This window comes from Shinella sp. BE166, assembly GCF_051201095.1.
Taxonomy (GTDB): Bacteria; Pseudomonadota; Alphaproteobacteria; order Rhizobiales; family Rhizobiaceae; genus Shinella; species Shinella lacus.
The window spans coordinates 1-111,486 of the sequence record NZ_JBPEHL010000013.1; the positions used below are offsets into that span (position 1 = coordinate 1).

Genomic DNA, 111,486 nt, shown 5'->3' on the forward strand with positions numbered 1-111,486 from the left:
AGCGCGATCTCGGGCAGCACGGTATAGTTCGCGAAGGTCGAGCAGCCCATGTAGTGAAAAATCTTGTCCTTGCCGATCGAGAAGCGCGAGGTGCCGTCGGGCATCAGGCCCTGGCCCTGGGTGGCGCGGATGGACGTGCAGAGATTGGTCTTGCGCGACAGGCAGGAATAACATTCGCGGCATTCCGGCGTGTAGAGCGGAATGACGTGATCGCCCTTCCTGAGCGAGGTGACGCCCGGGCCGACATCGACGACGATGCCGGCGCCCTCATGGCCGAGGATCGCCGGAAAGAGGCCTTCCGGGTCGGCGCCCGACAGGGTGAATTCGTCCGTGTGGCAGATGCCGGTGGCCTTGACCTCGACCAGCACTTCGCCGGCCTTCGGGCCGTCGAGCTGTACGGTCATGACTTCCAGCGGTTTTCCGGCCTGAACGGCAACGGCGGCGCGTACGTCCATCTTCGTCTCTCCTCATGCGGATTCTTTTCGGGCGGACCATTGCAGAGCCGGCCCGAGGCCTCAAGTGCGGCAAATGGAAAAAAGTCAGCCCTGATCTTTTTTGATCAAATTGGCAATCTCTGCCTCCAGCGCGGCGATGGCCTTGCCGGTCTGGTCGTGAAGCCGGTGGACCTCGTTGAGCTGGCGCAGCAGCGGATGCAGGTGCTCGTCGCCGGACGGGTCCGCCGGCGCTTCGCCGATGCCCGCGATCAGCCAGGAGGGCGAGACGGAGAGCACGCCGGCCAGCATGAACATCGCCTTGGTGTCGGGCTCGGCGTGGTCGCGTTCCCAGCCACTGACGGTGTCTTCCGGCAGGCCGAGGCGGGAGGCGAGGCCTTCGAGCGACAAGGCCAGCGCATCGCGCGCACGCCAGATCCGCCCGCCGAGCGTATCGCCGTCGGCGCGGCCCGAGGGGAAGGGGATGGTGTTGTTTTCGCCGGGAAAGGTCATCACGGCCTCCATTTCTTATCAGGCGAGTTTACAGGCAATGCGGGATTGCATTCTACCTCAAATGCGCCGCTTCGCGCCGCCCGCACGCCGGCCTTCAGGGGCTGGATTTCCGGCATTGCCTGCCGGCGGAAAAGAGCTATGCAGGGGAGAACGAGGGAGTCGCATCATGAACGCTGCAACCGGCACCAACCAGCAGGCGGGCGGAGGCACCATGCAAGGCGTGATGCTCATGGCGGTCGCCATGCTGCTGCTTCCCTGCATGGATGCGATCGCCAAATACATGGCGACCTTCGCCGACATGTCGCCGGGGCAGGTGACCTTCTATCGCTTCTTCTTCCAGGTCGTCTGCACGATCCCGCTGGTCTTCACGGCCGCCGGCAGCGCCACGCTGCGGCCGAAACGCCCGTGGCTGAACCTGCTGCGCGGCGCCATCCACGGCGCGGCAAGCCTGCTGTTCTTCGCGGCCGTCAAATACATGCCGCTTGCCGACGTGTTCGCCATCTATTTCGTCGAGCCCTTCATCCTCACCGCCATGTCCGCGGCCTTCCTGGGCGACAAGGTCGGCTGGCGGCGCTGGCTGGCCATCGTCGTCGGCTTCGGCGGCGCGCTCATCGTCATCCAGCCGAGCTTCGTGCTCTTCGGCTGGACCGCGCTGTTGCCGGTCGCCTGCGCCTTCCTCTATTCGATCTACCTCTTCATGAACCGCGCCATCGGCGACGCCGATTCCCCGCTGACCATGCAGACGATCGCCGGCTTCGGCGGCACGATCTTCATGGGCGTGGCCCTGTTCGCCGGTCACTCGGCCGGCATCGCCGATTTTGCGCCCTCGCTGCCGGCATCCGCCTTCGCACTGGTGCTGCTCGTCATCCTCGGCGCGCTGTCGGGTTATGCGCATATGCTGGTCGTGCGCGCGTTCCGCATGGCGCCGCTCTCGTTGCTGGCCCCCTTCCAGTATTTCGAGATTATCTCCGCGACCGTGCTCGGCTATGCGATTTTCGGCGATTTCCCGACGCCGTCGAAATGGCTCGGCATCGCGGTCATCGTCGCCTCCGGTCTTTTCATCATCTGGCGCGAGCACCGGACCCGCAAGGTGGCCGCGGACATCGCCTTTGACTGAGGTGCCTTGAGAGCTTTCCGTTGAGTGACTAAGACTCGCTGTAGAGACTGCCGGAGGAAAGCATGTTCAAGAAAATCCTGATTGCCAATCGCGGCGAGATCGCCTGCCGCGTGATCAAGACGGCACGCAGGATGGGCATCGCCACCGTCGCCGTCTATTCCGATGCCGACCGCGACGCGCTGCATGTCGAGATGGCCGACGAGGCTGTGCATATCGGCCCGGCGCCGGCCGCGGAAAGCTATCTCGTCGCGGACAAGATCATCGCCGCCTGCAAGGAAACGGGTGCGCAGGCCGTTCATCCGGGCTACGGCTTCCTTTCCGAGCGCGCTAGCTTCTGCGAGGCGCTGGAGGCGGAGGGCATCGTCTTCATCGGCCCCAAGCCGAAGGCGATCTGCGCCATGGGCGACAAGATCGAATCGAAGAAATTCGCCAATGCGGCAAAGGTCTCGACCGTTCCCGGTTTCCTCGGTGTAATCGAGGATGGCGCGCATGCCGAGCGCATCGCCGGCGAGATCGGCTATCCGGTGATGATCAAGGCGTCCGCCGGTGGCGGCGGCAAGGGCATGCGCATCGCCTGGGACGAAACCGAGGTGCGCGACGGTTTCGAGCGCGCCCGCTCGGAGGCGAAAAACTCCTTCGGCGACGACCGGGTCTTCATCGAGAAATACATCGTCGATCCGCGCCATATCGAAATCCAGGTGCTGGCCGATGCCCATGGCACGACGCTCTATCTCGGCGAGCGCGAATGCTCCATCCAGCGGCGAAACCAGAAGGTCGTGGAAGAGGCGCCGTCGCCCTTCCTTGACGAGGCGACGCGGCGCGCGATGGGCGAGCAGTCCGTGGCGCTCGCCAAGGCTGTCGACTACCAGAGCGCCGGCACGGTGGAGTTCATCGTCGACCGCGAGCGCAATTTCTATTTCCTCGAAATGAACACGCGCCTGCAGGTCGAGCATCCGGTGACCGAACTCGTCACCGGCATCGATCTCGTCGAACAGATGATCCGCATTGCCGCCGGTGAAAAGCTGGCGCTGGCGCAGGCCGACATCACGCTGAACGGCTGGGCGGTGGAAAGCCGGCTTTACGCCGAGGACCCGTACCGCAATTTCCTGCCCTCGATCGGCCGGCTCACCCGCTACCGCCCGCCCGTTGAAGGCAAGAGCGGTGAGGCGATCGTGCGCAACGACACGGGCGTCTACGAAGGCGCCGAGATTTCGATGTATTACGACCCGATGGTCGCCAAGCTCTGCACCTGGGCGCCGACGCGGCTCCAGGCGATCGACGCGATGAGCGATGCGCTGGATGGTTTTACGGTCGACGGTATCGAGCACAACGTGCCCTTCCTCGCCGCCCTGATGCGCCATCCGCGCTGGCGGGAGGGCCGCCTTTCCACCGGCTTCATCGCCGAGGAATATCTGGACGGTTTTGCGCCCGTGGCGCCGGACGCGGAGGAGGCAGCCATCCTTGCTCGCGTCGCGCTGTCTGCCCATCTCGTCGATACCGAGCGCCGCGCAAACCATGTCGACCGGCTGCGCCCGACAATGCCGGCGCGCAAGGACTGGGTGGTGAAGATCGGCGATGCCTATCAAGCGCTCACCGCCGACGATGCCGTCGCCACCGACTGGCGGCCGGGCCAACCGGTCTGGCGCGGCACGATCGACGGACGTCGCGTGACGGCGCAGCTCCGGCCTTTCGCGAACGGGTTGCGCATCGACTGGCAGGGGCTTTCCGTGCGCACCCGCGTCTTCACGCCGCGCCTTGCCGAACTCGACGCGCTGATGCCGAAAAAACTGCCGCCGGACACGTCGAAGATGCTGCTCTGCCCGATGCCGGGTCTCGTCGTGTCGATCGCCGTCAGCGAGGGGCAGGAGGTGAAGGCGGGCGAGACGCTGGCCGTCGTCGAGGCGATGAAGATGGAAAACGTGCTGCGGGCCGAGCGCGACCTGACGGTCGGGTCGATCCATGCCAAGCCCGGCGAGAGCCTGGCCGTCGACGCAGTCATCATGGATTTTGCGTGAGGCCGGTTCTTAACATTTGTTAGGACTTTGCCGTTAGCGTCGTTTCTGCCTGCCATGACGGTCGGGGAGGACGGCATGTCGACATCGTTTTCGGTGATCCTGCTTCTGACGATCAATCTCGGGCTGATCTGGCTGTTGATCGCAGCACCGGTCGGCAGGCGCACCCTCCATCTCACCCGCATCTTCCACGCGCCGCCGGGCCGCATCGCCGCCCTGGTCAGCCCGCTCGGTGCAGAGGCGGACTGGCATCCCTCGGTCATGTCCAGCGAACGGCTGGCCGGCGACCGCGTGAAGCAGACCTTTTCCTATCCCGACCGCAGCGGCGATCCGATCACGCGCACGCTCTCGGTCAGCGAGGCGACGGATGCCGACGGCATCGCCTGCGAAACGCGGGTGGTCGAGGACAGCGCGCTCGATGCCTCCTTCTGGCGGAATTATGTGGAGCGGCGTTTTCTGCGCGCGGTTCCGGGCGGCACGGCGCTCACCGTCGAGCAGACCGACCGCTATCGCGGCATCGCCTTCCTGCTGTTCCGCTACATCCAGCTGCGCCGTGAAATGAAGGCGCTCGACCGGTGGTTGGCGACAGGCAAGGGCGAGGTGCATGGCGTTCTCGAACACCCGCTGACGCAGGTGGGCCTTGCGGTGCTCTCGACGCTGCTGCTCTGGCCGTTCTTCGGGCTCGGCCCGCGCGGATTGCTGCTGTCCACCATGCTCACCGTGGTGATCGTGCTGCACGAACTCGGCCACATGGCGGCCTATCGGGCCTTCGGGCACCAGCGGGTGCGCATGATCTTCGTGCCGCTGCTCGGTGGCATCGCGGTCGGCGGGCGACCGTACAATTCCCATTTCGAGGTTGCGGTCTGCGCCCTTATGGGGGCCGGCATGTCGGCCTTCCTGATACCGCCGCTGGTGGCGCTGCATGATGCGGCAGGCCCGGCGACGAGCGGCGTGCTGCTCGTCTTCCTCCTGATCCTCGGCGCCTTCAACCTGCTGAACCTGCTGCCGATGCACAGGTTCGACGGCGGGCAGCTGCTCAGGCAGGTCTGTTCGACGCGCCTCAGCCTTCTTGTCGTGAGTTTTCTCGTGACATTGGCCATCCTCTGGGTTGGCTGGCGGATCGGACTGCCACTCCAGCTCCTGACTGCTGGCCTTGCGGTCTTCACCGTGCTGAGCCTGATCGGTGCCGGTGGCGTAAAGCCGCGCCGGGCGCTCGATCCAATGACGGCGCCGCAGCGCCTGCTGGCCGGCTTCGGCCTCTACGCCGCCATCGTGCTGCACGGCTATGCGATTATCTATGCCTGCGAAAGGCTCCTGGGCTGACAGTCCGCTTCCGAAACGGTGTCGCCGAACACCCGCTCGAACGAATCGCGGATGCGCATGTCGACGTCGCTCATCATGACCGGCAGGCCGAGATCGACGAGGCTCGTCACGCCATAGCCGCGGATGCCGCAGGGTACGATGCCGGAGAAATGTTCGAGTTCCGGATCGACGTTGAGCGAGAAGCCGTGAAAGCTCACCCAGCGGCGCAGCCGGATGCCGATCGCCGCGATCTTGTCCTCGGCCGGCGAACCATCCGGAAGGGCCGGGCGCTCCGGCCGGCGCACCCAGACGCCGACGCGATCCTCGCGCCTCTCGCCGCGCACGTTCATCGAATCGAGCGCGTCGATCACCACCGCCTCCAGCGCCGCCACGAGGGCGCGCACGTCCTGCCGGCGGCGTTTCAGATCCAGCATGACATAGACGACCCGCTGGCCGGGGCCGTGATAGGTGTATTCGCCGCCGCGGCCTGTGGAAAACACCGGGAACCGATCCGGCGCCATGAGGTCGGTGGCGTTGGCACTCGTACCGGCGGTGTAGAGGGGCGGATGTTCGACCAGCCAGACGAGTTCGTCGGCCTCGCCATTGGCGATCGCGGCGGCCTCTTTTTCCATGGTTTCGACCGCCTCGTCATAGGCAACGAGGTCCGGCGCGATGCGCCAGCGCACCGGCGGCGAGCCGGGAACCGCGAGAAGGGAAATGGAGATGTCCTGCCGCTGCATGAGGCCCGTCCTTTTCGTTCCGTTCTGCCAGATATAGGGGCGATCATGCAAGGATTTCAGGGGTTTCCGGGGCTTTGCACAGGACCTGTTGAAATTGTTTCGCTTTCCGTCATTTTTCTTTCGTATCAGCCTTGTGCACCCCAAATGCTTTTGCTACATGCACCTCCGTCGCCGCAAGACGACGCCTACCACGATGCGGTCGTGGCGGAATTGGTAGACGCGCAGCGTTGAGGTCGCTGTGGGGCAACCCGTGGAAGTTCGAGTCTTCTCGACCGCACCAAAAAAGAGACCCGCTTCGGCGGGTCTTTTTTGTTTTGGGCCTTTGATGCTGATTGACGCCCTCCCATCAGGGAACGAAGCGCGGCCCATCCGGCGGTCGTCCCGCGTCCGCGGCGAGCGCCTCGTCTATCTCCTTCGACGTGACTTGCAGGAACTGGCGCTTTCCCCTGGCGATGGCGATCGCGGGAATTTCCAGATGCGTGGCGACCCGCCTGTAGGCCGGGAAGCTGAGGCCTTCGATCAGTTCCTCGTCGACGACGAGGCGATAGGTTCCCGCCTGCAACGCTTCCACGAGGGAATCCAGCGTGAAGGCGTGGGCGAAGGTAATTTCCTTTTCAGTCGTTCGTTCCGTCATTTCCGTCATCGCTTTCCTGTTGCGCGGAAATCGGCTGGCGAAGCGCCGCGGGGTTCAGTCGTTCATATCTGCTTTGGTCCGGGCGATAGGACCAGATGAGGCCGATCGAGAACACGACGAGCAGGATCGACATCGTCAAACGGGAAGACATGTCTATGCTCCGCTGGTCGATCCGCCCTCGTTCTCCCAGCTTTTCAGTCCCTTGAGATTGGTGCGGCGGCGCTTTTCGATCGGACGCATCAGCGCCTTGGCGACCGCTGGCAAGCCCTGGATCGCGTAGCGCGGAAGGAGCGGCGCAAAGAGCACCTTGTATTTGGCGGAGCGGCCGAACCGGTCGTCGAGATAGGCTTCGAGCGCTACGGCGGATGTCTCTTCGGCGCGAACCTTCTGCATCAACAGAAGTGCGGCCGCGCTGTATTTATAGTCGTCACCGATTCCGGAGCCCATGTCGTAGCCGGCGCGGAAGAGGACCGACTGGATCGTCTGCATGTCTGTTTCGGAAATAGCGGCAAGTTTGGCATCGGAAGACATGACGTCCTCCTTCCTTTTGGGGCCAGGGTAACCAACCCTCAAACAACAGCGCCCGTGGCAATGGCTGCTGAAGCCATCACACTGGGCTTGTTGTCGCGCATTGACAAGGAATCAATTGGGGCCGTTTCAAGGCCCGCCCGAACCTTGCCGACGCCGGCTTCCCGTGTCAGCGTCAGCCCTTGTTTTTGTTGTATTTCTTGACGAGGCGTTCGCGTTTCAGGCGGGAGAGGCGGTCGATCCAGAAAATGCCGTCGAGCTGGTCGATCTCGTGCTGAAGGCAGACGGAGAGCAGGCCGTCGGCTTCCTCGCTGTGGGTGACGCCCGCGAGGTCCTGATAGGTGAGGCGGATGCGGGCAGGGCGCTCCACCTCGTCCGTCATGCCGGGCATGGAGACGCTACCCTCGGTGTGGCGTTGCAGCTCCGGCGAAAACCATTCGATTTCCGGGTTCACATAGGTGCGGAGCGAGCCCGGCCCTTCAAGCTCGATCACCGTCAGCCGTTCGAGCACGCCGACATGGGCAGCGGTGATGCCGATGCCGGGGGCGGCACGCATCGTGGCGGCGAGATCGTCGGCGAGCGTCGCCAGCCGCGCATCGAACAGCTCCACCTTGCGGCAGGGCGAACGCAGACGCGGATCGGGGTAGCGCAGGATGGGAAGGATCGCCATGGTTTCTCCGGCTGTGTCTGGGCTCCCATCCCTAGCCTGTTTGCGGCAGGCGGGAAATCCCGGGTGCTTCCGGGCGCCGCGAATCGTGTGATTTTCATGAAATTGCAACAGCTTGCGAAATTTTTGTCCCACGCCGGCTTTTGCCGCTTTCGGTGATGGACCGACCGCGCGCTTTGCTTTAGCACGATGGTGAGCGGCGCGCCCGGCGAGGGGCGCTTCGAGGAAACCCTGCACGTAATCCCTGTCGTTTCTGCTCGGCCGGCGCGCCAGGTGGGACGATCCCGACGCAAGGAGCGGCCCGATGGAAAACACCGGCGACGACCACCGCATCCATAAGGGACAGGCAGAACACAGTACCTTCGACGGCGAGGACATCTACGCCGAGGACGGCTCGATCCGCTCGGATTTCCTGATGTATGTCGGCGCGGCGATTGCCGATCGCGACCTGCTCTTTCTGCGCCGCCACGTCGCGCGCCTGCATGAATCGGAAATGGGCGACCTCTTGGAGGCGATCCAGCCCGAACAGCGCCGCCAGCTCGTCTCGCTGCTGGGCGACGATTTCGACCTTGCGGCCCTGACCGAGGTCGATGAGGCGATCCGACTCGACATCGTCGAGCATATGCCGAACGACCAGATCGCCGCGGCGCTTGGCGAGATGGATTCGGACGACGCCGTCTACATCCTGGAAGACCTCGACCAGGAGGACCAGGAGGAAATCCTCTCCAAGCTGCCGTTCACCGAACGGATCCGGCTCCGCCGCTCGCTCGACTATCCGGAAAGCACGGCCGGCCGGCGAATGCAGACCGAGTTCGTCGCCGTGCCGCCGTTCTGGACGATCGGCCAGACTATCGACTACCTGCGCGAGGATGCCGACCTTCCGGAGAGCTTTTCGCAGATCTTCGTCATCGACCCGACCTTCCGCCTGCTCGGCGCCATCGATCTCGACCGCGTGCTGCGCACCTCGCGCAATACAAAGATCGAAGCGATCATGCGCGAGACGAACCACCCGATCCCGGCCGAGATGGACCAGGAAGAGGCCGCCCAGCTCTTCGAGCAGTACGACCTTCTCTCCGCCGCCGTCGTCGACGAGAACGGCCGCCTCGTCGGCGTGCTGACCATCGATGACGTGGTCGACGTCATCCAGGAAGAGGCCGAGGAAGACCTGATGCGCCTCGGCGGCGTCGGCGATGAAGAACTGTCGGACAAGACCATCGAGACCGTACGCTCCCGCGCGCCGTGGCTGCTGGTCAACCTGCTGACGGCTTTCCTCGCGGCCTCCGTCATTTCGCTGTTCGAGGCGACGATCGAGGAGATCGTGGCGCTTGCCGTGCTGATGCCGATCGTCGCCGGCATGGGCGGCAATGCCGGCTCGCAGACCATGACCGTGACGGTGCGCGCGCTCGCGACCCGCGACCTCGACATCCACAACGCCTGGCGCGTCGTGCGACGCGAGGCCGGTGTCGGCCTGCTGCATGGCGTCGCCTTTGGTATCGTGATCGGCTGCGTCGCCGCACTGTGGTTCCACGATATCAATATCGGCGGCGTCATCGCGGTCGCCATGCTGATCAACATGTGCGCCGCAGCGCTCGCCGGCATCACGATCCCCATGCTGCTCGACCGCGCCGGCGCCGACCCAGCGGTTTCCTCCAGCGTCTTCGTGACCGCGGTCACTGACATTGTCGGGTTCTTTGCGTTTCTCGGGCTTGCGACGTGGTGGTTTGCGATAAGATAGGCAAAAAATTGACTTATACGTAAAAGTCAATAAAATGCCCGCTCAGACGAGATCGGAGCAGGCGTGGACAAGTTTTATACCATAACCGAGCTGACGCGCGAATTCGGGGTTTCGACCCGTACGCTGCGCTTCTACGAGGACGAGGGGCTGATCCATCCCGAGCGCCGCGGCCGCACGCGTCTGTTCCGCCCGGCCGACCGTCGTCTGATCCAGGAAATCCTGCGCGGGCGCCGCATCGGTTTCACAATTGCGGAAATCCGCGACATCATCCGCGTCTACAAGGACCCGCCGGGTGAAGTCGGGCAGCTCGAACTGCTGATGGCGAAGGTCAGTGAAAAGCGCGAGGAGTTGCGCCAGAAGCGGCGTGACATCGAGGAAACGCTGACCGAACTCGACAATGTCGAGGAAGCGTGCCTGACGCGCCTGGCCGAGATCGGCGTCGGCACTTAATCCCCATTCAGATCCAGCGCGACGTGCCGGTGCAATAGCGCTCGAAATCGATGCCGAAGCGCGAAAGCAGGTGCAGTTCCTCACGCTTGATCGCCACGATGCTGGTGACGACGGCGGCGACCGTCGCCGTGACGAGGCACCAGGGATTGAGCATGGCAAGGCCCATGCCGGCCGTCGCCAGCGTATAGCCGAGATAGATCGGGTTGCGGGTGAAGCGGTAAGGGCCGGAGGTCACGAGATGGGTCGAACAGCGGTTCGGCATGATCGTCGTGTGGCTGTCGAGCAGCGTGCGCATGGCCCAGACATCCAGCACGATCGCCGTGACGATGAGCGCGCCGCCGGCCGCGCGCGCAATCCAGATATTCGTGTCGGAAACCGCCAGCGGAAACCACGCCTGCAGCAGGAAGGCCGCCGCTATGGCCGCGCCGTAAATCAGCGGCGGCCAGGGAAAGGCGAGAGGCTTCATGCGATAGGCATTCATGATCCTATTCCTTCAGCTCGGTTTCCGTTTCGGCATTTGCCGTGCATTGCGACGAGATCGCGCCGATGCGCTCGTCCTTCGTCACGTCGATCGCGCCGCGGTTCAGGTCGGCAAAGAGATTCTGCTCCATCAGCCGGGTGAGCGTGCAGCCGCAAAAGCTCTGGCAGAAGCGGGCGCCGCGCTCGTTGACGCAGGCGCTGACGCAGCTCTTGGTGTAGCTCTCGACGGGGTCGGCCGCAGGCGCCGGCACCACGAGGGAAAAGCCGTAGACGAGCGCGATCAGCACGGGCTGGTGAATAAGATAGATGGCGAGACTGTGGCGGCCGGCTTTTTCCAGCAGGCTTTTCCACCAGACTTTCGTCGTAGCGCCGTAGCCCGCAAGCCGTTCCGGCAGCGGGCTGGCGACGAAAAGCCGGGCCATCGCAATTCCGAGCAGCACCGGCGCCAGCCACGGCAGCAGCGGCACGTAGTCGTTCGAGCGCGGCACGTTGACCGAGAGCCCGACCCACCAGAGCGCCGGGTGATCGAACAACGGTGCGCGCAGGTAGAAGGGAGCGGCGACGGCCGCAGCGGCGACCAGCAGCGTGACGACGACCGGCAGGCGCACAAAAAGAAGGCCGATGAGGCTTGCGGCCGCTATGGCGTGCAGGATGCCGAAGAAGATGAAGGTGTCCGGGAAGGCAAACCAGGTGGCGACGCTGATGATTGCCGCCGCCAGCCCGATCTTGCCGAACCGGATGAAGAACGCCCGCGGGCGAAAACCCTGTGCGTGGCCGAGCACGAGGCTGAAACCGGCGAGGAACAAGAAGCTGCCGGCGATCACCCGCGCAAAAATCTTCCAGCCGCCGGTCGTGGCGGTCTCCGGCGCGATATAGCCGAAAAAGCCGAGGTCCCAGGTGAAATGATAGATCGCCATGGCGATCAGCGCGATGGCGCGGAGCTGGTCGATCAACGGGATGCGTGGCACGCGGCGCGTTGCGGCGCTTCCTTCTGCCACGTTGCCGTCAATCACCGTCGTCGTCATGGTTCGGGGTCGCTGCATTGCTTTGGTCCATGGGAGAATGTCACGCCAAGCTTGCGCCGGGCGGATGGCCGAAAGGTGGCCGGTGGAAGCTCTCGTCAGTCCAGGCGTTCCAGCACGGCGAGGCGCGCTTCCGAATAGAACTGCCGGCGGACGAGCACGATGATGATGCCGAAGGTCGTCGCGATGAAGAGATAGGGGCTGATGAACCAGCCGAGATAGCCGATCGACAGGAAGATGGCCCTTAGGCCCATGTTGAAATGTTTCGCCGCAAGGATGTTCATGCGGATCACCTTGTCGGCGGCGAGGTCCGCGCCGGCCGGGTCCTTGTGCACGTCGCCGCTCATCGGGATGGCGCCGAGCAGGATCGTGCAATAGTTGAACAGCCGGTAGGACCAGCCGAACTTGAAGAAGGCGTAGCCGAAGATCACCGCAAGGCCGCCGACCTTCAGCTCGAAGCCGGCGCGGCTGCCCTGGAAGACCAGCGGCAGGTCGCTGAAGATCGCAAAGACCTGCTCGGTCGCGCCGAGCAGCGCGAAACAGCCGCCGAGCGCGAAGATCGAGGTGGAGGCGAAGAAGGCCGTGCCGTTCTGCAGGCCGGCCATGATCTGCGTGTCGATCATGCGCAGGTCGCGGTGCATGGCATTGCGAATCCACACCGCGCGCTGCGAACTCATCGCCCTTGTGAGGCTGACGCGGTCGAACAGCTTTGCCCGTTCCGTGATCCAGGAATATCCCGTCCACAGGAGGATGAAGATGGCGAGGGCGACGAGATCGGGTGTGCTCATGGCTGAGCGTTTTGCCACGGATGGCGCATTTTGCAAGCGCCGCCGCAGGCCTGTTTAGACCTTGGGCGGAATGACGGCGGCCTCAAAAGCCAGCACGAAAGGATAACTGTCTGATTTTGCGACAGGTCATGCATTTTGCGCGGGGCTCCTATGTGCCCGGAGCCTTGGTTTCGCCATTTTTCGCGATTGCGGTTTCATGAAATCTTCATTAAACAGGGCGCCATGCGGGGCCGAACACGCCATCGCGACATTCTTCCAATCGGGGAAATCATGGAAAGCACTGTTCAGAAATCCTGCTGGGGCGTCACCGCCCGTGCAGTCCTTGGTTTTGGCGCAGTCCTGGTTATCGCCTATCTCTTCGGCGGCATCTGAAAACACCGGGCCATCGTCCTTACATAAACAGCGCGCTCTCCCAGGCGCGCTGTTTTTGTTTTTATCGTCCGATCCTGCAGGCAATGTCGCGCACGTAAAACCCGATGTCGGGAGATCGCCTTATGCGCGGCGCATGATAACGTAGCTTCAAGGATCAAAGCGTGGCCTGCCGCGGCAAGGAGAAGTCCGGGAATGTTTCTTTCGGTATTTGATGTCTTCAAGATTGGGATCGGGCCATCGAGCTCCCACACGATGGGACCGATGTCGGCGGCGAACCGCTTTCTCGACCTCATCCTCTCGTCCGACTGGCCGCGCCCGGCCGGCGCGCAGGTCGCGACCATCCGCATGAGTCTGCACGGCTCGCTCGCCTATACCGGCGTCGGCCACGGCTCCGACCGCGCCGTCGTGCTCGGCCTGATGGGCGAACGGCCCGATTCGGTCGATCCGGACCGGATGGACGCCATCATCGGCGAGGTCGAGCGCACCGGCCGCATCACGCCACCCGGCCATCCCGGCTACGCCTTCCAGCCGAAGACCGACCTGATCTTCGACAAGAAGAACCCGCTGCCGGGCCATGCCAACGGCATGACCTTCTCTGCCTACGACCGCGACGACCGGCTGCTCCTGAAGCGCATCTACTATTCCGTCGGCGGCGGCTTCGTCGTCACCGACACCGAACTCGAACAGATGCGGGCCAGCAAGGCGCGGGCCGGCGACAAGAAAGTGCCGTTCCCCTTCGCCTCCGCCAAGCAGATGCTGGAAATGGCCGGGCGCTCCGGCATGACGATCGCCCAGATGAAGCGGGCGAACGAGGAAGCGACCATGTCGCGCATGGAGCTGGATTCCGGCCTCGACCGCATCTGGGGCGCGATGAAGAGCTGCATCGACCGTGGCCTGAAAAACGAGGGCATCATGCCGGGCGGCCTGAAGGTGCGCCGGCGCGCTCGCTCGATCCACGACAAGCTGCAGGAGGAGTGGCGCTCCAACAAGGCGAACCCGCTGCTCGCCAACGATTGGCTTTCCGTCTACGCGATGGCCGTCAACGAGGAGAATGCCGCGGGCGGCCGCGTCGTCACCTCGCCGACCAATGGTGCGGCCGGCGTCGTGCCCGCCACCATCCGCTACTACCTGCATTTCCACGAGGATGCCGACCAGGACGGCATTCGCGACTACCTGCTGACGGCAGCGGCCGTCGGCGGCATCATCAAGCACAATGCCTCGATCTCGGGCGCCGAAGTCGGCTGTCAGGGGGAGGTGGGCTCCGCCTCCGCCATGGCCGCCGCCGGCCTTGCCGCCGTCATGGGCGGGACGCCGGAACAGGTGGAAAATGCCGCGGAAATCGCGCTGGAACACCATCTCGGCATGACCTGCGATCCCATTGCCGGCCTCGTGCAGGTGCCCTGCATCGAGCGCAATGCGCTGGGCGCCGTCAAGGCCGTGACCGCGGCCTCGCTTGCGCTGAAGGGCGATGGCGTGCATTTCGTGCCGCTCGACGCCTGTATCGAGACGATGCGCCAGACCGGCGTCGACATGAACGAGAAGTACAAGGAAACCTCCACCGGCGGCCTCGCCGTCAACGTGGTGGAGTGCTGAGGCTTCCCGCTTCTTCCCTGTGGAGTGCGACGCGGCGGCCCCTTGACCCGGCCGCCGCAAGAGCGTTCAAAGAGCCATGGCCCTGCATCTCATCAAACTCTGTGTTGGCGCGGACTCGATCGAGGATCTGCGCGAATGGGTGTCCGAACGCTCGCTGATCGCGATCGCGGCTGGCATGGAGCCGCATTCCAGCCATATCACGCGCATGATCCCCAAGCGCGACCAGGAGCTGCTCGACGGCGGTTCGCTCTATTGGGTGATCAAGGGCCAGGTGCAGGCGCGCCAGCCATTGCTGGGCCTGAAGAGTTTTACCGATGTCGACGGCATTTCGCGCTGCGAACTGGTGCTGGGACCGGAGGTCATCGAGACCGAATACCAGCCGCGCCGCGCCTTTCAAGGCTGGCGCTATCTCACCGACGACGATGCGCCGCGTGACCTGAAGAACATGGGCGACGGCACCGCCGACCTGCCGCTGGAGCTTCGGCGCGAACTGGCCGAACTCGGACTTCTCTAAGCGATTTTTGGCGCTCAGCGGATGCGCAAGCGTACCGGATGGCGACGTCCGCTGACGCCGACATGGAGATGGATCCCGGCGGCGGGCTGCCCGGAGCGCCAGGCGCGGGCGCCGTGCGCGAGCAGCATGCCGACGAGATCCTTCGTCTTGTTGCGTGAACGGCCGAGCCCGATATCCGCGATCCGCATCGCCGCCTCGTGCAGCGGGTGAAGCGTTCCCTTCAGCGACTTGCGCTTTTCGTCGCGCGCTTCCGGGGGGACATCGAACTGGTTTTCGTTCATCGCCATGATCTGCCTCGTACGCAATACCAAATCGAGGATGGCAGAACCGTCTTCACGGTATCCGCCTGCCTTCGCCCCGCAGCCTCCGGTATGCAAAACCTGTCCGGTGGCCGTTGCGGGCGCAAGGCGGTAGTGTTTTGAAAGCGCGCCGAACACGCTGGCGCGCTTCGATCGTCTTTACTGCTGGCTGGCCCAGCAGGCGAAACCCTTGCGCTTCAGCACCTTGCAGGCTGCGGCAGCGCGATCCTGGCCGTCGAAACCGCCGAAGCGGGCGCGGTAGAGCTGCTGGCTGCCGCTGTTGACGGCGACCGTGAAGGGCTGTGCGCTGGAGAGCGCCTTGCCGCCCTGGTCCTTCGCCTTGGAAAGCAGGTCCTGCGCCTGGCCGCGGTCGGGCGTTGCGCCGATCTGGATCACCCAGCCCGAAGGCACGGATTCCGATGCGACGGCGGCAACGGTGGAAGAGGTGGTGAGCTTGTCGACGTCGCCGCCGGTGTCGCCCTGTTCCGTGAGGTCTTCCGGCGGAACGGCGCTGTCGCGCTGGATTTTCAGCGTGGCGGCGAGCGCCCGCTTGCCGACGACTTCCGAGCCTTCATCCGCCGTCGCGGCATAGGCCGTCTCGATGCGGGCTTCTTTGTAGCGATAGGTCGGGATCGGCCCGTTTTCCGGCAGGTCGAGGCCGCCGGCGAGCGACGCGGTCGCCGTTTTCTTCGTCACGGCTTCGGCGGTCAGCGTCGGCGCATCCTTGGTTTCGGCGATCAGGTCGCCACCGCCGCGGCGCGAGGCCTTCGGCATGTAGGTCGCGATGAGCTTGCGCATCTGCTGGTCGCGGGCCGCACCTGAACGGCCGCCGATGACGACGCCGACGACGCTGCGGCCATCGGCCACGGCCGAGGTCACGAGGTTATAGCCGGAAGCGCGGGTGTAGCCGGTCTTGATGCCGTCCACGCCGCGCACGCTGCCGAGCAGGCGGTTATGGCCGTTGATGGTCTGCTTGCCGAAGCGGAAGCTGCGCACCGAGAAATAGGAATAATATTGCGGGAAGTGCTGGCGCAGCGCGATGCCCAGGCGAGCCTGGTCGCGCGCGGTCGTCACCTGTGCCGTATTGGGAAGGCCGTTCGCGTTGCGGTAGACCGTGCGGGTCATGCCGAGCGCACGCGCCTTCTGCGTCATGATGCGGGCAAAACGCTCTTCCGAGCCGCCAAGGAATTCGGCAAGCGCCGTGGAGGCGTCATTCGCCGAACGGGTAATGAGACCGAGCATGGCCTGCTCGACGGTGATGGAGTTGCCGGTGCCCACGCCGAGCTTGGTCGGCGGTTCGCTGGAGGCATTCTTCGAGAAGGGAACGCGGGTGTTGAGGCGGATCTTACCGGCCTCCAGCGCCTCGAAGGTGAGGTACAGCGTCATCATCTTGGTGAGCGAAGCAGGATAACGCAGCGCATCGGCGTCTTCGCTGTAGAGTACCTTACCGGTTTTCGCGTCGATGACGATGCCGGAATATTTCGGATTGGCCTCGGCCGGGGTCGCGACGGCTACGGTGGCGACCATCCCCACGATCACCAGACCTTTCGCCGCAGTGGCAATTGCCTGACAAGAGCGGGGGAGAAAATCGAGGAATACGGAACGGGACACTAGGCTACTCTTCATGCTTGGATTGCACATGTGATCCGGAGGTGGACTTCCCGGAACGACCGTTCCCAGCACAGTAGTGGGATAGCGTTACCAATCGGTTTATGATGAATCATTGGTTTCTGAGATTGGCCGGGTTTTATCGACGGGGTTTATCGGTTCAGGCGGGCGGACGAGGGATGGCCGTCCTCGATGAAGGACTGGCCGAGATAGTCGCGAACGCGCGCCTCCATGGCCTGCCACTGCGGCAAAAGTCTGCTCGAAAAACGATAAAGCACAGAAAGATCGCGGCCGATGTGGATATCGCGCTGGCAGTCGGCGCTCGTCGATTGCGACGGGTCGGCGGGCATCATGCAGCGCACCGCATAATCGGCGCCGTCCGGCAGCACGCCGGTGAAGAAGACTTCGCCGCCATAACCGGACGTGTCCTTCAGGGGCTGGAGGGTCAGGCCGGCCGGGCCGGGCTCGGGCCGGTCGTCGAAGAGGTGGCTGTATATCGGTTCCAGCCGACCGGACATGTCCTTCGACATGGTGCTTTGCGAAAGATTGAGGAAAATCAGGTTTTCGGGGCGGCTGGCATCGTTGAATTTTACGCGCTCGGCATTGGAATAGCCCTTCATTTCGGGCCAGGTCAGGTAGAGATCGACCCGTTCGGCGCGGCCGGTCTGGCGCTGCTCCTCGAAGCGGATCGTGTTGGCGGGAAGCCGGATCTGGTCCTGGCCGATGACGATATCCACCGGCTGGGCGCTTTCCGTATGGCCGGCAAGCGCGATGCGTTCGCCAAGCATGCGGCCGGCAAGGCTGATGGCGACGGTCAGGCCGGCGAGAACCGCGACGGAAATCGTCAGGCGCGTCAGCAGGCGGTTGGAAAGCAGGGGGGCGTGTTCGTCACTGCCGGTCGCTGCCACTGTCATCTCGCATCCCTCGCTGTGCCTGGTCGGGGCCGGTTTCAAGGGACGGCGACCTTTGCCGGAGCGTCTGCGAACAGGGTTAATTTTCGGTTGAGATCGGGCAGGGGTGGGGTGCTGAAAAAGAAAGCGGCCGGTTCCGGGACAGCAGAACCGGCCGCAGGGCCATGGTCGGGACGGGGATTGGGGGACTGACCGGGCCCTTTATTGCCCGGCGGGGCCGCCGGGCAATCTCGTCATGTGGCGCCGCGCTGGCGCCGGGGACTACTTGACGCTACCGACGGCGTCGGCACGACCGTCTTGCAGCTTCACCCACTTGCCGGCATTCGCCGAGGACTGGCGCTTCAGGAAGCGGTATTCGGTCTGGGACCAGAGCAGGACCTTGTTGCGCATGTTGTCGAGCACGAAGTCGCCGCGGTCGGTGCGCACGGTCAGCACCGCATGGCCTTCGCCGTTCGGCTGGAGCACGACGGTGATCAGAAGGTTCGACGGCGAAATGCCGGCTTCGATCAGGCGCTTGCGCTTCAGGAGCACATAGTCCTCGCAGTCACCGACGGTGTCCGGATAGGTCCACTGTTCCTCGACGCCGTAGATTTCCATGTCGGTCAGCGGCTGCACGTCCGTGTTGACCGTGTAGTTGACGTTGAGGATCGTCTTCCAGCTTTCCTGCGTCAGCGCCAAAGGTCCCCTGTCCTTGCCGGTCGGGCCGCATTCGTCGCTGTACTGCTTGCAGAATTCGTAGTGGCCGATGGGCTGGTTGGTGCTGCCCGCCAGCGGAATGTTGGCCGGCAGCGCCATCGCGGCGCCTGCGGCAGCCAGAGAGAAGAGAAAGGCAAACGTCCCTGTCTTGATCGTTTTTTTCATTGTGTGTGTCCCCGTTCGATGAGGTCACAATGACAGGGATGTTTTGAGCTTGCGCGAAAACCGGAAGTATAACTTAGTTCAAATCAAGGTGGTATAAGTATAAAACAAGAATAAAATTCGAGATGAATTTGAGTTGTACTTGAAATGTATTTGATTAAAATTTGAATGAATTTCCGTTTGGACCGATCCCAGCGCGACTGGCGCAATCTCTTGATTCCAAAGAAATTTCCGGCCGGGGTCAACATGCCGTTCTGTGCGATAATGGGGAGCGATGCCGTTGGAGCACATCGGACGAGGGCCGGCATTTCTACGGGCAATGGGGCTACAAAGGCCCTTTCGTCGTGCGAAGGGGGTCGAAGGCGCTTTTGGCGGCCAAAAATATTTTGCGATTATTTTTGAGAAGGGCGCGCTGTCTCGTCCTGAAACAGCAAAGGGCCCCGCAGGGCCCTCATGGTACAATACGACCTGTGGTCGTCCCGAAATGCTACAGGAATGCGGTCAGTGCATCCTTCGACTGCACGGACGAAAATTCGATGGCGACGCCTTCCTGGAAATGGCGCACGACGCGGCCCTTCATGTGGCCGAGCTGTACGGGCGTACCGAGTGCCGGCCGCACGTCGATATCGACAGCCGCGCCGGACATCGAAAGGTCGATGATGCGGCAGGGGTAGCGCCGGCCGTCGTCGAGCGTCAGGTCGGTGCTGGTGTTGCGCGGCGTCAGGCGGTTGTGGCGGCGGTCTTCCGGCAGGCCCAGTTCGTGTTTGTTGGCGATCCAGGTGAGCTGTGCTGCAAGCTTTTCGCGCTTGCGGTCCGTTGCGTTGAGGAGAATTGCGAAGCCGGCGTCGCTGAGGGCGGCAACCGTGCCCTCGATGCGGCCGAGATGATCGACATAGGCGATGATGCGTTCGCCCATGCGCGGGCGGCCCAGGCAGATGAAGCTGGCATCGCCCGGCGACATGTCGAGCACGGTGCATTCATATTCTTCGTGATTGGCCAGCATCAGGCGGCCGGGCAGGTTCACCGAGACGCGCTGGAAGCTGCGCTGATCGGGCTGCGGTTTCCGGACGGCGGGCGATGCTTGCTGGAAGGAATACATGTGCGCGCGTGCCTGATGATCTTATCTCTTTCCAACTCTTAATCTTTCGGGGTTAACAGAAGGTTTTCCCCCACATTGAAAAGTCGTTACACGCGTGCATTTCGACAACTTAGAGGCGTTCCGGGTTGTAGTCCGGCGTTTCTGCCTCACCCATCGTCACCCTGGCGACCGCCCTCGAAGATCCTGAGATGCAGCACGCGGCTCATCGTCTGGCCGAGGCCGGCCGGACGGACCGCCATGATCGAGGTGGGCATCGGCACCGCCGGCCGGTTGCCGCCGAGATTCTTCGCCCGGCTCGGATCGATGACCGAAAGCGCGCCCAGCGTCGCATAGCGGAAGGCCGAAAGCGGCTGCCGCTGGCCGGGCAGGGGCGCGAAGGCACCGATGATACGGTCTGCCGCCTTGCCCTTGGTGGCGAGCGGCAACAGCACAACTTCCGCCTCCGTCGTGTCCAGGCTGCCGTCGACCAGCGCGATCTGCATGACGGCAGGTGCCGCATGCGCCATCACATTTTCCGTGATCCGGGCGACGCGATTGCGCAGGTCCGGCGCAAAGAGTTTGTCGAAACCAGACCCCTTGAGCTCGCGCCCGAACTGCGCACAGAGGCGCGTGCCGGCGAGGCGGAAGCGGGGATCGTCCAACCTGTTGTGTTCCAGAATGAAGACATCGGGCAGGATGGGCGCAATGTCGGCGGGCTCTATGGCGCTGCGCAGCGGCACGGCGCGCTCGCCCCGCTGCCGTGTCCAGTAATCATAAAGTGCCGTGACGGCCTTCGTCTGCATGCGCGCTTCCAATCGATTCTGTTCCGTTCCGGCACGAAAGGCCGTGCGTACGGTGGTTTTTCGAAGAGAGGAGCGAGTTTCGTGCCAGAGCGCCGTTAAGGTTAACCAATGCTTTCGATTGCATCGTCGGCCGGCTTGGAGGAACATCCGGTCATCCCTCCACGAGGGAATGGTTTACTGCACATCATTTCAGCCCCGGGGATTGGGGGCACCGGCCGTCAGCGAAAGCTGCACGGCCTTTCTTTTCTCTGTATAAGCGCGACTCGTATTTTATGAATTTGGTGGATCGGTCATGACGGATGACGGCGGTGGAGTGCAGGGCGGCGGGATGGACCTCCGCAAGCGGGAGCCGGCATTCAACCTGCCGGGCAGCCTCGTCGCGATCCTGGCCCTGCTCACCGTTATCCATGTCGTGCGCACCTATCTGATCTCGGCCCAGGCGGACGAACTGGTCCTCCTGCACTTCGCCTTCATCCCCGGTCGCTACTCCATTCCCTTTTCCGAGCAGGATCTCGGCTGGCTGTGGAGCCCGGTCACCTATTCGCTGCTGCATGGCAGCTGGGAGCATCTGATCTTCAATGCCTTCTGGATGGTCGCCTTCGGCGCGCCGGTTGTGCGGCGCATCGGCCTTTGGCGCTTCTTTCTCTTCTGGTGTCTTTCCGCCATTGCCGCCGTCGCCTTTCACGCGGCTCTGCATTGGGGGGCGATGATTCTCGTCGTCGGCGCGTCCGGCGTGGTGTCCGGCCTGATGGGGGCTGCGGCCCGCTTCGTTTTCTCGCCGAGCGGCCGCATCAGCCGGCAGTTCGCCCATCTCAACCGCCGCCTGACCATCCCCGAAGCGCTTTCCAACCGCTCCGTGCTGGTCTTTTCCGGCATCTGGTTCCTGACGAACTTTTTGATCGGCTTCGGCCAGATCTTCGGCTCGGTTGCCGGCGGCGCGATCGCCTGGGAAGCGCATATCGGCGGCTTCCTCTTCGGCTTCCTGTTCTTCCCGCTGTTCGACGTCGCGGTCGCCGAAAGCCGCCGGGATTAACGATAGTCCATTAGCGGTCTTGCAATCGCCTCTATCGTGGCGCACCATGGACGTGTTCCGGTTCGCACATGCACACCGGAACGGGAGCGGTATCACGCGGGAGGAAGCGGATGTCGCGCCGGTTACTGGCAGGGCATCCCTGCGCGGGTGTCCCGCCTCTCTGCGTTATGATGCACACGGGAGGTACGCATGTATGTAAAGACGATATTGGACGAAAAAGGCCGCAACGTCGTAACGGGCGGCCCGCAGCTCACAGTCAAGCAGGCTGCCGTCTATCTGCATGAAAACCATATCGGCGCCATCGTCATCGTCGATCGCAACGACCGCATCGCCGGCATTGTGACCGAGCGTGACATCGTCGCCGCCGTCGCCCGCAACGGGGCGGAATGCCTGGACAAACCCATTTCCTCCATCATGTGGGGCAACGTCCATCGCTGCGACGAGAACCAGACCGTCGAAGGTCTCATGGAAATGATGAGCAAGCTGCGTGCCCGCCATATCCCGGTGGAAAAGGAAGGGCGCCTTGTCGGCATCATCTCGATCGGCGACGTGGTGAAGTCCCATATAAGGGCGATCAAGCACGAAGCGGAAGCCATCAAGGCCTATATCTCGGGCTAGTCGCCAGACCCGGAACGATTTCGGGCGGACCGATGTTCAATCGCTCCGCCCGCACGTGTCTTTGGCTGCTGAAAGCGCTCAGCGCATCAGCACGGCTTCCTGCATGCGCTTGATCTCGAAGATCCGCGCCTTGGCTTCGAGGTAGCCGCGGTCGATCGCTTCGCCGGCGCGGTGGAATTCCGAAAGGCCTATATCCGACAGTTTGGGATGCAGCGAGAGATCCGGCGGGTCTCCGGCAAGGCGTGCGCGGGAGATGCGGTCCTGGATGATGTTGAAGGACTGCACCATGACGCTCGTCAGCCCGAGGCGCGCAGCACTGTCTTCCTGCTTGTGATCGTCGATCTTCTGCTGGCTTGCGCTGTGCTTGATGACCGCCGAGCGGCCGTAGAGGTCGTAGTTGAGGTTGACGGCGACGACCAGAGGCTCCTCATGCGCCCGACAGACCGAGACCGGCACCGGATTGACCAGCGCGCCATCGACCAGCGTGCGGTTGTTGCACTTGATCGGCTCGAAAATGCCGGGAAGGGCGTAGGAAGCGCGGATGGCGGTGATCAGCGAGCCGCTGTTGATCCAGACCTCATGGCCGCTGTTGACCTCGGTCGCGACCGCCACGAAGGGCCGGTCGAGATCCTCGATCGAAAGGTTCTCCAGATGCTCCTGCATGCGCTTCGTCAGCCGCATGCCGCCGAACAGGCCCGAGCCGCGAATGGTGAAATCGAGGAGGCTCGCGATGCGCCGCATGGTGAGCGAGCGGGCGAAGGCCTCCAGCTCGTCGAGCTTGCCGGCGAGGTAGCAGCCGCCGACGAGAGCACCGATCGAGGTTCCGGCGATCATGCCGACGGGGATACCTTCCTCGTCGAGCGCCCGCAGCACGCCGATATGGGCCCAGCCTCGGGCGGCACCGCCGCCCAGCGCCAGAGCGATCTTGGGTTTGCGCGGCTGGGCCGGCGCGGGAATGTGAGACATGTCGTTCATGGAAGGGCCGCCCGGATCTGATGCATCCGCCGTTACGAGACTACGATTGAAACTCCAGTTCAGCATGCCGGGCCTCCGTTACGAAGAGGAATTCGCGCCGAAGCAATCAGTTCCAGAGCCTCGGGCCTATCCGCTACACAATAAATGACAGGATAGATGCAGACTGTGACGCGGGGAACTTTGGCGAGAAAAACCCGTCTGCGGTGTTTCCCGTGTGCGTCCTGTCGAAACGGAAGGCGGGCGCTTGCCCGTCGGATCGTCGTCCCCTGCGGGGCGGCGTTGGAAACCGGTCGTGACGCACTACAGCGATTGGGTTCCATGGTCCTGATCCGTGGCGGGGATAGAGGCCGCCATGGCGTGCATTAGGCGTCCCGACCGGTTGCCAATTGGTGAATCCGTGCCGGAACTGAACGGAATCCGCGCAGATGCTTAATTTTTACCGTAGATCGCCGCCGGATCGAACTGCGGTTCGCCACCGGTAATGGTCAGCACCGCGCCCTCCGGGCCGTTCGAAACCGTGCGATAGAAGCACGAGCGGCGCCCGGTATGGCAGGTCGCGTCATGGCCGGCGACCGAGACTTTCAGCCACACGGCATCCTGGTCGCAATCGGTGCGCAGCTCCACGACCGTCTGGAGGTTGCCGGAGGTTTCCCCCTTCTTCCAGAGCGAGTTGCGCGAGCGGCTCCAGTAATGCGCGATGCCGGTCTCCACGGTGAGCGCCAGCGATTCGGCGTTCATGTGCGCGACCATCAGCAATTCGCCGTCCTTCGCATCCGTCACCACCGCCGTCACCAGGCCGTGTTCGTCGAAGCGCGGGGTGAAGTCCGGGCCGGTTTCGAGCTCGGCCTTGTCCTTGGAGGGGGATTTGAAGGTGATCGTCATGGCGGTCGGCTCCGTCGCGCGGAGCCGGCTTGTCGCCTAGCTCCGGATCATCGTCATGAACCGCACCTGTTCGGTCGGTTCGGTCTTGAAGGCACCGGTAAAGGTGGTGGTGAGCGTTGTCGAGCCCTGTTTCTGGATGCCGCGCATCGCCATGCACATATGCTCGGCCTCGATCATCACGGCCACACCGCGCGGGTTCAGCGTCTCGTCGATCGAGCGCGCGATCTGCGCCGTCATGGTTTCCTGCGTCTGCAACCGGCGGCCGAAGATTTCGACGACGCGGGCGATCTTCGAGAGACCCAGCACCCGGCCATTCGGCAGATAGGCGACATGCGCCTTGCCGATGATCGGCACCATATGGTGTTCGCAATGCGAGAAGAACGGAATGTCCTTCACCAGCACCATGTCGTCATAGCCGGCAACTTCCTCGAAGGTGCGGCCGAGCACGTCCTCGGCGGCGAGGTCATAGCCGGAAAAAAGCTCGCGATAGGATTTTGCGACGCGGGCAGGGGTGTCGAGCAGCCCCTCGCGCTCCGGATCGTCGCCCGCCCAGCGAAGCAGCACGCGAACGGCATCCTCCGCCTCTTTCTGCGAGGGGCGGCCGGACGGATCGTCGACACGCGGAAAATTGGTGACTATGGCGTCCATGGACCCAATGACCTTTCTGCAGGCTACCTGACCTGTATATCGGACTCGCCACTGGCCATTCGCCTAACCCTGCAGGCTTGGGTTCCGTCGGCGGGCTCCGGGGCTTTCGGGTCTCGGCTTCTCAGTGCACTAGACCGTCCGGCACGGTTTCCCAATCAACAGGTGAATGTTTTGCGCCTTGCAAAACGCTCACCCCAATACGAGTTATCATATAGTATCGAACGACGGCTGCGAAAGAGGCGTGATGCGACGCGGCATGCTTTTTTACCGACGACACCGGAATAATCTCCTCGGATCATTGAAGATTCCGCAAAAAATGCGAAAAACAGGGCCATGATGGACGATATCTATAACAGCCGCATCCTGGAATTCGCCGGCAATATCCCGCGCATCGGCACGCTCGCCGATGCGGATGCCGAGGCCGGCGCCCATTCCAAGCTCTGCGGCTCGCGCGTCAAGATCTACCTGAAGCTCGATGGCGACCGCGTCAGCGATTTCGCCCATGAGGTGAAGGCCTGCGCGCTCGGCCAGGCGTCCTCCTCGATCATGGCGCGCCATGTCATCGGGGCGACGAGCGCGGAAATCCGCGATGCGCGCGAAAAAATGCTCGCCATGCTGAAGGCGGACGGCGAGGGGCCGGACGGCCGCTTCGAGGATATGCGCTTCCTCAAACCCGTCAAGGATTACAAGGCCCGCCACGCCTCCACCATGCTGACCTTCGATGCCGTGGTGGATGCCATCGGCCAGATCGAGGCGAAGCGGCTGGAAAAGGCGGGGTGAGGCGCGGTGTGCGACGCCCCGGATTGCCGGCACGCCGGCGCGCGGCTCGCGTATAGGGGCCGCAACTGGCCGGGGCCGTTCCGCCGCACGCCGGGCCGCCTTGCCGGCATGGGCTTCATCCGGCTCTACCAGCTGACACTCTCTGGCTTCATCGGCCATGGCTGCCGGCATCTGCCGACCTGCTCGGAATATGGCTACGAGGCGATCGCCCGCCACGGCCTGTGGCAGGGCGGGTTTTTGGCGCTGTTCCGCGTCGCCCGCTGCGGCCCCGGCGGCACGCATGGCTTCGATCCCGTGCCGGAGGCGCTGGAGAGCCGCTTTCGCTGGTGGGCGCCGTGGCGGCTGTGGCGCGTGGCAAAAAGCCGGGAAGGGGCAAGGCCGTGACCGTGCCGATGGATTTTTGCGACGCCGCGCACGCTGCGCCACAGGATTTCTGGCGCGCATGACGAGCCATGTCGCCCTCCTGCACTCGATCGTGCTTGGCCCCGGCCGCCGCGTCGTGATGGCGGAGCTGAAGGCGATGGCGGAAACGCTCGGCTTTGCCAATCCCCGCACGCTGGTCGCGACCGGCAACCTCGTCTTCGATGCGGAGGCGGCGGCCCTCGCCACGCTGGAAAACCGGCTGGAAGCGGCGTTCCGCGACACATTTGGCAAACATGTCGATATCATCCTGCGCCGCGCCGACGCCTGGAAACGGCTTGCCGTCGGCAATCCCTTTCCGGGCGATGACGGCGCCAATGTCTGCGTGCGCGTGATGCGCGAACCGCTCGGCTCCGCAGCCCTCGAAAAACTCGAAAAGCTGGCCGCCCCGGAACTGCGCCTCGCCCTCGTCGACGGCGACCTCTGGATCGACTTTCGCGGCAAGCCGAGCGAGACGAAACTGCTCTCACACCTGACGACCAAGAAACTCGGCATCGGCACGCTGCGCAACGCCAACACCGTCAACGGCCTCGCGGCGATGCTCGGCTGACGGGGGCAGAGCGGATCGTCCGGCCAGTCGTCGCTACGTTGTTAAATCAAAAAGGTGCATCCAAAAGAGCGACTGGATCGTGATCCCTCAAATTTTTGCGACGCAGCCGGGCCTCTTCTGAAGCCTTCCGATGTATTTTTGCGCGTTTCTGCCGTAAAGAGTTCATCTGATCAGAGGCTTTTCTTCCAGATTCAGATTCTTTACCTACAATATAACGCACAGTTCCAAGATTGGTTAGTAGAGCTTGAATGCAATTTTGTGATTCTTCTGTAGTCTCGGCGTTATAGAAGCTGCTCCATAATTCCTTGATTTTCAAATTTAATGCGTTTGGTGCGACCAATTTCGCTCCAACAACACCGACACCAGTTATGAAAACCGGTCTGTTCCCTGTACGATACCGAATCTTATGAGAATTGAGGCCAGCTTCCTGCACGATTTCACGGATCTGTTTTACAGTCTCGCCAGTAACGAACCTGCCGGAGATAGTTAAATCATCGATCCACACCGAGTATCGAAAGCCGCTTTGTTCGCAAAGTTTGGCGATTTTATCGAACATTGTTCGGTGAATGAGGGTGCACAGAACTGGAGTGAGTGGAGATCCCATGGAAACTCGGCCATCAATCGTGCAAAGATGCGTAATTAGCCTCGCGACATCCGGATACATACGCAAGTCGGTTTGGAGCCAATGGTTCAGCATTTCCGACGTTGTCGACGGATAGAACTGTTTCAAATCAAGCGTTAAATATTGATCCTGATCAAGGTGAAGAGCAGCATTGTCGCGCTGCCCTCGATTTTTCCTTGGGCTGAAAAGGTAACTTGGCTGTTTGATTTTATTTAAATGGAATTTTAGTCTTTCATGGACGCGCCGCAAGCTGGAAACTGGATATCTTAAATCACGAAGTTTCTGCTTTTTACCGACCTTTTTGTGGCGTCTGACGATAAACTGATCTTTGTAGTTTACCAGCCGGCGAAGATCGTCTCTCGTTTCTCCAACTAGAGCTGCAATGTCGCGTTGGGTAGGCTGTTGTGCAAAGGGCGATCTACCCAGTTCATACCGCTCGACATCGTGTCGGCTGCGTCTACGGAGCATGACTAAGTTCTTTTGGCGAGAGCTTTTCCAGTAAAGACAAAACGTGGCTAGCGATGATCAGTTTTCCTCTTGTTTTAACTGGCTCGCCTTCTAGCTCCTCGGCAAAAAATAGCAGCTGCGACATTCGAACATCAAAATTTTCACTATACCGCTCCAAGAGTTCCATAGAAACGGATTTAGTCCCGCTTTCGATTTCCGATACCATGGACTGTGAAATATCAAGCACGTTCGCTAACTCTTTTTGTGACAAACCAAGATAGAGGCGAAGTAAACGAAGAGCATCATTAATCATTGGGCGTCGATTCTTCTTCATGACTTTCTCCTTGGAGCTATTTCGAGGTCGTCGCTCATTGTCGGTCTGTTATCCAGAACCAAAAGCGGGCAATAAGATACGCAAGCTGCCCTAATGCGGTAATGGTCTTAAAGACCAAAACCATGCGACGCCGCCGCTGGTGACGACCATTGTTGCTCATTCTCAAGTTCTCCCACGTTTCCACCAGCGAAATTGCCGGTGCCCGTAGAAACAGGGAACTGTTCAGCGACGTTTGACCTCGAACATGCTGCACCCGAGCCCGGAGGGTGCAGCACGTGGCCACGGCCCTTGCCAGACAACAGGATTGAATCGGAGATCTACGACCTCCACAGGGCTCCAGGCCCCGGCATATTGTCGGGTTCAGTATGAGCAATCATCACAACTAACTATTGTGCCATATTGCGCTCAAAGTCAAATAGAAAATCGCTTGTAGCGATATTTTATCTCGATCGATGTCGCGTTCTGAGTGCTCTCGACCAAGATCCCCTTCCAATCGCCCCCATTTCCCCTTATACCGCGCGACGCACGCGCCGGCATTCCGGCTTTACCCTCGCATACCACCCGCATTCGTTGGCGGGACTGGATAGGAGATTCTTTCATGTCTGCAACCGTTTCCCTCACTTTTCCCGATGGTTCGGTCCGCGAATATCCCGCGGGCTCGACCGGGCGTGATGTTGCCGAGGCAATTTCCAAGTCGCTCGCCAAGAAGGCGATTGCGATTGCACTCGACGGCGAGCTGCGCGATCTCTCCGAGACCGTTTCGAACGGCCGGATCGAGATCGTCACCCGCGAGGACGATCGCGCGCTGGAGCTTATCCGTCACGACGCCGCCCATGTGATGGCGGAGGCGGTGCAGGAGCTTTGGCCGGGCACGCAGGTGACCATCGGTCCGGTCATCGACAACGGCTTCTATTACGACTTTGCCAAGGACGAGCCTTTCACGCCGGACGATCTGCCGAAGATCGAAAAACGCATGAAGGAGATTATCCAGAGGAACAAGCCGTTCACGCGGGAAGTGTGGTCGCGCGACAAGGCCAAGGAGGTCTTTGCCGCCAAGGGCGAGACGTACAAGGTCGAGCTGGTCGATGCGATCCCCGAGGGGCAGGACCTCAAGATCTACTACCAGGGCGACTGGTTCGACCTGTGTCGCGGTCCGCACATGGCCGCAACCGGCCAGATCGGCACGGCCTTCAAGCTGATGAAGGTCGCGGGCGCCTATTGGCGCGGCGACAGCAACAACCCGATGCTGACGCGCATCTACGGCACCGCCTGGCGCACGCAGGAGGAGCTCGACAGCTATCTGCACATCCTCGCCGAAGCCGAGAAGCGCGACCATCGCAAGCTTGGCCGCGAAATGGACCTGTTCCATTTCCAGGAGGAAGGGCCGGGCGTCGTCTTCTGGCACGGCAAGGGCTGGCGCATGTTCCAGACGCTCGTCGCCTATATGCGCCGTCGTCTCGCCGGCACCTATGAAGAGGTGAACGCGCCGCAGGTGCTCGACAAGTCGCTCTGGGAGACGTCTGGCCACTGGGGCTGGTATCGCGACAACATGTTCAAGGTGACCGTCGCCGGCGACGAGACCGACGACGAGCGCGTCTTCGCGCTGAAGCCGATGAACTGCCCGGGCCATGTGCAGATCTTCAAGCATGGCTTGAAGTCCTATCGCGAACTGCCTGTTCGCCTTGCGGAATTCGGCAATGTGCATCGCTATGAGCCGTCCGGCGCGCTGCACGGACTGATGCGCGTGCGCGGCTTCACACAGGACGATGCGCATGTCTTCTGCACCGACGAGCAGATGGCGGCGGAATGCCTGCGCATCAACGACCTCATCCTCTCGGTCTACAAGGATTTCGGCTTCGAGGAGGTGACGATCAAGCTCTCCACGCGTCCGGAAAAGCGCGTCGGTTCCGACGACTTGTGGGATCGGGCCGAGGGCGTGATGAAGCAGGTGCTGGACACGATCCAGCAGCAGTCGAACAACATCAAGACCGGCATCCTGCCGGGCGAGGGTGCGTTCTACGGGCCAAAATTCGAATATACGCTGAAGGACGCCATCGGCCGCGAATGGCAGTGCGGCACCACGCAGGTCGACTTCAACCTGCCGGAACGCTTCGGCGCCTTCTACATCGACCAGAACTCCGACAAGAAGCAGCCGGTGATGATCCACCGCGCGATCTGCGGCTCGATGGAGCGCTTCCTCGGCATTCTCATCGAGAACTTTGCCGGCCACATGCCGCTGTGGATCGCGCCGATGCAGGTGGTGGTCGCGACCATCACCTCGGATGCCGACGACTATGGCCGCGAGGTGGCGGACCTTCTGCGCGAGGCGGGCCTGACGGTCGAGACCGACTTCCGCAACGAGAAGATCAACTACAAGGTCCGCGAGCATTCGGTCAGCAAGGTTCCTGTCATCGTGGTCTGCGGCAAGCGGGAGGCGGAGGAACGCTCCGTCAACATCCGTCGCCTGGGTTCGCAGAACCAGACGGCGATGTCGCTCGATGAGGCGATCGCGGCGCTGACGCTGGAAGCCATAGCCCCGGATCTGAAGCGCAAGCTCGGCAAGGCGTGAGCGTTTACGCGGATTGTCGGAAAACTGTAATGATCCCGTGCTAGCTAGTGCGGGATTATCTTTTTGGGGAATACCGTGCGGTTCAAGGAACTCTCCTACGCCAACGAAAACGATCCGCGCCTCAAACGATGGTTCATCCGCTCCATGGAAGGTCTCGCCGGTCGTAACCGCTACGCCCGGCTCTATGACATCTGGCGCAAATCCATCGTCGGGCACAGCGCGCGGGTCTTCGGCGACATGCTGGAACTCATCAATGTGCGGCTGCGCGTGCAGGGCTCCTGGCCGCCGCCGGACCTGCCGCAAGGCCCCGTCGTCATCGTCGCCAACCACCCGTTTGGTATCGGCGACGGCATTGCGGTGCTGGCGCTGGCCGAACAACTCGGCCGGCCGTTCAAGGTGATGATCCACAACGACCTGCTCAAAGTGCCGGAAATGCAGCCCTATGCGCTGCCGGTCTCCTTCGAGGAAACCAAGGAGGCGCTGGCGCTCAACATGAAGACGCGGGCGGAAGCCGTGCGGCTCCTGAAGGAGGGCACGACGGTGATCGTGTTCCCGGCGGGCGGCGTGGCGACGGCGAAGAAGGTGTTCGGGCGGGCGGAAGACCTGCCGTGGAAGATGTTTCCAGCAAAGCTCATCCAGTCCGCGCAGGCAAACGTCATTCCCGTCTTCTTCGAGGGACAGAACGGCCGGCTCTTCCACCTGGCGAGCAAGGTCTCGATGACGCTCAGGCTGTCGCTCTTGATCCGCGAGTTCCAGAAACTCTCCGGCTCGACGATCGCCGCGCGCATCGGCGGCGTCATTCCCTGGGCGGAGCTCGATGCGGGCGACCGCAAGAACATCATGGCGCGGCTCTACGAAGCCGTCTTCGCGATGGCGCCGATGCCGAAGCCGAAACCCTTCATGCGGCGGGCAGGCTAGTCCACCACATCCTCGGCGGCGGCCTTCTGCTCGTTGGCGTTTTCATCGAGCAGCACTTCCACATCGGTATTGACGCCGGCCTTCACCGCGAAATCGCGCTGGTAGATGCGGTTCTTGTTGCGGGCGACGGCGATGTAGCTGCCTTCCGCCAGAACCAGCGTCGGGAAGGCGCCCACGCTTTCGCTGACCGTATCGCCCGAAGAGGTGAGGATCGACCAGGCCGTATCGGCGATTGCCTCGCCGCCCGGTTCGGAAACGAGTTTCAGCGTCAGTTTCGCCGCACGGTGCTGGATCGTCGCGCGCGTCAGCTTGCCCGCCTCGACCTGGATATCGGCGCGGATCACGGCGTTCACCGTGCCGTAGTCGGAGACGACGTGGTAGGTGCCGGCGTTCAGCCGCACCACGGAATTCGGCTTCACCTCGGCGACGACGAGGTTGCGCTCGCCATCCTCGCGCACTTCGGCGGCGAAGATGGAGAAGCTCAATTCCTTCGGCGGAATGCGCACGTCGGAGCCGGAAACGGCATTCAGCATGATGCCGCCGGCATCGAGCACCATGACCTGCTTGTCGACATCGCCGTCCGTAGGCACCAGCAGCTTCTTCGTCGCGCCGGCGCGGCCGAAGGCGACGTTGACGAAATATTCGCCGGGCACCAGCTGGAAGGCGGCCGAGCCGCCCTCGGAAGTGGCGAGCAGCGGCAGCTTGCCGTCGGCCCCCGGGATGGGCGAGAAGACGCGCCAGGTGAGGCCATGCTGCATGGGGCTGCCGTCCTTGGTCAGCAGCGCCTCGCAGGTCACGTCGCGCAGGTTGTCGGGCGTCGCCTCGCCGGTGACGATCGGGTTGAACGAGGTGAGCTTGCCGCTCTTCAGCGGCGTGCCGATCTGGGAGAAACTGTCCAGCGATTCCTGCGCGCGAGCCGGTGCGAAGGACGAGAGAAGGGTCACGATCGCGAGGCTCACGGCAATGCCGACATGGCGGGTGGAATGGGGCGGCATGCGCATGGGGACGGTTGACTTCCTGACTGTAAGGCTCCACTTGAAGACCCGGCTAATGGCATTTTCAAGGCCGCATCCGCGGGCCAAGATATTGGAACTCCCTCCCGATGAAAACCGAAATCAAGCTGATCGATTATCTTTCGACCCGCCGGTCGATCCCTGCCTTCCAGATGGGCGAACCCGGCCCCTCGCAGGGCGAGGTGGAGGCGATGCTGACGCTCGCCTCGCGCGTGCCGGACCACGGCAAACTCGCCCCCTGGCGCTTCATCGTCTATCGCGGCGAGGAGCGCCGGCGCATCAGCGAGGCGCTCGCCAAGATCGCGATCGGCGACAAGCCGGAGCTTTCCGACGAGATGGTGAAGGTGGAAAACACGCGGCTGACCCGCGCGCCGGTCGTCGTTGCCGTCGTCAGCCGAGCCGCACCGCATTTCAAGATCCCGGAATGGGAGCAGCTCATGTCAGCGGGCGCCGTCTGCCTCAACCTGGTGATGGCGGCCAACGCGCATGGTTTCTCCTCGAACTGGCTGACCGAGTGGTATGCCTACGACCCGCGCGCCTATGCGATCCTGGGCGTCAACGAGGGCGAGAAGATCGCCGGCTTCATACATATCGGCACGCCGACCGTACCGCCGACCGAACGGCCGCGGCCGGCGCTTTCCGAGATCGTCACATGGGTGGGCGATGAGACCTGACGCGCTGTTCTACGAGACCGCGGACAACGCCCACGGCCTGAAACACGATCCCTTCAAGGCGATCGTCGCGCCGCGGCCGATCGGCTGGATCGGCACGAAGGCGGCGGATGGGCGGCTGAACCTCTCGCCCTATTCGTTCTTCAATGCGGTCAGCGACCGGCCGAAGCTCGTGATGTTCTCGTCGAGCGGCCATAAGGACAGCGTGACGAATATCGAAGCGACCGGCATCTTCACCTGCTCGCTGGCGAGCCGGCATCTGGCCGAAGAGATGAATGCGAGCTCGGTCGCCGTTCCTTATGGCGTCGATGAATTCGACATCGCCAAGCTCACGCCGGTCACCGGCCGTCTCGTCGATGCGCCCCATGTCGGCGAGGCCTATGCGGCGCTCGAATGCCGCGCGACGCAGATCCTGCGGCCGGTCGATCTCGACGGGCGGGAATCGGACAATTGGGTGGTGTTCGGCCAGGTCGTCGGCATCCACATCAGCCCGGAAATCCTGCGCGACGGCAGGATCGACATGGCGGTCGCCCGTCCGCTTGGCCGGATGGGCTATATGGACTATTGCGACGGCGGGGCGGATGTCTTCGCCATGGGGCGGCCGAAGGCTGGGTGAGGGTGGATCCTCGGGTCAAGCCCGAGGATGACGGAGGAGAGGTGGTGCCCTATCTCGGGGTAGCGCACCTATCGACATCCCCAACGCCCTTGGTGCATCCCGCGCGACCGTGCTGTTTTGCCCGCTGTTCCCCCGCAATGCCGTCGTCCTTGCATGACGATGCTGTTTCGCCGGCGTTCCCACACACTCCGTCATCCTCGGGCTTGACCCGAGGATCCACGGCCACGTGCGTATACTGTTTGAATGATGGCTATCTGTGCCGGGTCGCTTGCAAGGCGGCCGAAGAAGCCGTCGGCGCGCGAGCGGTCGCAATCCGTTGCGAAAAGCTCTCCAGCGAGGTCCGAGGCCGAATCGTAGGCCGGGATGCCGGCGGATGCGGCGGTGAGCAGGACGGCGGCGCGGGCTGCGGCGAAGGTGGGGGGCCATTCGCCGCTTTCGGTGCGGGTCGATTCTACGGCGAGGGTTTTTACAAGGCCCCTCTGGTCCCAAACCAGACCGGCTAGGCGGCTGGACTTGTCGGAGAAGCCTTGCGGCGAGACGGGCGCCGGCAGGATGCCGTCGGTGATCGCGATAATCGGGGTGCTGCCTTCCGCGAGGTTTTCTTCCGCTTCGGCTACGGAGAGCAGGACCGCGAGCCGTTGGATGTCGGCACCCGTACAGCAGCCGGTGAGGGCGATGCCGGCGGCACCGCCTGCAATGGCATGGCGGAGCGTTTCGAGGCTGGCGTCGGGGTTTACAACGACAAAACGACTTTCGATGCCTGAGTCGCCAGCATAAACCAGCGCGCCGCGTTCTGCCGCGGGCGGGGCGGTCTCAAGCAGGGCGTGGGGCAGCTTTTCCATGCCTTTTCATAGGGCTTTGCGCCCGCTCCTGGCAACGACCATCCGGTTAACGGATATGGTGAACCAATCTTAAACACTTTGCCGCTAGCGTGTTTTTCGTAGCAGTTGTGGTGCAGGCGTTTGGGGCGTCCATTGATCGTTCATGTTTTCCTCCGTTGGGTCGAGACAGCCCGGGCAGCCGACAGGGCGAAGGCGGCCAGTGTGTTGGCGCGCGCTTACGCACGGTCGCGAATCTGTGCGGACGATCGCCGCGCCGCCGAGATGGCGATGATCTTCCTGCTCGACGACCCGGCGCCGAAGGTGCGGCTTGCACTCGCCGAAGCGCTTGCCGACTGCGAGGATGCGCCGCGGGCCGTGATCCTGCCGTTGGCGGAGGACCAGCCGGAAATCGCCGCCCATATCATTCTATGTTCGTCGCTGCTGACGGATGCCGATCTCGTCGATCTGGCGGCCAAGGGCAATGACGTGACGCGCATGCTGATCGCCAACCGCGCCTTCGTCTCGCGCGCCGTTTCGGCAGCGCTGGCGGAGATCGGCGAGGTGCCCGATGTGCTGGCCCTTTTGGAGAACGAAGGCGCGGTCGTCTCGCGGCGCAGCCTGACGCGCATCGCAGACCGTCTCGGCGACGATGCGGAAATTCGCGCCTTGCTGCTCGACCGAGAAGATCTGCCGAGCGATGCACGCCATGCGCTGGTCGAAAAGATCGGCACGGCGCTGGCCGGCTTCGGTCTCATCCAGGCCGCGGTCGGCACGGGTCGCGTCGAGCGCATCACGCGCGAAGCCTGCGACGTGGCGACGATCGGCATGGTGGGCGAGGTGGCAGCGGCCGAAATGCCGGCCCTGGTCGAGCACCTGCGCCTGACCGGGCGGCTGACGCCCGTGTTCCTCATGCATGCGCTCTGCACCGGCCGCGTCGAGTTCTTCGCCTCGGCGATCACCAATCTTTCGGGGCAGGCGGAGCGGCGCGTGCGCTCCATCCTGTCGGATGGCCGCGAGGCGGCGGTGCGGGCGCTTTATGAAACGGCCGGGCTCGGCCGGGATATCAGCGCGCTCTTTGCCGAGGCGACGATGCTCTGGCGCCGCGAGGCGAAGGGCGAGGATGACGGGCTTTCGGTGTCCGAGCACCTGCTTTCCCGCGCGCGGGCGGCGGGCAATGCGTCCTGCCAGTCCATGCTGGAACTGGTCGAGCGGCTGGCCATCGCCGAGCAACGCCAGACGGCGCGCAGCTACGCGCTCATTGCAGCGCGCGAAGCGGCCTGATCAGTCGGCGAAGCGTTTCACCACCCAGGAATAGCCGTCTTCGGCATAACGCACCGGCGTGGTGACAGCGTTCTTTAGCGCCGTCTTGTCGGGGATAGCTTTCTTCACGAAATTCAGCGTTCGGGCGGCGAGGCCCTGCTTGGCCTCGGCGGTTTCGGCCGGCGTGGGCACTTCGGCCGTGGTCGCGGTTTCGGCGGGCTTGGCCTCGGGCGTTGGCTTTGCCACATCCGCGGTCATGCGGTCGCCGGAGCTTTCGCAGACGGCGACGATCACCGGATAGTTCTTGTCCTGGTGGCGGTTGATGTAGGTTTCGGCCTGCGCGTCGCAGAGCGCCACGGTCTGCCAGCTCTTGCCGACCGTATCGATATAGTGGCACTGGGTCGCGCTGTCGTCGCAGCCCATGATCGTCATGACGATGAGCGCAGCTTTCATGGCCGTCCTTTCCGCCTTCGTTGCTGCCGGTTAGAGGCAGGCATTGCCGCGAAAATAAGGCGCGAAGCGTGCCGGGGGCTTGCAGGTGCTCACGCGCTTTTCGCCGGCATGGCAGAATTTTTTGCCGGGTGCCTTCGTCAGGATGAAATTGAGGCCAAGGGAATTCAGGATGGGGACGGAAAAGCAAGCGGCGAGTGCGCCCCTGCTCAGGCTCTCGATCGAGCGGTTCTACGACAGGAAATGGTGGAAGGATTTTCAGCCGTGGCGGCTGGCGCTTGCCGATATGGTTGGTGCCACGGTCGTCTATCGGGTGCACGCAGCGCCTTTCCGGGCAACGCGAACCTTGCCGGACTACCGGATGCCGGAACGGCTGGATGTGCTACGGGCTGATTCGATCGGGGGTGCGCATGCCATGGCAATCACGGACGCGATGCGTGCCGGGCAATGGCCGGAAACCCCGGACGAGCCGCTGCTCGTGCTCCTGTTAATCAGCCTGCCGGGATATGCGCTGCTGGCACGGCACGCCGCTGCCATTGCCGAACGGCTTGTCGAACTCGATGAGCTTATTCACGCGCTCGACGATGGACGATACACCGTTTCCAGTCTGACGGACGTGCACGAGGCGGCGATGACGTTCTTCAGATGGCAGGCGCAGGCGGGAGAGGACGTGCCGGTGCACGGCCTCTATGGTGACGGCTGGGCGGATTTCGACACGAAAACCATGGGTGCGGTCGCACTTTGAGGCGGCTGCACCGCCTCAGATATCGAGGTTGTCGGCGAAGACGGCGCGCTCCTGGATGAAGCGGAAGCGGGCTTCCGGCTTGGTGCCCATCAGGTCGTCCACGGCGGTTCGCGTGCCTTCGAAGTCGACGTCGTCGATTGCGACCTTCAAGAGCGTGCGCTTCTTCGGGTCCATCGTGGTTTCCTTGAGCTGCGCCGGCAGCATCTCGCCGAGACCCTTGAAGCGGCCGATTTCCACCTTGCCGCGACCGTTGAACTCGGTGCGCATCAGCTCCTCGCGGTGCGGGTCGTCGCGGGCGTAAAGCGTCTTGCCGCCCTGGCTGAGGCGGTAAAGCGGCGGCACGGCGAGGAAGAGATGGCCGCCGCGCACGAGATCCGGCATCTCCTGATAGAAGAAGGTGATGAGCAGCGAGGCGATGTGCGCGCCGTCGACGTCGGCATCGGTCATGACGATGACGCGTTCGTAACGCAGGTCCTCTTCGCGGTATTTCGTGCGCGTGCCGCAGCCGAGCGCCTGCACGAGATCGGAAATCTGCTGGTTGGCGCCGAGCTTTTCACGGCCGGCACTGGCGACGTTGAGGATTTTGCCGCGGAGCGGAAGAATGGCCTGGTTGGCGCGGTTGCGCGCCTGCTTGGCCGAGCCGCCGGCCGAATCGCCCTCGACGATGAAGAGTTCGGCGCCCTCGGCGGAATTCTGCGAGCAGTCGGCCAGTTTGCCGGGCAGGCGCAGCTTGCGCACGGCCGTCTTGCGGCTGACTTCCTTTTCCTTGCGGCGGCGCATGCGCTCTTCCGCGCGCTCGATCACCCATTCGAGCAGCTTGGCCGCTTCGCCCGGATTGTCGGCGAGGTAGTGGTCGAAGGGGTCGCGCAATGCGTTTTCAACGATGCGCTGGGCCTCGACGCTCGCGAGCTTGTCCTTCGTCTGGCCGACGAATTCCGGCTCGCGGATGAAGACCGACAGCATGCCGACCGCGGAAATCATCACGTCGTCCGTGGTGATGTCCTTGGCGCGCTTGTTCTGTGTCAGGTCGGCATAGGCCTTGAGGCCCTTGGTGAGCGCGATGCGCAGGCCCGCCTCGTGCGTGCCGCCATCGGCCGTCGGGATGGTATTGCAATAGGAGTGGATCAGCGAATCGCCGCCGTACCAAGTGACCGCCCATTCCAGCGAACCATGGCCGCCGGACTTTTCGCTTTTGCCGGCAAAGATCTCACGGGTGACGGTGTAGTCTTTGCCGAGCGTCGCCTGGAGATAATCCTTCAGGCCGCCGGGGAAATGGAAGACCGCCTTTTCCGGCGTTTCCGAACCTTCCAGCAGCAGCGACGGGTCGCAGCTCCAGCGGATTTCGACGCCGCCGAACAGGTAGGCCTTGGAGCGGGCCATGCGAAAGACGCGGCCGGGATCGAAACGGGCGTGGGCGCCAAAAATTTCCGGGTCGGGGTGGAAGCGCACCTTGGTGCCGCGGCGGTTGTGCACGTCGCCGAGTTCTTCCAGGCCGCCGACCGGCTTGCCGCGGGAAAAGCGCTGGCGGTAGAGTTTCTTGTTGCGGGCGACCTCGACTTCGAGATGGTCGGAGAGCGCGTTGACGACGGAGACGCCGACGCCGTGCAGGCCGCCGGAGGTCTCATAGGCCTTGCCGTCGAACTTGCCGCCGGCATGCAGCACGGTGAGGATGACTTCGAGCGTCGATTTTCCCGGCATCTGCGGGTGGTTTTCCACCGGGATGCCGCGGCCGTTGTCGGTGACGGTCAGGAAACCTTCGGCGTCGAGGTTGACGTCGATGAAGTTGGCGTGGCCGGCGACCGCTTCGTCCATCGAGTTGTCGATGACTTCGGCGAAGAGGTGGTGCAGCGCCTTCTCGTCCGTGCCGCCGATATACATGCCGGGCCGCATGCGCACGGGCTCCAGGCCCTCCAGCACGCGGATCGCCGAGGCATCATAGCCGCCGGAGCCTTCGCTGATGGGCTGCACGGCGCGCGCCTCGCGCGGCGGGGCAGCAGCCGGCTTTTCCGCCGGTGCAGGGGACGCTGCGGCGGGTTGGGGGGGAACGTTGGCGAAAAGGTCGTTGCTGTCGTCTTGCATGGGCCGTTCAGATTTTGTTCCGTTTGCCATTTTCTCCCGCCGATCCGGGAAGATCGGGGTTTGGCACAAATGAGGTCGCGGGCGAATCACTCGCGACTCTGCCAGATTCCGTGGGTTTTCGCGATGCCGGGCCGCGCCAACCGCTGGGCGAGGATTGCGTTGCGCGCGGGCGGATGGCAAGTATCGCCAGCCCCAGGGAGCGACAGTTCATGCCTCAGTCCACAGTTCATTGCCTTCGCCGGCTGGTTTTCGCCGCGGTTTTCACCGCGCTTGCGGTTCAGGACGCTGCGGCGCTGGCGCTGAAACCCTGGAAGGACGAGCTTTTCGGCTATGGCACGGTGATCGAGACGTCGGACGACGGCGCGCTGAGCGTCGTCGATTACCAGGAGATGCGCGACATCAACGGGCGCGACCAGGTGCCGGAGCGCCGGGTGAAATCGGCCTATGTCTCGACGGCGGTGAAGACGGCGCAGAAGAACGCGACGCTCGACACGCCGGCGGGGCCGATCGACGTGGCGATGACCGGCAAGGGCGAGGGGGCGGCCTTCACCGTCATCTTCATCCACGGCCGCGGCGGCGACCGGCGGCTCGGCAACAATGACTGGAATTTCGGCGGCAATTTCAACCGGCTCAAAAACCTCGCGGTGCGGGGTGGCGGGGTCTACTACGCGGCAAGCGTGCCCTCCTTCGACGACAAGGGGGCCGCGCGCATTTCCGGCCTCATCCTCACGGCCAAGGCGCTCTCGCCGGATGCGCCGGTCATCCTCGCCTGCGCCTCGATGGGCAGCTTTATTTGCGCCCGCGTCGCGCGCGATCCTGTGGCGGTAAAAAGCCTCTCGGGCATGGTGCTAATGGGCGGGGCGGCGGATGGCGATTATGCCAAGACCGCGGCCTTCAAGGCCAAGCTGCCGGTCTTCTTCACCCATGGCGACAGCGATAGCGTCTACCAGGCGAACGACCAGATTGCGGTGTTCCGCAAGCTCAGGAAGGCGGGCGTGCCGGCGCGCTTCGTGCTGTTCCAGACCGGCGGCCACGGCACGCCGGTGCGCATGACCGATTGGCGCGAAACGCTCAACTGGCTGTTTGCGCAGTAGGCTTCGATTTGCTACGCCGCAAGCCAACAATCTTTAAGGACAGGGAGGCCTCATGACACCGGACGTAACCCCGCTCGTTGCCGGGAACTGGAAGATGAACGGCACGCGCGCGTCGCTCGACCAGATCAAGGCGATGGCCGAAGGCGTGAAGGGACCGCTTTCCGAAAAGGTCGAGACGCTGATCTGCCCGCCGGCGACGCTGCTTTACGTGGCGACCGCGCTCTGCGACGACAGCCCACTCTTGATCGGCGCGCAGGATTGCCACGAAAAGGCCTCCGGCGCGCATACGGGTGATGTTTCGGCCGAGATGATCGCCGACTGCTTCGGCAGCCATGTCATCGTCGGCCATTCCGAGCGCCGCACGGACCACAAGGAAAGCGACGCGCTGGTGCGCGCCAAGGCCGAGATCGCCCATGCGAACGACCTCGTTGCCATCGTCTGCATCGGCGAGACCGGCGACGAGCGCAAATCCGGCAAGACGCTGGACGTGCTGAAGACGCAGCTTGCCGGCTCCGTGCCGGATGGTGCGACGGCGGAAAACACCGTGATCGCCTATGAACCCGTCTGGGCGATCGGCACCGGGCTGACGCCGACGGCGGCCGATGTCGAGGAGGCGCATGCCTTCATGCGCGCGGAACTGACGGCGCGGTTTGCCGGCGAGGGCGCCACGATGCGCATTCTCTATGGCGGTTCGGTGAAGCCGGGCAATGCCAAGGAACTGATGGGTGTGGCCAATGTCGACGGTGCGCTGATCGGCGGCGCGAGCTTGAAATCCGACGACTTCCTTGCCATCTACCGGGCATACGAAGAACTCACGGCCTGAGACGCCAATAGCCTGCCCGCAAAAGGGCGGGCGGATTGGCCGGTAAGGGCTTGGAATGGTGCGCGGCTTGGTATATTGAGCCGCAAACCTGAAATTTGGGCCGTCTGGCCGGGATCCTGAAACATGCAGACCATCTTGCTCGTCATCTATCTCATGGTCGTCGTCGCGCTGATCGGCGTCGTGCTGATCCAGCGGTCGGAAGGCGGCGGCCTCGGCATCGGCGGCGGCTCCGGCTTCATGTCGGCCCGCGGCACAGCCAATGCCCTGACGCGCACCACCGCGATCCTGGCCGCACTGTTCTTCGTGCTGGCGCTCGGCATGGGCATCCTCGCCCGTTACGAGACGCAGCCGACCGACATTCTCGACCGTATTCCGGGCACGACCGGCACGGGCGGCGTTCTCGATGCGCTCGGCGGGGCCGAGCAGAACCAGGGCACGCAGAACAACAACCAGACGCCTGCGACGACCGGCACCGACACCGTTCCGACCGAAGGTGGCGCTGCGACCGGCACGGGTACGGGCACCGGCAACACGACGACCGGCACGGGCAACACGACGACAGGCACCGGCACGACCGGTGGTGCAACGGGTACGGAGCAGAACTCCGGCGTCCCGAGCGGCCAGTAAGCCGCAGGGGCTGAAAAACAAACCGGCCGGTTGGCGAAATCCAACCGGCCTTCTTCTTGTGTAAAACGACGATTGCGTCTTCCGAAATCACGCCCAAGGTGATTTTTCGGTGGCGGAATCGATTTTGAAAAGGTATCCGGTGACTCCCATGGCGCGATATGTATTCATCACAGGCGGCGTGGTTTCTTCCCTCGGAAAAGGCATTGCCGCCGCTGCACTCGGAGCTCTCCTTCAGGCCCGCGGTTATCGCGTGCGCCTCAGGAAGCTGGACCCCTATCTGAACGTCGATCCGGGCACCATGAGCCCGACGCAGCACGGCGAGGTGTTCGTCACCGACGACGGCGCGGAAACCGACCTCGACCTCGGCCACTACGAGCGCTTCACCGGCCGCTCGGCCACCAAGACCGACAACATCACCACCGGTCGCATCTACAAGAACATCATCGACAAGGAACGCCGCGGCGACTATCTCGGCGCGACCGTGCAGGTCATCCCGCACGTCACCAACGAGATCAAGAACTTCGTCACCGAAGGCAATGATGACTACGACTTCGTGATCTGCGAGATCGGCGGCACGGTGGGCGACATCGAGGCCATGCCCTTCATGGAAGCGATCCGCCAGCTCGGCAACGATCTTCCGCGCGGCACGGCTGTCTATGTCCACCTGACGCTGATGCCCTACATTCCGGCCGCAGGCGAACTCAAGACCAAGCCGACGCAGCACTCCGTCAAGGAGTTGCAGGCGATGGGCATCCATCCGGATATCCTGCTGGTGCGCGCCGACCGCGAAATCCCGGAAGCCGAGCGCAAGAAGCTTTCGCTGTTCTGCAACGTTCGTGCGACCGCCGTCATCCAGGCGCTCGACGTCGCGTCGATCTACGACGTGCCGCTCGCCTATCACAAGGAAGGCCTCGACGACGAAGTGCTCGCCGCCTTCGGCATAGAACCCGCGCCGAAGCCGCGGCTTGAAGCCTGGCAGACGGTTTCCGATCGCATCAAGACGCCGGAAGGCGAGGTGACGATCGCCATCGTCGGCAAATATACCGGCCTCAAGGATGCCTATAAGTCGCTGATCGAGGCGCTGTACCACGGCGGCATCGCCAACCACGTCAAGGTCAAGCTCGAATGGATCGAGTCGGAGGTCTTCGAGAAGGAAGACCCGGCGCCGTATCTTGAGAAGGTGCACGGCATCCTCGTTCCAGGCGGCTTTGGCGAGCGTGGTTCGGAAGGCAAGATCAATGCGGCGCGCTTTGCCCGTGAGCGCAAGGTGCCCTATTTCGGTATCTGCTTCGGCATGCAGATGGCGGTCGTGGAAGCGGCGCGCAATCTCGCCGGCATCGAGAAGGCCTCGTCCACCGAATTCGGCAAGACCGCCGATCCGGTCGTCGGCCTGATGACGGAATGGGTGAAGGGCAACGAGCTAGAAAAGCGCTCGGCATCCGGCGATCTCGGTGGCACGATGCGGCTTGGCGCCTATCGCGCCTCGCTGAAGGGCGGCACGAAGATCGCCGACATCTACGGCTCGACGGATATTTCCGAACGCCACCGCCACCGCTACGAAGTGAACGTCGACTACAAGGATCGGCTGGAAGGTTGCGGCCTGGTGTTCTCCGGCATGTCGCCGGATGGCGTTCTGCCGGAGACCGTGGAATATCCGGATCATCCGTGGTTCATCGGCGTGCAGTATCACCCGGAACTGAAGAGCCGCCCGCTCGACCCGCACCCGCTCTTCGCGAGCTTCGTGGAAGCGGCGCTGGAGCAGAGCCGGTTGGTCTGACACCGGATATGAGAGAATGACAAGCCCGGCCTTGTGCCGGGCTTTTTGCGTCAGGCCGGTTCCAGCGTGAGGCTGCGGGCTGTCTGGGTTTCCTGTGCCGGCGGCAGGCCGAACATGCGGCGGTACTCGCGCGTGAACTGCGGCACGCTCTCATAACCGACGGCATAGGCGGCGGTGCTGGCATTGGCGCCCTGCGACAGCATCAGCCGCCGCGCCTCGATCAGCCGCAACTGCTTCTGGAATTGCAGGGGCGAGAGCGAGGTGACGTTGCGAAAATGCTGGTGGAAGGAGGACGGGCTCATGCCGGCGAGGGCGGCGAGCCTGTCGACCGGCAACGGCTGGGCGAACTCCGCCCGCAGCAGCGCGACTGCGCGGGCCACACGCTGTGCCTGTCCATCCGGATAGCCGAGCTGGCGGATGGCTGCGCCGTGGCGGCCTTCGAGCAACCAGTAATGCAGTTCGCGCACGAGCTGCGCATGCAGCACCGGCACGGCGGCCGGACGATCGAGCAAGCGCATCAGGCGAAGCGCCGCATCGCTCACCTCGCTGTCCGTCGGAGCGGAGCGTATCGCCAGTCCGCCGGGCGCGGCGGTTGCCTGCATCTCCACGCAGAGTTCGGCGATGACCGCGGGGTTCAGGTCCAGCACGAGCGAGAGGTAGGGCGCGTCGGGGCTTGCCTGCAGGATCTGGCTGACGGTCGGCACGTCCGCGGTGATCAGCAACGAATCCCCGGCGTGGAACGTGAAGCTGTTTGCCCCCATCGTCACATGCTTTCTGCCCTGGAGCACGAGGCAGACCAGCGGACGGGCGATCATATAGTCGAGGCCGGTCGGCTGCGTGGTGCGAATGGTGGTGAGGCCGGGCACGGGCGTGCGGGCGATGCCCGTGGCATCGGCATTGGCCTCGACATAGCGGCGGACGGTGGCAAGGAGCGTCTCTGTCATGCCGGCATCCTAGCGGCGTCCGACGCCCGCGTAAATCGGTTTGGAGAATCAGGCAAGGATCGGCGAGCTTCCGGTAACGCCAGGGGCGGGGGTGATTGGTATCAATCGGCCATTCCAACCGAAGGAGTTTCCCATGACCAAGATCGCTCTCGTCACCGGCGGCAGCCGCGGCCTCGGACGCAACACGGCCCTCAGCATCGCCCGCCGCGGCGGCGACGTCATCATCACCTACCGGAGCCGCGAGGAGGATGCCCGCATCGTCGTCGCCGAAATCGAGGCGCTGGGCCGCAAGGCCGTCGCGCTGCGGCTCGATACCGGCGTGGTCGCCGGCTTCGCAGCTTTTGTCGAAGCGCTGCGCAAGGCGCTCGTCGAGACCTGGCAGCGCGAGACCTTCGACCATCTCGTCAACAATGCCGGCCATGGCGACATGGCAGCGATTGCCGAGACGACGGAGGCGCAGTTCGACAGCCTGGTCGACGTGCATTTCAAGGGCGTGTTCTTCCTGACGCAGGCGCTGCTGCCGCTGATTGCCGATGGCGGGCGTATCGTCAACCTGTCGACGGGCCTCACCCGCGTCTCCTATCCCGGCTTCTCGGCCTATGCCGCGGCCAAGGGGGCGGTGGAAATCCTCAGCGTCTACCTCGCCAGGGAGCTCGGCAGCCGCGGCATTGCGGTCAATTCGGTCGCGCCGGGCGCCATCGAGACCGATTTCCTGGGCGGCGCGGTGCGCGACATGCCGGATCTCAACACGGTGTTCGCCGACATGACGGCGCTGGGCCGGGTCGGCGTGCCGGATGATATCGGCCCGATGATCGCGAGCCTGCTGTCGGAGGACAACCGCTGGATCACCGGCCAGCGCATCGAGGTGTCGGGCGGCCAGGTGATCTGACGCCATTGCTCAAACGAAAAAGCCCGGCGCAGGCCGGGCTTTTTATGTTCAGGGGCAGGGTTACCCGGCGGCTTGCGCCAGCGGGCAGACGCTGTCGTCGCAATCCTCTCCGGCGAGCGTGCGCTGGCCGAGGCTGATGGTCGTGAGGGCGCCGATGCCGGCGGCGACGGAGACCCAGAAGCCGTTCTGTGCGCCAAAATTATCGACCGCCCAGCCGGCGACGAAGGCGCCCAGTGCCATGCCGATGCCGATGCCGGTCGTGACCCAGGTGACGCCTTCCGTCAGCATCGCGCCGGGCACGCGGCGCTCGACCAGGCCGAAGGCGGTGATGAAGGTCGGCGAGATGGCGATGCCGCTCACGAAGACGGCGACGGCCAGCAACGGCACCGAGCCGGCGAAGGGCAGCGGCAGGGCGGTCAGCGCCAGCACGGCGACGGCGATCAACAACTGCTTTTGCAGCGCCATCTTCGGGTTCAGCGCGCCGAGGACGAGGCCGACGACGAAGGAGCCGATGGCATAGACGCCGATGACGAGGCTTGCGGCATTCGGCTGGCCGAGTTCCTTGGTGATGGCGACCGCGCTCACCTCGGCGGTTGCGAAGGTGGAGCCGACAAAGATCAGCGCCAGCGTGATGATCTGCACCGGGCGCAGGCGGATCGCCGATTTCTGCGGCTTGCTGCCGGCGACATATTGTATGCGCGGTTCCGTGCCGCGTTGCAGCAGGAAGAAGAAGCTGCCGACGGCGAGGAAGGCGGTGCTGATCAGCATGCCGGCTTCGGGAAACAGCGCGACAGCGAGGCCGACCGACAGCGAAGCGCCGGCGATATAGACCAGCTCGTCGGCTGCCGATTCGAAGGCGAAGGCGGTGTTGAGCTCGGGCCGATCGCGAAAAATCTCGCTCCAGCGGGCGCGCAGCATGGCCGGGATGCTCGGCATGGCGGCCGCGAGGAAGGCGCTTGCGAAGAGCGTCCAGACCGGCCAGCCCTGGTTGGTGCCGGCAATCAGCAGCAGGAAGGCGACGACCGAGACGATGGTTGCCGGGGTGAGCACCGCCGCCTGGCCGTAACGGTCGACAAGGCGGGAGACCTGCGGCGAGATGAGGGCGTTGGTCAGCGCGAAGGTGGCGGAGACGGCGCCCGCGAGCCAATATTCGCCGCGCGTCTGCGACAGCATGGCGACGATGCCGATCGGCGCCATGGCGATGGGAAGGCGCGCGAGGAAGCCCGCGGCGGAAAAGCCCACGGTTCCTGGGACGCTGAAAATCTCTTTATACGGGTTGGCCATGGCCTGCTCCTCGCAAATGAATGGTCAGCCACTTACATACGTGGCGTATGTCGAAGAGGTAGTTGCATACGCAGCGTATGTCAAATAAAATACGCGGCGTATGTAAAATGGAGCTGCCATGCGCAAGCCGCGCGAGGAAATGATCGCCGAAACGAGAGCCAAGCTGATCGCCGCAGGGCGGTTTGCCTTCGGCACCGTCGGTTATGCGGAGGCGTCGATGGATGATTTCACCGCGGAGGCGGGGCTGACGCGCGGCGCGCTCTACCATCATTTTGGAGACAAGAAGGGGCTGCTCCAGGCGGTCATCCAGCAGATCGATGCGGAGATGACGGCGCGGCTGCACACGATTTCGGCCGGGGCGCCGAGCCGATGGGACGGGTTCGTCGAGGAATGCGTCGCCTATATCGAGATGGCGCTGGAGCCGGAAATCCAGCGCATCATGTTTCGCGACGGGCCGGCGGTGCTCGGCGACGTCTCGCAATGGCCGACGAGCAACGGCTGCATCGCGGCGCTCAGCCACAGCATCGAACAGCTGAAGGCCGACGGCGTGATGGCCGATATCGATACGGAAACGGCCGCTCGCCTGATCAACGGGGCGAGCAGCCATGCAGCACTCTGGATCGCCAAGTCCGAGACGCCGGAAGAGACGTCGAAGCGGGCGGTCCGCGGGTTCCGGACCTTGCTGGACGGTCTGCGGGTAAAGGCCTGACGGGTTACGAGCCCGCCGGCGCTTCCTTCAATTCGCAGACGGTCGTGCCGATCGTCATCGTGTTGCCGCGCCAGTCGATATTGCCGCCGACCCAGCTGCGCAGCCAGACCGCCGGCATCATGCAATCGCGCACGATCATCGCCGGCACCGACCAGACGGAAAGCCGCCAGCCCTTGGCCATGGCAAGGGCGACTTCCGGCAGGTAGATGGCGGCGAGCACCAGGAGGGCGGCGGGCGCGAGCGTCGCGTCGCTGATCAATGCCGCGACCAGCGCCAGCAGCAGCGGCGGCAGGGCGCCCAGAAGAATTTCCGGGGTGAAGAAGCCGGGGAAGGTGACGCGGCGCAGGCGCGACCAGCGGCACTGGCGCGACCAGATCTCCTGCCCGGTGCGCCGCCCCAGCGGCTGCTCGAAGGGCGAGGAGACGAGGTGAACCTTGAGGCCGAGGCGGCTCACGAGCTTCGTCGAGGCCGCATCCTCGGCGATTTCGGCATTCAGAGCATGGATGCCGCCATTCGCATCGAGCATCGGCTTATACCATAGCATGCTCTTGCCCTGCGCGAAGCCGAGGCCGATCGCTTCGCCGGCATATTGCCAGCGCGCCTGCTGGGTGTTGAGGAACATGCATTCCACCTCCGCCCAGAACCCGTCCGGGCGCGAGCCGAGCGGCGTCGAGCAGACGAGGCCCGAATCGATCCGCCAGCCGCCCATCAGATGCTGAATGTAGTCCGGCGGCATCAGCACGTTCGAATCGGCCAGCACCACCCAGTCATGGCGCGCCGCCTGCCAGCCTTTGACGCAATTGTTGAGTTTTGGATTGGCACTGATGCGGTCGTCGCCGATCAGGATGCGGGCCGCGACATGGGGATGTGCCGCCGCCGTCTTCTCGATTTCCGGGAGGATCGGATCGCCGGCATGCGCCACGCAGAACAGCAGTTCATAGTCCGGCCAGGTGAGGCGGAAGGCGCGGGCGAGCGTCTCGGCCGAAAAATTCTCGATGCCGCGCACGGGAACGACGATCGACACCGGCGGCTTTTCCTCGATTTCCGGCGGGGCGGCATCGACGGCCTTCAGCCGCCTTCCGGCAATGAGGATGCTTGCGGCATTGGTGGCGACGAGAGCGCCCGAGGCAAGGGCGAAGGCCTGAGCCATGTCCATTCACGCGTACTCCGAAGGGCGCCGGGCCATGCTGGCGGCAGCCGGGTTCATTCACGCGAGAAGAAACACCATTGTCACATGACACGGGAATGACGGGCCGCCCTGGAGCGGCCTGAAGCGCGTCGGCGGACAGGCGGCAGCCACCCCCGCCGAGGGCGGAGGTGACGGTTTTCACCGGGTTTTTTCGGGCTTAACCCAGAAAATCAGCGGTCGTCGTGACCTTGCCGTAGCCGAATTCCAGCGCCGACATGATCGTGGCATGGACCTGGGCGGCCGGCACGACCGAATCACCAAAGGCCTTGTCGCGCGTGGCGCAGGCATCGTGCACGACGGTGAGGCCGTAGCCGAGATCGGCGGCGGCACGGGCCGTCGCGTCGATGCAGACGTCGCTCATCGCGCCGACGACCACCACCTCCTCGATGCCGTCAGCCTGCAAGGCCTGCTGCAGCGTCGTCTCGCGAAACGAGTTCGGATAATTCTTGACGATGACGGTATCGCCCTCCTGCGGCCTGATAGCCGGGATCGGGTTGATGCCATCCGTGCCGGGGGCGAAGAGCGGCGAATCGGCATCCTTGGCGACGTGGTGGACATGCACGATCCGGTCGCCCTTGCCGCGCGCCGCCTCGACGACGCGGGCCGCATTGGCGGTAGCGGCGTCGATGCCGGTCAGCGCGAAATTGCCGGTGGCGAGATAGTCCTTCTGGAGGTCGACGATGATGACGGCGCGTTTGCTCATGGGGTGTCCTTTCCCTGTTGCTTGATGTCATGGACATTGTGCCTCTGCCCTGCCATCTCTCGCCATTGGCGATACCGACATAATACAGGGTGAAAGTGACATGGCAGACGCGGCCGAGATCGGATTGGTGCTTTATCCCGGCGTGCAGATGGCCGCCGTGCTCGGCATGACCGATCTCTTCAATTCGGCAACGGAACTGGCGGGCGAAAAGGTGCGGGCGGGGCCGACGCTGGTGGTCAGCCACTGGCGGCTGGAGGACGGCGCACCCGTGCGCATCGACGCCAGCGGCATTATCGACGGGGCGTCGCGGCCCTGTGTGCTCGTGCTGCCGCCCGCACTTGGCGATCCGATCCGCCGGGAGGATGCGGCACCTTTCGCCGCCTGGCTGCGCGAATGCCACGCCTCCGGCATCCAGCTCGCCTCGATCTGCGCCGGCGCCTTTCTGCTCGGCGAGACCGGGCTTCTGGCCGGCCGCACGATCACCACCAACTGGGTGATCGCGGAGACGTTCGAGCTGCGCTTTCCGGATGTGCATGTCGATACGGACCGGTTGCTCAACGACGACGGCGATATTTTCACGGCGGGCGGCGTGATGGCCTGGGTCGATCTCGGGCTGAAGCTCATCGACCGCTTTCTCGGGCCGACGATCATGCTGGAGATCGCCCGGCAATTCGTCATCGACCCGCCGGGCCGCGAGCAACGCTACTACAGCACCTTCTCGCCGCGCCTGCTGCATGGCGACGCGGCGATCCTGAAGGTGCAGCACTGGTTGCAGGCGAGCGAGGCGAAGGAGATCGGCCTCGATGGGCTTGCCGCGCACGCGGGGCTGGAGGCGCGTACGTTCCTGCGGCGTTTCCGCAAAGCGACGGGGCTGACGACGACCGATTATTGCCAGCGGCTGCGCGTGGCAAAGGCGCAGGAGATGCTGCAATTCACCACGCGTTCGGTCGAGAGCGTGGCAGTCGATGTCGGCTATGTCGATCCCGGCGCGTTCCGGAAGGTTTTCGCCCGCATCCTCGGGCTGACGCCCGGGGAATATCGCAAGCGCTTCCGCTCCTGACGATCACACCGGCCGCGGCCGGTTGCGCACCCAACCATTCGACGGAAGGGGAATATCGCGCCGGTGATCCTGCCGATCGTCAGGAATCGGCGTTGCGGATGGCAAAAAGGTCGGCATCCGCATCGCCGTGGCCGGCGATTTCCGACGACACGATCTCGGCGGCGATCTGGCTGAAGGTGATGCCGTTGCCGCCGAAGCCCATGACGGCGAAGACATTGTCCATGCCGGGGACGCGGCCGATGAGCGGCAGGCCGGTGCGGGTGGTGCCGAAGGGCGCGGCCCAGGAATAGTCGGGCTCCGGCAGCGAAAAGCCGAGCAGGGCTTCGGCCTTCTTGCGGATCGTCTTCGCCTTGTTCTTCAGCTTCTGCGGCGAGGCGAAAGCCTCTTCGTCCTCCTCGTCCTCGCCGCCGGCGATCAGCCGGCCGTCGCGGGAGCGGCGAAGATAGAGATAGGGATCGGCACCCTCCCAGACGATACATTCCTTCAGCCAGTCGGGCAGGTCGATGGCCGGCGGGGTGGCGATCGCCCAGGTGGAGATGATGGCATGGTCCTTGTGCGCGACGGCTTCCAGGAATTCATAACCGGAGCAGAAGACGGCATGGCCGGCGGAGATGATCTTGCCGTCGGCGGTGGCGAGGAAGACGCCTTGGGTCGTCGAGCGCACATCGGTGATTTCGAGCGGGCTGACCACCTCCACGCCGCGCGACACCGCGGCGCGCAGGATGCCGGCGGCCATCTGGGCGGGGTTGGCGGAGGCGGAAATATCGCTGAGGATCGCGCCGGTGCGGTCTATGGCGAAACCGTCCCGAAGTGCCGCGGTGTCGAGGAAATCCGCCTTGATGCCGGCGGCGTGGCGGGCGTCGAGTTCGGTGCGCAGGGCGCGGCTGCCATATTCATCGCCAGCGAGAAACAGCGTTTTCTTGCGCTCGAAGCCGCAGGACAGGTCGAGGTCGGCGACGATGCGCGTCAATTGCTCGACCGCGCGTCCCGAGCGTTGCCAGGCGCGGCGCGCCTTTTCCTCGCCGATCATGCCGGTGAGCACATGCAGGGGAATGTCGATTTCGTGCTGGATCATCGCGGTGCTTGCCAGCGTGCTGCCATGTACGGGGCGGCGGCGGTCGACGACGAGCACGGAGCGGCGCCCGTTCGCCAGCGCATGCGCCATCAGCGCGCCGGAAATGCCGGCGCCGACAATGATGACGTCATAGGTGTCGCGGGCGGGCTTTTGGTGCGTGCGGAGCGTAATGCGCGGCGAACCGGCCCAGACGGGGCGTGACTCGTGAAGATCGCGCTGCCGGGTGATTTCGTTGTTCTTGAGAATGGGAGTGCTCCGGTCAAGAGGGGTCTACCGGAATGGCCGGGCGACGGAAAAGTTCCAGCGGCCGGCCGTGCGCGGCGCTGGTGCTTGCATTGCGGGCGGAAAGCAGGCAAAGCACGAGGCGCCTGAAACACGACCGGATTTTTACCCATGACCGTGAGTTCGAGAACGCCCCGCCCGATCGATCATCTGGTGCTGCCGGTGTCCGACCTCGGAATTGCTCGTGAACGCCTGACGGCGCTCGGCTTCACCGTCGCCAAGGATGCCCGCCACCCGTTCGGCACGGAAAACTGTTGCGTTTTTCTCGCCGACGGCAGCTATCTGGAGCCGCTCGGCATCGCCAATCGCGAGGAATGCGAGGAAGCCGCCCGCGGCGGCAATGTCTTCGTCGCGCGCGACCAGGCCTTTCGCTTCCGCCGCGCTAGCGAAGGTTTTTCTGCCATCGCCATGGCCAGCGGTGACGCCTGGGAGGACGACCAGCGCTACACGTCGTCCGGCATTTCCGGCGGCGAGGTTCTGGAATTTTCCCGCGACATGCTTTTGCCCGACGGCACGTCGGCGACCGGCAGTTTCCGCCTGGCCTTTGCCGCCGACCTGCGCAGCCCGGATTTCTTCTTCTTCGCCTCGCAGCGCATCCTGCCGCTGCCATCCGACCGCAAGGCGCTGGAAAGCCATGAAAACGGCGTGATCTCGCTGTCTGAGGTCGTGCTCTCGGAGCAGAACCCGACCGATTTCCAGTATCTCGTGCAGGAAGCGGCGGACGAGCGCGAGGTCGAGGCTCTGTCCTTCGGCATGTCCGTCGATACGCCGCGCGGCCGCATCACGGTGCTGAACGATGCGGGGCTCGAAGGGTTTTACGGTCTTTCGCCGCTTGCCGGCACGGACCGCGGCCTCAAGGGACGCGCGGTCGTCTTCACGGTAGAAAATCTAACGGAATGTCACCGCCTGCTGACGGAGCGCGGTGTCACCTTCCATCAACGGGACAACCGCCTTCTCGTGCCACCGGCACCGGGGCAGGGCGTCCTTTTTGTCTTCGGAGAATAAGATGAAAGCCAATACCACAGTCGTCGTCGGCGAAGGCGCCAAGAAGGTCACCTTTGCCCAGGACAAGCGTTTTTCGCTGATCGCCGGCCCGTGCCAGATGGAGAGCCGCGACCACGCGTACATGATCGCCGGCACGCTCGTCGAACTCTGCGACAAGCTCGGCCTCGGCCTCGTCTACAAGTCCTCCTTCGACAAGGCAAACCGCACCTCGCTGTCCGGCAAGCGCGGCATCGGGCTTGAAAAGGCGATGGAAATCTTTGCCGACCTCAAAAAGGATTTCGGCTTTCCGGTGCTGACCGACATTCACACCGAGGAACAATGCGCGATCGTCGCCGAAACGGCCGACATCCTGCAGATCCCCGCCTTCCTGTCGCGCCAGACGGACCTGCTCATCGCCGCCGCCAAGACCGGCCGCACGATCAACGTCAAGAAGGGCCAGTTCCTGGCGCCCTGGGACATGAAGAACGTGCTGGCGAAATTCACCGAGAGCGGCAATCCGAACGTGCTGCTGTGCGAACGCGGCGCCTCCTTCGGCTACAACACGCTCGTCTCCGACATGCGCTCGCTGCCGATCATGGCCTCGTTGGGCGCGCCGGTCGTGTTCGACGCGACCCATTCGGTGCAGCAGCCGGGCGGGCAGGGCGGCTCCTCCGGCGGCCAGCGCGAATTCGTCGAGACTCTTGCGCGCGCTGCCGTTGCCGTTGGCGTTGCCGGTCTCTTCATCGAGACGCATGAGGACCCGGACAACGCGCCTTCCGACGGCCCGAACATGGTGCACCTGAAGGACATGCCGCGGCTTCTCGAAAAGCTCATCGCCTTCGACGACATCACCAAGGCGTGACGGTTTCAAACGGATGACACAGAGGCGTGTCATCCGTTGCCGCTCGGCGCGGCTCAGCCATTGTATTTTCCGCATCATCGATTAAGAGAGATTTTAATCGATTTATAAACCCAGAAACAGGACGATATCCATGACCGCTATCATCGACATCATCGGCCGCGAGATTCTCGACAGCCGCGGCAACCCCACCGTCGAAGTGGACGTGCATCTGGAAGATGGCAGCTTCGGCCGTGCCGCCGTTCCCTCGGGCGCCTCGACCGGCGCGCACGAAGCCGTCGAACTGCGCGACGGTGGCAAGCGCTACCTCGGCAAGGGTGTCGAAAATGCGGTCGCAGCCGTCAACGGCGAAATCTTCGAAGCGGTCGGCGGGCTTGAAGCCGAAGACCAGATCCTGATCGACCAGGCGCTGATCGAGCTCGACGGTACGCCGAACAAGGCCCGCCTCGGCGCCAACGCCATCCTCGGCGTGTCACTCGCCGTCGCCAAGGCTGCCGCTGAAGCCGCCAACCTGCCGCTCTACCGCTATGTCGGCGGCCCGAACGCCCGCATCCTGCCGGTGCCGATGATGAACATCATCAATGGCGGCGCGCATGCCGACAACCCGATCGACTTCCAGGAATTCATGATCGTTCCCGTCGGCGCCGACAACATCCGCGATGCCGTGCGCATGGGTTCGGAAGTGTTCCACACGCTGAAGAAGCAGCTCGCTGCCGACGGCCACAACACCAATGTCGGTGACGAAGGCGGCTTTGCGCCGGGTCTGGCATCCGCGCCTGCCGCCCTCGATTTCATCATGAAGTCGATCGAGAAGGCCGGCTACAAGCCCGGCGAAGACATGTATATCGCGCTCGATTGCGCTTCGACCGAATTCTTCAAGGACGGCAAATACGTGCTCGAAGGCGAAGGCCGTACGCTGGAGCCGGAAGCCATGGCCGACTACCTGGCGGAGCTTGCCGCAAAATACCCGATCTTCTCGATCGAGGACGGCATGGCGGAAGACGACTGGGACGGCTGGAAGTCGCTGACCGACAAGATCGGCAGACAAGTCCAGCTCGTCGGCGACGACCTGTTCGTCACCAACTCGGCGCGCCTGCGCGACGGCATCAAGATGGGCGTCGCCAACTCGATCCTCGTCAAGGTCAACCAGATCGGCTCGCTCTCCGAGACGCTCGACGCCGTCGAGACCGCACACAAGGCGAGCTACACCGCCGTCATGTCGCACCGCTCGGGCGAGACCGAGGATTCGACGATCGCCGACCTCGCCGTCGCCACGAACTGCGGCCAGATCAAGACCGGCTCGCTCGCCCGCTCCGACCGTACCGCCAAGTACAACCAGCTGATCCGCATCGAGGAGCAGCTCGGCCCGCAGGCGAAGTTCGCCGGCCGTGGCATCCTGCGCGGCTGATCGACAAACAGTTTCTCCAAAATGGCGAAACCCGCATCGCAAGGTGCGGGTTTTGTTTTTTGAGGGGGGAGAAGAGTCCATTTGTGCGGTGGATTCGTGTCCGATGTCACTCGCGGCTGTGGCGTGGATCCTCGGGTCAAGCCCGAGGATGACGGAGGGGAGGGACGGCTTTCCCTTCCAGCGAACGGTGCGGCATGCGGCGCAGTGTTCCGTGCGCGCCTAGGTATCGCGGGCATGTGGAGACTATCCTCTGGCCTCCTCAAGTCCGATCTCTCGACGAGTTCTCTCTCCTACTTCTTGTCCTCACCACCTCTCTTCCGTCATCCTCGGGCTTGACCCGAGGATCCATGCGGCGCGCACGCGGCGCTGCAGGCCACGCGGCTTTTTCCGCGCCCCGCCCATCATGGTCAATGATCGGTTAACCCCTTGGCGCTAGTATAAAATCCGTATTGCGTATCGGGGCACTTGCATGTGGACCAAACATCATAAAAAGCGGAAATTCGGCCGGCTTACCCTGCCGGTAATTACGGTCGCATTCCTTTCTTACTTCGGCTATCATTCCGTGCACGGCGATTTCGGCCTCAGGGGGATGGAGGATTTCGAACGGCAGAGAGTGGAGCGTCAGGCGCGCCTGGACATACTCGTGCGTCAGCGCCAAATCCTGGAAAAAGAAGTGGCTCTGATGAGCGACGGCTCGCTGGAGCGCGACATGCTGGATGAAAAAGCGCGCTCCTATCTCAACATGTCCAGAGCCGACGAAATCGTGATTTTCCACTAGGAGTATGGATTAACTGAAATCAGGTTAATCGTAAATCTCCATTACTAATCAGTGACTTACAAAGAATATAAGCCATGCATTTATGGCATTGCTGATGCGGAATTTCTCCCCTATGGTTTCCAGCAAGAGGCAAACATAGGGAGGAACGCATGGCTCCGCGTAAAACCGCGTCCACGTCCAGCCGCAAGACAGCGGCTAAGCCTGTCAAAAAAGACTTCACCGGCGGCACCATCGCCGAATTCTCCAAGGAAGACGACCTCAAAGCCTACCGCGAGATGCTGTTGATCCGGCGTTTCGAGGAGAAGGCCGGCCAGCTCTACGGCATGGGCTTCATCGGCGGCTTCTGTCACCTCTATATCGGCCAGGAAGCTGTCGTCGTCGGCATGCAACTGGCGCTGAAGGAAGGTGACCAGGTCATCACCGGTTATCGTGACCACGGCCATATGCTCGCTTGCGGTATGAGCCCGCGCGGCGTGATGGCGGAACTGACCGGACGTCGCGGCGGCCTTTCCAAGGGCAAGGGCGGCTCCATGCACATGTTCTCCAAGGAAAAGAACTTTTACGGCGGCCACGGCATCGTCGGCGGACAGGTTTCGCTCGGCACGGGTCTCGCCTTCGCCAACCGCTACCGCGGCAACGACAATGTTTCGCTCGCCTATTTCGGCGACGGCGCTGCCAACCAGGGCCAGGTCTACGAGAGCTTCAACATGGCGGCTCTCTGGAAGCTGCCGGTCGTCTACGTGATCGAGAACAACCGCTACGCCATGGGCACGTCCGTTTCGCGCGCCTCCGCCCAGACCGATTTCTCGCATCGCGGCGCGTCCTTCAACATCCCCGGTTTCCAGGTGGATGGCATGGATGTGCGCGCGGTGAAGGCTGCCGCCGACGAGGCCGTGGAACATTGCCGCGCTGGCAAGGGTCCGGTCATCCTCGAAATGCAGACCTACCGCTATCGCGGCCACTCCATGTCCGACCCGGCGAAGTATCGCTCGAAGGACGAAGTGCAGAAGATGCGCTCCGAGCACGACCCGATCGAGCAGGTGCGCGCCCGTCTTCTGGAAAACAAGTGGGCAAGCGAAGACGATCTCAAGAAGATCGACAAGGACGTCCGTGACATCGTCGCCGACAGCGCCGATTTTGCGCAGGCCGATCCGGAGCCGGATGCATCCGAGCTCTACACCGACATCCTGCTGTAAATCCGGGGAGGGACGAAAAATGCCAATCGAGATTCTCATGCCTGCCCTGTCTCCGACCATGGAGGAGGGCACGCTCTCCAAGTGGGTCAAGAACGAGGGTGACACCGTCAAGTCCGGCGACGTGATCGCCGAAATCGAAACCGACAAGGCGACGATGGAAGTCGAAGCCGTCGATGAAGGCGTGATCGGCAAGATCCTGATCGCCGCCGGCACCGAGGGCGTCAAGGTCAACACGGCGATCGCCGTGCTGCTGCAGGACGGCGAAAGCGCCGATGCCGCTGCCGCACCGAAGGCCGCCGAAAAGCCGGCGGAAGCCGAGGCGCCCAAGGCTTCCGAGCCGGCACCGGCTGCCGCAGCACCCGTTCCGGCTGCGCCGAAGACCGAAGCTGCCGCCGATCCGGATATTCCGGCCGGCACCGAAATGGTGATGACGACGGTGCGCGAAGCGCTGCGTGACGCCATGGCGGAAGAAATGCGCCGCGACCAGGACGTCTTCGTCATGGGCGAGGAAGTGGCCGAATATCAGGGTGCCTACAAGATCACCCAGGGCCTTCTCCAGGAATTCGGCGACCGCCGCGTCATCGACACGCCGATCACCGAACACGGCTTTGCCGGCGTCGGCGTCGGTGCGGCCATGACGGGCCTGAAGCCGATCGTCGAGTTCATGACCTTCAACTTCGCCATGCAGGCGATCGACCAGATCATCAACTCCGCCGCCAAGACGCTCTATATGTCGGGCGGCCAGATGGGCGCCCCGATCGTCTTCCGCGGCCCGAACGGTGCAGCGGCGCGCGTCGCGGCCCAGCACTCGCAGTGCTATGCCGCCTGGTACAGCCACATTCCGGGCCTCAAGGTCGTCATGCCCTACACGGCTGCCGATGCGAAGGGCCTCTTGAAGGCTGCGATCCGCGACCCGAACCCGGTCATCTTCCTCGAAAACGAAATCCTCTACGGCCAGCAGTTCGAGGTGCCGAAGCTGGACGATTTCGTGCTGCCGATCGGCAAGGCGCGCATCCACAAGAAGGGCAGCGACGTCACCGTCGTCTCCTTCGGTATCGGCATGACCTATGCGCTGAAGGCGATTGCGGAGCTCGAAAAAGACGGCATCGACGTCGAACTGATCGACCTTCGCACCATCCGCCCGATGGACCTGCCGACCGTGATCGAATCGGTCAAGAAGACTGGCCGTCTCGTCGTCGTCGAGGAAGGCTACCCGCAGTCCTCCGTCGGCACCGAGATCGCGACCCGCGTCATGCAGCAGGCCTTCGATTATCTCGATGCGCCGATCCTGACGATCGCCGGCAAGGACGTTCCGATGCCCTATGCCGCAAACCTCGAAAAGCTGGCGCTGCCGAATGTCGGCGAAGTCGTCCAGGCGGTCAAAACCGTCTGCTACAAATAAGGGGAGGGCGCATCCATGCCGATCAACATTACGATGCCCGCCCTCTCGCCCACCATGGAAGAGGGCAACCTCGCCAAGTGGCTCGTCAAGGAAGGCGACACCGTGAAATCCGGTGACGTCATCGCCGAGATCGAGACCGACAAGGCGACGATGGAAGTCGAGGCCATCGACGAGGGCGTTGTCGCCAAGATCGTCATTCCGGCGGGCACGGAAGGCGTGAAGGTCAACAGCCTGATCGCCATCCTTGCCGCCGACGGTGAAGATGTGTCGGCAGCCGCTGCCGGCGGTGGTTCGGCAAAGGCCGAGGCCCCGAAGGCGGAAGCCAAGGCCGAAGCGCCGAAGGAAGCCGAAAAGCCTGCTGCCGCCGCAGCGCCAGCCGCTGCCGCGGCGCCGGCTGCTGTTGCTTCGGCGCCTGCAAAGGACGGCAACGGACTGTTCTCCTCGCCGCTCGCCCGCCGCATCGCCAAGGATGCCGGCATCGACATCAAAGCGATCACCGGTTCCGGTCCGCATGGCCGCGTGGTGAAGAGCGACGTGGAAAAGGCGGTCGCCTCCGGCGGTGCAAAGCCTGCCGCTGCCGCATCCCCGGCTGCTGCCGCCTCGGCCGCACCTGCCACAGCGCCCAAGGGCATGTCGGAAGAGGCCGTGCTCAAGCTGTTCGAGCAGGGCTCCTACGAGCTCGTGCCGCATGACGGCATGCGCAAGACGATCGCCAAGCGTTTGCAGGAATCCAAGCAGACGATCCCGCACTTCTACGTGTCGGTCGATGTGGAACTCGATGCGCTGTTGGCTCTGCGCGCCCAGATCAACGATTCCGCCCCGCGCAAGGACGACAAGCCGGCCTACAAGCTCTCGGTCAACGACATGGTGATCAAGGCCATGGCGCTTGCCCTGCGGGATGTTCCGGATGCCAACGTTTCCTGGACCGACACCAACATGGTCAAGCACAAGCATGCCGATGTCGGCGTTGCCGTGTCGATCCCGGGTGGCCTGATCACGCCGATCATCCGCAAGGCCGAACTGAAAAGCCTGTCGGCCATCTCCAACGAGATGAAGGACCTCGGCAAGCGGGCGAAGGAACGCAAGCTGAAGCCCGAAGAGTACCAGGGCGGCACGACTGCGGTTTCCAACATGGGCATGATGGGCGTCTCGAACTTCGCCGCCGTCGTCAACCCGCCGCATGCGACGATCCTGGCGGTCGGTGCCGGCACGGAGCGGGTCGTGGTCAAGAAGGGCCAGATGGTTATCGTCAACGCGATGACGGTCACGCTCTCCACCGACCACCGCTGCGTCGACGGCGCGCTCGGAGCCGAACTGCTCGGCGCCTTCAAGCGCTACATCGAAAGCCCGATGGGGATGCTCGTCTGATAGCGGAGTGCGGCCATGAAAACGGTTCTCTGCTACGGCGATAGTCTCACCTGGGGCTACAGTGCGGAAACGCTCGACCGGCATTCCTTCGAGGATCGCTGGCCGAGCGTGCTCGCCAAGGCGCTGGGGCCGGAGGTCACCGTCATTGCCGAGGGCCTGAATGGCCGCACCACCGCCTATGACGATCACCTGGCGGACTGCGACCGCAATGGCGCGCGCATCCTGCCGACGATCCTGCACAGCCACGACCCGATCGATCTCGTGATCATCCTGCTCGGCGCCAATGACATGAAGCCCACGATCTGCGGCACGGCCTTCGGCGCGGTGCAGGGCATGGAGCGGCTGGTGGATCTGGTGCGCCACCATGCTTGGTCGTTCGGCGGGCAGGAGGGGCCGGAGATCCTGCTCGTCTCGCCGCCGCCGATCTGCGAGACGGCGAACACCGCTTTCGCGGCGATGTTTGCCGGCGGCGTCGAGCAATCGGCGATGCTGGCGACGCTGTATGCGGACCTTGCGGACGAGACCGGCTGCGGCTTCTTCGATGCCGGTTCGGTGGCGCAGACGACGCCGCTCGACGGCGTGCATCTCGATGCGGAAAACACGCGGGCGATTGGCCGCGGGCTGGAGCCCGTCGTGCGCATGATGCTCGGATTGTAAACGAAGAGAACAAGAGACGCGGCGTTTGGCCCGCGCGAGAGACAAGGCAGGAAACGACATGGCTCAGACTTACGACGTCATCGTTATCGGTTCGGGTCCGGGCGGCTATATCGCCGCGATCCGCGCCGCCCAGTTGGGCCTGAAGACGGCCATCGTCGAGCGCGAGCACCTCGCCGGCATCTGCTCCAACTGGGGCTGCATTCCGACCAAGGCGCTGCTGCGCTCGGCCGAGATCTTCCATTACGCCCAGCATCCGGGCGATTACGGCATCAAGATCGAAGGCTCGGTGACGCCGGACCTGAAGGCGATCGTCGCCCGCTCGCGCGGCATTGCCCAGCGCATGAACGGCGGCGTCGGCTTCCTGATGAAGAAGAACAAGGTCGACATCATCTGGGGTGAAGCCAAGATCACCAAACCCGGCGAGATCGTCGTGTCCAAGACGACGAAGGCCATCCAGCAGCCGCAGGCGCCGCTGCCGAAGAACGTGCTGCCGGAAGGCACCTACACCGCAAAGCACATTGTCATCGCGACTGGCGCACGTCCGCGCGCACTGCCGGGCATCGAGCCGGATGGCAAGCTGATCTGGACCTATTTCGAAGCAATGAAACCGGAGGAAATGCCGAAGTCGCTGCTCGTCATGGGCTCGGGCGCCATCGGCATCGAGTTCGCCTCCTTCTACCGCACGCTCGGCGTCGATGTGACGGTGGTAGAAGTGATGAAGACGGTGATGCCGGTCGAGGATGCGGAAATCTCCGCGCTCGCCAAGAAGCAGTTCGAAAAGCAGGGCATGAAGATCCATCTGGAGGCCAAGGTCACCAAGGTGGAGAAGGGCGCCAACTCGATCACCGCCCATGTCGAGATGAAGGACGGCAAGGTCGAGAAGATCACCGCCGACCGTATGATTTCGGCTGTCGGCGTGCAGGCCAACGTGGAAAATATCGGTCTCGAAACGATCGGCGTGAAGACCGACCGCGGCTTCATCGCCATCGACGGCTACGGCAAGACGAACGTGCCGGGCATCTACGCGATCGGCGACGTCGCAGGTCCCCCGATGCTCGCCCACAAGGCGGAGCACGAGGCCGTCATCTGCATCGAGAAGATCGCCGGCCTGCCGAACGTGCACCCGATGGACAAGTCCAAGATTCCGGGCTGCACCTATTGCCATCCGCAGGTCGCCTCGGTTGGCCTCACGGAAGCCAAGGCAAAGGAACAGGGCCGCGACATCCGCGTCGGCCGCTTCCCCTTCGTCGCCAACGGCAAGGCCATTGCGCTCGGCGAAGACCAGGGCCTCGTCAAGACGATCTTCGACAAGAAGACCGGTGAACTGCTCGGCGCGCACCTCGTCGGCGCGGAAGTCACCGAGCTGATCCAGGGTTTCGTCATCGCTATGAACCTCGAAACGACCGAGGAAGAGCTGATGCACACGATCTTCCCGCATCCGACGATTTCCGAAACGCTGAAGGAAAGCGTGCTGGATGCCTATGGGCGTGCGCTGAACGCTTGAACGTGCTAAAGCCCGCCTCCACATGAGGCGGGCTCACTCTTTCAGGGTCCGCAGGGCAGGCGCTTGAGCCCGCCAGGAAAGTGGAAACGACATGGTCACGATTCTCGACCGCACAAATCCTTCGCCCGATGCCAAGCGGGTGCGCCATCCGGAAAAGGCCAACCGGCCGGACACGGAAGTGCTGCGCAAGCCGGAATGGATTCGCGTGCGCGCGCCGGTTTCCAAGGGCTACCAGGAGACGCGCGATCTCGTGCGTTCCCACAAGCTGGTGACGGTGTGCGAAGAGGCGGGCTGCCCGAACATCGGCGAGTGCTGGGACAAGAAACACGCCACCTTCATGATCATGGGCGAGATCTGTACCCGTGCCTGCGCCTTCTGCAACGTGGCGACAGGCAAGCCGAACGCCCTCGACATGGCGGAGCCGGAAAACGTCGCCAAGGCCGTCAAGCAGATGGGCCTGTCGCACGTCGTCATCACCTCGGTGGATCGCGACGACCTCGCCGACGGCGGTGCCGAGCACTTCGAGAAGGTGATCTGGGCAATCCGTGCCGCTTCGCCGCTGACGACGATCGAAATCCTGACGCCCGACTTCCTGAAGAAGCCCGGTGCTTTGGAGCGCGTCGTCGCCGCCAAGCCGGACGTTTTCAACCACAATATGGAGACTGTGCCGGGCAATTACCTGACGGTTCGTCCGGGTGCGCGCTACTTCCATTCCGTCCGCCTGTTGCAGCGCGTGAAGGAACTGGACCCGACCATGTTCACCAAGTCGGGCATCATGGTGGGCCTCGGCGAGGAGCGCAACGAAGTGCTCCAGCTGATGGACGACCTGCGCACCGCCGATGTCGACTTCCTCACCATCGGCCAGTATCTCCAGCCGACGCGCAAGCACCACGCCGTCATGAGCTTTGTGACGCCGGAGGAATTCAAGTCCTATGAGACCGTCGCCTACAGCAAGGGCTTCCTGATGGTCTCGTCGAGCCCGCTGACGCGTTCCTCGCACCATGCCGGCGACGATTTCGCAAGGCTTCGCGCCGCCCGCGAGCGCAAGGTTCTGGCTGCCGCGGAATAGACTTTTCCGCCACCTTCCTTTAAGCCCCGCCGTCCCGCAAGAAGGCGGGGCTTTTCGTTTCGGGGGGTGGCGATGACGGTTTATGTTTCGATCGAGGAAGCAGCAGAGCGGCTGAAGTCTGCCCACCGTGTTCTGGTCATCGGGTGCTCGGGTGGCGGGAAAAGCACGCTGTCAAACCGCCTGTGCGAACGTCTTGGTTTACCCTATGTCTCAATGGACCGTGATTTCTACTGGTTGCCGGGCTGGGTGAAGCGCGACAAGGCCGAAGAGAGGGTGCTGATCACGGAGACGGTCGCGCGACCGCGCTGGCTCATGGATGGGACCGGACAATCGACGTTCGATTTGAGACTGCCGCGCACGAATATGGTGATCTGGGTCCGCCTTCCTCGCTGGAGATGTCTGCTTGGCGTGACGAGGCGAGGTTTCCGGTATTCCGGCAAAACCCGACCGGAGATGGCCGAAGGTTGTCTCGAACAAATACCCGACAGAGAATTCCTGTCGTATATCTGGAATTTCGAGAAGCGCACGGTGCCACAAATTCTCCTGCAGTTGCAAAGGCATGGGCCGGACGTTCCGGTTTTGCAGCTGAAAAGCCACGCGGAAATGCGCTGTCTTCTTGATCTTCTGGGCGCTCCCGCTTAATTGGCCCTCCATGCCTCAGTTCGAAACGCGCCGCCCGGTTCCCCATACGCCCGACCAGATGTTCGACCTCATCGCCGATGTCGAGCGCTATCCGGAGTTCCTGCCACTCTGCGAGGGGCTCGCCGTGCGCTCGCGCAAGGAGCGCGACGGCAAGGAACTGCTCGTCGCGGACATGACGGTCGGTTACAAGGCGATCCGCGAGACCTTTACCACGCAGGTGCTGTTCAACCGGGCGGAGCGCGCGATCGATGTCAAATATCTCGACGGGCCGTTCCGCTATCTCGACAACCGCTGGCGTTTCGAGCCGCTGCCGGATGGCGGCTGCAACGTGCATTTCTTCATCGACTACGAGTTCAAGAGCCGCATTCTCGGCGCGCTGATGGGCTCGATGTTCGACCGCGCCTTCCGCATGTTCACCGACGCTTTCGAAAAGCGGGCGGCGGCGATCTATACTGCCGGCTGAATTTTTCGATCGGCTCGTCCGTTACCGGGGCATGATCACCCGGTTCGCTCCCTTCGTCCTGATCGCCTTCATCTGCACGCCTGCGGCCGCGCAGGAAGCGCCGGGAGACTACATTCTTCTTCTCGACGAACAGAACCGGCCGCTCGCCGGCAGTTATCGTATCGGGCCGGATGTGAAGATGACAATCCAGGGCAGAGAGGATGGCTTGCCTCGAAATCCGGTTTATCTGGATCGCGCCTTCTTCCCCACCCGCGAAGCGGAAATGCTGGCCTTCTACAACGCGCGCCATGCTTATTCATCCGATCCGGCGGCGATCGACGTCGGCGGCGAAATGCGCATCGTGGACACGGAGACGCTGCAGCCTCCGCTCTTCAAGGACCAGAAGCCGGAGCGCGAGAAGGCGCTGAAAGTGAAGGTCTCGGCGCGTCTAGCCTTCGAGGTGAGCGGCTACAAGCTTGTCGGCAAGGCCTACACCGTCGAGGGGGCTGAACTCGGCGACGAGGACCGGCGCCTCGGTGATTTCTTCCATGTCGAGACGTTCGATATCGTGCTGTCCGCACAGGCGGCCCGCAAGATCGGTGCTGTCGAGATCGGCAAGGCCTTGAGTTCCAGCGATTTCGAGGCGCTTTTCGTGGAGCGGTCAAGCCCCATACCGGATTTCACGAAATGCGTGAGCGAAAAGCGCAAGACACCGGAGTACAAAGCGCTCGCCGAAAAGCAGAGGGCGCTCGTCGATGCGTTCCTCGCGAAGAATTTTCCAGCGGGCCAGGCCTTCTGGGGAGACACGGCGCTCTATGAGGCGAATTTCGCCATGAACATCTATTCGCTCTGCCCGAATTAACCCTGCGATATCTCGATCAGCATTTCCAGCGCGGTGCGCACCGTCGCAAGCCGGACGGCGCTGCGGCCGATATCGCCGTAGCGCATTTCCCGATGCAGCGTCTCGTAGCCAGTGCGCGCGGCGGCGAGGTGGACGAGGCCGACCGGTTTTTCCTCCGTGCCGCCGCCGGGGCCGGCGATGCCGGTGACGGCGACGGAGATGTTGGCGCCGGAGTTTCCGATGGCGCCCTGGGCCATTTCGAGGGCGGTCTCTCGTGAGACGGCGCCGTGCGCCTTCAGCGTCGCGTTGGCGACGCCGATCATCTCGCGCTTCGCCTCGTTGGAATAGGTGACGAAGCCGCGGTCGAAGACGCTGGACGAGCCGGAGATTTCGGTGATGGCGCCGGCAATGAGGCCCGCCGTGCAGGATTCGGCGGTGGCGATCAAGAGCTTGCGCTCGGTGAAATCGGCGACGATGCCGCGGGCGGTGTCTTCGATGTCCTTCGGCCAGATGCTCATGCGTCGGTTCCCCTGTAGACGACGGTCGCGGTGGCGATGGCCGCAATGCCCTCGCGCCGGCCGACGAAGCCGATCTTCTCGTTGGTCGTGGCCTTGACCGAACAGCGATCGAGCGAGATGCCGAGCATGTCGGAAAGGTTTTTGCGCATCGTCTCGCGGTGCGGGCCGATTTTTGGGGCTTCGGCGATCAGCGAGACGTCGGCATTCATGATCGTGCCGCCGTTCTTGCGCACGATAGCCGCGGCGTGTTCGAGGAAGATGCGCGAGGCGGCGCCCTTCCACTGCATGTCGGACGGCGGAAAATGGTCGCCGATATCGCCTGCGCCGCAGGTGGCGAGCAGGGCGTCGGTCAGCGCATGCAGCGCCACGTCGGCGTCGGAATGGCCGGAGAGCTTCTGGTCGTGCGCAATGAAGATGCCGCAGAGCGTCACGCCGTCGCCTTCGACGAGCTGGTGCACGTCGTAGCCGTTGCCGGTGCGCACATCCGGCAGGCCGTGGGAAAGGCGCTGGTCGGCCATGGCGATATCCTTCTGCAATGTAAGCTTGACGTTGCCGGCGCTGCCTTCGACGAGATGCACGCGCACGCCCGCCCATTCGGCAATGGCGGCGTCGTCGGTAAAATCGCTGTGGCCGGAGACGCTTGCGCGGCGGTGGGCTTCGAGGATCGTCGCGAAGTGGAAGGATTGCGGCGTCTGGGCGGCGAAGAGGCCGGAGCGCGAGACCGTTTCGGCGACATTACCGTTGGCATCCGCGCGCTTCAGCGTATCGGCCACGGCGACGGCGGGCAGCACGGCACGCGCGCCGTTGTGGAAGGCGATTAGCGTACGCTCCAGGATGGCGGGCTCGACGAAGGGGCGCACGGCATCCTGGATAAGGACGTGGGTGATGTCCTCGTCGGCGAGCGCTTCGAGGCCGGCGAGCACGGATTGCTGGCGCGTCGCGCCGCCGTGTACGACGGTAAGGCGGTCGCCGGCGGGGAGGGCGGCGGCGCGGGCCGTCTCGAACAGCGCCTCGTCATCCTTGTGTATCACGACCACGATACGCCGGGCCGGCTGCCAATTGACAAAGAGATCGAGCGTATGGGAGATGACCGGCCTTCCGCCGATGCGGCGGTACTGCTTGGGGCCTTCGGCGTGGCTGCCCGCCCGCTCGCCGCGCCCGGCGGCAACGATCACCACGCCGCAGGATAGCGTCTTTTCCGCCAGCATTTCGGTTCTACATCTCCCATTTCAAAGCGTTTTGGTTGGTTTAGCCGGAAGGAAGGCGCAATTCCAGCGTCCTGCGGAAAATTGCGGTCCGATGTGATTGCGGCTTGGCAAGAACGACAACAATGGCTAAAAATAGTGCAGAGAGATGACCTGCTTGAAGGATGAGCATTTGACGATCCCCACCCTGTCAGCGCCCCTTGCGATCGGCGGCCGGACCCTCCGGAACCGGGTCGTGCTGGCGCCGATTTCTGGCGTGACGGACCTGCCGTTCCGCGATCTCGCCTGGCGGTTTGGCGCGGGGCTGGTGGTGACGGAGATGGTGGCGAGCCGCGAACTGGCGCTGAACGCGCGCGAAAGCTGGTCGCGCATCCGCAATTGCGGCATCCGGCCGCATATGGTGCAGCTTGCCGGCCGCGAGGCGCATTGGATGGCGGAAGCGGCGAAGATCGCCGAGGGCGAGGGCGCCGATATCATCGACATCAATATGGGCTGCCCCGCCAAGAAGGTGATCGGCGGCTATTCCGGTTCCGCGCTGATGCGCGATCCGGACCACGCGCTGGGCCTGATCGAGGCGACCGTCAACGCGGTGAAGGTGCCGGTGACGGTGAAGATGCGGCTTGGCTGGGATCACGATTCGATCAATGCGCCGCATATCGCCCAGCGCGCCGAGGCGGCGGGTGCGGCGATGATCACGGTGCACGGGCGCACGCGCATGCAGTTCTACGAAGGCCGGGCAGACTGGTACGCGATCCGCGCGGTTCGCGATGTTCTTTCGATCCCGCTCGTCGCGAACGGCGATGTGGAAACGGCGGCGGACGCTGAGGAGATACTGCGGCGTTCCGGGGCCGATGCCGTGATGCTCGGCCGCTCGGCGCAGGGTCGGCCTTGGCATCCCGCGGTGCTTGCCGGCGCGTGCGCGCATCCATCGACCGAAGAGATTGCTGCGGTGGCGGTGGAGCACTACCGCATGATGCTCGATTTCTACGGCGTCGAGGCGGGGCTGCGCCATGCGCGAAAACATGTCGGCTGGTATCTGGAGCGTTTTGCGCCGGGCCTGCCAGGCGCGGCAAAGGCGGAGATCATGACGGCACGCGACAGCGATGTCGTCGCCGACCGCCTGGCGTCCGCGCTGCGCGGTGCTGAAGCCGCAAAACTCGGGGAGGCTGCATGACGGGAAAGACCGGAGAGCCGCATGCCGCAGCACCCGAACTGGCGCTCGCCGTGCTCAATGCCATCCAGAATCCGGTGATCCTCGTCGATGCGAGCGGCCTCATCGCCTTTGCCAATTGGGAGGCCGAATCGTTTTTCGGCGCGAGCGCCAGCCATCTCGCCCGCCACAACGTCTCCACCGTCATTCCCTTCGGCAGCCCGCTCCTGACGCTGATCGACCAGGTGCGCGAGCGCAAGGCGCCGGTCAGCGAATATCGCGTCGACCTCTCCTCGCCGCGGCTGGGGGCGGAAAAGCTCGTCGATATCTATGTGGCGCCGGTGACGACCGAGCCGGGTTCGGTGGTGATCGTCATCCAGGAACGCTCCATGGCGGACAAGATCGACCGGCAATTGACCCATCGGGGTGCTGCACGCTCGGTGACGGGGCTTGCCTCCATGCTGGCGCACGAGATCAAGAACCCGCTGTCCGGCATTCGCGGCGCGGCGCAGCTTCTGGAGACGTCCGTCATCGACGAGGATCGCGCGCTGACGCGGCTGATCTGCGAGGAGACCGACCGCATCGTCTCGCTGGTCGATCGCATGGAGGTGTTTTCCGACGAGCGGCCGGTCGATCGCGTGCCGCTCAACATCCATGCCGTACTCGACCATGTGAAGGTCGTCGCCCGGGCGGGGTTTGCGCGCAACATCAAGATCACCGAGCTTTACGATCCGTCGCTGCCGCCGGTCTTCGCCAACCGCGACCAGCTCGTGCAGGTCTTCCTGAACCTCATCAAGAACGCGTCGGAAGCGATCGGCGACCGGCCGGACGGCGAAATCCAGCTCACCACAGCCTATCGGCCGGGCATCCGGCTTTCGGTGGCCGGCACGCGGGAAAAGATCTCGCTGCCGCTGGAATTCTGCGTGCATGACAACGGGCCGGGCGTGCCGTCGGACCTGCTGCCGCATCTCTTCGATCCCTTCATCACGACCAAGACCAACGGCTCCGGCCTCGGCCTGGCGCTCGTTGCAAAAATCATCGGCGGCCATGGCGGCATCGTGGAATGCGACAGCCAGGGTAGCCGCACCACCTTCCGCGTGCTGATGCCGGCGTCGCGCGGCGTCAGCGAAGACGACGACTTTCCCAAGACCAAAGGACATATCTGATGACAGGCGCCACAGTCCTCGTTGCCGATGACGATGCCGCGATCCGCACGGTTCTCAATCAGGCACTGAGCCGCGCCGGATATGACGTGCGCATTACCTCCAACGCTGCGACGCTCTGGCGCTGGATTGCAGCCGGCGAGGGCGACATCGTCGTCACCGACGTCGTGATGCCGGACGAAAACGCCTTCGACCTATTGCCGCGCATCAAGAAGGCGAGGCCGGACCTGCCAGTGCTGGTGATGAGTGCGCAAAACACCTTCATGACGGCGATCAAGGCTTCGGAGAAGGGCGCCTACGACTACCTGCCGAAGCCCTTCGACCTCACCGAACTGATCGCGATCATCGGCCGGGCGCTTTCCGAGCCGAAGCGCAAGCCCGCCCGCCTCGACGACGATACGCAGGACGGCATGCCGCTCGTCGGCCGCTCGGCGGCGATGCAAGAAATCTACCGCGTGCTCGCCCGTCTCATGCAGACGGACCTGACGCTGATGATCACCGGCGAATCGGGCACCGGCAAGGAACTCGTCGCCCGCGCGCTGCACGACTACGGCAAGCGCCGCAACGGCCCGTTCGTTGCGATCAACATGGCGGCGATCCCGCGCGACCTCATCGAATCGGAACTGTTCGGTCACGAGAAAGGCGCCTTCACCGGTGCGCAGACACGCTCGACCGGCCGCTTCGAGCAGGCCGAGGGCGGCACGCTGTTTCTCGACGAGATTGGCGACATGCCGATGGATGCGCAGACCCGGCTTTTGCGCGTGCTCCAGCAGGGCGAATACACCACCGTCGGCGGCCGCACGCCCATCCGCACCGACGTGCGCATCGTGGCGGCGACCAACAAGGACCTGAAGCAGTCGATCAACCAGGGCCTTTTCCGCGAAGACCTGTATTACCGCCTGAACGTCGTGCCGCTGCGCCTGCCGCCACTGCGCGACCGGGCGGAGGATATTCCCGATCTCGTGCGCCATTTCGTGCAGCAGGCCGAGAAGGAGGGGCTCGACGCCAAGCGCTTCGACCAGGAGGCGCTGGAGCTGATGAAGGCGCATCCCTGGCCCGGCAACGTGCGCGAACTGGAAAACGTCGTGCGCCGGCTGACCGCGCTCTATCCGCAGGATGTCATCTCCCGCGAGATCATCGAGACGGAACTGCGCGCCGATATTCCCGACAGCCCGATCGAAAAGACCGTGGTGCGCGGCGGCTCGCTCTCCATCTCGCAGGCGGTCGAGGAAAACATGCGGCAGTACTTTTCAAGCTTTGGCGATGGGCTGCCGCCGGCCGGGCTCTATGACCGCGTGCTGGCCGAGGTGGAATATCCGCTGATTCTGGCCGCGCTCACCGCCACGCGCGGCAACCAGATCAAGGCCGCCGACCTGCTTGGCCTCAACCGCAACACGTTGCGCAAGAAAATTCGCGAACTGGGTGTATCTGTGTACAGAAGTTCGCGCTCTGCTTGACTTAACGGCAAGCGGCGTTGCATTTTGGCCACAATCTGTTGCTTGAGGGTAACAGAGGGGTTTTGCGGCCGAATAGGTCCGCGTGCCTGATCGTCATGGATCCGGGTGCGACAAGCGGCCGGTTCCTCGCGCGGTCGGCGCTACTCCCAAAACACGAGAACAACGCCGGCACCTTTTCAGGGTGTACGGTGGGGAAGCGATGCGGCAGATGACGGACGGCGTGAGCCTGCTTTCGAGCGGAAATGAGAAGGGAACGGGCGCCGACCGGCGCGCCTCCTTCGCCTTGCCGGGCCTGGTGCTTGCGGGCGGTGCGCTCGTTGCCGCGACGATCTCGCTGTTCATCCTGCTCGGCCTGACGCCGATCAAGCCGGAAGCCAATGTCGTCATCGCCTCGGCGGCGATCAATGCCGTGTTCATCGTCGGCCTGATGTTCCTGATCGGCCGCGAGATTTTGCGGCTGCTGCGTGCCCGCAGCCGCGGCCGTGCCGCTGCCCGGCTGCATGTGCGCATCGTGGCGCTCTTCTCCATCGTCGCGATCACGCCCGCGGTGCTCGTGGCGATCTTCGCCTCCATCACGCTCGATGTCGGCCTCGACCGCTGGTTCTCCATCCGCACCCAGTCGATCGTCAGTTCGTCGCTCAACGTGGCGCAGGCCTATGTGCTGGAAAATGCGAGCTATTTGCAGGGCCAAACGGCCTCGATGGCCAACGACCTCGACCGCAACCGCCAGCTCTACAGCCTCGACCGCACGGGTTTCATCGAGTTGATGACGCGGCAGGCGCGCGGGCGCAACATGCTCGGCGCCTTCCTTCTGCGAGCCGATGGCTCGACGATTCTGCAGGCGAACATTCAGATCGAAAATCCGCTGCCGGCGGTGCCGGAGGATGCGCTGAAGGCGTCCGCGGCCGGGCAGCCGACGCTGATCCCGCCGGGCACGACCAACCTGGTCGGCGCCATCATCAAGCTCGACAACATTCCCGACGCCTTCCTCTACACGATCCGCACTGTCGATCCGGAAGTCATGCGCTCCATGCGGCTGATGGAGGAGAACACGGCGGAATACCGGGCGCTGGAGGCCGGGCGCACGACATTGCAAATCGCCTTCGGCGTGCTCTATCTCGGCTTCGCGCTGATCGTGCTTTTGGCCGCGATCTGGACGGCGATCGCGGTCGCCGACCGTATCGTGCGGCCGATCCGCCAGCTCATCGGTGCTGCCGACAGCGTGGCATCCGGCAATCTCGACGTTAGCGTGCCCGTGCGCACGGCGGATGGCGACGTCGGTAACCTTTCGCGCACCTTCAATAAGATGATTGCGGAAATCCGCGCCCAGCAGGACCAGATTCTCGACGCGAAGGACGAGGTCGATCATCGCCGCCGTTTCATCGAGGCGGTGCTGTCCGGTGTCACGGCTGCCGTCATCGGCGTCGAGGACGACGGGCGCATGACGATCGCCAACCTTTCCGCCGAAATCCTGCTCGGGCGCAATGCCAATGACCTGATCGGCCAGCCGCTGACGGATGTGGCGCCGGAAATCGCGGCCGTGCTGGCGGAGGGCTCCACCCGCCACCGCAACAACTACCGCAAGCAGATCAACATCATGCATGGCGGCAAGGAGCGGACGCTGAACGTGCAGGTGACGCGCGAAGAGGCGAAGGACGCCAAGGATTCCTACGTCGTGACCATCGACGACATTACCGATCTCGTCATCGCGCAGCGCTCGACCGCCTGGGCGGATGTGGCGCGGCGCATCGCGCACGAGATCAAGAACCCGCTGACGCCGATCCAGCTTTCCGCCGAGCGCATTCGCCGGCGTTATGGCAAGCAGATCGACCAGGAAGACCGCGCGGTCTTCGACCAGTGTACGGATACGATCGTGCGCCAGGTCGAGGATATCGGCCGCATGGTCGATGAATTCTCCGCTTTTGCGCGCATGCCGAAACCGACCAAGGAACGGTCGGACCTGCGCAACATCCTGAAGGACGCGGTTTTCCTGCGCGAGATGGGCAACAACCACGTCGTCTTCCGCAAGGATTTTGGCGAAGAGCCGCTCGAAGGCCTGTTTGATGCGCGCATGCTCGGCCAAGCTTTCGGCAACCTCATCAAGAACGCCGTGGAGGCGATCGAGGCATTGCCGCCCGACGTGACGCGCGACGAGCGCAAGGTCCTCGTGCGGGCGACGCCCGACGACGCAGGACGGCGGTTCGTCGTTGATGTGATTGACAACGGCAAGGGTTTGCCGATGGAGAACCGGCACCGGATTCTCGAACCTTATATGACGATGCGCGACAAGGGCACAGGGCTTGGCCTCGCCATCGTGAAGAAGATTATCGAAGACCATGGCGGGCAGCTGGAACTGCATGACGCGCCTGCGGATTTCGACAACGGCCATGGGGCGATGATCCGCGTGATCCTGCCCTACGAGGAAACGGCGGCCGTCGATGCAGACAATAAGAGCAAGGAAGTGAGCCATGGCGTCTGATATTCTTGTGGTGGACGACGAACAGGACATTCGCGAGATCGTCTCCGGCATTCTATCCGACGAGGGCCATGAGACGCGCACGGCCTTTGACAGCGACAGTGCGCTGGCCGCCATCAGTGACCGCGTGCCGCGCCTCGTCTTCCTCGACATCTGGATGCAGGGCAGCAAGCTCGACGGGCTGGCGTTGCTCGACGAGATCAAGAGCCGCCATCCCGACCTGCCGGTGGTGATGATCTCCGGTCACGGCAATATCGAGACCGCGGTTTCGGCGATCCGCCGCGGCGCCTATGATTTCATCGAGAAGCCGTTCAAGGCCGACCGCTTGATTCTCATCGCCGAGCGGGCGCTGGAGAATTCGAAACTGCGCCGCGAGGTGACGGAGCTGAAGAAGCGCTCCGGCGATCCGGCCGAGCTGATCGGCACCTCCGTCGCCGTCTCGCAACTGCGCCAGACGATCGACAAGGTTTCACCGACCAACAGCCGCATCATGATCCTCGGCCCCTCCGGGTCTGGCAAGGAGCTGGTGGCGCGAATGATCCACCGCAAATCCACTCGGGCGGCCGGTCCGTTTGTGGTGCTCAACGCCGCGGCAATCACGCCGGAGCGCATGGAGGTTGCCCTCTTCGGCACCGAGGGCACGCCCGGCCAGTCGCGCAAGACGGGCGCGCTGGAGGAATCGCACGGCGGCATCCTCTATCTCGACGAGATCGGCGAGATGCCGCGCGAGACGCAGAACAAGATCCTGCGCGTGCTGGTCGACCAGCAGTTCGAGCGCGTCGGCGGCTCGAAGCGGGTGAAGGTGGATGTGCGCATCATCTCGTCCACCGCCTACAATCTCGAAAGCCTAATCGCCGAGGGCGGTTTCCGTGAGGATCTCTACCACCGTCTCGCCGTGGTGCCGGTGCGCGTGCCGCCGCTCGCCGAGCGGCGCGAGGACATTCCCTTCCTCGTCGACATGTTCATGCGCCAGATCAGCGAGCAGGCTGGCATCCGCGCGCGAAAAATCGGCGACGACGCGCTGGCCGTTCTCCAGGCGCACGACTGGCCCGGAAATATCCGCCAGTTGCGCAACAATATCGAGCGGCTGATGATTCTCGCCCGCAGCGACGGTCCGGACACGGCGATCACCGCCGACATGCTGCCGACGGAAGTGGGCGATATGCTGCCGAAGATTTCGACGCAGGGCGACCAGCACATCATGACGCTGCCGCTGCGCGAGGCGCGCGAAATGTTCGAACGCGACTATCTCATCGCCCAGATCAACCGCTTCGGCGGCAACATTTCCCGCACGGCCGAATTCGTCGGCATGGAACGTTCCGCGCTCCATCGCAAACTGAAATCGCTTGGCGTATAAGGCCCTCAGGGTTTTGAGGGATTCTCGGGCATGAAGGTCATCATCTGCGGCGCCGGTCGCGTCGGCTACGGTATCGCAGAGCGGCTCTCGGAAGAGGGCAACGACGTCTCGGTGATCGACACGCAGCCGTCGCTGATCGCCGCTATTACCGAGACGCTGGATGTCAGCGGCATCGTCGGCCATGGCGCGCATCCGGAGGTGCTGGCGAAGGCCGGCGCCGACCAGGCGGACATGCTGATCGCCGTCACGCTGTTCGACGAGATCAATATGGTCGCCTGCCAGGTGGCCCATTCACTGTTCAACGTGCCGACCAAGATCGCGCGCATCCGCTCGCAAAGCTATCTGGTGCCGGAATATTCCGACCTGTTTTCGCGCGAAAACCTGCCCATCGACGTCACCATCTCGCCGGAAGTCGAAGTGGGGAAGATGGTGCTGCGGCGCATCTCCTTCCCGGGTGCGACGGACGTCGTGCGCTTTGCCGACGACCGCATCGTCATGGTGGCGATCGAGTGCATGGAGGATTGCCCGGTCGTCGAGACGCCGCTGAAGCAGCTGAGCGAGCTCTTTCCGGACCTGAACGCCACCGTCACCGGCATCTTTTCCAATGGAAAACTCTTCGTGCCGAATTCCTCCGACCAGCTGCATTCCGGCGATCTCGCTTATGTGGTCTGCGACAAGGGGCATGTGCGGCGCACGCTGGCGCTGTTCGGCCATGAGGAGCAGGAGGCGGCCCGCATCGTCATCGCCGGCGGCGGCAATATCGGCTATTTCGTCGCCAAGGCGATCGAGGATTACCAGCCGAAGACCCGGCTGAAGATCATCGAGAACGACCGCGAGCGTGCCGTGGCGGTCGCAGACAAGCTGCGCAATACCGTCGTGCTGCATGGTTCGGCGCTCGATCAGAAGATGCTGTTGCAGGCCGATATCCAGGATGCCGACCTGATCGTGGCGCTCACCAACAACGACCAGATCAACATTCTGGGCAGCGTGATGGCCAAGCGCCTCGGCTGCAAGCAGAACCTCGTCCTGATCAACGACCCGAGCTACCAGGATTTCACCAAGACGCTCGGCATCGATGCGCATATCAATCCGCGCGCCGTGACGATCTCCGGCATCCTGCAACATGTCCGCAAGGGCCGCATCCGCTCGGTCTATGCGGTGCAGAAGGGTTCTGCCGAGGTGATCGAGGCCGAAGCGCTCGAAACCTCGCCGCTCGTCGGCAAGCCGCTGCGCGAGATCGAGCTGCCGCCGGGCATTCGCATCGGCGCGATCTACCGCGACAAGACGGTGATCCGGCCGGACGGCAACACCAAGATCAAGGCGAAGGACCGCGTCGTGCTTTTCGCTGCCGCTGCGGCCGTGCGCCATGTCGAGCAGCTCTTCCGCGTCAGCATTCAGTATTTCTAGGATCTCCGATGCCGCGTATCGCCTATGTCAACGGCCGTTATGTCCGCCATGCCGATGCCGCGGTGCATATCGAAGACCGGGGCTTTGTCTTCGCGGACGCGGTCTACGAGGTCTGCCAGGTGCAGCGCGGCTACATCGTCGACCTGACGCGCCATCTCGACCGGCTCGATCGTTCGCTCGGTGAAATCCGCATCCGCCCGCCGATGCCGCGCGCCGCACTTTCGGGAATCATGCGGCAGGTGCTGCGCCGCAATCATGTCGTCAACGGCATGGTCTATCTCCAGGTGACGCGCGGCGTTGCAAAACGCGACCACGTCTTTCCGTCGCCCGAGGTGCGGGCCTCGCTGGTCGTTACGGCCAAGAGCCTGAACCCGGCGGTGAATGCGGCAAAATATGCGTCGGGAATCAAGGCGATCACCGTCGAGGACAACCGCTGGGGCCGGGTGGACATCAAGACCGTCGGCCTGCTGCCGAACGTTCTGGCACGCCAGCAAGCGAAGGAGGCGGGGGCGCAGGAGGCGATTTTTGTGGACGGCGAGGGCAATGTGACCGAGGGTGGCGCGACGAATCTCTGGATCGTCGACAAGGCCGGGAACCTCGTTACACGGCCGGCGGACCATGGTATTCTTAGTGGGATCACCCGCATGACGCTGATGGATGTCGCGGAAAGGCTTGGCCTGCCGGTTACCGAGCGTCGATTCTCTGTCGCGGAGATGCTGGAAGCGCGGGAAATCTTCGTCACCGGCGCCACGACGATCTGCCTGCCGGTCGTTTCCGTCGATGGCGTGACCATCGCCAACGGGCATCCCGGCATGACGGCGCAGAAAATCCGCGAAGCCTTTTTCGCCGTTGCGGAGAAGACTGCGATTTGATACCAAAATCGACGGTCCGGCAGTTTCTGCCGGGCAAGGGGACAATTTATTTTCAGGCAACCGGTCTCAAGGGCCGGCAATCAGAAAGAAGCGGCGCGATGGCGGAACGTTCTCAGAACCTGCAGGATCTTTTTCTTAATACCGTTCGCAAGCAAAAGATTTCTCTCACGATCTTTCTCATCAACGGGGTCAAGCTGACCGGGGTTGTCACGTCGTTCGACAATTTCTGTGTGCTGCTCCGTCGCGACGGTCATTCGCAGCTCGTGTACAAACACGCGATCTCCACCATCATGCCGGGCCAGCCGTTGCAGATGTTCGAGACCGAGGAAAGCGGCTCCTGACAGGACCCACGAAAATTAAAAAATCCGATTCAAACAAGGATTCCATCGTTCCGGAAGCTGAAAAGCACCGGGACGATATGCGCGCTGTCGTGATCGCCCCCGTGTTGAAGGGCGCACGCGGTCAGTCCGATCAAGGGGCAATGGCGCGCTCGGAAGAGGCACGGCTGGAAGAGGCCATCGGCCTTGCGCGGGCGATCGACCTCACCATCACCCATTCGGCGCTCGTGCCCGTCAGCCAGCCGAAGCCCGGCACGCTGCTCGGCAGCGGCAAGATTGCGGAGATCAAGGCGGCACTCGATGAAAACGATGCCGGTCTCGTCATCGTCGACCATCCGCTGACGCCGGTGCAGCAGCGCAACCTCGAAAAGGAATGGAACGCCAAGGTCATCGACCGCACGGGCCTCATTCTGGAAATCTTTGGCCGCCGCGCCTCCACCAAGGAAGGCACGTTGCAGGTCGAGCTTGCGCATCTCAACTATCAGAAGGGCCGGCTGGTGCGCAGCTGGACCCACCTTGAACGCCAGCGCGGTGGTGCGGGCTTCATGGGCGGTCCGGGTGAAACGCAGATCGAAGCTGACCGCCGGCTGCTGCAGGACAAGATCATCAAGCTGGAGCGCGAGCTGGAGCAGGTGCGCCGCACCCGTCAGCTTCACCGCTCCAAGCGCAAGAAGGTGCCGCATCCGATCGTGGCGCTCGTCGGCTATACCAATGCCGGCAAGTCGACGCTGTTCAACCGCATCACCGGGGCAGGCGTGCTGGCCGAAGACATGCTCTTCGCCACGCTCGACCCGACGCTGCGCCGCATGAAGCTGCCGCAGGGCCGCACCGTTATCCTGTCGGATACCGTCGGCTTCATCTCCAACCTGCCGACCCATCTCGTCGCCGCCTTCCGCGCGACGCTGGAAGAGGTGCTGGAAGCCGATCTCATTCTGCATGTGCGCGACATGTCCGACCCGGACAACGGCGCGCAATCAGCGGACGTTCTTCGCATTCTCACCGACCTCGGCATCGACGAGAAGGACGGCGCGGAGCGCATCCTCGAAGTCTGGAACAAGATCGACCGGCTGGAGCCGGAAGGGCGCGCCGCGCTCGTGCAGAAGGCGGAAACGCAGCCGAACGTCATCGCCGTGTCGGCGATCTCGGGCGAGGGCGTCGATACGCTGCTGGCCGAGATCAACCAGCGGCTTTCCGGCGTGCTCGTCGATCGCGATATCGTCGTGCCGGTGATGCAGCTACAGCTGCTGCCGTGGATCTACGATCATTCGATCGTCGATCACCGCGAGGATATGGAAGACGGCAATGTGCGGCTGGAACTGCGGCTGACCGAAACCGAAGCCGCCGAACTCGACCGCCGCCTCGGTATTGGGCAGAGGACTGCACGAGAAGACTGGGAACGCTGACGTTACGTCACTCTTTTGACGTCGCGTCACCCAAACTGCGCTCGATCTGCTTGGCGGCCTGCCACAGTTCTTCCATGCGCTCCAGCGTTGCCGCTTCGAGGCTTTCGCCGTTTGCGGCGAGGCTATCCTCGATATGGGAGAAGCGGTTGCGGAACTTTGTGTTCGTGCCGCGCAGCGCCATTTCCGGATCGGCGCCGACATGGCGGCCGATATTGACCAAGGCGAAGATCAGGTCGCCGAGTTCGTCCGCGACGGCCGCCTGGTCATCATTGCGCAGTGCCTCGCGCAATTCGCCGATCTCTTCCTCGATCTTGTCGAGGATGGGCGCCGGTTCCGACCAGTCGAAGCCGACTTTCGCTGCGCGTTCCTGAAGTTTAAGCGCCTCGACCAGCGCCGGGAAGGAGCGTTGCACGGAGCCGAGATGGCCGCGCAACGGATCCTCCGGCAGGCCGCGCTTGGCGCGCCGCTCCTTGCGCTCGCGCTTTTCCGCCTGCTTGATGTCATCCCATTGCAGCTTCACCGCCTCGGGCGTGTCCGCATCCGAGCGGGCAAAGACATGCGGATGGCGGCGAATCATTTTGCGGGTGACGGCTTCGACGACGCTGCCGAAATCGAACTCGCCGCGTTCCTCAGCCATCCGGGCATGGAAAACCACCTGCAACAACAGGTCGCCCAGCTCCTCGCAGAGGTCGTCCATGTCGTTGCGCTCAATCGCGTCGGCGACCTCGTAGGCCTCCTCGATCGTATAGGGTTTGATCGTCTCGAAGGTCTGGACGATGTCCCATGGGCAGCCGGTCTCCGGCTGGCGCAGCGCCGCCATGATGTCGATCAGGCGCTCAATCTCGCGGCTCGGTTCCATGACTGTCACTCAGTTCAGCGGGATGCTGTTGCCGGCCTTGCCGGACTGGTAGCTTTCCGACAATCCTTCATAGGCGGCGCGGATTTCGGCATCCTGCTTTTGAAGATCCGCCTTGGCGACCTCATCCGAGGTCGCGATGAGATCGGCGATGGCGGCGGAGCGCCAGAAGGCGTTGGTCTTGGCGTAGCCGCCGGGATCGAGCCGGAAGACCTCCTTCAGGATGCGCAGGTCGTGCGGGATGGCAAAGGCGTCGCGCGAATCCTCGTGGCTGAAGAAATAGTAGAAATTGTCGAAGCCGGCCCAGGTGATGGCCGAAAGGCACATGGAGCAGGGCTCGTGCGTCGAGAGGAAGACGAGGTCCTTCGTGTCCGGCTTTTCCGCGCGTTCGTAGAAGCGCTTCAGCGTGTGCACCTCGCCGTGCCAGAGCGGGTTTTCCGTCTCGTTGTTGGTTTCGGCCAGCACCAGCGAGAGATCGGATTTGTTCAGGATCGCCGCGCCAAAAACCTTGTTGCCGGCGGCGACACCGTCGCGCGTCAACGGCAGGATGTCGAATTCGATGACGTCGAGAAGGCGCTTTGCGAGGGCAGCCTGATCCATGATGGGAATCCCGGTTGGTCTTAGGCGCATCCTTAGCGGTCGGCGCGGCGGGCAGGCAAGGGCGGCCGGTGACTTATGCTCAAAATGCGGGAGGTGCGAGCAAAACAATACGCGCCTCCATAAGCTTCAGGATTTATGTTTCTTTCGTTTATGGTCATTTTTCGCGATAGTGCGCACACTCCCAACGGACGTAACCATGACTGAACCGCAGCAGAAGCTTTCGACATTCCCGGCGTTCTTCCGCACGAGCGGCAGGACGGTCGTGGTCGTGGGCGAGGGCGACGAGGCTTTTGCCAAGGCCCGCCTGCTGTTCAACACGGATGCCCGGATCGTCGTTCTGGCGGAAGCGCCGGAAGCCGATTTCGCCCGCTTCATCGCCGACAAGGGCCTGGTGCTCGTCCGCGAACCCTTTTCCAGCGAGGCGATTGCCGGCGCGACGCTCGTCTTCGCCGCAACCGGCGATGCGGCCGCCGACCGCGCCATCTCCACCGCCACCCGCACCCTCGGCATTCCGGTCAACGCCGTCGACCAGCCGGATTACTGCGATTTCTTCACGCCCGCGCTCGTCAACCGCGCGCCCGTCGCCGTCGCCATCGGCACGGAAGGCGCCGGCCCGGTGCTGGCGCAGATGATCCGCGCGCAGGTCGACCAGATCCTGTCTCCGTCGCTCGGACGGCTGGCGAGCCTCGCCAGCGGCTATCGCGAGGCCGTCGACCGCGTGCTGCCGCGCGGCGTGACCCGCCGCGTTTTCTGGCGCCGCTTCTTCCAGGGCGCCGTCGCTGATGCCGTCAACAATGGCGATATCGATCTCGCCCGCTACGCCGCCAACACGCTGCTGAATTCGCAGGGCAAGGCCGCCGGCCATGTCTGGCTCGTCGGCGCCGGCCCGGGTGCCGAAGACCTGCTGACGCTGCGCGCCCAGCGCGTGATGATGGAAGCCGACGTCATCGTTTTCGATGCGCTGGTGCCGCAGGCGATCGTCGACATGGGCCGCCGCGATGCGGAGCGCCTGTCCGTGGGAAAACGCAAGGGCTGTCATTCCAAGTCTCAGGAAGAGATCAACGACCTGCTGGTCGAGCTCGGCAAGTCCGGCAAGCGCGTCGTGCGGCTGAAATCCGGCGATCCGCTGGTCTATGGCCGCGCGGGCGAGGAAATGGCGGCCCTGCGCCAGGCGGGCGTGACCTATGAGATCGTGCCCGGCATCACGTCTGCCTTTGCTGCCGCCGCCGATTTCGAACTGCCGCTGACCTTGCGCGGCGTCGCCTCCTCGCTCGTCTTCACGACGGGGCACGACCTGACGGGCGCCGTGTTGCCGGATTGGGCGCGGCTTGCGATTTCCGGCGCCACCGTCGCCGTCTATATGGGCCGCACCGTTGCGGCCTCCGTTGCCGCGCGCCTGATGGATGCCGGCCTGCCGGCGGAGACGACGGTCGCCGTGGTGGAAAATGCCAGCCGTCGCGACAAACGGCTGCTGCACGGTACGCTCAAGGACCTGCCGGGTCTCGAACATCGCGACGAGCTTTCCGGTCCGGTCATGGTGATCATCGGCGACGCCGTCGCCGGCGCCAATTTCGAACATTCCGCACCGCTCGCCATCCGCGAGAGCGTGCGCAGCACAGCAGTATTGGGAGCATGACATGGCCGACAAGGTTCTGACAGCCAACCGCCTTTCCGACGGCATTTCCGTCTGGCTGGATGCCGCCGGCACCTGGAACGAGCAGCTCCAGGCCGCCTTCGTGGCGCGCCACAAGGAGGCCGTCGATGCGCTCGAAGCCACCGGCAAGCAGGCGCTGGCCGACAACAAAGTGGTTGACGTCAACGTCGTCGACGTCGAAGAAGTCGATGGTGTGCTGCGGCCGCTGCGCATGCGCGAACGCATCCGCGCCGAAGGCCCGACCATTGTCTATGCCGCCGGTTATTCCGGCTTGACCGCGACGGCCGCACCGGCGGCTTGAGGATCTCTGCATGTATCGCTACGACGAATTCGACCACGCCTTTGTTTCCGACCGCGTTGAGCAGTTCCGCGACCAGGTTGGCCGCCGCCTGTCCGGCGAGCTTGCCGAGGACGCGTTCAAGCCGCTTCGCCTGATGAACGGCGTCTATCTCCAGCTTCACGCCTATATGCTGCGCGTCGCCATTCCCTATGGCACGCTGAACGGCCGCCAGATGCGCATGCTGGCGCATATCGCGCGCAAATACGACCGCGGTTACGGCCATTTCACCACGCGCCAGAACATCCAGTACAACTGGCCGAAGCTGAACGAGCTGCCGGATGCGCTGGCCGATCTCGCGACGGTCGAGATGCATGCGCTCCAGACGTCGGGCAACTGCATTCGCAACGTCACGGCCGACCATTTTGCCGGTGCTGCCGCCGACGAGGTCGCCGACCCGCGGCCCTATGCGGAAATCCTGCGCCAGTGGTCCTCCGTGCATCCGGAATTCTCCTTCCTGCCGCGCAAGTTCAAGATCGCCGTCACCGGCGCCGAGCGCGACCGCGCGGCCATCCAGGTGCATGATATCGGCCTGCACCTGAAGAAGGACGACGACGGCCGCATCGGCTTTGCCGTCTATGTCGGTGGCGGGCAGGGGCGCACGCCGATGATCGCCAAGAAGATCCGCGACTTCCTGCCGGAAGAGGACCTGCTGTCCTACACGACCGCGATCATGCGCGTGTACAACCTGCATGGCCGACGCGACAACAAGTACAAGGCGCGCATCAAGATCCTCGTGCACGAAACGGGTGCCGAGGAACTGGCGCGGCAGGTGGAAGTCGAGTTCGCCGAACTCAAGAACACCGAGCTGAAGCTGCCGGAAAAGGATATTGCCGCGATCACCGCCTATTTTGCGCCGCCGGAACTGGCGCCGCGGGCGGAAGGCTGGGCGAGCCTGGCGCAGTGGAAGAAGGCGGATGCGGAATTCGCCCGCTGGGTGCAGCAGAACGTGCAGCCGCACAAGCACCCCGACTACGGCATGGTGACGATCTCCCTGAAGCCCATCGGCGGCATTCCGGGCGATGCGACGGACGTGCAGATGGAGGCGGTCGCCGACATCGCGGAGGAATACGCCTTCGACGAAATCCGCGTCAGCCACGAGCAGAACCTGATCCTGCCGCATGTGGCGCTGGCCGATCTGGAGCCGATCTATCGCGGCCTCGTCGCGGCCGGCCTTGCGACGGCGAATGCCGGTCTCATCACGGATATCATTGCCTGTCCGGGGCTGGACTATTGCGCGCTGGCCAACGCCCGTTCGATCCCCGTCGCCCAGGAGCTTTCGCTTCGTTTCGGCGCGCCTGAGCGCCAGGCCGAGATCGGCGAGCTGAAGATCAAGATTTCCGGCTGCATCAATGCCTGCGGCCACCACCATGTCGGCCATATCGGCCTGCTCGGCGTCGAGAAGAAGGGCGAGGAGCTTTACCAGATCACGCTCGGCGGCTCCGGTGACGAGAACACCTCGATCGGCGAGATCATCGGCCGCGGTTTCGAGCCGGAGAAGGTGACGGATGCCGTCGAGGTCATCGTCGACACCTATCTGCGCCTGCGCCTCGATCCGTCCGAAATCTTCCTCGATGCCTATCGCCGCGTCGGACCGCAGCCCTTCAAGGATGCGCTCTACGGTGATAAGACGGCCGCGGCAGCCTGAGGAGTTTGGCGATGACGAAAATCTGGAACGAAGCCGGCTTCGTGACCGACGATCCCTGGATCCTCGAAACCGAAGAGGTGAAGGCCGGCTCGAACGAGAAGGCGGTGCTCGGTCTCGACGATTTTCTGGCGAAGACGGACGAAACCGGTCTCGGCGTGCTGATCAACCCGGCGGACGACGTGCGCAAGCTGGAAGGCCATCTCGACCGGCTGGCGCTGGTCGCCGTCGCCTTTCCGGCCTTCAACGACGGCCGTGCTTTCAGCCATGCGTCGCTGCTGCGCTCGCGGCTTGGATTCACCGGCGAGGTGAGGGCGGTCGGCGACGTGTTGATCGACCAGATTCCGCTGATGCTGCGCTGTGGCATCGACAGCTTTGCGGTGACCAACGCGACGGCGCTGAAGCGGCTTGCGGAAAACCGGCTGCCGGGCATCGAGAACCACTACCAGCCGACGGCGCGGGTATCGGAAGATGCCGGTTCCTACAGCTGGCGCCGGCGGGCCTGATTTCGAGCGCGACCGGCGAAACGCCGCAATCGTATTTTAGGCTCGCGCCGGAATAAAAACGACCGCCAAGCGTTGTTAGAAAAGAGATGCGCGGCCAATCGGCGCATTGGAACGGAATACCTTCCTTTGCCGCTCAACATGTAATATCTGCCTATCGTCAAGAATTTCCGACGCAGCCAGGATCGATCCCGAAATGAACGCACCTGCCAAGACCGAAGATTTCGTGCCCGCCATTCCCGCCGGCGTATTCGCCGAGACGGTGACGAGCGTGCAGCATTATACGGATCGCCTGTTCCGCTTCCGCATGACGCGCCCCGAGAGCTTTCGTTTCCGCTCCGGCGAGTTCGCCATGATCGGCCTGATGGTCGGCGAAAAGCCGGTCTACCGCGCCTATTCGATCGCAAGCCCGTCCTGGGACGAAGAACTGGAATTCTTCTCGATCAAGGTGCCGGACGGCCCGCTGACCTCGCATCTCCAGCAGATCCAGCCGGGCGACACCGTGCTGATGCGCAAGAAGCCGACCGGCACGCTGGTGCTCGACGCGCTCACACCCGGCAAGCGGCTCTACATGTTCTCGACAGGCACAGGCATTGCGCCTTTCGCAAGCCTGATGCGCGACCCGGAAACCTATGAAAAATTCGACGACGTCATCCTGACGCATACCTGCCGCGAAGTCTCCGAGCTGAAATACGGCTTCGACCTCGTCGAGGAAATCCGCAACCACGAATTCCTGGCGGAAGTCGTCGGCAACAAGCTGCGCCACTATGCGACGGTGACCCGCGAGGACTACCCGTTCCAGGGCCGCATCACCGACCTCATCAGTAACGGCAAGATGTTCGCCGATCTCGGCGTGCCGCATTTCGACCCGGCGGTCGATCGCGGCATGATCTGCGGCTCTTCGGCGATGCTGAAGGAAACCAAGGGACTGCTGGAACAGGCAGGCCTCATCGAGGGCTCCAACAACAAGCCCGGCGAATTCGTCATCGAGCGCGCCTTCGTCGATTGAGCGAAGGGCATATGGGATAAAAAGGGCGGCTTCGGGCCGCCCTTTTTCATTTCAGGCGGACAGCGAATCGAGCAGGTCGGCCATTGTCGTGGCTGCCGACGGGCCGTCGCCGTTGCGGATCGCGCGGATGACCTTCACATGCAGATCCACAGCACGGTCCATCTGCCGGTTGTCGGCGCGCGCGAACCAGAGCCTGCGCGCATGGGTCTGTAAGGGGGCGAGCGCGGCGGTGACGAAGCGATTGGGGCAGGCCTGCTCCATGATCTCGTCGAAGGTCTTGTCGGCCGCGAGAAATCCCTCCATGTCGGAATGGATCGAGCAGGCCGTCATCGTCTGCGCGCAGGCGACGAGCTGTTCGCGGTGTTCGTCGCTCGCATGCCGGGCGACGAGGTCGGCGGCAAGCGGTTCGAGCTGCCGACGCGTCGCCATGACGTGTGCATGATCCTCCGGGCGGATTGCCGTGATCTGCAAGCCGGCGCGCGGGCGCACGGCGATCAAACCCTGCCATTCCAGCTTCTGGATCGCCTCACGCACTGGCGTGCGGCCATGGCCAGCAAGCTCGATGAGCTGGCGTTCGGTGACCAGCGAGCCCGGCTTCAGCTTCAGCGTGACGATCAGCCCTTCGAGGGCGAGATAGGCGAGGTGGGCTTGCGACGCCGCAGTTTCCGTCATTCCCGAATCCCAGTTGATATATCACATGGTGGCATGTCGCAAAACGGATGTCCAATCGTCTGATATACCAGAAGCAGGTTTGCGCAATCGCTGGCAACAAAAAAGGCCGGAACCTCAGGGGTTCCGGCCGTGCTGTTCTCGGATTGTTGCTGGAAATCAGAGCAGGAAGTCGCGCGCGTCGAGATCTTTCAGCTTGAAGTCGTCGAGGATGAGGATGTCCGTGCTGGCAAGCTTGATGTGCACGTCGTCGCCGACCTGCGTTGCCTTGTTGAGCACGGCATTGACGCTGGCGAAATTGTAGCTGCGCAGGTCGATGTCGTCGATATTGTTCTTGAAGTCCGTGATCGTGTCGCGGCCGTAGCCCTTCTTGAACACGAAGTCATCGGCGCCGGCGCCGCCGGTGAGCTGGTCGGCGCCCCTGCCGCCGTCGAGCTTGTCATTGCCGACCATGCCGAAGAGCTTGTCGCTGCCAGCATTGCCCTGGAGCGAATTGGCCGCCTGGTTGCCACGCAGCACGTCATTGCCGCTGCCGCCCTTGGCGTTCTCGATCAGCGAGCGCGTGTCGCCCTTGAAGAGCAGGGCGTTGAAGATGTTGCCGCGCGAATAGGTGTCGCTTTCGAAGTTGAGGAGGGCGAGCTGGACGTCGCTGAACTTCGAGTGCGAGCCGGGGCGCAGGTCGACGTTGACGCCGTTCTTGTAGGAAGACAGGTCGTAGGTGTCCCGGCCGCCGCCGTCCCAGATGGTCGCGAAGATGCGGTTGGCGCCCGCATCGATGGCGACCTTGCCGTTGACGAGCGTATCGCCGCTGCCGGGGTTCCACTTGTAGACGGTGTTCGTCGCGTTGGTGGTAAAGTCGGCGCCGTACATGCGCTGCAAGGCGGCGATGTCGGACATCATGTAGGACTGTGCGTAGTCGAACTCGCCGTTGCGGTAGCCGTCAGCCGGGCCGCCGACATTGGAGCGGTAGGTCATGATGGAATATTCCATCGAGTCCCGGTTGGCGGGCAAAGCGGGGAAGCTGCCTTCGAATTCATGGCCGTGCTTGAGGCCGAGCGCATGGCCGATCTCGTGCAGCATCGTCGCCCAGGCATAATTGCCGGCGACCGGCGAGCGGTAGTCGAACTGCCGGCCGAACCACAGATCGCCGCTCTGGCTGCTGTTTCCGGGATAATAGGCCCAGGCCGTGGACGGCATGTCGGATTCGGCAAAGCGCAGGTTGGCTGTCGTGGTGCTGCCCTGCGAGACCGCCAGGTTGGTGAAACCCTCGACGGAAAAGCCGTTGTTGGCGGCATTGCCGAAGGCCGTGTCCAGCGCGAAGCGGGCGGCCGACTGCTGAAGGGAGGAGATCGTGCCGAAGCCGCTGTTGGGTTCGCCCGTGTAATCGTAAGCGCTCGACGAGGTCGGGAAAGCATAGGTCAGGGAACCTGACCAGGCAGAGCCGGACAACACGCCGTCAATGGTCGTTATGCCAGTCTTGTTGATGGTCTTGATGACCTTACCAGTGCCTGTCATGTCAAAATTCTCCTACTATGCTGGACGTTTTGTTTGCGTGCCTTGGATAGACCGCAATTCACTCCGATTCTGACGATGCTTGAACATCCACTCCGCCCATGATGGGATGGACACCTCGTAGCACAGAACGGATGATCGCCGAATGCTATTCGACCGGAGGTTAAAATTGTTCTCGAAGATAACCATTGTCGCCACGACCTGCCTTGTTCTCGCCGCGGCCGGGGAGGCGCCAGAAGGCACAGGCGGCATCATGGCGCGACCGTCTGATCCGGAAAAAGCCGTACAGGCGGAATATGAAAATCTGAAGTCCAAGGGCACGCGCGACGCGCTCGAGCTTTTCATCGCGCGCCATCCCGAACACCCGCTCGCCGACAGGGCGCGCGAGGACATCAAGCGGCTTGGCAAGTAGTCGTACCTTTGAAACCGCAGATTGAAGGGCGCTGCGAGGCGCCCTTTTTGCGTCTGTTTTCGCACTCCTGATGTTCCCTGGGTGACCTTTTCCAGCCTTCTTCCCGCGCATGCGAAACCAACCCGAATAAAGCCGGACGCCCACGCGTCGATAGGACGAATGCGGTTGACGAACGTCATGGGCCTTGCCAGCATGCCCCTGGAATTCGGACCGTCCAGTTGAATTGTGGGGGCATACGTTGACTGCGGGTTCCATCATCGCAACAATCCTGATCGTTTTCGCCGGCCTGCTGGCCGTGCCGGCCGTCAGCCATACAAATGCGGGCACGACGTTTTCGCTGATGGCCTCGTCCATGGCCTTCGTCGCCATGGGGATCGCGCAGTTCATGGCGACGCGCCCGCCCTTCATCGAGCGGCTTTTCGGCGGGCTCGACCGCATCTACCAGTTCCACCGCAAGATCGGCATCGCGGTTCTCTGTCTTATCCTGGTGCATTATTTCATTGCACCGGATTTCCAGGGCCTTGCTGTCACCAGCGGACTGAACATTCTCGCAGCGACGGCGGGCGAATGGGCCTTCTACGGCTTCGTCTTCCTGCTCATCCTCAGCATCGTGAAGGTGATCCCGAAGACGCGCTTCCAGATTCCCTATCAATATTGGCGCATCACGCACCGCTTCATCGGCCTGCTTTTCGTCATGGTGGCCTTCCATCAGATGTTCATCAAGCGGCCCTATGACGGCACGGCGTTCCTCGCGACCTACCTGAACCTCTTCGCGGCCGTCGGCATCGTCAGCTACGCCTATACGCAACTGCTGCCCTGGCTTCGCACCCGCCGCTACGAGGTGGTGAATGTCGAGCGCCACGAGGGCGCGACGATCATTTCCGCAAGGCCGATCAACCGCAAGCTCAGGGCCATGCCCGGCCAGTTCGGCTTCTTCCGCGTCAACAAGGCGGGGCTGCGCGAGCCGCATCCCTTCACCATCGCCGGCATCGACGAGGACGGTTCGGTCCGCTTCGCCATCAAGCCGCTCGGCGACTATACCAAGGCGTTGCGCGAGGGCGTCGCCGTCGGCGATGCGCTGACGCTCGAAGGCGGCTACGGGCATTTCAACCACAAGCGCGGCGGCAAGAATCAGATCTGGCTTGCCGGCGGCATCGGCGTCACGCCGTTCCTCGCCATGGCGAGCCGGCTGAAAGGCGACGAGGGGCAGGATATCCACATGGTCTACTGCGTGCGCGACGGGGCGGAGGCGATCGGCCTCGACACGTTCCGCGCGCAGGCGGAAAAGCTCGAGAACTTCAACTTCGTTCTGCACAATTCGGCGGTCGATGGCCGCTTCGATGCGACGAAGCTCGTGGCGGGGACCAGCATGAATCCGGCAGAAGCGGACCTGTGGTTCTGCGGACCGCCGCCCTTGCGGCTGGCGATCGAAAAGGGGTTGAGGGAACTCGGCAAGGCGCCGCGCCGCGTCGAGTTCGAGCGTTTCGAGTTTCGGTAGAGCAGTTTCGGCGAAAGCGCGCCAAGCGGTCTCGCTTTTGGAATTGTGTGAAAGAAATGGATTTCCAGCCGGTTCGCCGGCCTTTTGGAGCGAAGGGAACAAGCCATGCGCATGTTCAAGACATCATTCGTCCGTTCGGGTGCCCGGCTTGCCGCCGCTCTCGGCCTTGCGTTGGCGATCTTCTGTCCCGCGGGGGCTTACGCCATCGACCAGTTCGCGGCCGATGCCTACGGCACCTACCAGGCGAATGCCGATAACGGCAAGATCCTGTTCGGCGCCGCCGGCTGCGGCGCCTGCCATGGCTCGGGCGACAATATCGAACTGCTTTCGGGCGGCATGGAAATGCAGACGGCGATCGGAAAGTTCTTCGCGCCGAACATTTCCGCCCATCCGAACGGCATCGGCGGCTGGTCCAATGCGGACTTCCTGAACGCCGTTATGGTCGGCCTCAAGAAGAACGGCGACAACCTCTATCCGGTCATGCCCTACACCTCCTACGGCGGCATGAAGCCGGAGGACGTGCTGGACATCAAGGCCTACATCGATTCGCTGCCGCAATCGGATGCCGCCTCGAAGGAACACGAGATCGCGTTCCCCTTCAGCCGCCAGACGACGATCACGCTCTGGAAGCGCAGCCATTTCACCGTGCAGGCCTTCCAGCCGCGCGAGGAAACGCAGATGGAGCGCGGCCGCTACCTGATCGAGAATGTCGGCGGCTGCGGCGATTGCCACACGCCGCGCACCACGACCTACGGCCTTGACCTTACCCGCGCCTATGAGGGCGAGAAGGGCCTGACCGGCGCGGTCGCGCCCGATATCACCAAGGCCCGCATCAGCGGTCTTGCTTCGCATACCGTCTTCACCAAGGGGCTTATCGACGAGGGCAAGAAGCTCTCCGGTTCGCCGCTGTCCGATCCGGTCATGCGGCGCATCGCCCAAGGCCTTTCGACGCTGCCCGATGAGGACAAGCAGGCCATGTACGCGTTCCTTGCGGATCGCGAGATACCTGTAGAGGCACCTGTCGAGCAGAGCCAAACGCCCGTCTGCAGCGAATCGACGCCTGAAACGGCGCTGAGTGCTGGCGGTGGCAACGCGGAATCCGCATCTGCCGCCGATGCCTTCATCGGCAAATATTGCCGCAACTGCCACGGCCCGGGCGAAAGCTCTCAAGGGTCCTTCCCGGCAGGCGACCTTGCCTCGATCGCCGCCAATCCGGCCTTCGTGACCCCCGGCGATGCCGCCAAGTCGCTGCTCTATACCAGCGTCACCAGCGGCCGCATGCCGCTCGGCAAGCGTCCTAGCGACGAAGAAGTGCAGAGCCTCGCCACCTGGATCAACTCGTTGAACCAGTCGGATATCCCGACGGCGGTCGCCGCGACGGAAGCCAAGCGCTCGCGGCCGATGCTGAAATATCTCGATTTCGTCGAGCTGGCGCTGCGCGACATCTCCAAGGTCGACGAACACGACCAGCCGTTCATGCGCTACTTCAGCTATCGCGACCAGTATAACGGCATGATGAGCTGCGAATCGCACGAGACCTTCCTGAAGCGCATGAAGGTTCTCGCCGGCGGCTTCAAGAAACTGCTCAACTCGCTCTCCTACGGGCCGGAGCTCGTGCTTCCGGAAGAAGTCGAAGGGACCGACGGCCTGCTCGTGCGCGTCGACCTGCGCGATCTCGAATGGAGCGAGGACGACTACAACTTCCTCATCAACGAGTACTTCTACGGCGTAGACCCGACGAGCGACGCGCAGCTTCATTCGCTTGCCAAGGCAACGCAGACGCAGCTGCCGATCATGCGTGTCGACTGGTTCATGAGCAACGGCGCACGGCCGAAGGTCTACAACCGCCTCATGAAGCTGCCAACCAACATCGCCGAGCTCGAAAAGCGCTTCGGTGTGCCGGTCAACCAGAACATCGAGCGTCGCCGCATCGTGCGGGCCGGCTTTGCGGATGGTTCCTCGGGTGTTTCCGACCACAACCGCATGCTGGAACGGCACGACATGCCGTTCGGCGGCTACTATTGGAAGTCCTATGACTTTGCCGGTGACGTCGGCAAGCAGGTGCTGAAGCGCTTCCCCGCGGGTCCGGAGGGCATTCGACTGAAGGCCGGCCTGGAACCCTTCGATCATGACGGCGGCGAAATGATCTTCTCGCTTCCGAACGGCATGCAAGGATACTATCTCTCGACCGACAAGGGCGACCAGCTCGACATCGGCCCGACGGCGATCGTCTCCTTCCGCAAGCGGCCGATCGGCAAGGGCGTCGAGATCATCAATGCCCGCTCGTGCTTCGACTGCCACTTCGACGGCATCCTGTCCAAGCGCGACCAGCTGCGCGAGCATATCGAGACGTCCACGCTGTTCTCCAAGGACCAGCAGGACGAGCTGCTCGCCGTCTACGTGCCGCAGGAGGAACTGAACGAGGTCTACAAGCGTGACACGGACCGCTTCGTCGCGGCCCTCGATCGCCTCGGCATCACCGAGCCGACCTCGGGTGGCGGCCTGACCAGCCTGAAGGCTCCCGGCGGTGCCGAGATCTTCACCTACTTCGCCGACAAGTATGAGGACGAGCTGAACTTCGAGCAGCTTGCCGCCGAGTTCGACATGACGCCGGAGGAATTCTCCTCCGACATCCGTCGCCTCACCGACGTCAATGCCCTGCGCATCGGCCTCGACTGGGTTGCCACGCTCGAAGCCGGTTCCACGATCCCGCGCGTCGAGGTCGAGGAGCAATATGCCTTCATGCTCCAGCCGCTTCTCCAGCTCGATCCGTTGAAGCGCGGCGTCAACCCGGATGCGAACGCCGCCAATGCGGGCCAGCAGACGGCTGACAACAACTACCAGCAGCCGGTCGACAACAATGCCGGCTACCAGCAGCCCGAGCAGAAGCAGGAACAAAAGCAGGAGCAGGCCGTCAACAACGACGCCTACCAGCAGCAGACCCAGGGCCAGGCAACTCAGGGCCAGGCAACGGGCGACCAGTATGCCGGGGCGAGTGCCAACACGGCTTATGCCGTGCCCGCCTACAAGCAGGACGACAAGGCGCAGGCCGACAAGGTGAAACTTGCCGTGCATGTGGCATCGACAAGCGCCAAGGTTGGGGATTATCTGAGCTTCGAACTCAGCACCAACCACGCCTGCGAACTTCAGCTGATGTATGTCGAAGACACCGGCAATGTGGAAATCGTGCCGGATGTGATGATCGGCTCGACGACGCTGAATGCCGGCGAAAAACGCCTGATCCCGCAGCCGGGAACGGGTAACCTGACCTTCGATTCGCCGTCGCCCGGCGAAACGATGATCGCCTTCTGCAAGATCGGCGGTCTCGGCGACCAGAAACTGACGGCCGAAAAGGCCAAGGAACTGGTCGCCAACTCGAAGCAGCCGCTGACGCGCGGCCTCGCTATCAATCTCGCCAAGCAGGCCGAGAAGGACAACGGGGCAAGCGGTCTGCAGATGGTGACCTTCGAGATCAAGTGACAAACCGGGCAGGGGTCCTTCGGATCCCTGCCTGATCTTTTCCACGAGGACATGAGGGCTGGACCGACAATGCTGCTGCGATCTCTTTGCTTTGACGCGATACCGGGCGCAAAACCGCTTCGCACTTTTGCTGGAATTGCTCTGGCGTCGACAGTCTTCGCGCTGGCCGGAGCAGCACCTGCCACTGCGGCCTGCGATGCCTATACCGGCGTCACCGAAGCGTTCAATGCCGGCGACGAGCAGAAGGCCCGCTCGATCGCCGAGACCGCGAGCACGGCCAATTGCAGCGCCAACGAGCGCACGCTGACGGGCCGCGTCGCCTCGCTCACCGCCTTCAACCGCATCGCGACCACCGTCGGCAATGGCGGGAAACTCGCCGATCACCAGCAGGAACTGGAAGACCTCCAGCGCCAGTATGGCGGCCCCTGGCAGGTTTACGACGCGCTCGGCGATCTCGCCCGCGAGCGCAAGGATTACGAACAGGCCGCGCGGTTCTACCAGCTGGCGCTGGAAGACGGCTCGAACGAGACCATGACGCCGGACTGGATGGCGCCGGACGAGCAGTACATCCTGCGGCTCGACAAGCTTGCGGGCGAAATGCGGCTTGCCTCGCCCCGGCCGGTGCAGCTCGCCATGCGCGGCGGCTGCAAGGTCTCCTTCCGCGGCGTGAAGATCAAGAAGAAGTCGACGCCGGTGCGCTACGTCTTCGGCACGGCGGATTTCACGCCCGAGGGCGTCGAGGCCGCAAAAGACCTGGCGGAATGCCTGAAGACGATGAAGCCCGGTTCGATCAAGCTGATCGGCCATACCGACCCCGTCGGCTCGGCGGACGCCAACTACAAGCTGTCGCTCGCCCGCGCCGAGACGCTGAAATCCTATCTCTCCACCGCCGGTTATGCCGGCGCGATCACCACCGAGGGCAAGGGCGAAGACCAGCCCTTCAAGCCGGACGACGCCAGCGCCTACGATACGGATACGATGAACCAGCTGCATCGCCGCGTGGAAGTGGACGTGGAATGATGAAAATGCTGCCTCGATTGCTGGCGCTTTCCCTCGCCGTCGCCCTGCCGGGTCCCGCCTTCGCGGCGCAGACCTTCGCACTCGTCGTCGGCGTCGACCAATATCCGAACGATGTCAGCCTTGACGGCGCGGTGCGCGACGCCGAGGACGTCTATCGCTCGATGAGCGCGGCGGGCTTCACGGTCACGAAATTCACCAATGCCGAGGCACGCAAGGACGATATCCGCAAGGCCTGGACCGACATGGTGGCGCAGGCTGCCTCCGGCGATACGATCATCTTCACCTATGCCGGCCACGGCGCGCAGATGCCCGAGCTCATCGCCGGCGACGAGGCGGACGGGCTCGATGAATTCCTCCAGTTGCCCGGCTTCGATCGCAACCGCTACGAGGAAACCTCCAAGGAAATCATCGTCGACAACGAGATGAACGCCTGGTTCGGCGAAGCGGAAGGCAAGGGCGTGCATGTGCTCTTCGTTTCCGACAGCTGCTTTTCCGGCGGCATGAGCCGCTCGGTCACCGGCAAGACCCGGCTCGCGCCCGCCGTCACGGTGAAGCTCGCGCCGCCCTCGCAGGAGGCGATTGCCGGCGCCAACCTCAAGGACATCGACTTCAAGCAGGTGACGGTTCTGGCCGCGTCGCTGGAAAGCCAGCCAACGCCGGAGGTCATCATCGACGGCGAGCCGCGCGGTGCGCTCAGCTGGAGTTTCGCCCGTGCAGTGGAAGGCAGCGCCGACCGCGACGGCAACGGCATCATCACGCGCATCGAGCTCGAAGACTACATCTTCTCGAACGTGAAAAACCGCTCGGAAGCCTTGCAGGTGCCGAACTTCATGCCGCAGGTGGCGCGCTCGGAGAGCGAAGTCGTCGTCACGCTGACGCGCGGCATTCCGGTCAACAACGGCACGACGACCGAGACGGCCGACAATGATAACGGCGCCACGACGCCGGTCGTGGAAAAGACCATCAAGTCCGCAAAAGACCTCGGCTGGACCGGCAACATCGCCTTGCAGATCGACGGCGCGGGCGACAAGCCGAAGAATGCCGACGGCACCGGCACGCCCTTCCGCTGGGATGTGGCAAGCGGCGTCTTCTACACGCCGAACGGCGACGTCGCGGCGGAAAATGTCGATGCGGAGCGCATCCAGTCCGTGGTCGACAAATATGTCCTGCTCGACTTCCTGAAGGCGCTCGCGAGCCAGAATCCGGGCTCCGTTTCGCTGACGCCGGTCAAGGACATCTATGCCGCCGGCACGCGCCTGCGCTTCGACGCGCCGCCCGGCCGCTATCCGAACATGCTGGTCTTCAACCTCGCCAATACGGGCGAGGTGCAGTTCCTCGACATGCAGGCGGCCGGCACCACCAGTTCGCAGTTCAAGCTGACCGATGTCGAGATCGTGAAACCCTTCGGCGCCGACCACCTCATCACGATCTGGACCGCCGAGCCGGTCGATGCGATCGGCGCGGTGCTCGCAGACCGTGCCGTGACCTCGCAAACCCTGCTGCAGGCGCTTCTGACGCGGCTCGACGGCAAGGAGGCGAGCGTCGCCATCCAACCCCTTTATACGCGGGAAACGCTCTGATGATCCGTTACGCGGCAGCCCTTCTCCTTTCGCTCTGCCTGTTTTCAGGCGCCGAAGCCGCCGACAAGGCGCTGCTGATCGGCATCGGCACCTATGCCACGCTGCCCGAAAAGATGTTCCTCGAAGGGCCGAAGAACGACGTGCCGCTGATCGAGAAGCTGCTGAAGGAAAAACAGGGCTTTGCGCCGGAATCGATCCGCGTGCTGCTCGACAAGGATGCGACCCGCGCCGCGATCCTCGCCAGCATCGACGAATGGCTCGTCAACGGCACGCAGCCGGGCGACCGCGTCTATTTCTACTTCTCCGGCCATGGCCTGCAGGTGAAGGATGCCAGCGGGGACGAGGAGGACGGGCTGGACGAGGCGCTCTCCACCTTCGATATCGCCGCCGGCGATGGCGACTGGACCAATGTCATTCTCGACGACGAGATCGACGCGATGCTCGCCAAGCTGAAGGACCGCGCCGTCTCCATCGTCATCGACGCCTGCCATTCCGGCACGATCTCGCGTTCGCTGTCGACGGATGTCGGCGAATCGCTGGAGAGCGCGCGTTTCCTCCCGCGTCCCTTCGCCAAGCCGGTGGATGCGGTGAAGATGCGCGGCCTGCGCATCGACGTCGCCGTCGTCGATAAGCCCGACATCGCCAAGCAGAACGGCGTGGAAGCCTGGAGTGCCGCGTCCTCTTACCAGGTTGCCTGGGACGACACGCGCCTGCCGCCGGAAGAGCGCCACGGCGTCTTCACGCTCTCCTATGTGAACGGCCACGACATCACCGCCGGTGACAGCAACGGCAACGGCATCGTCTCAAATGCCGAGTTGCTGGAATATGTGAAGAAGCAGTCGCAGACCTATTGCGCCGCGCAGACCCAGTGCCAGGGCCTCGATCCGCAGCTGGAGGTCAATTACGCATTGCTCGGCGCCAGCGCCTCCACACCCACCGCCGACACCACTGCCCAGCAAACGCAGCAACAGACGCCAGACTACGGCAAGGTCGAGGAGGTGAAGGTCGAGAACACGCCGCAGACCGCTTATGTGGCGGCCGACCCGGTCGACGCCGTCGGTGATATCCTCGGCAAACCCGAGACCGGCGACGTCAAGGTCGTGCTCTCCTCCGATTACCTGAAACACGGCGACGTCTTCAAGATCACCGTGACCAGCAGCACCGGCGGCCACCTCATCCTCTACGACGTCGCCAAGGACGGCAAGGCGACCCAGATATTTCCGAACGAATCGGCCCAGAAGATCACGCCGCTCACCGCAAACATGCCGATGACCATCCCGGACGACTATTACGGCTTCGACTTCGAAGCCGAAGGCCCGAGCGAAAACGTGCTCGTCGCCATCGTCGTCGCCGACGACGTCGACCTCACCAAGGTCGCCCCCAGCGACTACGGCCTGACCAAGGAACTCGACGCCCGAACCACCATCGCCGACATCGCCGGCACGCTGAAGCAGACCTGGACACGGGATACGGAGAACCGCAGCGTGAACTGGTCGCTGGGATTGCTGAAGTACACGATCTACTGATCGAGTTCGGCTTCTCACTGGAACCCCGTTGGGTCCGGCGGAAAACACGCCGGTTAACGTCCGTGCGAAACCATGCTTGAATGTTTGCTGGAAACGTCGTGGTGAGCGCGCAGGGATTCGAACCCTGGACCTACTGATTAAAAGTCAGTTGCTCTACCGGCTGAGCTACGCGCTCCCAGGCGGCGCAAATGGAGCCCCGCGGAAGTGCGCGGAACATATGCAGGAGGGTTTGCCGGGTCAACCCGGAAAATGCGGCGAAAAACAGGTTTTGCTGCATTTCGCCGCGTTCTCCAAAAGGTGATTGGCAGGAGGGGGGCACGGGGGATATCAGAAGGCGCAAATGCGGGAACGGGCGAGGCCATGTTGGGGGGCTCGGCCGGTTCTGGCTTGCGGTCGCGGAGTAGCCCTTGTCGATAGCCGATATTTCCCTGTTGAGCGCGCTCCTGGCCGGGGCGCTCTCGTTTCTGTCGCCCTGCGTGCTGCCGCTCGTGCCGCCCTATCTCTGCTACATGGCGGGCATCTCGGTCGAGCAGTTTCGTGGCAACGATGCGGTGGCGGTGCGGCGGGATACGCGCGGTGCGGTGCTGCTCGCGGCCTTCTGTTTCACGCTCGGCTTTGCGACGGTTTTCGTGGCACTTGGGGCCGGCGCCTCGACGATCGGCATGGTGCTGCGCCGGCATCTCGATATCCTCGCGCAGATCGGCGGCGTCATCATCATTTTGATGGGCCTGCATTTCCTCGGGCTGCTGCGCATCGGGCTTTTTGCCCGCGAAGCGCGCTTCCAGGGCGGCGGCAAGCCGGCAACGGCGTCGGGCGCTTATATCATGGGTCTGGCCTTTGCCTTCGGCTGGACACCGTGCATCGGGCCGGTGCTGGGAGCGATCCTCGGCGTGGCGGCGGCGCGAGAAACGGTCGGCGACGGGGCGGCGCTGCTGGCGGTCTATTCGCTGGGGCTTGCAGTGCCCTTCTGGATCGCGGCCGGCTTTTCCGGCGCTTTCATGCGTTTCCTCGTGCGGTTCCGCCGCCATCTCGGCACGGTCGAAAAGGCGATGGGCGTGCTGCTCATTCTCACCGGCCTTGCCTTCATCTTCGGCTATATCAGCGCGGTCGCCATCTGGTTCCAGCAAACGTTTCCCATTCTCTCGCAAATCGGCTAGGTCGAAACATCATCCTCGGCAAGCGGGAATCGACGACGGCGCATGGCTGACATCATCGGATTGGTCCTGCCGTTCTTCGGCATGATCCTGCTGGGTTATGTGGTCGCAAAGATCACCCGGCAGCCGGTCGAGGCGCTCGGCTGGCTCAACACCTTCATCATCTACATCGCGCTGCCCGCCTTGTTCTTCAAGCTGGTGGCCAGGACGCCGATCGAGCAGCTGACGCGCGTCGATTTCATCGTCGCCAATATCAGCGCGACCTACCTCATCTTCGGCCTCGTCTTCGCCGTCGGGTTCTGGCTGCGGCGCGCGACCATCGGCGAAGCGACGATCCAGGGACTGGCCGCCGCCTATGGCAATATCGGCTATATGGGGCCGGGCCTGGCGTTGCTGGCCTTCGGGGAACCTGCGGCAGTGCCGGTGGCACTCGTCTTCTGCTTCGAGAACATGCTGCATTTCATGGTCGCGCCGGCGCTGATGGCGCTCGCCGGCGGCGAGAAGCGGCCGGCGATCCAGATTGCCGGCGGGATCGTGCACAAGATCGTCACGCATCCCTTCATCATCGCCACGGCGGCGGGCTTTGTCGCGGCCTTTGCCGGCTTCGAGCCGCCGGCGCCGCTGCAACGGCTGATCGACTATCTGGCACAGGCGGCCGCCCCTTGCGCGCTCTTCGCCATGGGCGTCACGCTGGCGCTGCGGCCTTTGAAGCGCGTGCCCATGGAGATCGGCTATATCGTGCCGGCAAAGCTCCTGCTGCTGCCGGTCACCATGTATGTCGTGCTCGGGCTTGCCGGTAATTTCGATCCGGTCTGGGTGTTCACCGCCGTGCTGCTTGCGGCACTGCCGACGGCGACGAATGTCTTCGTCATCGGCCAGCAATATGGCGTGTGGCAGGAGCGAGCGTCTGCGACGATCCTCATCACGACGGTGCTGTCCGTCGCGACGGTGACGATCCTGCTTTACCTGATCAAGTCAGGCCTGCTTGCGGGCGACCCGTTCCCGTAAACCGTCGCGAAACGCCTTGAGCGAGCCGCCGGGCTCGATGCCCTCGCGCATGACGATGCTGCGCAGCGGCCCGAGTGCCGAAAGCAGGTGCAGGCCTGCCGAGCGCAGGAACTGCACGGGCAGGAAATCGGACAGAAGCGAGCGGTTGAGCAGGTCGACGCTCATGGTGCGCGTGCGGATATCGGCCTGGCGCTTGCGATCGAAGCGCTCGCCGACGCCGTCGTCGCCCTCCTGAATGAGGTCCTTCAGTGCCATGATGTCACGCAGGCTGAGATTGAGGCCCTGGGCGCCGATCGGCGGGAAGGCGTGGGCGGCTTCGCCCACCAGCACGAAACGGCCCTTGCCGAAATGCCGGGCCGTCATGCCGGAGAGCGGAAAACTCTGCGGTGTGCCGTCGACGGTGACCTTCCCGAGCATGGACTGCATGCGCTCTTCCACGGCGCGGCCGAGATCGGCGACAGGGAGTTCGCGCAGCCGCGCCGCTTCCTTCGGCGGCAGCACCCAGACGAGACTGGAACGGCGGCCGGGCAGGGGGACCTGGGTGAAGGGGCCGCTTTCCGTGTGGAACTCCGTCGAGACATTGCCGTGCGGCCGTTCATGCGCAAAATTGAGCACGAGGGCGGCCTGCGGATAGGACCAGGCGCTGACGGCGATACCGGCGCTGTCGCGGATCTTCGATTTTTTGCCGTCGGCGCCGACCACGAGGCGTGCCGCGACGCGTTCGCCATCTTCGAGCACGAGTTCGACGCCGTGCTCGAAGGCGGTGGCGGCCGTCACGCCGCTTTCCAGCCGAAGGATGTTGCTCCGCGCGGCGATCTGCGTATTTAGCACCTCAAGGAAAGGCGCATTCGGGATGTTGTAGCCGAAGGCGGGAAGGCCGACCTCGCTGGAGCGGAAGGCGACCGGCGGGGCGCGCAGGAGCCGCGTCGTGCCGTCGAGGATCTGCATGGTTTCGAGGGCCGCGGCATGGCGCGCGATCTCATCCCATAGGCCGAGGGCCTTCAGGAAGGCGATCGACTGGTCCATCAGCGCCGTGGTGCGGCCATCGGCGGCGCGCGTGGGCGGGGCGATGAGCGCGACGCTTCGCCCCGAATCGGCGAGCGCGAGGGCCGCGAGGTTGCCGGCAAGGCCGGCGCCGACGATCGCGATATCGAATTCCTTCATGACCGACCTCTCAGACAGCGAAGCGTTACCCACAGGTTTGGCTGCTTCTACTGCGGGAAGACTAGGCCCGCAAAGAGGCAATTTCCATGGGATGAATCGGCGCAGGCGCCGGAACCGCCCGGCAGGCAGCTGATTTTCACTGGCGATGCCGGGCAATCAATGCATATTACCGGCAGTGACCGCGTAAGAGGGCGTGTTCGGCGAACCGCGGCCGATGAAAGCCCCTCAAGGGATGGACAGCCAAAGGCGATGAAGTTTTTCAACTACAAGCGCGTGCCCTACGCGGAAATCCGTGCCTTTTCCGTCCATATCCTGACGGCATCCGGGTCGTTCCTGGCCTTTCTCGGCGTCGTGGCGGCCGCCGAACACCGTTTCGTCGACATGTTCTGGTGGCTGGGCCTGGCGCTTGTCGTCGATGGCATCGACGGGCCGATCGCGCGCAAGGTGCGGGTCAAGGAAGTGCTGCCGAACTGGTCCGGCGATACGCTCGACAATGTCATCGACTATGTGACCTACGTGCTGCTGCCGGCCTTTGCGCTCTACCAGAGTGGCATGATCGGCGAGCCGTGGTCCTTCGTGGCAGCCGGCGCCATCGTCGTCTCCAGCGCCATCTACTATGCCGATATGGGCATGAAGACGGACGAATATTTCTTCTCCGGCTTTCCGGTCGTCTGGAACATGGTGGTGTTCACGCTCTTCGTTATCCAGGCAAGCGAACTGACGGCGTCGATCATCGTCTTCGTCTCGGTCTTCCTCACCTTCATGCCCATCAATTTCCTGCATCCCGTGCGCGTCGAGCGGCTGAGGGCGATCAATCTCGGCGTCTTCTTCCTGTGGGCGCTGCTCAGCGGCTACGCGCTTCTCCTGCATTTCGATACGCCGGCCTGGGTGGTCTGGGGTGTCGTGGCGACGGGGCTCTATCTTTATGTCATCGGCGCCGTCCTGCAGGCCTTTCCCAGCCTCGGGCGGTAGCCAACTCTCGGGAGAACCAGCATGACCAAGGCGATTGTCATCCGCAGTCTCGGCGGACCGGAAGTCCTGAAGCTGGAGGATGTGCCGCTTGCCGCACCCGGCCCCGGCGAGGTGCAGATCAGGCAGGCCGCCATCGGCCTCAACTTCATCGACGTCTATTTCCGCACCGGCCTCTACAAGACGGAGCTTCCCTTCGTTCCCGGCAAGGAGGGCGCCGGCACGATCACGGCGCTGGGTGACGGCGTCACGGATTTCGCCATCGGCAACCGCGTGGCCTATGCCTCGGCGGACGGCGCCTATGCGGTGGAGCGCAATGTCGCGACCAGGCATCTGGTGAAGGTGCCGGAGGGCATTTCGCTCGAAACGGCAGCGGCGATGATGCTGAAGGGCATGACGGCGCAGTACCTGCTGCTCCAGACCTATCAGGTGAAGCCGGGCACCGTGCTGCTGTTCCATGCGGCGGCTGGCGGCGTCGGCCTCATTGCCGGCCAGTGGGCGAAGGCGCTCGGCGCCACGGTGATCGGCACGGCCGGCTCGCAGGCGAAGATCGATCTCGCGCTGGCGCATGGCTATGATCACGTCATCGACTACGGCAAGGAAGATTTCGTCGTGCGGGTGCGCGAATTGACCGGTGGGGCAGGTGTCGACGTCGTCTACGATTCCGTCGGCAAGGACACGTTCCCGCAGTCGCTGGACTGCCTGAAGCCGCGCGGCCTGTTCGTCAGCTTCGGCAATTCCTCCGGCCCGGTCGATGCCTTCAACCTCGGCCTGCTGTCGCAAAAGGGTTCGCTCTACACGACGCGACCGACGCTCTTCGCCTACATCCCGACGCGCGATGCACTCGATGCATGTGCAAACTCGCTCTTTGATATTGTGCAAAGCAACAAAGTGCGTATCAATATTAATCAGACTTATCCGTTGTCCGAGGCAGGACGGGCGCACACGGATCTGGAAGCAAGAAAAACGAGTGGAACGACGTTGCTCATTCCCTGACACGACCCGAATGGGCGGCAAGGGCTGAGACCGCAGGAAAGAGGGGCAGAGTGTCAGCCGTTGGAGCGTCCGAGGGCAGCCCGTTGCTGGCTGTCCGCAGCCTGACGAAACTTTTTGGTTCGTTTGCCGCATGCAACGGCATCGATCTCGATATCCGGCCCGGCGAAATCCACGCCCTGCTGGGCGAGAACGGCGCCGGAAAATCCACCCTCGTGAAAATGCTCTTCGGCGTGCTTTCGCCGACCAGCGGGCAGATCCTGTGGAAGGGCGAGCCCGTGCGCATCCCGAGCCCAAGTGCAGCGCGCCGCCTCGGCATCGGCATGGTTTTCCAGCATTTTTCGCTTTTCGAGGCGCTGACGGTCGCGGAAAACATCGCCCTGTCGCTGAGCCCCGGCATTTCGCTCTCCAAGGTCGCGGAAGAGGCCTCGCGCCTGTCGCACCTTTACGGCCTGCCGCTCGATCCGAAGGCGCATGTCGCCGACCTTTCGGTGGGCGAACGCCAGCGCATCGAGATCGTGCGCGCGCTGTTGCAGAACCCGGAACTCATCATCCTCGACGAGCCGACCTCGGTGCTGACGCCGCAGGAGGCCGACCGGCTTTTCGAGACGCTCGCCAAGCTGAAGGCGGAAGGCCGCTCGGTGCTTTATATCAGCCACCGGCTGGAAGAGGTGCAGCGCATCTGCGACCGCGCAACGGTGCTGCGCCACGGCAAGGTCACCGGCGCCTGCGATCCGCGCCAGGAAACGCCCGCATCACTTGCCCGCATGATGGTCGGCAGCGACGTCGCCTCGGTAACGGCCGCCGGCACCAACACCAAAGGCGAGGTGCTGCTCGAAGCCAATCATCTGAGCGTCCCGGCGCGCACGCCCTTTGCCGTGACGCTGAAGAATGTCTGTCTCAAGGTGCGCGGCGGCGAGGTTCTCGCGATCGCGGGCGTTGCCGGCAATGGCCAGGGTGAGCTTTTCGATGCGCTCTCCGGCGAATATCCGGTGGCAGAAGCGTCCGCCGTCGCCATTCGCGGCAAGGCGGCCGGCAATCTCGGCATCACGGCGCGGCGGTTGATGGGCGCGGGTTTCGTGCCGGAGGAGCGGCATGGCCACGCCGCGGTGCCGGCCCTGCCGCTGTCGGACAATCTCGTGCTGGCGCGCAACCAGTCGGATCGGAAAACCTTCCTTGCCGGCGGCGTGCTCGGCATTATCAAGCACGCCGCCGTGCGCATTGCCTCCAAGCGTATTTCGGAGACGATGGACGTGCGCAAGAGCGGCGATGACCCGGCAGCCGGTTCGCTTTCCGGCGGCAATCTGCAAAAATACATCGTCGGGCGGGAGCTCGATCGCCAGCCGGCCGTGTTGATCGTCAACCAGCCGACCTGGGGCGTCGATGCGGGGGCGGCGAGCCGCATCCGCCAGGCGCTGGTGGATCTCGCGAAATCGGGCTCGGCGGTGCTGGTGATCAGCCAGGATCTCGACGAAATCTTCGAGGTGGCGACGGAAATCGCCGTCGTCAGCGAAGGGCGGCTCTCCGATGTTTACCCGGCTCACGACCTGACGCGCGAAAAGATCGGTCTGCTGATGGGCGGCATGTACGGCAAGACGGAAGGCAGCGAGGTGGCCCATGCGCATTGAACTTGAAAAGCGCGCGAATCCCTCGACGCTCTTCTCCATCCTGTCGCCGTTTCTCGCGCTGGCGCTGACGGTGGTGGCCGGCGGCATCATGTTCGCGCTCATAGGCAAGAGCCCGGTCGCAGCGCTCTACTCCTTCTTCATCGAGCCGTTGCTCGACATCTGGTCGCTGCACGAGATCGCCATCAAGGCGGCACCCCTGATCCTGATCGGCGCCGGGCTCTCGGTGTGCTACCGCTCGAACAACTGGAACATCGGCGCCGAGGGGCAGTTCATCGCCGGCGCCATTGCGGGCGCCATCGTGCCGGTCGTCTTCCACGACTGGCATTCGTCGCTCGTCCTGCCGCTGATGCTGATCTTCGGCATGATCGGCGGCGCGCTCTATGCCGCCATTCCCGCCTTCCTCAAGGCGCATATGAACACCAACGAGATCCTGACGAGCCTGATGCTGGTGTATATCGCCCAGCTCTTCCTCGACTGGCTGGTGCGCGGGCCGTGGCGCAGCCCCGATGCCTATAATTTCCCGGTGACGCGGGATTTCGTGCCGGAGGCGATCCTTCCCGAACTCATCTCGTCGGGCCGCGCCAATCTCGGCTTCGCCTTCGCCATCATTGCCGCCGTCGGACTGTGGATCATGATGCGCTACACGCTGAAAGGCTTCGAGATCACCGTGCTCGGCCAGTCGGAGCGGGCAGGGCGCTTCGCCGGCTTCTCTTCCAAGCGCATGATCTGGTTCTCGATGCTGCTTTCCGGCGCGCTCGCCGGGCTTGCCGGTATTTCGGAGGTCAGCGGCACGATCGGCAAGCTCCAGCCGATCATTTCGCCCGGCTACGGCTTCACCGCCATCATCGTCGCCTTTCTCGGCCGCCTCAATCCGCTCGGCATCATCGCCGCCGGCCTGTTCCTGGCGCTGACCTATGTGGGGGGCGAGGCGGTGCAGTTGACGCTCAGCGTCTCCGACAAGGTCACGCGCGTCTTCCAGGGGCTGCTGCTGTTCTTCGTGCTCTCCTGCGATACGCTCATCCAGTACAAGATCCGGCTGGTCTTCTCGCGGTTCGGCCAGACCACGGAAGGGAGCGCGCACTGATGGGTATCATCGAAGCGATCCTCTTGACCGTCATCACCGCCGCAACACCGCTGGTGCTGGCTTCCCTCGGCGAACTCGTCACGGAACGGTCGGGCGTGCTCAATCTCGGCGTCGAGGGCATGATGGTGATGGGCGCCGTGCTGGCCTTTGCCGCCACGCAGGCGACGGGTTCGCCCTATATCGGCATTCTCGCCGGCATTGCCTGCGGCGCGCTGTTTTCGCTGCTCTTCGGCTTCCTGACGCTGACGCTCGTCGCCAACCAGGTGGCGACTGGCCTCGCGCTCACCATTCTCGGCCTCGGCGTTTCCGGCCAGATCGGCGAGCCTTATGTCGGCATGTCGGGCATCAAGCTGCAACCGATCGTCATCCCGCTGCTCGCCGACATTCCGTTCCTGGGGCCCCTGCTCTTCAAGCAGGACCTGATCTTCTACCTGTCGATCGGGCTGGTCATCGGCGTCAACTGGTTCCTGTTCAAGAGCCGCGCCGGCCTGAAACTGCGCGCCATCGGCGACAGCCATGGCTCGGCCCATGCACTCGGCATCCATGTCATCCGCACGCGTTATCTCGCCGTGATGTTCGGCGGCGCCTGTGCCGGGCTTGCCGGTGCGCAGCTCTCGCTCGTCTATACGCCGCAATGGGTGGAAAACATGTCGGCGGGGCGCGGCTGGATCGCGCTGGCGCTCGTCGTCTTCGCCTCGTGGCGGCCTTGGCGGCTGCTGGCGGGCGGCTATCTCTTCGGCGCGGTTTCGATCAGCCAGCTGCACGCGCAGGCGTTCGGCATCGGTATTCCCTCGCAGTTCCTGTCGGCGCTTCCCTATGCCGCCACGGTGATCGTGCTCGTCCTGATATCGCACAATCGGCGCACCACGCTGATCAACACGCCCGCCTCGCTCGGCAAGCCCTTCGTGCCTGATCGATAGGAAAACAAGAAAAACAACCACTTCTAACCACAGAGGATAAAATGAAGAAAATCATTCTCGCTCTCGCCACCTCAGCCGCCGTCCTCGGCTTTGCCGCAGCCGCCAACGCCCAGGACGCCACAAAGATCTGCTTCATCTATGTCGGCTCTAAGACCGACGGCGGCTGGACGCAGGCGCATGACATCGGCCGCCAGGCCCTCCAGGCCGAATTCGGCGACAAGATCGAAACGCCGTTCCTGGAAAACGTGCCGGAAGGCCCGGATGCCGAGCGCGCCATCGAGCGCATGGCCCGTTCCGGCTGCGCGCTGGTCTTCACCACCTCGTTCGGCTTCATGGACGCGACGGTCAAGGTTGCGGAAAAATTCCCGGACGTGAAGTTCGAGCATGCGACCGGCTTCAAATCCGGCCCGAACGTCGCGACCTACAATTCGCGCTTCTATGAAGGCCGCTACATCCAGGGCCTGATCGCGGCAAAGATGTCCCAGAAGGGCGTCGCCGGCTACATCGCCTCCTTCCCGATTCCGGAAGTGGTGATGGGCATCAATTCCTTCGTGCACGGCGCGCAGTCGATTAACCCGGACTTCAAGGTCAAGGTCATCTGGGCCAACACCTGGTTCGACCCCGGCAAGGAAGCCGATGCCGCCAAGGCGCTGATCGACCAGGGCGTCGACATCCTGACCCAGCACACCGACACGACCGCGCCGATGCAGGTTGCTGCCGAACGCGGCATCAAGGCCTTCGGCCAGGCATCCGACATGATCAAGGCCGGCCCGGAAACGCAGCTGACCGCCATCGTCGACACCTGGGGCGCCTACTACATCAAGCGCACCAAGGCCGTTCTCGACGGCACCTGGAAGTCGGAGCAGGTCTGGGACGGCCTGAAGGACGGCATCCTCACCATGGCGCCCTACACCAACATGCCGGACGACGTGAAGAAGCTCGCGGAAGAGGCGGAAGCTAAGATCCGCTCCGGCGAACTGCACCCCTTCACCGGCCCGATCAAGAAGCAGGACGGCTCGGATTGGCTTGCTGACGGCGCCGTCTCCGACGACGGCACGCTGCTCGGCATGAATTTCTACATCGCCGGCGTCGACGACCAGCTGCCGAAGTAAGCTTCCCGACCCACGACGATACAGGGGCGCCTCGCAAGAGGCGCCTTTTTTCATTGTGAAAGCGGGATGACGCGAACGGACTTTGCGGAATCGGCGACGCACTTTATACCTGCCAGACTGCTCCGGAACAAAATGGGTGTTTTGGGGCGCAGGAGGGGACATATTTGCGCAGGGGTTTGCTTGAGACCGTGATCAGCGGGATGAACACGCGCACCAGCCACGCGCAGGTCGTCAACGAGCTCGGAAGAGCCATCATCGCCGGCGAGTATCCGGTCGGCGCGACCTTGCCGGGCGACGCCGATCTCGCCGCCCGCTTCAAGGTCTCCCGCACGGTCCTGCGCGAGGCGATGAAGACGCTTGCCGCCAAGGGCCTCGTCGTGCCGCGCGCGCGCATCGGCACGCGGGTGACGCCGAACACCCAGTGGAACCTCTTCGACAGCGATATCCTCACCTGGTACTTCGCCGTCGGCGTCAACGAGGATTTTCTGCTGCATCTGTCCGAAGTGCGCCTGGCTTTCGAACCGCATGCGGCAGCCCTTGCGGCACGCCATGCCTCCGAGGCCGATATCAGCCAGATGATGCGCCTTGCCGTCGCCATGGGCGATCCGGAGCACACGGCGGAAACGCTTGCCATAGCGGACCTGAAATTCCACCTCTCGGTGCTCGAAGCGTCGCGCAATCCTTTCCTGCGCACGCTCGGCAGCCTCATCGAGGCCGGGCTCGTCGGTGCCTTCAAGCTCTCTTCGCCCGCCGCCGACCGCGGCAAGATCGGCGATGTCTCGACCAGCCATATCCGCATCGTCGAGGAGATCGACAAGCGGGACGAGGACGGCGCCCGCCGCGCCATGGAGAACGTCATCCGGGTCGGCCGCGAGCGCGTCGTCCAGGCGTTGCGTCACGAAAACTAGTCAGGTCGGGGAGGGTGCGGGGAGATCCAGCTCGCCCTGCGCGCTGCCGCCATCGGTCGCCCGCCGCGCCTTTTCCGCGTCCAAGGCAATCAACTGCTCGGACATGGCGGCGGCAAGCTCGTCTTTCGCAATAATGACGTGATTGGCGCCGAACTGCCGCAGATGATCCGCCTCCGCCTGGGAGGCTGCGCGTGCCACGATGGCGAGTGCGCCATTCGCCGAGCGCGCCTGCTCGATCAGCGTGCCGGCCGCGAAGGCGTCCGGAATGGCGGCTACGAACCAGCGCGCGCCCGCGATGTTCGCCTGCGCCAGCACGCCGCGATTGCCGGCCGGCTCGCCGATCGCCTCGATGCCCTGTTCGCGCAGCGCTTCGGCAACGCCCGCCCGCTCCTCGATGACGATAAGGGGAATGCCGGCCCCGCGCAGCCGCTCGACGATGCGCCTGCCGACGCCGCCATAGCCCACCACCACCGCGTGGTCGCTGAGCGTCGTCGGCTCCGGCTCGTCTTCGTCCTGTTCCTCCGGCTGTGCGGCCGCATCCTCGCCGCCCTCCGTCTCCTCAGCGGCATCCAGTTTAGCGCCGTAATGGTCGACCGCCATAAAGAGCAGCGGGTTGACGAGGATCGAGAACAGCGCGCCCGCGACGACAAGGTCCTGCGCCACGGCCGGCAGCAGGTCCAGGCCGACGCCAAGCACCACCAGAATGAAGGAGAATTCGCCGATCTGCGCCAGGCTTGCGGCAATGGTGAGCGCGATCGTGCGCGGATAGCCGAAGGCCTTGACGATGAGGTAGGCAGCCGCCGACTTGATGAAGACGATGGTGATGAAGGTCGCGAGGATCGCCAGCGGCCGCTCGACGAGGTTGACCGGATCGAACAGCATGCCGACGGAGACGAAGAACAGCACCGCGAAGGCATCGCGCAGCGGCAGGGTTTCGCGCGCGGCCTGCTGGCTGAGCTGCGATTCCGCCAGCACCATGCCGGCAAAGAAGGCGCCGAGCGCAAAGGACACGCCGAAGAGCTTTGCCGAGCCATAGGCGACGCCGAGCGCAATGGCCAGAACCGAAAGCCGGAACAGCTCACGCGAGCCGGTATGCGCCACGTAATGCAGGATCATCGGAATGACCTTGCGGCCGACGACGAGCATCAGCGCGATGAAGGCCGAGACCTTCAGCGCCGTGACCCCGACCGCCGTCCAGACCGCGCCGATGCCCAGTGCCCGCGTCAGGTCAGGATCGACATCGGCGGTCTGCGCCGTGCCGCCCAGCACGCCGGCAAGCGGCGGCAGGAGCACGAGTGTCAACACCATGACGAGGTCCTCGACGATCAGCCAGCCGACCGCGATGCGCCCCTTTTCCGTCTCCACCATGCGGCGCTCCTGCAGCGCGCGCAGCAGCACGACGGTACTAGCGACGGAGAGCGACAGGCCGAAGACGAAACCGCTGCCCGCCGACCACCCCATCGCAAGCGCCAGCAATAGGCCGAAGAAGGTCGCGACGACGATCTGGCCGAGCGCGCCCGGAATGGCGATCGCCCGCACCGAGAGAAGATCCTTCAGCGAAAAATGCAGGCCCACACCGAACATCAGCAGGATCACGCCGATTTCCGCCAGTTCGTTTGCCAGTTTCTGATCGGCGACGAAGCCCGGCGTGAAGGGGCCGATGACCACGCCTGCCAAAAGGTAGCCGGCTATCGGCGGCAGGCGAAAACGATGGGCGACCAGCCCCGCGAGGAAGGCGAGGCAGATACCGGCAACCAGCGTGGCGATCAGCGGTGTCGCATGGGGCAAGCGCGTCTATCCTGATTCCGTGGGAATTCAAGAGGATAGGGTAGGGCGGCCCGCCGCCCCGCGCAAGACGCGAATCGGAAAGAACGCGCCGCGCTTCAGTCGTCGTTGCTGGCGTTCAGCTCTTCCGGCCGCATGCCCTCATCCGCCGCTTTGGTTGCGAGCTGGGCCGCCCCCATCGCCTGGTAGAGGTTGAACAGCGATTCGCTGGCGCGCGCCGCAAGGCGGAACCATTCCGTATTGCCGGCAATGGCGGGGTGGTGGAGCAGCTGGTCATCGACGAGATCGAGCACGATGGAGGTGGTGTGCACCGCCTCATGGAAGCCGAAGGAGCCGGAGGTGTAGTGCGCCAGCAGTTCCGTCGACGTCATGGCGCGCTCTTCGGCCAGAATGTCGAGCTGCTTCAGCCGTTCGTCTTCCAGTTCGATGTCGGTGCTTTCCAGCATGGTCCGTCTCCGTTGCCGTCGTCGCGTCAGAAATACTCGATTCGCACATAGCGGTGGATGAGAAGTAACGAACGATCCGGCTGGATGCGATAGGTTTCGACGACCGGGCGACCATATTGGTCATTGAACGTGTGTTCGAACGTGCTGCCGATCGGTGCCTTGGTCAGTTTCGTGCGCGGCTGGCCGTTATAGGTGATGCTGCCGCGAATGGGCTCGACGCCGCCGGAATAACCCGCAGTGCAGGCGGCAAGCGAAAGGGCGGCGAGACAGGCGAGGGCTATCCGGACCATGATGATCTCCTTCTGCCTCGAAATCTAGCAGATCGCCGCCGCGCATCCAGATGGAAAAAGGCGGCCGAAGCCGCCCGTTTCGCGTGTCAGCCCTGCGGCGTGAGCGTCACCGACGTGCCGGTGGCGGCAAGGTTCAAGCCGATCTGACCGCTGACGCTGATCGTCTGCAGGTGGATCGAGCCGGACGTGCCCCCGACGAGCAGGTTGGTGCCGACGCCGAAGCCGAGCGTGGCTTCCGCCGTGGCGCCCTGATAGAGGCCGCCGAGCGAACCCTGGTGGTAGCCGGCCGTCGGCGCGAAGACCGCCCACACGATGCGGCCCTGCGTGGTGAAACCGAGATCCACGCCCATCTTGCGGATGACGCCGGAATAGGTGTCATGCTCGCCGCGGGTCGACGAGAAGACGCAATCGACGGACTTCGCCGAGCCGAGCACGTAACCGACGCCGCCGCCGACATCGCAGGTCAGCATGCCGATCTTGACGCCGTCGCGATCGCCGCGGTCGACGGAGACCGGTGCTTCCTCGCGGATAACCATGTCCGCCGCGCCAGCCGTGGTTGCGAGAGCCTGCGCAAGGCTCAGCGCGAGGACTGTTCCAAGCTTCTTGTTCATCTGTGCACTCCTTCTAACTGGCACGATAATGGCGAATCCGGTGCTTTGGTTCCGGTCGCAGCCGCATCTCATGGTGAAGATCGTGGCGGAGTGTGGGCAAGTAACTTTTTGCTAACAAATAGTGCGCACGCATGTGGCCGGCGCCCGCCGGCTGAGGCTTTTCAACAACATATCGGGCAGGGAGCGCGCATTCGGCGCGCTCACACGTCGTTGATCGTCGGCAGATGGGTGATCACTTCGTCCCGGCGCTTCTCATCGAGCGGCGCGATATGCGCGTTCCAATAGGCCTCGGCCGCGCGCGTCTCGTGTTTCCACTGCCGCGTGCTGACATGGTTGTCGTCGATCTTCGCGAGCCGGCGGCCGCCGAGGCGGAGATAGTCTGCGGCGAGTTTTGCGGTGGATGTCTGTTCCATGGCCAGGCTCCTCTGGTGACGGATCAAAACAGTTCTCGCCGCCCGATTGTTCCGGCAATAAAAAAGGCCGGGGCGAAACCGCACCGACCTTCCTCATCATCACCTGTTCACCCGTGCCAGTACATCCGTGGTCAAAAGCATCAGGTGATGCGGCCATCGCGAGCGGCAGAAGCTTTCCAGCGCTCATCAGCAAGGCCGATGACGGTGATATAGGGGGCCATTGTGTTCAAATCAAGGGCCGTCATCCCACATTGACGAGACAGGCAAAACTGCTAAAAAGCCGCATCGCCTGAAGGGGCGGCAAACCGGCCTGAAACCCGGTGTTGCGGCTTTTCCAAAAACCGGGAAAAGAGCACCCTTCATCGATAGGGGAAGAGTGTCCGAGTGGTTTAAGGAACCGGTCTTGAAAACCGGCGTAGGCGAGAGTCTACCGTGGGTTCGAATCCCACCTCTTCCGCCATCCCCCTGCTACTTTTCCCGACTTGTTGCTGACGCATTGTCATCCTAGAATTCCCGTGCAGCCAAAAGCGATTTGTCGGCTGGATGCGAGATAAGGGGAGGCAGCGATGGACGTGCTTCGAGACCCCACGCATATCGGCATGTTTGAACCGCAGGATCTCGATATCCTGAAAGGTGTTTTCACCCGGTTGACGGCAGCCAAGAGCCCCGGGCTCGACGAGGCGCGGGAGCGATCTCTGGCGCGCTCGATCATCACGCTGTACCGACACGGCGTGCGCGATCCAGAACAGCTCTTCGACGTGCTGCATATCCAGACATCCTGAAGGTTTGAACCGCGCCGATGTGGCCAAAACTCGCTGACAGTAAAGCGGGCGTTTTAACCA

The 111,486-nt window shown here is 63.5% G+C and carries 110 protein-coding genes and 3 tRNA genes; 70 read left to right on the forward strand and 43 right to left on the reverse strand.

The features are described from left to right. Together J2Y63_RS25580 and J2Y63_RS25585 are read right to left on the reverse strand one after the other, a co-directional pair. Window positions 1-455, reverse strand: a 455-nt coding sequence (locus J2Y63_RS25580) for an alcohol dehydrogenase catalytic domain-containing protein (RefSeq protein ID WP_435268390.1), incomplete at its 3' end; no start/stop codon positions are given. Between the two features lie 84 nt (window positions 456-539). Continuing rightward, on the reverse strand, window positions 540-944 hold the full coding sequence (locus J2Y63_RS25585; protein ID WP_435268391.1) for a helix-turn-helix domain-containing protein: 405 nt from the start codon (window positions 942-944) through the stop codon (window positions 540-542). Between the two features lie 166 nt (window positions 945-1,110). Here J2Y63_RS25585 and J2Y63_RS25590 point away from each other — a divergent pair, with 166 nt between their 5' ends. The 3 genes from J2Y63_RS25590 to J2Y63_RS25600 all read left to right on the forward strand — a co-directional run bounded on the left by J2Y63_RS25590 (window position 1,111) and on the right by J2Y63_RS25600 (window position 5,396). After that, window positions 1,111-2,061, forward strand: coding sequence for a DMT family transporter (locus J2Y63_RS25590; RefSeq protein WP_435268392.1), 951 nt, complete (start codon window positions 1,111-1,113; stop codon window positions 2,059-2,061). Window positions 2,062-2,123: 62 nt separating this feature from the next. Further along, window positions 2,124-4,076: an acetyl-CoA carboxylase biotin carboxylase subunit gene (locus J2Y63_RS25595; RefSeq protein ID WP_435268393.1), complete on the forward strand. Its 1,953-nt coding sequence runs from the start codon at window positions 2,124-2,126 to the stop codon at window positions 4,074-4,076. A 75-nt stretch (window positions 4,077-4,151) separates the two neighbouring features. Next, window positions 4,152-5,396 carry a hypothetical protein gene (locus tag J2Y63_RS25600; RefSeq protein ID WP_435268394.1) on the forward strand — a complete coding sequence of 415 codons (1,245 nt, stop codon included), beginning with the start codon at window positions 4,152-4,154 and terminating at the stop codon, window positions 5,394-5,396. Here J2Y63_RS25600 and lipB read toward each other — a convergent pair. Then, a complete protein-coding gene (lipB, locus tag J2Y63_RS25605; protein ID WP_435268395.1) occupies window positions 5,369-6,115 on the reverse strand; it encodes a lipoyl(octanoyl) transferase LipB in 747 nt (248 codons plus the stop codon). The two genes, J2Y63_RS25600 and lipB, sit on opposite strands and share 28 nt — an antisense overlap. A gap of 195 nt (window positions 6,116-6,310) precedes the next feature. Between lipB and J2Y63_RS25610 the strand changes: the two genes are divergently transcribed. Beyond that, window positions 6,311-6,395: transfer RNA gene (locus J2Y63_RS25610), tRNA-Leu, on the forward strand. A 66-nt stretch (window positions 6,396-6,461) separates the two neighbouring features. Here the strand turns inward: J2Y63_RS25610 and J2Y63_RS25615 are convergent. The 4 genes from J2Y63_RS25615 to J2Y63_RS25630 form a co-directional block, all read right to left on the reverse strand. Next, window positions 6,462-6,749, reverse strand: coding sequence for a hypothetical protein (locus tag J2Y63_RS25615; RefSeq protein ID WP_435268396.1), 288 nt, complete (start codon window positions 6,747-6,749; stop codon window positions 6,462-6,464). Next, window positions 6,730-6,900 carry a hypothetical protein gene (locus J2Y63_RS25620; protein WP_435268397.1) on the reverse strand — a complete coding sequence of 57 codons (171 nt, stop codon included), beginning with the start codon at window positions 6,898-6,900 and terminating at the stop codon, window positions 6,730-6,732. The genes J2Y63_RS25615 and J2Y63_RS25620 overlap by 20 nt, the downstream gene beginning before the upstream one ends. 2 nt (window positions 6,901-6,902) lie before the next feature. Continuing rightward, complete coding sequence (locus tag J2Y63_RS25625; protein ID WP_435268398.1) at window positions 6,903-7,280, reverse strand: hypothetical protein; 378 nt, start codon at window positions 7,278-7,280, stop codon at window positions 6,903-6,905. A gap of 172 nt (window positions 7,281-7,452) precedes the next feature. Beyond that, a complete protein-coding gene (locus J2Y63_RS25630) occupies window positions 7,453-7,947 on the reverse strand; it encodes a peptide deformylase (protein WP_435268399.1) in 495 nt (164 codons plus the stop codon). A gap of 301 nt (window positions 7,948-8,248) precedes the next feature. Here J2Y63_RS25630 and mgtE point away from each other — a divergent pair, with 301 nt between their 5' ends. Beyond that, complete coding sequence (gene mgtE, locus J2Y63_RS25635; RefSeq protein ID WP_435268400.1) at window positions 8,249-9,679, forward strand: magnesium transporter; 1,431 nt, start codon at window positions 8,249-8,251, stop codon at window positions 9,677-9,679. Between the two features lie 63 nt (window positions 9,680-9,742). Beyond that, a complete protein-coding gene (locus J2Y63_RS25640) occupies window positions 9,743-10,129 on the forward strand; it encodes a MerR family transcriptional regulator (RefSeq protein WP_256115801.1) in 387 nt (128 codons plus the stop codon). Between the two features lie 7 nt (window positions 10,130-10,136). Here the strand turns inward: J2Y63_RS25640 and J2Y63_RS25645 are convergent, their stop codons facing one another. From J2Y63_RS25645 to J2Y63_RS25655, 3 genes are all read right to left on the reverse strand, one after another. Beyond that, window positions 10,137-10,610 (reverse strand): methyltransferase, encoded by a 474-nt coding sequence (locus J2Y63_RS25645; protein WP_435268401.1) that lies wholly within the window; start codon window positions 10,608-10,610, stop codon window positions 10,137-10,139. A gap of 4 nt (window positions 10,611-10,614) precedes the next feature. Beyond that, window positions 10,615-11,652: a DUF1624 domain-containing protein gene (locus tag J2Y63_RS25650; RefSeq protein WP_435268402.1), complete on the reverse strand. Its 1,038-nt coding sequence runs from the start codon at window positions 11,650-11,652 to the stop codon at window positions 10,615-10,617. Between the two features lie 77 nt (window positions 11,653-11,729). Further along, entirely contained in the window at window positions 11,730-12,419 is a 690-nt protein-coding gene (locus J2Y63_RS25655) for a DUF599 domain-containing protein (RefSeq protein WP_256115804.1), read from the reverse strand. Between the two features lie 564 nt (window positions 12,420-12,983). On the opposite strand from J2Y63_RS25655, the gene J2Y63_RS25660 reads away from it, so the two are divergent. After that, a complete protein-coding gene (locus J2Y63_RS25660; protein WP_256115805.1) occupies window positions 12,984-14,384 on the forward strand; it encodes an L-serine ammonia-lyase in 1,401 nt (466 codons plus the stop codon). A 76-nt stretch (window positions 14,385-14,460) separates the two neighbouring features. Continuing rightward, entirely contained in the window at window positions 14,461-14,898 is a 438-nt protein-coding gene (locus J2Y63_RS25665; RefSeq protein ID WP_256115806.1) for a DUF1489 family protein, read from the forward strand. 14 nt (window positions 14,899-14,912) lie between these two features. Here the strand turns inward: J2Y63_RS25665 and J2Y63_RS25670 are convergent, their stop codons facing one another. The 6 genes from J2Y63_RS25670 to J2Y63_RS25695 form a co-directional block, all read right to left on the reverse strand. Next, window positions 14,913-15,185 (reverse strand): hypothetical protein, encoded by a 273-nt coding sequence (locus J2Y63_RS25670; RefSeq protein WP_256116179.1) that lies wholly within the window; start codon window positions 15,183-15,185, stop codon window positions 14,913-14,915. A 171-nt stretch (window positions 15,186-15,356) separates the two neighbouring features. After that, window positions 15,357-16,724 (reverse strand): D-alanyl-D-alanine carboxypeptidase, encoded by a 1,368-nt coding sequence (locus J2Y63_RS25675; RefSeq protein WP_435268403.1) that lies wholly within the window; start codon window positions 16,722-16,724, stop codon window positions 15,357-15,359. Between the two features lie 233 nt (window positions 16,725-16,957). Continuing rightward, window positions 16,958-17,719, reverse strand: a complete 762-nt coding sequence (locus tag J2Y63_RS25680; protein ID WP_435268404.1) for a hypothetical protein — start codon at window positions 17,717-17,719, stop codon at window positions 16,958-16,960. Window positions 17,720-17,977: 258 nt separating this feature from the next. Continuing rightward, the gene (locus J2Y63_RS25685) at window positions 17,978-18,577 is read right to left on the reverse strand and encodes a transglutaminase-like cysteine peptidase (RefSeq protein WP_435268405.1); all 600 of its coding nucleotides are present in this window, start codon (window positions 18,575-18,577) and stop codon (window positions 17,978-17,980) included. 484 nt (window positions 18,578-19,061) lie between these two features. Continuing rightward, the gene (locus J2Y63_RS25690) at window positions 19,062-19,673 is read right to left on the reverse strand and encodes a PilZ domain-containing protein (RefSeq protein WP_256115811.1); all 612 of its coding nucleotides are present in this window, start codon (window positions 19,671-19,673) and stop codon (window positions 19,062-19,064) included. Between the two features lie 146 nt (window positions 19,674-19,819). Next, entirely contained in the window at window positions 19,820-20,455 is a 636-nt protein-coding gene (locus tag J2Y63_RS25695; protein ID WP_435268406.1) for a PAS domain-containing protein, read from the reverse strand. A 292-nt stretch (window positions 20,456-20,747) separates the two neighbouring features. Between J2Y63_RS25695 and J2Y63_RS25700 the strand changes: the two genes are divergently transcribed. Beyond that, window positions 20,748-21,488: a rhomboid family intramembrane serine protease gene (locus J2Y63_RS25700; protein ID WP_435268407.1), complete on the forward strand. Its 741-nt coding sequence runs from the start codon at window positions 20,748-20,750 to the stop codon at window positions 21,486-21,488. A gap of 189 nt (window positions 21,489-21,677) precedes the next feature. After that, window positions 21,678-22,106, forward strand: a complete 429-nt coding sequence (locus J2Y63_RS25705; RefSeq protein WP_256115814.1) for a CBS domain-containing protein — start codon at window positions 21,678-21,680, stop codon at window positions 22,104-22,106. Window positions 22,107-22,184: 78 nt separating this feature from the next. Here J2Y63_RS25705 and J2Y63_RS25710 read toward each other — a convergent pair whose 3' ends face one another. The 3 genes from J2Y63_RS25710 to folE all read right to left on the reverse strand — a co-directional run bounded on the left by J2Y63_RS25710 (window position 22,185) and on the right by folE (window position 24,611). Beyond that, a complete protein-coding gene (locus J2Y63_RS25710; RefSeq protein WP_256115816.1) occupies window positions 22,185-23,147 on the reverse strand; it encodes a patatin-like phospholipase family protein in 963 nt (320 codons plus the stop codon). Window positions 23,148-23,510: 363 nt separating this feature from the next. Beyond that, window positions 23,511-23,963, reverse strand: coding sequence for a phosphoribosyl-AMP cyclohydrolase (hisI, locus tag J2Y63_RS25715; protein WP_256115817.1), 453 nt, complete (start codon window positions 23,961-23,963; stop codon window positions 23,511-23,513). Window positions 23,964-23,999: 36 nt separating this feature from the next. Continuing rightward, on the reverse strand, window positions 24,000-24,611 hold the full coding sequence (gene folE, locus J2Y63_RS25720; RefSeq protein WP_256115818.1) for a GTP cyclohydrolase I FolE: 612 nt from the start codon (window positions 24,609-24,611) through the stop codon (window positions 24,000-24,002). A gap of 333 nt (window positions 24,612-24,944) precedes the next feature. Between folE and J2Y63_RS25725 the strand changes: the two genes are divergently transcribed. From J2Y63_RS25725 to J2Y63_RS25735, 3 genes are read left to right on the forward strand one after another with little or no spacing between them, the layout of a single operon-like run. Further along, complete coding sequence (locus J2Y63_RS25725; RefSeq protein ID WP_435268408.1) at window positions 24,945-25,391, forward strand: iron-sulfur cluster assembly scaffold protein; 447 nt, start codon at window positions 24,945-24,947, stop codon at window positions 25,389-25,391. A 6-nt stretch (window positions 25,392-25,397) separates the two neighbouring features. Beyond that, window positions 25,398-25,775 (forward strand): membrane protein insertion efficiency factor YidD, encoded by a 378-nt coding sequence (gene yidD / locus J2Y63_RS25730; protein WP_435268409.1) that lies wholly within the window; start codon window positions 25,398-25,400, stop codon window positions 25,773-25,775. Window positions 25,776-25,833: 58 nt separating this feature from the next. Next, window positions 25,834-26,361, forward strand: a complete 528-nt coding sequence (locus tag J2Y63_RS25735; RefSeq protein ID WP_435268410.1) for a DUF1697 domain-containing protein — start codon at window positions 25,834-25,836, stop codon at window positions 26,359-26,361. Window positions 26,362-26,407: 46 nt separating this feature from the next. On the opposite strand, the gene J2Y63_RS25740 is transcribed toward J2Y63_RS25735, so the two are convergent. After that, window positions 26,408-27,451, reverse strand: a complete 1,044-nt coding sequence (locus J2Y63_RS25740) for a reverse transcriptase family protein (RefSeq protein ID WP_435268411.1) — start codon at window positions 27,449-27,451, stop codon at window positions 26,408-26,410. Next, on the reverse strand, window positions 27,441-27,764 hold the full coding sequence (locus J2Y63_RS25745; RefSeq protein ID WP_435268412.1) for a helix-turn-helix domain-containing protein: 324 nt from the start codon (window positions 27,762-27,764) through the stop codon (window positions 27,441-27,443). Before J2Y63_RS25745 ends, J2Y63_RS25740 begins: the two co-directional genes overlap by 11 nt. Before the next feature lie 598 nt (window positions 27,765-28,362). On the opposite strand from J2Y63_RS25745, the gene thrS reads away from it, so the two are divergent. Together thrS and J2Y63_RS25755 are read left to right on the forward strand one after the other, a co-directional pair. Then, window positions 28,363-30,333, forward strand: a complete 1,971-nt coding sequence (thrS, locus tag J2Y63_RS25750) for a threonine--tRNA ligase (protein WP_435268413.1) — start codon at window positions 28,363-28,365, stop codon at window positions 30,331-30,333. Window positions 30,334-30,408: 75 nt separating this feature from the next. Continuing rightward, window positions 30,409-31,251, forward strand: a complete 843-nt coding sequence (locus J2Y63_RS25755) for a lysophospholipid acyltransferase family protein (RefSeq protein ID WP_435268414.1) — start codon at window positions 30,409-30,411, stop codon at window positions 31,249-31,251. On the opposite strand, the gene J2Y63_RS25760 is transcribed toward J2Y63_RS25755, so the two are convergent. Further along, window positions 31,248-32,252 (reverse strand): hypothetical protein, encoded by a 1,005-nt coding sequence (locus J2Y63_RS25760; protein WP_435268415.1) that lies wholly within the window; start codon window positions 32,250-32,252, stop codon window positions 31,248-31,250. The genes J2Y63_RS25755 and J2Y63_RS25760 overlap by 4 nt on opposite strands. Before the next feature lie 101 nt (window positions 32,253-32,353). Here J2Y63_RS25760 and J2Y63_RS25765 point away from each other — a divergent pair, with 101 nt between their 5' ends. Further along, entirely contained in the window at window positions 32,354-32,938 is a 585-nt protein-coding gene (locus tag J2Y63_RS25765) for a nitroreductase family protein (RefSeq protein ID WP_435268416.1), read from the forward strand. A gap of 4 nt (window positions 32,939-32,942) precedes the next feature. Beyond that, window positions 32,943-33,551, forward strand: a complete 609-nt coding sequence (locus J2Y63_RS25770) for a flavin reductase family protein (protein ID WP_435268498.1) — start codon at window positions 32,943-32,945, stop codon at window positions 33,549-33,551. 191 nt (window positions 33,552-33,742) lie between these two features. Here the strand turns inward: J2Y63_RS25770 and J2Y63_RS25775 are convergent, their stop codons facing one another. After that, window positions 33,743-34,393 carry a hypothetical protein gene (locus J2Y63_RS25775; protein WP_435268417.1) on the reverse strand — a complete coding sequence of 217 codons (651 nt, stop codon included), beginning with the start codon at window positions 34,391-34,393 and terminating at the stop codon, window positions 33,743-33,745. Window positions 34,394-34,525: 132 nt separating this feature from the next. On the opposite strand from J2Y63_RS25775, the gene J2Y63_RS25780 reads away from it, so the two are divergent. Further along, window positions 34,526-35,653, forward strand: a complete 1,128-nt coding sequence (locus J2Y63_RS25780; protein ID WP_435268418.1) for a DUF2336 domain-containing protein — start codon at window positions 34,526-34,528, stop codon at window positions 35,651-35,653. Here the strand turns inward: J2Y63_RS25780 and J2Y63_RS25785 are convergent, their stop codons facing one another. Next, window positions 35,654-36,085, reverse strand: coding sequence for a hypothetical protein (locus J2Y63_RS25785; RefSeq protein ID WP_435268419.1), 432 nt, complete (start codon window positions 36,083-36,085; stop codon window positions 35,654-35,656). It lies immediately after the preceding gene. 79 nt (window positions 36,086-36,164) lie between these two features. Here J2Y63_RS25785 and J2Y63_RS25790 point away from each other — a divergent pair, with 79 nt between their 5' ends. Continuing rightward, a complete protein-coding gene (locus tag J2Y63_RS25790) occupies window positions 36,165-36,827 on the forward strand; it encodes a hypothetical protein (protein WP_435268420.1) in 663 nt (220 codons plus the stop codon). Window positions 36,828-36,842: 15 nt separating this feature from the next. Here the strand turns inward: J2Y63_RS25790 and parE are convergent, their stop codons facing one another. Further along, the gene (parE, locus tag J2Y63_RS25795) at window positions 36,843-38,906 is read right to left on the reverse strand and encodes a DNA topoisomerase IV subunit B (RefSeq protein ID WP_256115833.1); all 2,064 of its coding nucleotides are present in this window, start codon (window positions 38,904-38,906) and stop codon (window positions 36,843-36,845) included. Between the two features lie 209 nt (window positions 38,907-39,115). Between parE and J2Y63_RS25800 the strand changes: the two genes are divergently transcribed. From J2Y63_RS25800 to J2Y63_RS25815, 4 genes are all read left to right on the forward strand, one after another. Further along, window positions 39,116-40,000 (forward strand): prolyl oligopeptidase family serine peptidase, encoded by an 885-nt coding sequence (locus J2Y63_RS25800; protein ID WP_435268421.1) that lies wholly within the window; start codon window positions 39,116-39,118, stop codon window positions 39,998-40,000. Between the two features lie 52 nt (window positions 40,001-40,052). Then, entirely contained in the window at window positions 40,053-40,823 is a 771-nt protein-coding gene (tpiA, locus tag J2Y63_RS25805) for a triose-phosphate isomerase (RefSeq protein WP_435268422.1), read from the forward strand. 123 nt (window positions 40,824-40,946) lie between these two features. Continuing rightward, window positions 40,947-41,450: a preprotein translocase subunit SecG gene (gene secG / locus J2Y63_RS25810; protein ID WP_256115836.1), complete on the forward strand. Its 504-nt coding sequence runs from the start codon at window positions 40,947-40,949 to the stop codon at window positions 41,448-41,450. A 148-nt stretch (window positions 41,451-41,598) separates the two neighbouring features. After that, on the forward strand, window positions 41,599-43,227 hold the full coding sequence (locus J2Y63_RS25815; RefSeq protein WP_256115837.1) for a CTP synthase: 1,629 nt from the start codon (window positions 41,599-41,601) through the stop codon (window positions 43,225-43,227). 50 nt (window positions 43,228-43,277) lie between these two features. On the opposite strand, the gene J2Y63_RS25820 is transcribed toward J2Y63_RS25815, so the two are convergent. Continuing rightward, window positions 43,278-44,171 (reverse strand): AraC family transcriptional regulator N-terminal domain-containing protein, encoded by an 894-nt coding sequence (locus J2Y63_RS25820; RefSeq protein WP_435268423.1) that lies wholly within the window; start codon window positions 44,169-44,171, stop codon window positions 43,278-43,280. Window positions 44,172-44,304: 133 nt separating this feature from the next. On the opposite strand from J2Y63_RS25820, the gene J2Y63_RS25825 reads away from it, so the two are divergent. After that, window positions 44,305-45,060, forward strand: coding sequence for an SDR family NAD(P)-dependent oxidoreductase (locus J2Y63_RS25825; protein ID WP_435268424.1), 756 nt, complete (start codon window positions 44,305-44,307; stop codon window positions 45,058-45,060). Window positions 45,061-45,120: 60 nt separating this feature from the next. Here J2Y63_RS25825 and J2Y63_RS25830 read toward each other — a convergent pair whose 3' ends face one another. Next, window positions 45,121-46,344, reverse strand: coding sequence for an MFS transporter (locus J2Y63_RS25830; protein WP_435268425.1), 1,224 nt, complete (start codon window positions 46,342-46,344; stop codon window positions 45,121-45,123). 118 nt (window positions 46,345-46,462) lie between these two features. Between J2Y63_RS25830 and J2Y63_RS25835 the strand changes: the two genes are divergently transcribed. Further along, window positions 46,463-47,053 carry a TetR/AcrR family transcriptional regulator gene (locus J2Y63_RS25835; protein WP_435268426.1) on the forward strand — a complete coding sequence of 197 codons (591 nt, stop codon included), beginning with the start codon at window positions 46,463-46,465 and terminating at the stop codon, window positions 47,051-47,053. 4 nt (window positions 47,054-47,057) lie between these two features. On the opposite strand, the gene J2Y63_RS25840 is transcribed toward J2Y63_RS25835, so the two are convergent. Next, a complete protein-coding gene (locus J2Y63_RS25840; RefSeq protein ID WP_435268499.1) occupies window positions 47,058-48,203 on the reverse strand; it encodes a ceramide glucosyltransferase in 1,146 nt (381 codons plus the stop codon). A 196-nt stretch (window positions 48,204-48,399) separates the two neighbouring features. After that, on the reverse strand, window positions 48,400-48,945 hold the full coding sequence (locus J2Y63_RS25845; RefSeq protein WP_435268427.1) for a cysteine hydrolase family protein: 546 nt from the start codon (window positions 48,943-48,945) through the stop codon (window positions 48,400-48,402). Between the two features lie 100 nt (window positions 48,946-49,045). Between J2Y63_RS25845 and J2Y63_RS25850 the strand changes: the two genes are divergently transcribed. Then, window positions 49,046-50,005, forward strand: coding sequence for a GlxA family transcriptional regulator (locus J2Y63_RS25850; RefSeq protein ID WP_435268428.1), 960 nt, complete (start codon window positions 49,046-49,048; stop codon window positions 50,003-50,005). A 79-nt stretch (window positions 50,006-50,084) separates the two neighbouring features. On the opposite strand, the gene J2Y63_RS25855 is transcribed toward J2Y63_RS25850, so the two are convergent. Then, window positions 50,085-51,326: an NAD(P)/FAD-dependent oxidoreductase gene (locus J2Y63_RS25855; protein WP_435268500.1), complete on the reverse strand. Its 1,242-nt coding sequence runs from the start codon at window positions 51,324-51,326 to the stop codon at window positions 50,085-50,087. Between the two features lie 147 nt (window positions 51,327-51,473). On the opposite strand from J2Y63_RS25855, the gene J2Y63_RS25860 reads away from it, so the two are divergent. The 13 genes from J2Y63_RS25860 (at window position 51,474) to J2Y63_RS25920 (ending at window position 64,533) form a co-directional block, all read left to right on the forward strand. Beyond that, window positions 51,474-52,367 (forward strand): VOC family protein, encoded by an 894-nt coding sequence (locus J2Y63_RS25860; protein ID WP_435268429.1) that lies wholly within the window; start codon window positions 51,474-51,476, stop codon window positions 52,365-52,367. A 1-nt stretch (window position 52,368) separates the two neighbouring features. Continuing rightward, complete coding sequence (gene kdsA, locus J2Y63_RS25865) at window positions 52,369-53,208, forward strand: 3-deoxy-8-phosphooctulonate synthase (protein WP_435268430.1); 840 nt, start codon at window positions 52,369-52,371, stop codon at window positions 53,206-53,208. A 130-nt stretch (window positions 53,209-53,338) separates the two neighbouring features. After that, window positions 53,339-54,613 carry a phosphopyruvate hydratase gene (eno, locus tag J2Y63_RS25870; RefSeq protein WP_435268431.1) on the forward strand — a complete coding sequence of 425 codons (1,275 nt, stop codon included), beginning with the start codon at window positions 53,339-53,341 and terminating at the stop codon, window positions 54,611-54,613. A gap of 469 nt (window positions 54,614-55,082) precedes the next feature. Next, a complete protein-coding gene (locus J2Y63_RS25875) occupies window positions 55,083-55,391 on the forward strand; it encodes an FtsB family cell division protein (protein ID WP_256115849.1) in 309 nt (102 codons plus the stop codon). Window positions 55,392-55,540: 149 nt separating this feature from the next. After that, window positions 55,541-56,587, forward strand: coding sequence for a pyruvate dehydrogenase (acetyl-transferring) E1 component subunit alpha (gene pdhA / locus J2Y63_RS25880; RefSeq protein ID WP_256115850.1), 1,047 nt, complete (start codon window positions 55,541-55,543; stop codon window positions 56,585-56,587). A 19-nt stretch (window positions 56,588-56,606) separates the two neighbouring features. Beyond that, window positions 56,607-57,989, forward strand: coding sequence for a pyruvate dehydrogenase complex E1 component subunit beta (locus tag J2Y63_RS25885; RefSeq protein ID WP_435268432.1), 1,383 nt, complete (start codon window positions 56,607-56,609; stop codon window positions 57,987-57,989). Between the two features lie 15 nt (window positions 57,990-58,004). Further along, entirely contained in the window at window positions 58,005-59,357 is a 1,353-nt protein-coding gene (locus J2Y63_RS25890; RefSeq protein ID WP_435268433.1) for a pyruvate dehydrogenase complex dihydrolipoamide acetyltransferase, read from the forward strand. A gap of 15 nt (window positions 59,358-59,372) precedes the next feature. Further along, the gene (locus J2Y63_RS25895; RefSeq protein ID WP_435268434.1) at window positions 59,373-60,014 is read left to right on the forward strand and encodes an SGNH/GDSL hydrolase family protein; all 642 of its coding nucleotides are present in this window, start codon (window positions 59,373-59,375) and stop codon (window positions 60,012-60,014) included. Window positions 60,015-60,072: 58 nt separating this feature from the next. Further along, entirely contained in the window at window positions 60,073-61,518 is a 1,446-nt protein-coding gene (gene lpdA, locus J2Y63_RS25900) for a dihydrolipoyl dehydrogenase (RefSeq protein ID WP_435268435.1), read from the forward strand. A gap of 91 nt (window positions 61,519-61,609) precedes the next feature. Continuing rightward, on the forward strand, window positions 61,610-62,587 hold the full coding sequence (gene lipA / locus J2Y63_RS25905; RefSeq protein ID WP_256115855.1) for a lipoyl synthase: 978 nt from the start codon (window positions 61,610-61,612) through the stop codon (window positions 62,585-62,587). Window positions 62,588-62,659: 72 nt separating this feature from the next. Next, window positions 62,660-63,229 carry an AAA family ATPase gene (locus J2Y63_RS25910; protein WP_435268436.1) on the forward strand — a complete coding sequence of 190 codons (570 nt, stop codon included), beginning with the start codon at window positions 62,660-62,662 and terminating at the stop codon, window positions 63,227-63,229. Window positions 63,230-63,239: 10 nt separating this feature from the next. Next, window positions 63,240-63,692 (forward strand): type II toxin-antitoxin system RatA family toxin, encoded by a 453-nt coding sequence (locus J2Y63_RS25915; RefSeq protein ID WP_435268437.1) that lies wholly within the window; start codon window positions 63,240-63,242, stop codon window positions 63,690-63,692. Window positions 63,693-63,723: 31 nt separating this feature from the next. Then, window positions 63,724-64,533, forward strand: coding sequence for a hypothetical protein (locus tag J2Y63_RS25920; RefSeq protein ID WP_435268438.1), 810 nt, complete (start codon window positions 63,724-63,726; stop codon window positions 64,531-64,533). On the opposite strand, the gene J2Y63_RS25925 is transcribed toward J2Y63_RS25920, so the two are convergent. Together J2Y63_RS25925 and J2Y63_RS25930 are read right to left on the reverse strand one after the other, a co-directional pair. Next, window positions 64,530-65,024 carry a CinA family protein gene (locus J2Y63_RS25925; protein WP_435268501.1) on the reverse strand — a complete coding sequence of 165 codons (495 nt, stop codon included), beginning with the start codon at window positions 65,022-65,024 and terminating at the stop codon, window positions 64,530-64,532. The genes J2Y63_RS25920 and J2Y63_RS25925 overlap by 4 nt on opposite strands. 2 nt (window positions 65,025-65,026) lie before the next feature. Next, the gene (locus J2Y63_RS25930) at window positions 65,027-66,238 is read right to left on the reverse strand and encodes a bifunctional 2-C-methyl-D-erythritol 4-phosphate cytidylyltransferase/2-C-methyl-D-erythritol 2,4-cyclodiphosphate synthase (RefSeq protein ID WP_435268439.1); all 1,212 of its coding nucleotides are present in this window, start codon (window positions 66,236-66,238) and stop codon (window positions 65,027-65,029) included. Window positions 66,239-66,383: 145 nt separating this feature from the next. Here J2Y63_RS25930 and dusB point away from each other — a divergent pair, with 145 nt between their 5' ends. The 9 genes from dusB (at window position 66,384) to hflX (ending at window position 77,858) form a co-directional block, all read left to right on the forward strand. Further along, on the forward strand, window positions 66,384-67,409 hold the full coding sequence (gene dusB, locus J2Y63_RS25935) for a tRNA dihydrouridine synthase DusB (protein ID WP_435268440.1): 1,026 nt from the start codon (window positions 66,384-66,386) through the stop codon (window positions 67,407-67,409). Then, window positions 67,406-68,551, forward strand: a complete 1,146-nt coding sequence (locus J2Y63_RS25940) for a two-component system sensor histidine kinase NtrB (protein WP_435268441.1) — start codon at window positions 67,406-67,408, stop codon at window positions 68,549-68,551. Before dusB ends, J2Y63_RS25940 begins: the two co-directional genes overlap by 4 nt. After that, complete coding sequence (gene ntrC, locus J2Y63_RS25945; RefSeq protein ID WP_256115862.1) at window positions 68,551-70,005, forward strand: nitrogen regulation protein NR(I); 1,455 nt, start codon at window positions 68,551-68,553, stop codon at window positions 70,003-70,005. Before J2Y63_RS25940 ends, ntrC begins: the two co-directional genes overlap by 1 nt. A gap of 208 nt (window positions 70,006-70,213) precedes the next feature. Then, window positions 70,214-72,484: an ATP-binding protein gene (locus J2Y63_RS25950; RefSeq protein ID WP_435268502.1), complete on the forward strand. Its 2,271-nt coding sequence runs from the start codon at window positions 70,214-70,216 to the stop codon at window positions 72,482-72,484. Next, the gene (locus J2Y63_RS25955) at window positions 72,474-73,838 is read left to right on the forward strand and encodes a sigma-54-dependent transcriptional regulator (RefSeq protein ID WP_435268442.1); all 1,365 of its coding nucleotides are present in this window, start codon (window positions 72,474-72,476) and stop codon (window positions 73,836-73,838) included. The genes J2Y63_RS25950 and J2Y63_RS25955 overlap by 11 nt, the downstream gene beginning before the upstream one ends. Before the next feature lie 30 nt (window positions 73,839-73,868). Next, window positions 73,869-75,245, forward strand: a complete 1,377-nt coding sequence (trkA, locus tag J2Y63_RS25960) for a Trk system potassium transporter TrkA (protein ID WP_435268443.1) — start codon at window positions 73,869-73,871, stop codon at window positions 75,243-75,245. Window positions 75,246-75,253: 8 nt separating this feature from the next. Then, on the forward strand, window positions 75,254-76,117 hold the full coding sequence (locus J2Y63_RS25965) for a D-amino-acid transaminase (RefSeq protein WP_435268444.1): 864 nt from the start codon (window positions 75,254-75,256) through the stop codon (window positions 76,115-76,117). 98 nt (window positions 76,118-76,215) lie between these two features. Then, complete coding sequence (hfq, locus tag J2Y63_RS25970) at window positions 76,216-76,458, forward strand: RNA chaperone Hfq (RefSeq protein WP_023514954.1); 243 nt, start codon at window positions 76,216-76,218, stop codon at window positions 76,456-76,458. Window positions 76,459-76,535: 77 nt separating this feature from the next. Further along, the gene (gene hflX / locus J2Y63_RS25975; protein WP_435268445.1) at window positions 76,536-77,858 is read left to right on the forward strand and encodes a GTPase HflX; all 1,323 of its coding nucleotides are present in this window, start codon (window positions 76,536-76,538) and stop codon (window positions 77,856-77,858) included. Between the two features lie 7 nt (window positions 77,859-77,865). On the opposite strand, the gene mazG is transcribed toward hflX, so the two are convergent. After that, window positions 77,866-78,717 (reverse strand): nucleoside triphosphate pyrophosphohydrolase, encoded by an 852-nt coding sequence (gene mazG, locus J2Y63_RS25980; protein WP_435268446.1) that lies wholly within the window; start codon window positions 78,715-78,717, stop codon window positions 77,866-77,868. A gap of 9 nt (window positions 78,718-78,726) precedes the next feature. Next, window positions 78,727-79,314, reverse strand: coding sequence for a deaminase (locus J2Y63_RS25985; RefSeq protein ID WP_435268447.1), 588 nt, complete (start codon window positions 79,312-79,314; stop codon window positions 78,727-78,729). 196 nt (window positions 79,315-79,510) lie between these two features. Between J2Y63_RS25985 and cysG the strand changes: the two genes are divergently transcribed. The 5 genes from cysG to J2Y63_RS26010 all read left to right on the forward strand — a co-directional run bounded on the left by cysG (window position 79,511) and on the right by J2Y63_RS26010 (window position 84,462). Then, the gene (cysG, locus tag J2Y63_RS25990; protein ID WP_435268448.1) at window positions 79,511-80,950 is read left to right on the forward strand and encodes a siroheme synthase CysG; all 1,440 of its coding nucleotides are present in this window, start codon (window positions 79,511-79,513) and stop codon (window positions 80,948-80,950) included. 1 nt (window position 80,951) lies between these two features. Next, on the forward strand, window positions 80,952-81,269 hold the full coding sequence (locus J2Y63_RS25995) for a DUF2849 domain-containing protein (protein WP_256115871.1): 318 nt from the start codon (window positions 80,952-80,954) through the stop codon (window positions 81,267-81,269). Window positions 81,270-81,279: 10 nt separating this feature from the next. Continuing rightward, a complete protein-coding gene (locus J2Y63_RS26000) occupies window positions 81,280-82,953 on the forward strand; it encodes a nitrite/sulfite reductase (RefSeq protein ID WP_435268449.1) in 1,674 nt (557 codons plus the stop codon). Between the two features lie 11 nt (window positions 82,954-82,964). Beyond that, a complete protein-coding gene (locus tag J2Y63_RS26005) occupies window positions 82,965-83,456 on the forward strand; it encodes a DUF934 domain-containing protein (protein ID WP_435268450.1) in 492 nt (163 codons plus the stop codon). A gap of 193 nt (window positions 83,457-83,649) precedes the next feature. Continuing rightward, window positions 83,650-84,462: a ferredoxin--NADP reductase gene (locus tag J2Y63_RS26010; RefSeq protein ID WP_435268451.1), complete on the forward strand. Its 813-nt coding sequence runs from the start codon at window positions 83,650-83,652 to the stop codon at window positions 84,460-84,462. 51 nt (window positions 84,463-84,513) lie between these two features. On the opposite strand, the gene J2Y63_RS26015 is transcribed toward J2Y63_RS26010, so the two are convergent. Together J2Y63_RS26015 and J2Y63_RS26020 are read right to left on the reverse strand one after the other, a co-directional pair. Beyond that, window positions 84,514-85,134 (reverse strand): GntR family transcriptional regulator, encoded by a 621-nt coding sequence (locus tag J2Y63_RS26015; protein WP_435268452.1) that lies wholly within the window; start codon window positions 85,132-85,134, stop codon window positions 84,514-84,516. A gap of 156 nt (window positions 85,135-85,290) precedes the next feature. Then, a complete protein-coding gene (locus J2Y63_RS26020; RefSeq protein WP_435268453.1) occupies window positions 85,291-86,646 on the reverse strand; it encodes a M10 family metallopeptidase in 1,356 nt (451 codons plus the stop codon). A 166-nt stretch (window positions 86,647-86,812) separates the two neighbouring features. Here J2Y63_RS26020 and J2Y63_RS26025 point away from each other — a divergent pair, with 166 nt between their 5' ends. The 6 genes from J2Y63_RS26025 to J2Y63_RS26050 all read left to right on the forward strand — a co-directional run bounded on the left by J2Y63_RS26025 (window position 86,813) and on the right by J2Y63_RS26050 (window position 96,159). After that, on the forward strand, window positions 86,813-87,055 hold the full coding sequence (locus tag J2Y63_RS26025; protein ID WP_256115881.1) for a hypothetical protein: 243 nt from the start codon (window positions 86,813-86,815) through the stop codon (window positions 87,053-87,055). Between the two features lie 238 nt (window positions 87,056-87,293). Further along, window positions 87,294-88,553 carry a ferredoxin reductase family protein gene (locus J2Y63_RS26030; protein ID WP_435268454.1) on the forward strand — a complete coding sequence of 420 codons (1,260 nt, stop codon included), beginning with the start codon at window positions 87,294-87,296 and terminating at the stop codon, window positions 88,551-88,553. A gap of 105 nt (window positions 88,554-88,658) precedes the next feature. After that, complete coding sequence (locus tag J2Y63_RS26035; protein WP_435268455.1) at window positions 88,659-92,033, forward strand: c-type cytochrome; 3,375 nt, start codon at window positions 88,659-88,661, stop codon at window positions 92,031-92,033. 69 nt (window positions 92,034-92,102) lie between these two features. After that, window positions 92,103-93,053 carry an OmpA family protein gene (locus J2Y63_RS26040; protein ID WP_435268456.1) on the forward strand — a complete coding sequence of 317 codons (951 nt, stop codon included), beginning with the start codon at window positions 92,103-92,105 and terminating at the stop codon, window positions 93,051-93,053. 5 nt (window positions 93,054-93,058) lie between these two features. Next, a complete protein-coding gene (locus J2Y63_RS26045) occupies window positions 93,059-94,633 on the forward strand; it encodes a caspase family protein (RefSeq protein WP_435268457.1) in 1,575 nt (524 codons plus the stop codon). After that, the gene (locus J2Y63_RS26050) at window positions 94,633-96,159 is read left to right on the forward strand and encodes a caspase family protein (protein ID WP_435268458.1); all 1,527 of its coding nucleotides are present in this window, start codon (window positions 94,633-94,635) and stop codon (window positions 96,157-96,159) included. The genes J2Y63_RS26045 and J2Y63_RS26050 overlap by 1 nt, the downstream gene beginning before the upstream one ends. A gap of 99 nt (window positions 96,160-96,258) precedes the next feature. On the opposite strand, the gene J2Y63_RS26055 is transcribed toward J2Y63_RS26050, so the two are convergent. Then, window positions 96,259-96,334, reverse strand: a tRNA-Lys gene (locus J2Y63_RS26055). 232 nt (window positions 96,335-96,566) lie between these two features. Here J2Y63_RS26055 and J2Y63_RS26060 point away from each other — a divergent pair. Both J2Y63_RS26060 and J2Y63_RS26065 read left to right on the forward strand, forming a co-directional pair. After that, window positions 96,567-97,316, forward strand: coding sequence for a cytochrome c biogenesis CcdA family protein (locus J2Y63_RS26060; RefSeq protein WP_256115887.1), 750 nt, complete (start codon window positions 96,567-96,569; stop codon window positions 97,314-97,316). Window positions 97,317-97,358: 42 nt separating this feature from the next. After that, entirely contained in the window at window positions 97,359-98,321 is a 963-nt protein-coding gene (locus tag J2Y63_RS26065) for an AEC family transporter (protein WP_435268459.1), read from the forward strand. Here the strand turns inward: J2Y63_RS26065 and J2Y63_RS26070 are convergent. Further along, on the reverse strand, window positions 98,289-99,485 hold the full coding sequence (locus tag J2Y63_RS26070; protein WP_435268460.1) for a UbiH/UbiF family hydroxylase: 1,197 nt from the start codon (window positions 99,483-99,485) through the stop codon (window positions 98,289-98,291). The genes J2Y63_RS26065 and J2Y63_RS26070 overlap by 33 nt on opposite strands. 249 nt (window positions 99,486-99,734) lie before the next feature. On the opposite strand from J2Y63_RS26070, the gene pcsA reads away from it, so the two are divergent. The 7 genes from pcsA to J2Y63_RS26105 all read left to right on the forward strand — a co-directional run bounded on the left by pcsA (window position 99,735) and on the right by J2Y63_RS26105 (window position 107,099). Beyond that, window positions 99,735-100,457 carry a phosphatidylcholine synthase gene (gene pcsA / locus J2Y63_RS26075; protein ID WP_256115890.1) on the forward strand — a complete coding sequence of 241 codons (723 nt, stop codon included), beginning with the start codon at window positions 99,735-99,737 and terminating at the stop codon, window positions 100,455-100,457. Between the two features lie 21 nt (window positions 100,458-100,478). Beyond that, window positions 100,479-101,450: a quinone oxidoreductase family protein gene (locus J2Y63_RS26080; RefSeq protein WP_435268461.1), complete on the forward strand. Its 972-nt coding sequence runs from the start codon at window positions 100,479-100,481 to the stop codon at window positions 101,448-101,450. A 50-nt stretch (window positions 101,451-101,500) separates the two neighbouring features. Continuing rightward, window positions 101,501-103,075 (forward strand): ABC transporter ATP-binding protein, encoded by a 1,575-nt coding sequence (locus J2Y63_RS26085; RefSeq protein ID WP_435268462.1) that lies wholly within the window; start codon window positions 101,501-101,503, stop codon window positions 103,073-103,075. After that, the gene (locus tag J2Y63_RS26090) at window positions 103,065-104,159 is read left to right on the forward strand and encodes an ABC transporter permease (RefSeq protein WP_256115893.1); all 1,095 of its coding nucleotides are present in this window, start codon (window positions 103,065-103,067) and stop codon (window positions 104,157-104,159) included. Before J2Y63_RS26085 ends, J2Y63_RS26090 begins: the two co-directional genes overlap by 11 nt. Continuing rightward, window positions 104,159-105,079, forward strand: coding sequence for an ABC transporter permease (locus tag J2Y63_RS26095; RefSeq protein WP_435268463.1), 921 nt, complete (start codon window positions 104,159-104,161; stop codon window positions 105,077-105,079). Before J2Y63_RS26090 ends, J2Y63_RS26095 begins: the two co-directional genes overlap by 1 nt. Before the next feature lie 41 nt (window positions 105,080-105,120). Then, window positions 105,121-106,191: a BMP family ABC transporter substrate-binding protein gene (locus J2Y63_RS26100; RefSeq protein WP_435268464.1), complete on the forward strand. Its 1,071-nt coding sequence runs from the start codon at window positions 105,121-105,123 to the stop codon at window positions 106,189-106,191. Between the two features lie 200 nt (window positions 106,192-106,391). Further along, window positions 106,392-107,099, forward strand: a complete 708-nt coding sequence (locus J2Y63_RS26105) for a FadR/GntR family transcriptional regulator (protein ID WP_435268503.1) — start codon at window positions 106,392-106,394, stop codon at window positions 107,097-107,099. Here J2Y63_RS26105 and ybaL read toward each other — a convergent pair whose 3' ends face one another. The 5 genes from ybaL to J2Y63_RS26130 all read right to left on the reverse strand — a co-directional run bounded on the left by ybaL (window position 107,100) and on the right by J2Y63_RS26130 (window position 110,644). Further along, a complete protein-coding gene (ybaL, locus tag J2Y63_RS26110) occupies window positions 107,100-108,887 on the reverse strand; it encodes a YbaL family putative K(+) efflux transporter (RefSeq protein WP_435268465.1) in 1,788 nt (595 codons plus the stop codon). It lies immediately after the preceding gene. 95 nt (window positions 108,888-108,982) lie between these two features. Continuing rightward, window positions 108,983-109,330 (reverse strand): hypothetical protein, encoded by a 348-nt coding sequence (locus tag J2Y63_RS26115; protein WP_435268466.1) that lies wholly within the window; start codon window positions 109,328-109,330, stop codon window positions 108,983-108,985. 26 nt (window positions 109,331-109,356) lie between these two features. Next, a complete protein-coding gene (locus tag J2Y63_RS26120; protein WP_256115898.1) occupies window positions 109,357-109,620 on the reverse strand; it encodes a hypothetical protein in 264 nt (87 codons plus the stop codon). Between the two features lie 86 nt (window positions 109,621-109,706). Next, entirely contained in the window at window positions 109,707-110,231 is a 525-nt protein-coding gene (locus J2Y63_RS26125) for a DUF992 domain-containing protein (protein ID WP_256115900.1), read from the reverse strand. A 200-nt stretch (window positions 110,232-110,431) separates the two neighbouring features. Beyond that, window positions 110,432-110,644: a hypothetical protein gene (locus J2Y63_RS26130; RefSeq protein ID WP_435268467.1), complete on the reverse strand. Its 213-nt coding sequence runs from the start codon at window positions 110,642-110,644 to the stop codon at window positions 110,432-110,434. Between the two features lie 370 nt (window positions 110,645-111,014). On the opposite strand from J2Y63_RS26130, the gene J2Y63_RS26135 reads away from it, so the two are divergent. Together J2Y63_RS26135 and J2Y63_RS26140 are read left to right on the forward strand one after the other, a co-directional pair. Further along, window positions 111,015-111,104 (forward strand) — tRNA-Ser (locus J2Y63_RS26135). Between the two features lie 106 nt (window positions 111,105-111,210). Beyond that, a complete protein-coding gene (locus J2Y63_RS26140; protein WP_256115904.1) occupies window positions 111,211-111,426 on the forward strand; it encodes a hypothetical protein in 216 nt (71 codons plus the stop codon). Window positions 111,427-111,486 lie beyond the last annotated feature (60 nt).

What these genes read in the sequence shown, in the direction of transcription:
- J2Y63_RS25585 (WP_435268391.1), bottom strand. Translation starts at nt 944, where the DNA reads ATGACCTTTCCCGGCGAAAACAACACCATCCCCTTCCCCTCGGGCCGC.
- J2Y63_RS25590 (WP_435268392.1), top strand. Translation starts at nt 1,111, where the DNA reads ATGAACGCTGCAACCGGCACCAACCAGCAGGCGGGCGGAGGCACCATG.
- J2Y63_RS25595 (WP_435268393.1), top strand. Translation starts at nt 2,124, where the DNA reads ATGTTCAAGAAAATCCTGATTGCCAATCGCGGCGAGATCGCCTGCCGC.
- J2Y63_RS25600 (WP_435268394.1), top strand. Translation starts at nt 4,152, where the DNA reads ATGTCGACATCGTTTTCGGTGATCCTGCTTCTGACGATCAATCTCGGG.
- lipB (WP_435268395.1), bottom strand. Translation starts at nt 6,115, where the DNA reads ATGCAGCGGCAGGACATCTCCATTTCCCTTCTCGCGGTTCCCGGCTCG.
- J2Y63_RS25615 (WP_435268396.1), bottom strand. Translation starts at nt 6,749, where the DNA reads ATGACGGAACGAACGACTGAAAAGGAAATTACCTTCGCCCACGCCTTC.
- J2Y63_RS25620 (WP_435268397.1), bottom strand. Translation starts at nt 6,900, where the DNA reads ATGTCTTCCCGTTTGACGATGTCGATCCTGCTCGTCGTGTTCTCGATC.
- J2Y63_RS25625 (WP_435268398.1), bottom strand. Translation starts at nt 7,280, where the DNA reads ATGTCTTCCGATGCCAAACTTGCCGCTATTTCCGAAACAGACATGCAG.
- J2Y63_RS25630 (WP_435268399.1), bottom strand. Translation starts at nt 7,947, where the DNA reads ATGGCGATCCTTCCCATCCTGCGCTACCCCGATCCGCGTCTGCGTTCG.
- mgtE (WP_435268400.1), top strand. Translation starts at nt 8,249, where the DNA reads ATGGAAAACACCGGCGACGACCACCGCATCCATAAGGGACAGGCAGAA.
- J2Y63_RS25645 (WP_435268401.1), bottom strand. Translation starts at nt 10,610, where the DNA reads ATGAATGCCTATCGCATGAAGCCTCTCGCCTTTCCCTGGCCGCCGCTG.
- J2Y63_RS25650 (WP_435268402.1), bottom strand. Translation starts at nt 11,652, where the DNA reads ATGCAGCGACCCCGAACCATGACGACGACGGTGATTGACGGCAACGTG.
- J2Y63_RS25655 (WP_256115804.1), bottom strand. Translation starts at nt 12,419, where the DNA reads ATGAGCACACCCGATCTCGTCGCCCTCGCCATCTTCATCCTCCTGTGG.
- J2Y63_RS25660 (WP_256115805.1), top strand. Translation starts at nt 12,984, where the DNA reads ATGTTTCTTTCGGTATTTGATGTCTTCAAGATTGGGATCGGGCCATCG.
- J2Y63_RS25665 (WP_256115806.1), top strand. Translation starts at nt 14,461, where the DNA reads ATGGCCCTGCATCTCATCAAACTCTGTGTTGGCGCGGACTCGATCGAG.
- J2Y63_RS25670 (WP_256116179.1), bottom strand. Translation starts at nt 15,185, where the DNA reads ATGGCGATGAACGAAAACCAGTTCGATGTCCCCCCGGAAGCGCGCGAC.
- J2Y63_RS25675 (WP_435268403.1), bottom strand. Translation starts at nt 16,724, where the DNA reads ATGGTCGCCACCGTAGCCGTCGCGACCCCGGCCGAGGCCAATCCGAAA.
- J2Y63_RS25680 (WP_435268404.1), bottom strand. Translation starts at nt 17,719, where the DNA reads ATGACAGTGGCAGCGACCGGCAGTGACGAACACGCCCCCCTGCTTTCC.
- J2Y63_RS25685 (WP_435268405.1), bottom strand. Translation starts at nt 18,577, where the DNA reads ATGAAAAAAACGATCAAGACAGGGACGTTTGCCTTTCTCTTCTCTCTG.
- J2Y63_RS25690 (WP_256115811.1), bottom strand. Translation starts at nt 19,673, where the DNA reads ATGTATTCCTTCCAGCAAGCATCGCCCGCCGTCCGGAAACCGCAGCCC.
- J2Y63_RS25695 (WP_435268406.1), bottom strand. Translation starts at nt 20,455, where the DNA reads ATGCAGACGAAGGCCGTCACGGCACTTTATGATTACTGGACACGGCAG.
- J2Y63_RS25700 (WP_435268407.1), top strand. Translation starts at nt 20,748, where the DNA reads ATGACGGATGACGGCGGTGGAGTGCAGGGCGGCGGGATGGACCTCCGC.
- J2Y63_RS25705 (WP_256115814.1), top strand. Translation starts at nt 21,678, where the DNA reads ATGTATGTAAAGACGATATTGGACGAAAAAGGCCGCAACGTCGTAACG.
- J2Y63_RS25710 (WP_256115816.1), bottom strand. Translation starts at nt 23,147, where the DNA reads ATGCTGAACTGGAGTTTCAATCGTAGTCTCGTAACGGCGGATGCATCA.
- hisI (WP_256115817.1), bottom strand. Translation starts at nt 23,963, where the DNA reads ATGACGATCACCTTCAAATCCCCCTCCAAGGACAAGGCCGAGCTCGAA.
- folE (WP_256115818.1), bottom strand. Translation starts at nt 24,611, where the DNA reads ATGGACGCCATAGTCACCAATTTTCCGCGTGTCGACGATCCGTCCGGC.
- J2Y63_RS25725 (WP_435268408.1), top strand. Translation starts at nt 24,945, where the DNA reads ATGATGGACGATATCTATAACAGCCGCATCCTGGAATTCGCCGGCAAT.
- J2Y63_RS25735 (WP_435268410.1), top strand. Translation starts at nt 25,834, where the DNA reads ATGACGAGCCATGTCGCCCTCCTGCACTCGATCGTGCTTGGCCCCGGC.
- J2Y63_RS25740 (WP_435268411.1), bottom strand. Translation starts at nt 27,451, where the DNA reads ATGCTCCGTAGACGCAGCCGACACGATGTCGAGCGGTATGAACTGGGT.
- J2Y63_RS25745 (WP_435268412.1), bottom strand. Translation starts at nt 27,764, where the DNA reads ATGAAGAAGAATCGACGCCCAATGATTAATGATGCTCTTCGTTTACTT.
- thrS (WP_435268413.1), top strand. Translation starts at nt 28,363, where the DNA reads ATGTCTGCAACCGTTTCCCTCACTTTTCCCGATGGTTCGGTCCGCGAA.
- J2Y63_RS25760 (WP_435268415.1), bottom strand. Translation starts at nt 32,252, where the DNA reads ATGCGCATGCCGCCCCATTCCACCCGCCATGTCGGCATTGCCGTGAGC.
- J2Y63_RS25765 (WP_435268416.1), top strand. Translation starts at nt 32,354, where the DNA reads ATGAAAACCGAAATCAAGCTGATCGATTATCTTTCGACCCGCCGGTCG.
- J2Y63_RS25775 (WP_435268417.1), bottom strand. Translation starts at nt 34,393, where the DNA reads ATGGAAAAGCTGCCCCACGCCCTGCTTGAGACCGCCCCGCCCGCGGCA.
- J2Y63_RS25785 (WP_435268419.1), bottom strand. Translation starts at nt 36,085, where the DNA reads ATGAAAGCTGCGCTCATCGTCATGACGATCATGGGCTGCGACGACAGC.
- parE (WP_256115833.1), bottom strand. Translation starts at nt 38,906, where the DNA reads ATGCAAGACGACAGCAACGACCTTTTCGCCAACGTTCCCCCCCAACCC.
- J2Y63_RS25800 (WP_435268421.1), top strand. Translation starts at nt 39,116, where the DNA reads ATGCCTCAGTCCACAGTTCATTGCCTTCGCCGGCTGGTTTTCGCCGCG.
- tpiA (WP_435268422.1), top strand. Translation starts at nt 40,053, where the DNA reads ATGACACCGGACGTAACCCCGCTCGTTGCCGGGAACTGGAAGATGAAC.
- secG (WP_256115836.1), top strand. Translation starts at nt 40,947, where the DNA reads ATGCAGACCATCTTGCTCGTCATCTATCTCATGGTCGTCGTCGCGCTG.
- J2Y63_RS25815 (WP_256115837.1), top strand. Translation starts at nt 41,599, where the DNA reads ATGGCGCGATATGTATTCATCACAGGCGGCGTGGTTTCTTCCCTCGGA.
- J2Y63_RS25820 (WP_435268423.1), bottom strand. Translation starts at nt 44,171, where the DNA reads ATGACAGAGACGCTCCTTGCCACCGTCCGCCGCTATGTCGAGGCCAAT.
- J2Y63_RS25825 (WP_435268424.1), top strand. Translation starts at nt 44,305, where the DNA reads ATGACCAAGATCGCTCTCGTCACCGGCGGCAGCCGCGGCCTCGGACGC.
- J2Y63_RS25830 (WP_435268425.1), bottom strand. Translation starts at nt 46,344, where the DNA reads ATGGCCAACCCGTATAAAGAGATTTTCAGCGTCCCAGGAACCGTGGGC.
- J2Y63_RS25835 (WP_435268426.1), top strand. Translation starts at nt 46,463, where the DNA reads ATGCGCAAGCCGCGCGAGGAAATGATCGCCGAAACGAGAGCCAAGCTG.
- J2Y63_RS25840 (WP_435268499.1), bottom strand. Translation starts at nt 48,203, where the DNA reads ATGGCTCAGGCCTTCGCCCTTGCCTCGGGCGCTCTCGTCGCCACCAAT.
- J2Y63_RS25845 (WP_435268427.1), bottom strand. Translation starts at nt 48,945, where the DNA reads ATGAGCAAACGCGCCGTCATCATCGTCGACCTCCAGAAGGACTATCTC.
- J2Y63_RS25850 (WP_435268428.1), top strand. Translation starts at nt 49,046, where the DNA reads ATGGCAGACGCGGCCGAGATCGGATTGGTGCTTTATCCCGGCGTGCAG.
- J2Y63_RS25860 (WP_435268429.1), top strand. Translation starts at nt 51,474, where the DNA reads ATGACCGTGAGTTCGAGAACGCCCCGCCCGATCGATCATCTGGTGCTG.
- kdsA (WP_435268430.1), top strand. Translation starts at nt 52,369, where the DNA reads ATGAAAGCCAATACCACAGTCGTCGTCGGCGAAGGCGCCAAGAAGGTC.
- eno (WP_435268431.1), top strand. Translation starts at nt 53,339, where the DNA reads ATGACCGCTATCATCGACATCATCGGCCGCGAGATTCTCGACAGCCGC.
- J2Y63_RS25875 (WP_256115849.1), top strand. Translation starts at nt 55,083, where the DNA reads ATGTGGACCAAACATCATAAAAAGCGGAAATTCGGCCGGCTTACCCTG.
- pdhA (WP_256115850.1), top strand. Translation starts at nt 55,541, where the DNA reads ATGGCTCCGCGTAAAACCGCGTCCACGTCCAGCCGCAAGACAGCGGCT.
- J2Y63_RS25885 (WP_435268432.1), top strand. Translation starts at nt 56,607, where the DNA reads ATGCCAATCGAGATTCTCATGCCTGCCCTGTCTCCGACCATGGAGGAG.
- J2Y63_RS25890 (WP_435268433.1), top strand. Translation starts at nt 58,005, where the DNA reads ATGCCGATCAACATTACGATGCCCGCCCTCTCGCCCACCATGGAAGAG.
- J2Y63_RS25895 (WP_435268434.1), top strand. Translation starts at nt 59,373, where the DNA reads ATGAAAACGGTTCTCTGCTACGGCGATAGTCTCACCTGGGGCTACAGT.
- lpdA (WP_435268435.1), top strand. Translation starts at nt 60,073, where the DNA reads ATGGCTCAGACTTACGACGTCATCGTTATCGGTTCGGGTCCGGGCGGC.
- lipA (WP_256115855.1), top strand. Translation starts at nt 61,610, where the DNA reads ATGGTCACGATTCTCGACCGCACAAATCCTTCGCCCGATGCCAAGCGG.
- J2Y63_RS25910 (WP_435268436.1), top strand. Translation starts at nt 62,660, where the DNA reads ATGACGGTTTATGTTTCGATCGAGGAAGCAGCAGAGCGGCTGAAGTCT.
- J2Y63_RS25915 (WP_435268437.1), top strand. Translation starts at nt 63,240, where the DNA reads ATGCCTCAGTTCGAAACGCGCCGCCCGGTTCCCCATACGCCCGACCAG.
- J2Y63_RS25920 (WP_435268438.1), top strand. Translation starts at nt 63,724, where the DNA reads ATGATCACCCGGTTCGCTCCCTTCGTCCTGATCGCCTTCATCTGCACG.
- J2Y63_RS25930 (WP_435268439.1), bottom strand. Translation starts at nt 66,238, where the DNA reads ATGCTGGCGGAAAAGACGCTATCCTGCGGCGTGGTGATCGTTGCCGCC.
- dusB (WP_435268440.1), top strand. Translation starts at nt 66,384, where the DNA reads ATGACCTGCTTGAAGGATGAGCATTTGACGATCCCCACCCTGTCAGCG.
- J2Y63_RS25940 (WP_435268441.1), top strand. Translation starts at nt 67,406, where the DNA reads ATGACGGGAAAGACCGGAGAGCCGCATGCCGCAGCACCCGAACTGGCG.
- ntrC (WP_256115862.1), top strand. Translation starts at nt 68,551, where the DNA reads ATGACAGGCGCCACAGTCCTCGTTGCCGATGACGATGCCGCGATCCGC.
- J2Y63_RS25950 (WP_435268502.1), top strand. Translation starts at nt 70,214, where the DNA reads ATGACGGACGGCGTGAGCCTGCTTTCGAGCGGAAATGAGAAGGGAACG.
- J2Y63_RS25955 (WP_435268442.1), top strand. Translation starts at nt 72,474, where the DNA reads ATGGCGTCTGATATTCTTGTGGTGGACGACGAACAGGACATTCGCGAG.
- trkA (WP_435268443.1), top strand. Translation starts at nt 73,869, where the DNA reads ATGAAGGTCATCATCTGCGGCGCCGGTCGCGTCGGCTACGGTATCGCA.
- J2Y63_RS25965 (WP_435268444.1), top strand. Translation starts at nt 75,254, where the DNA reads ATGCCGCGTATCGCCTATGTCAACGGCCGTTATGTCCGCCATGCCGAT.
- hfq (WP_023514954.1), top strand. Translation starts at nt 76,216, where the DNA reads ATGGCGGAACGTTCTCAGAACCTGCAGGATCTTTTTCTTAATACCGTT.
- hflX (WP_435268445.1), top strand. Translation starts at nt 76,536, where the DNA reads ATGCGCGCTGTCGTGATCGCCCCCGTGTTGAAGGGCGCACGCGGTCAG.
- mazG (WP_435268446.1), bottom strand. Translation starts at nt 78,717, where the DNA reads ATGGAACCGAGCCGCGAGATTGAGCGCCTGATCGACATCATGGCGGCG.
- J2Y63_RS25985 (WP_435268447.1), bottom strand. Translation starts at nt 79,314, where the DNA reads ATGGATCAGGCTGCCCTCGCAAAGCGCCTTCTCGACGTCATCGAATTC.
- cysG (WP_435268448.1), top strand. Translation starts at nt 79,511, where the DNA reads ATGACTGAACCGCAGCAGAAGCTTTCGACATTCCCGGCGTTCTTCCGC.
- J2Y63_RS25995 (WP_256115871.1), top strand. Translation starts at nt 80,952, where the DNA reads ATGGCCGACAAGGTTCTGACAGCCAACCGCCTTTCCGACGGCATTTCC.
- J2Y63_RS26000 (WP_435268449.1), top strand. Translation starts at nt 81,280, where the DNA reads ATGTATCGCTACGACGAATTCGACCACGCCTTTGTTTCCGACCGCGTT.
- J2Y63_RS26005 (WP_435268450.1), top strand. Translation starts at nt 82,965, where the DNA reads ATGACGAAAATCTGGAACGAAGCCGGCTTCGTGACCGACGATCCCTGG.
- J2Y63_RS26010 (WP_435268451.1), top strand. Translation starts at nt 83,650, where the DNA reads ATGAACGCACCTGCCAAGACCGAAGATTTCGTGCCCGCCATTCCCGCC.
- J2Y63_RS26015 (WP_435268452.1), bottom strand. Translation starts at nt 85,134, where the DNA reads ATGACGGAAACTGCGGCGTCGCAAGCCCACCTCGCCTATCTCGCCCTC.
- J2Y63_RS26020 (WP_435268453.1), bottom strand. Translation starts at nt 86,646, where the DNA reads ATGACAGGCACTGGTAAGGTCATCAAGACCATCAACAAGACTGGCATA.
- J2Y63_RS26035 (WP_435268455.1), top strand. Translation starts at nt 88,659, where the DNA reads ATGCGCATGTTCAAGACATCATTCGTCCGTTCGGGTGCCCGGCTTGCC.
- J2Y63_RS26040 (WP_435268456.1), top strand. Translation starts at nt 92,103, where the DNA reads ATGCTGCTGCGATCTCTTTGCTTTGACGCGATACCGGGCGCAAAACCG.
- J2Y63_RS26045 (WP_435268457.1), top strand. Translation starts at nt 93,059, where the DNA reads ATGCTGCCTCGATTGCTGGCGCTTTCCCTCGCCGTCGCCCTGCCGGGT.
- J2Y63_RS26050 (WP_435268458.1), top strand. Translation starts at nt 94,633, where the DNA reads ATGATCCGTTACGCGGCAGCCCTTCTCCTTTCGCTCTGCCTGTTTTCA.
- J2Y63_RS26065 (WP_435268459.1), top strand. Translation starts at nt 97,359, where the DNA reads ATGGCTGACATCATCGGATTGGTCCTGCCGTTCTTCGGCATGATCCTG.
- J2Y63_RS26070 (WP_435268460.1), bottom strand. Translation starts at nt 99,485, where the DNA reads ATGAAGGAATTCGATATCGCGATCGTCGGCGCCGGCCTTGCCGGCAAC.
- pcsA (WP_256115890.1), top strand. Translation starts at nt 99,735, where the DNA reads ATGAAGTTTTTCAACTACAAGCGCGTGCCCTACGCGGAAATCCGTGCC.
- J2Y63_RS26080 (WP_435268461.1), top strand. Translation starts at nt 100,479, where the DNA reads ATGACCAAGGCGATTGTCATCCGCAGTCTCGGCGGACCGGAAGTCCTG.
- J2Y63_RS26090 (WP_256115893.1), top strand. Translation starts at nt 103,065, where the DNA reads ATGCGCATTGAACTTGAAAAGCGCGCGAATCCCTCGACGCTCTTCTCC.
- J2Y63_RS26095 (WP_435268463.1), top strand. Translation starts at nt 104,159, where the DNA reads ATGGGTATCATCGAAGCGATCCTCTTGACCGTCATCACCGCCGCAACA.
- J2Y63_RS26100 (WP_435268464.1), top strand. Translation starts at nt 105,121, where the DNA reads ATGAAGAAAATCATTCTCGCTCTCGCCACCTCAGCCGCCGTCCTCGGC.
- J2Y63_RS26105 (WP_435268503.1), top strand. Translation starts at nt 106,392, where the DNA reads ATGAACACGCGCACCAGCCACGCGCAGGTCGTCAACGAGCTCGGAAGA.
- J2Y63_RS26115 (WP_435268466.1), bottom strand. Translation starts at nt 109,330, where the DNA reads ATGCTGGAAAGCACCGACATCGAACTGGAAGACGAACGGCTGAAGCAG.
- J2Y63_RS26120 (WP_256115898.1), bottom strand. Translation starts at nt 109,620, where the DNA reads ATGGTCCGGATAGCCCTCGCCTGTCTCGCCGCCCTTTCGCTTGCCGCC.
- J2Y63_RS26125 (WP_256115900.1), bottom strand. Translation starts at nt 110,231, where the DNA reads ATGAACAAGAAGCTTGGAACAGTCCTCGCGCTGAGCCTTGCGCAGGCT.
- J2Y63_RS26130 (WP_435268467.1), bottom strand. Translation starts at nt 110,644, where the DNA reads ATGGAACAGACATCCACCGCAAAACTCGCCGCAGACTATCTCCGCCTC.
- J2Y63_RS26140 (WP_256115904.1), top strand. Translation starts at nt 111,211, where the DNA reads ATGGACGTGCTTCGAGACCCCACGCATATCGGCATGTTTGAACCGCAG.